112 protein-coding genes, 2 tRNA genes and 1 pseudogene (1 of these 115 only partly in view) are annotated in these 111264 nt (G+C 72.0%); 37 read left to right on the forward strand and 78 right to left on the reverse strand.

Annotated elements, in window-relative coordinates:
• The 6 genes and pseudogenes from lepB to rpsP form a co-directional block, all read right to left on the reverse strand.
• On the reverse strand, positions 1-543 hold a 543-nt coding region (lepB, locus tag N542_RS0119410; protein WP_081795429.1), incomplete at its 3' end, for a signal peptidase I.
• Positions 544-575: 32 nt separating this feature from the next.
• Positions 576-926 (reverse strand): 50S ribosomal protein L19, encoded by a 351-nt coding sequence (gene rplS, locus N542_RS0119415; RefSeq protein ID WP_028645352.1) that lies wholly within the window; start codon positions 924-926, stop codon positions 576-578.
• A 215-nt stretch (positions 927-1141) separates the two neighbouring features.
• Positions 1142-2293: a tRNA (guanosine(37)-N1)-methyltransferase TrmD gene (gene trmD, locus N542_RS0119420; protein ID WP_028645353.1), complete on the reverse strand. Its 1152-nt coding sequence runs from the start codon at positions 2291-2293 to the stop codon at positions 1142-1144.
• A 9-nt stretch (positions 2294-2302) separates the two neighbouring features.
• Entirely contained in the window at positions 2303-2851 is a 549-nt protein-coding gene (rimM, locus tag N542_RS0119425; RefSeq protein WP_028645354.1) for a ribosome maturation factor RimM, read from the reverse strand.
• 77 nt (positions 2852-2928) lie between these two features.
• Positions 2929-3171 (reverse strand): RNA-binding protein, encoded by a 243-nt coding sequence (locus tag N542_RS0119430; RefSeq protein ID WP_028645355.1) that lies wholly within the window; start codon positions 3169-3171, stop codon positions 2929-2931.
• A gap of 146 nt (positions 3172-3317) precedes the next feature.
• A pseudogene (gene rpsP, locus N542_RS0119435) lies at positions 3318-3755 on the reverse strand (30S ribosomal protein S16); the annotation flags it as partial.
• A gap of 195 nt (positions 3756-3950) precedes the next feature.
• On the opposite strand from rpsP, the gene N542_RS0119440 reads away from it, so the two are divergent.
• Positions 3951-4535 carry a hypothetical protein gene (locus N542_RS0119440; protein ID WP_028645357.1) on the forward strand — a complete coding sequence of 195 codons (585 nt, stop codon included), beginning with the start codon at positions 3951-3953 and terminating at the stop codon, positions 4533-4535.
• Positions 4536-4567: 32 nt separating this feature from the next.
• Complete coding sequence (locus N542_RS0119445; protein WP_028645358.1) at positions 4568-5503, forward strand: response regulator; 936 nt, start codon at positions 4568-4570, stop codon at positions 5501-5503.
• Here the strand turns inward: N542_RS0119445 and N542_RS0119450 are convergent.
• The 3 genes from N542_RS0119450 to N542_RS25695 all read right to left on the reverse strand — a co-directional run bounded on the left by N542_RS0119450 (position 5480) and on the right by N542_RS25695 (position 9535).
• The gene (locus tag N542_RS0119450) at positions 5480-6556 is read right to left on the reverse strand and encodes an amidohydrolase family protein (protein ID WP_051552097.1); all 1077 of its coding nucleotides are present in this window, start codon (positions 6554-6556) and stop codon (positions 5480-5482) included. The two genes, N542_RS0119445 and N542_RS0119450, sit on opposite strands and share 24 nt — an antisense overlap.
• 28 nt (positions 6557-6584) lie before the next feature.
• Positions 6585-7481, reverse strand: a complete 897-nt coding sequence (locus N542_RS0119455) for a cation transporter (RefSeq protein WP_028645360.1) — start codon at positions 7479-7481, stop codon at positions 6585-6587.
• A gap of 65 nt (positions 7482-7546) precedes the next feature.
• Positions 7547-9535 carry a glycoside hydrolase family 3 protein gene (locus N542_RS25695; RefSeq protein ID WP_051552099.1) on the reverse strand — a complete coding sequence of 663 codons (1989 nt, stop codon included), beginning with the start codon at positions 9533-9535 and terminating at the stop codon, positions 7547-7549.
• A gap of 137 nt (positions 9536-9672) precedes the next feature.
• Here N542_RS25695 and N542_RS0119465 point away from each other — a divergent pair, with 137 nt between their 5' ends.
• Positions 9673-10839 carry an ROK family transcriptional regulator gene (locus N542_RS0119465; RefSeq protein ID WP_028645361.1) on the forward strand — a complete coding sequence of 389 codons (1167 nt, stop codon included), beginning with the start codon at positions 9673-9675 and terminating at the stop codon, positions 10837-10839.
• Between the two features lie 103 nt (positions 10840-10942).
• Here N542_RS0119465 and N542_RS0119470 read toward each other — a convergent pair whose 3' ends face one another.
• Both N542_RS0119470 and ffh read right to left on the reverse strand, forming a co-directional pair.
• The gene (locus N542_RS0119470) at positions 10943-11311 is read right to left on the reverse strand and encodes an NYN domain-containing protein (RefSeq protein WP_028645362.1); all 369 of its coding nucleotides are present in this window, start codon (positions 11309-11311) and stop codon (positions 10943-10945) included.
• A gap of 64 nt (positions 11312-11375) precedes the next feature.
• Positions 11376-12944 carry a signal recognition particle protein gene (ffh, locus tag N542_RS0119475; RefSeq protein ID WP_028645363.1) on the reverse strand — a complete coding sequence of 523 codons (1569 nt, stop codon included), beginning with the start codon at positions 12942-12944 and terminating at the stop codon, positions 11376-11378.
• A gap of 94 nt (positions 12945-13038) precedes the next feature.
• On the opposite strand from ffh, the gene N542_RS0119480 reads away from it, so the two are divergent.
• Entirely contained in the window at positions 13039-13323 is a 285-nt protein-coding gene (locus tag N542_RS0119480) for a hypothetical protein (RefSeq protein WP_028645364.1), read from the forward strand.
• On the opposite strand, the gene N542_RS25700 is transcribed toward N542_RS0119480, so the two are convergent.
• The 18 genes from N542_RS25700 to N542_RS0119570 all read right to left on the reverse strand — a co-directional run bounded on the left by N542_RS25700 (position 13298) and on the right by N542_RS0119570 (position 32854).
• The gene (locus tag N542_RS25700) at positions 13298-15592 is read right to left on the reverse strand and encodes a [protein-PII] uridylyltransferase (RefSeq protein ID WP_081795376.1); all 2295 of its coding nucleotides are present in this window, start codon (positions 15590-15592) and stop codon (positions 13298-13300) included. The two genes, N542_RS0119480 and N542_RS25700, sit on opposite strands and share 26 nt — an antisense overlap.
• A complete protein-coding gene (locus N542_RS0119490) occupies positions 15526-15864 on the reverse strand; it encodes a P-II family nitrogen regulator (RefSeq protein WP_028645365.1) in 339 nt (112 codons plus the stop codon). The genes N542_RS25700 and N542_RS0119490 overlap by 67 nt, the downstream gene beginning before the upstream one ends.
• A 114-nt stretch (positions 15865-15978) precedes the next feature.
• Positions 15979-16317: a P-II family nitrogen regulator gene (locus N542_RS0119495; RefSeq protein ID WP_028645366.1), complete on the reverse strand. Its 339-nt coding sequence runs from the start codon at positions 16315-16317 to the stop codon at positions 15979-15981.
• Positions 16314-17672 (reverse strand): ammonium transporter, encoded by a 1359-nt coding sequence (locus N542_RS0119500; protein ID WP_028645367.1) that lies wholly within the window; start codon positions 17670-17672, stop codon positions 16314-16316. The genes N542_RS0119495 and N542_RS0119500 overlap by 4 nt, the downstream gene beginning before the upstream one ends.
• 171 nt (positions 17673-17843) lie before the next feature.
• Positions 17844-18968: a signal recognition particle-docking protein FtsY gene (ftsY, locus tag N542_RS0119505; RefSeq protein ID WP_028645368.1), complete on the reverse strand. Its 1125-nt coding sequence runs from the start codon at positions 18966-18968 to the stop codon at positions 17844-17846.
• 34 nt (positions 18969-19002) lie between these two features.
• A complete protein-coding gene (locus N542_RS0119510; protein ID WP_028645369.1) occupies positions 19003-19221 on the reverse strand; it encodes a hypothetical protein in 219 nt (72 codons plus the stop codon).
• Positions 19222-19278: 57 nt separating this feature from the next.
• Entirely contained in the window at positions 19279-19740 is a 462-nt protein-coding gene (locus tag N542_RS0119515) for an acyl-CoA thioesterase (RefSeq protein WP_028645370.1), read from the reverse strand.
• On the reverse strand, positions 19740-23354 hold the full coding sequence (gene smc, locus N542_RS25705) for a chromosome segregation protein SMC (RefSeq protein WP_081795378.1): 3615 nt from the start codon (positions 23352-23354) through the stop codon (positions 19740-19742). The genes N542_RS0119515 and smc overlap by 1 nt, the downstream gene beginning before the upstream one ends.
• Positions 23355-23682: 328 nt before the next feature.
• Complete coding sequence (locus N542_RS0119525; protein ID WP_028645371.1) at positions 23683-24930, reverse strand: MFS transporter; 1248 nt, start codon at positions 24928-24930, stop codon at positions 23683-23685.
• Positions 24931-24988: 58 nt separating this feature from the next.
• Positions 24989-25195, reverse strand: coding sequence for a hypothetical protein (locus N542_RS0119530; RefSeq protein ID WP_028645372.1), 207 nt, complete (start codon positions 25193-25195; stop codon positions 24989-24991).
• 79 nt (positions 25196-25274) lie between these two features.
• Positions 25275-26153 carry a bifunctional DNA-formamidopyrimidine glycosylase/DNA-(apurinic or apyrimidinic site) lyase gene (gene mutM, locus N542_RS0119535; RefSeq protein WP_028645373.1) on the reverse strand — a complete coding sequence of 293 codons (879 nt, stop codon included), beginning with the start codon at positions 26151-26153 and terminating at the stop codon, positions 25275-25277.
• A gap of 9 nt (positions 26154-26162) precedes the next feature.
• Positions 26163-26966: a ribonuclease III gene (gene rnc / locus N542_RS0119540; RefSeq protein ID WP_081795380.1), complete on the reverse strand. Its 804-nt coding sequence runs from the start codon at positions 26964-26966 to the stop codon at positions 26163-26165.
• Positions 26921-27106, reverse strand: a complete 186-nt coding sequence (gene rpmF, locus N542_RS0119545; RefSeq protein WP_028645375.1) for a 50S ribosomal protein L32 — start codon at positions 27104-27106, stop codon at positions 26921-26923. The genes rnc and rpmF overlap by 46 nt, the downstream gene beginning before the upstream one ends.
• Before the next feature lie 67 nt (positions 27107-27173).
• A complete protein-coding gene (locus N542_RS0119550; protein WP_331279599.1) occupies positions 27174-27569 on the reverse strand; it encodes a YceD family protein in 396 nt (131 codons plus the stop codon).
• Positions 27570-27868: 299 nt separating this feature from the next.
• Positions 27869-28348: a pantetheine-phosphate adenylyltransferase gene (gene coaD / locus N542_RS0119555; RefSeq protein ID WP_036508985.1), complete on the reverse strand. Its 480-nt coding sequence runs from the start codon at positions 28346-28348 to the stop codon at positions 27869-27871.
• A 10-nt stretch (positions 28349-28358) separates the two neighbouring features.
• Positions 28359-28931 carry a 16S rRNA (guanine(966)-N(2))-methyltransferase RsmD gene (gene rsmD, locus N542_RS0119560; protein ID WP_028645378.1) on the reverse strand — a complete coding sequence of 191 codons (573 nt, stop codon included), beginning with the start codon at positions 28929-28931 and terminating at the stop codon, positions 28359-28361.
• A 7-nt stretch (positions 28932-28938) separates the two neighbouring features.
• Positions 28939-31176 carry an ATP-dependent DNA helicase RecG gene (locus tag N542_RS0119565; RefSeq protein WP_028645379.1) on the reverse strand — a complete coding sequence of 746 codons (2238 nt, stop codon included), beginning with the start codon at positions 31174-31176 and terminating at the stop codon, positions 28939-28941.
• A 19-nt stretch (positions 31177-31195) separates the two neighbouring features.
• Entirely contained in the window at positions 31196-32854 is a 1659-nt protein-coding gene (locus tag N542_RS0119570; RefSeq protein ID WP_028645380.1) for a DAK2 domain-containing protein, read from the reverse strand.
• A gap of 195 nt (positions 32855-33049) precedes the next feature.
• Here N542_RS0119570 and rpmB point away from each other — a divergent pair, with 195 nt between their 5' ends.
• Positions 33050-33235, forward strand: coding sequence for a 50S ribosomal protein L28 (rpmB, locus tag N542_RS0119575; RefSeq protein WP_028645381.1), 186 nt, complete (start codon positions 33050-33052; stop codon positions 33233-33235).
• Between the two features lie 221 nt (positions 33236-33456).
• Here the strand turns inward: rpmB and N542_RS0119580 are convergent, their stop codons facing one another.
• Positions 33457-34407 (reverse strand): thiamine-phosphate kinase, encoded by a 951-nt coding sequence (locus tag N542_RS0119580; protein ID WP_028645382.1) that lies wholly within the window; start codon positions 34405-34407, stop codon positions 33457-33459.
• Positions 34408-34495: 88 nt separating this feature from the next.
• Here N542_RS0119580 and N542_RS0119585 point away from each other — a divergent pair, with 88 nt between their 5' ends.
• Together N542_RS0119585 and N542_RS0119590 are read left to right on the forward strand one after the other, a co-directional pair.
• Entirely contained in the window at positions 34496-34732 is a 237-nt protein-coding gene (locus N542_RS0119585) for an Lrp/AsnC family transcriptional regulator (protein ID WP_028645383.1), read from the forward strand.
• A complete protein-coding gene (locus N542_RS0119590) occupies positions 34733-35239 on the forward strand; it encodes a DUF3515 domain-containing protein (RefSeq protein WP_051552102.1) in 507 nt (168 codons plus the stop codon).
• A 4-nt stretch (positions 35240-35243) separates the two neighbouring features.
• On the opposite strand, the gene N542_RS0119595 is transcribed toward N542_RS0119590, so the two are convergent.
• Positions 35244-36362, reverse strand: a complete 1119-nt coding sequence (locus N542_RS0119595; protein WP_028645385.1) for a D-alanine--D-alanine ligase family protein — start codon at positions 36360-36362, stop codon at positions 35244-35246.
• 32 nt (positions 36363-36394) lie between these two features.
• Between N542_RS0119595 and N542_RS0119600 the strand changes: the two genes are divergently transcribed.
• From N542_RS0119600 to N542_RS26830, 3 genes are all read left to right on the forward strand, one after another.
• A complete protein-coding gene (locus N542_RS0119600) occupies positions 36395-37498 on the forward strand; it encodes a trans-sulfuration enzyme family protein (protein WP_028645386.1) in 1104 nt (367 codons plus the stop codon).
• 77 nt (positions 37499-37575) lie between these two features.
• Positions 37576-38118, forward strand: coding sequence for an RNA polymerase sigma factor (locus N542_RS25710; RefSeq protein WP_036508988.1), 543 nt, complete (start codon positions 37576-37578; stop codon positions 38116-38118).
• The gene (locus N542_RS26830) at positions 38115-38771 is read left to right on the forward strand and encodes an anti-sigma factor (protein WP_051552105.1); all 657 of its coding nucleotides are present in this window, start codon (positions 38115-38117) and stop codon (positions 38769-38771) included. Before N542_RS25710 ends, N542_RS26830 begins: the two co-directional genes overlap by 4 nt.
• Before the next feature lie 20 nt (positions 38772-38791).
• Here N542_RS26830 and N542_RS0119615 read toward each other — a convergent pair whose 3' ends face one another.
• Positions 38792-39799 carry an NAD(P)H-dependent glycerol-3-phosphate dehydrogenase gene (locus tag N542_RS0119615; protein WP_028645387.1) on the reverse strand — a complete coding sequence of 336 codons (1008 nt, stop codon included), beginning with the start codon at positions 39797-39799 and terminating at the stop codon, positions 38792-38794.
• The gene (locus N542_RS25720) at positions 39796-40563 is read right to left on the reverse strand and encodes a lysophospholipid acyltransferase family protein (RefSeq protein WP_036508991.1); all 768 of its coding nucleotides are present in this window, start codon (positions 40561-40563) and stop codon (positions 39796-39798) included. Before N542_RS25720 ends, N542_RS0119615 begins: the two co-directional genes overlap by 4 nt.
• Before the next feature lie 38 nt (positions 40564-40601).
• On the opposite strand from N542_RS25720, the gene cofC reads away from it, so the two are divergent.
• Positions 40602-41249, forward strand: coding sequence for a 2-phospho-L-lactate guanylyltransferase (gene cofC / locus N542_RS0119625; protein ID WP_028645388.1), 648 nt, complete (start codon positions 40602-40604; stop codon positions 41247-41249).
• Positions 41250-41302: 53 nt separating this feature from the next.
• Here the strand turns inward: cofC and N542_RS0119630 are convergent, their stop codons facing one another.
• The 3 genes from N542_RS0119630 to leuC all read right to left on the reverse strand — a co-directional run bounded on the left by N542_RS0119630 (position 41303) and on the right by leuC (position 44304).
• Positions 41303-41974, reverse strand: coding sequence for an HU family DNA-binding protein (locus N542_RS0119630; RefSeq protein ID WP_028645389.1), 672 nt, complete (start codon positions 41972-41974; stop codon positions 41303-41305).
• A 297-nt stretch (positions 41975-42271) separates the two neighbouring features.
• Entirely contained in the window at positions 42272-42880 is a 609-nt protein-coding gene (gene leuD, locus N542_RS0119635) for a 3-isopropylmalate dehydratase small subunit (protein ID WP_028645390.1), read from the reverse strand.
• Positions 42881-42882: 2 nt separating this feature from the next.
• Complete coding sequence (gene leuC / locus N542_RS0119640) at positions 42883-44304, reverse strand: 3-isopropylmalate dehydratase large subunit (RefSeq protein WP_028645391.1); 1422 nt, start codon at positions 44302-44304, stop codon at positions 42883-42885.
• Positions 44305-44392: 88 nt separating this feature from the next.
• Between leuC and N542_RS0119645 the strand changes: the two genes are divergently transcribed.
• Entirely contained in the window at positions 44393-45115 is a 723-nt protein-coding gene (locus tag N542_RS0119645) for an IclR family transcriptional regulator (RefSeq protein WP_028645392.1), read from the forward strand.
• 78 nt (positions 45116-45193) lie between these two features.
• Here the strand turns inward: N542_RS0119645 and N542_RS0119650 are convergent, their stop codons facing one another.
• Positions 45194-45673, reverse strand: a complete 480-nt coding sequence (locus tag N542_RS0119650; protein ID WP_028645393.1) for a methylated-DNA--[protein]-cysteine S-methyltransferase — start codon at positions 45671-45673, stop codon at positions 45194-45196.
• A 1-nt stretch (position 45674) separates the two neighbouring features.
• Entirely contained in the window at positions 45675-47156 is a 1482-nt protein-coding gene (locus tag N542_RS0119655; RefSeq protein ID WP_036508995.1) for an AlkA N-terminal domain-containing protein, read from the reverse strand.
• A 176-nt stretch (positions 47157-47332) separates the two neighbouring features.
• Between N542_RS0119655 and N542_RS25725 the strand changes: the two genes are divergently transcribed.
• The 3 genes from N542_RS25725 (at position 47333) to N542_RS0119670 (ending at position 50943) form a co-directional block, all read left to right on the forward strand.
• Positions 47333-48400 carry an LCP family protein gene (locus tag N542_RS25725; RefSeq protein WP_081795382.1) on the forward strand — a complete coding sequence of 356 codons (1068 nt, stop codon included), beginning with the start codon at positions 47333-47335 and terminating at the stop codon, positions 48398-48400.
• Between the two features lie 819 nt (positions 48401-49219).
• Positions 49220-50128, forward strand: a complete 909-nt coding sequence (locus N542_RS0119665) for an ATP-binding cassette domain-containing protein (RefSeq protein WP_028645395.1) — start codon at positions 49220-49222, stop codon at positions 50126-50128.
• Positions 50129-50199: 71 nt separating this feature from the next.
• A complete protein-coding gene (locus N542_RS0119670; protein ID WP_197026035.1) occupies positions 50200-50943 on the forward strand; it encodes an ABC transporter permease in 744 nt (247 codons plus the stop codon).
• A gap of 170 nt (positions 50944-51113) precedes the next feature.
• Here N542_RS0119670 and N542_RS0119675 read toward each other — a convergent pair whose 3' ends face one another.
• Genes N542_RS0119675 through N542_RS0119695 form a run of 5 tightly spaced genes read right to left on the reverse strand, consistent with a single transcriptional unit; the run spans position 51114 to position 55876 of the window.
• Entirely contained in the window at positions 51114-51941 is an 828-nt protein-coding gene (locus N542_RS0119675) for an undecaprenyl-diphosphate phosphatase (RefSeq protein ID WP_197026049.1), read from the reverse strand.
• Positions 51941-52762, reverse strand: coding sequence for a COG4705 family protein (locus tag N542_RS25730; RefSeq protein ID WP_051552112.1), 822 nt, complete (start codon positions 52760-52762; stop codon positions 51941-51943). The genes N542_RS0119675 and N542_RS25730 overlap by 1 nt, the downstream gene beginning before the upstream one ends.
• Positions 52763-52816: 54 nt before the next feature.
• Positions 52817-54130, reverse strand: a complete 1314-nt coding sequence (locus N542_RS25735) for a HAMP domain-containing sensor histidine kinase (RefSeq protein WP_051552114.1) — start codon at positions 54128-54130, stop codon at positions 52817-52819.
• Positions 54127-54786, reverse strand: a complete 660-nt coding sequence (locus N542_RS0119690; RefSeq protein ID WP_028645398.1) for a response regulator transcription factor — start codon at positions 54784-54786, stop codon at positions 54127-54129. The genes N542_RS25735 and N542_RS0119690 overlap by 4 nt, the downstream gene beginning before the upstream one ends.
• Positions 54767-55876 carry a phosphatase PAP2 family protein gene (locus N542_RS0119695; protein ID WP_028645399.1) on the reverse strand — a complete coding sequence of 370 codons (1110 nt, stop codon included), beginning with the start codon at positions 55874-55876 and terminating at the stop codon, positions 54767-54769. The genes N542_RS0119690 and N542_RS0119695 overlap by 20 nt, the downstream gene beginning before the upstream one ends.
• A 100-nt stretch (positions 55877-55976) precedes the next feature.
• Here N542_RS0119695 and N542_RS0119700 point away from each other — a divergent pair, with 100 nt between their 5' ends.
• The 5 genes from N542_RS0119700 to N542_RS0119720 all read left to right on the forward strand — a co-directional run bounded on the left by N542_RS0119700 (position 55977) and on the right by N542_RS0119720 (position 60843).
• Positions 55977-57002, forward strand: a complete 1026-nt coding sequence (locus N542_RS0119700; RefSeq protein ID WP_197026036.1) for a lysylphosphatidylglycerol synthase domain-containing protein — start codon at positions 55977-55979, stop codon at positions 57000-57002.
• Positions 57002-58141 (forward strand): glycosyltransferase family 4 protein, encoded by a 1140-nt coding sequence (locus tag N542_RS25740; RefSeq protein WP_051552115.1) that lies wholly within the window; start codon positions 57002-57004, stop codon positions 58139-58141. Before N542_RS0119700 ends, N542_RS25740 begins: the two co-directional genes overlap by 1 nt.
• Complete coding sequence (locus N542_RS0119710; protein ID WP_028645401.1) at positions 58138-58938, forward strand: PIG-L deacetylase family protein; 801 nt, start codon at positions 58138-58140, stop codon at positions 58936-58938. Before N542_RS25740 ends, N542_RS0119710 begins: the two co-directional genes overlap by 4 nt.
• A 133-nt stretch (positions 58939-59071) precedes the next feature.
• Entirely contained in the window at positions 59072-59323 is a 252-nt protein-coding gene (locus N542_RS0119715; RefSeq protein WP_155993241.1) for a hypothetical protein, read from the forward strand.
• The gene (locus N542_RS0119720) at positions 59320-60843 is read left to right on the forward strand and encodes a hypothetical protein (RefSeq protein WP_028645403.1); all 1524 of its coding nucleotides are present in this window, start codon (positions 59320-59322) and stop codon (positions 60841-60843) included. Before N542_RS0119715 ends, N542_RS0119720 begins: the two co-directional genes overlap by 4 nt.
• Before the next feature lie 9 nt (positions 60844-60852).
• Here N542_RS0119720 and N542_RS0119725 read toward each other — a convergent pair whose 3' ends face one another.
• Positions 60853-61218, reverse strand: coding sequence for a hypothetical protein (locus N542_RS0119725; RefSeq protein WP_028645404.1), 366 nt, complete (start codon positions 61216-61218; stop codon positions 60853-60855).
• 168 nt (positions 61219-61386) lie between these two features.
• Between N542_RS0119725 and N542_RS0119730 the strand changes: the two genes are divergently transcribed.
• A complete protein-coding gene (locus tag N542_RS0119730) occupies positions 61387-62658 on the forward strand; it encodes a COG4705 family protein (RefSeq protein ID WP_028645405.1) in 1272 nt (423 codons plus the stop codon).
• Between the two features lie 240 nt (positions 62659-62898).
• Here the strand turns inward: N542_RS0119730 and N542_RS0119735 are convergent.
• From N542_RS0119735 to N542_RS25750, 6 genes are all read right to left on the reverse strand, one after another.
• Positions 62899-62971, reverse strand: a tRNA-Glu gene (locus tag N542_RS0119735).
• Positions 62972-63065: 94 nt separating this feature from the next.
• Positions 63066-63137: transfer RNA gene (locus N542_RS0119740), tRNA-Gln, on the reverse strand.
• A gap of 41 nt (positions 63138-63178) precedes the next feature.
• Positions 63179-64129, reverse strand: a complete 951-nt coding sequence (locus N542_RS25745) for a CPBP family intramembrane glutamic endopeptidase (protein ID WP_051552117.1) — start codon at positions 64127-64129, stop codon at positions 63179-63181.
• A gap of 1 nt (position 64130) precedes the next feature.
• Positions 64131-65597, reverse strand: coding sequence for a glutamate--tRNA ligase (gltX, locus tag N542_RS0119750; protein ID WP_028645406.1), 1467 nt, complete (start codon positions 65595-65597; stop codon positions 64131-64133).
• Positions 65594-66403: a fumarylacetoacetate hydrolase family protein gene (locus N542_RS0119755; protein ID WP_028645407.1), complete on the reverse strand. Its 810-nt coding sequence runs from the start codon at positions 66401-66403 to the stop codon at positions 65594-65596. The genes gltX and N542_RS0119755 overlap by 4 nt, the downstream gene beginning before the upstream one ends.
• A gap of 24 nt (positions 66404-66427) precedes the next feature.
• Positions 66428-67159 carry a M15 family metallopeptidase gene (locus N542_RS25750; RefSeq protein ID WP_036509003.1) on the reverse strand — a complete coding sequence of 244 codons (732 nt, stop codon included), beginning with the start codon at positions 67157-67159 and terminating at the stop codon, positions 66428-66430.
• Between the two features lie 84 nt (positions 67160-67243).
• On the opposite strand from N542_RS25750, the gene N542_RS0119765 reads away from it, so the two are divergent.
• From N542_RS0119765 to N542_RS0119790, 6 genes are all read left to right on the forward strand, one after another.
• Positions 67244-67777 carry a SigE family RNA polymerase sigma factor gene (locus N542_RS0119765; RefSeq protein ID WP_028645408.1) on the forward strand — a complete coding sequence of 178 codons (534 nt, stop codon included), beginning with the start codon at positions 67244-67246 and terminating at the stop codon, positions 67775-67777.
• Entirely contained in the window at positions 67777-68388 is a 612-nt protein-coding gene (locus tag N542_RS0119770; RefSeq protein ID WP_028645409.1) for a hypothetical protein, read from the forward strand. Before N542_RS0119765 ends, N542_RS0119770 begins: the two co-directional genes overlap by 1 nt.
• 37 nt (positions 68389-68425) lie before the next feature.
• Complete coding sequence (locus N542_RS0119775) at positions 68426-69310, forward strand: hypothetical protein (protein ID WP_036509159.1); 885 nt, start codon at positions 68426-68428, stop codon at positions 69308-69310.
• 10 nt (positions 69311-69320) lie between these two features.
• The gene (locus N542_RS26835; RefSeq protein WP_051552119.1) at positions 69321-69884 is read left to right on the forward strand and encodes a M23 family metallopeptidase; all 564 of its coding nucleotides are present in this window, start codon (positions 69321-69323) and stop codon (positions 69882-69884) included.
• On the forward strand, positions 69884-70153 hold the full coding sequence (locus tag N542_RS25760) for a DUF2087 domain-containing protein (RefSeq protein WP_036509006.1): 270 nt from the start codon (positions 69884-69886) through the stop codon (positions 70151-70153). Before N542_RS26835 ends, N542_RS25760 begins: the two co-directional genes overlap by 1 nt.
• Positions 70154-70230: 77 nt before the next feature.
• On the forward strand, positions 70231-71502 hold the full coding sequence (locus N542_RS0119790; RefSeq protein ID WP_028645411.1) for a cation:proton antiporter: 1272 nt from the start codon (positions 70231-70233) through the stop codon (positions 71500-71502).
• Positions 71503-71581: 79 nt separating this feature from the next.
• Here N542_RS0119790 and N542_RS0119795 read toward each other — a convergent pair whose 3' ends face one another.
• Together N542_RS0119795 and N542_RS0119800 are read right to left on the reverse strand one after the other, a co-directional pair.
• Positions 71582-72313 carry a hypothetical protein gene (locus N542_RS0119795; protein WP_155993243.1) on the reverse strand — a complete coding sequence of 244 codons (732 nt, stop codon included), beginning with the start codon at positions 72311-72313 and terminating at the stop codon, positions 71582-71584.
• A gap of 74 nt (positions 72314-72387) precedes the next feature.
• Positions 72388-72969 carry a TetR/AcrR family transcriptional regulator C-terminal domain-containing protein gene (locus N542_RS0119800; protein ID WP_028645413.1) on the reverse strand — a complete coding sequence of 194 codons (582 nt, stop codon included), beginning with the start codon at positions 72967-72969 and terminating at the stop codon, positions 72388-72390.
• A 116-nt stretch (positions 72970-73085) separates the two neighbouring features.
• Here N542_RS0119800 and N542_RS0119805 point away from each other — a divergent pair, with 116 nt between their 5' ends.
• From N542_RS0119805 to N542_RS0119815, 3 genes are read left to right on the forward strand one after another with little or no spacing between them, the layout of a single operon-like run.
• The gene (locus N542_RS0119805; RefSeq protein ID WP_051552120.1) at positions 73086-73697 is read left to right on the forward strand and encodes a biotin transporter BioY; all 612 of its coding nucleotides are present in this window, start codon (positions 73086-73088) and stop codon (positions 73695-73697) included.
• A gap of 14 nt (positions 73698-73711) precedes the next feature.
• The gene (locus N542_RS0119810) at positions 73712-74407 is read left to right on the forward strand and encodes an energy-coupling factor ABC transporter ATP-binding protein (RefSeq protein WP_028645415.1); all 696 of its coding nucleotides are present in this window, start codon (positions 73712-73714) and stop codon (positions 74405-74407) included.
• Complete coding sequence (locus N542_RS0119815) at positions 74404-75015, forward strand: energy-coupling factor transporter transmembrane component T family protein (RefSeq protein ID WP_028645416.1); 612 nt, start codon at positions 74404-74406, stop codon at positions 75013-75015. The genes N542_RS0119810 and N542_RS0119815 overlap by 4 nt, the downstream gene beginning before the upstream one ends.
• A 7-nt stretch (positions 75016-75022) precedes the next feature.
• Here N542_RS0119815 and N542_RS0119820 read toward each other — a convergent pair whose 3' ends face one another.
• The 5 genes from N542_RS0119820 to N542_RS0119840 all read right to left on the reverse strand — a co-directional run bounded on the left by N542_RS0119820 (position 75023) and on the right by N542_RS0119840 (position 78773).
• Positions 75023-75622 (reverse strand): hypothetical protein, encoded by a 600-nt coding sequence (locus N542_RS0119820; protein WP_028645417.1) that lies wholly within the window; start codon positions 75620-75622, stop codon positions 75023-75025.
• 5 nt (positions 75623-75627) lie between these two features.
• Positions 75628-76047 carry an MmcQ/YjbR family DNA-binding protein gene (locus tag N542_RS0119825; protein WP_028645418.1) on the reverse strand — a complete coding sequence of 140 codons (420 nt, stop codon included), beginning with the start codon at positions 76045-76047 and terminating at the stop codon, positions 75628-75630.
• Positions 76044-76700, reverse strand: a complete 657-nt coding sequence (locus tag N542_RS0119830) for an SDR family oxidoreductase (RefSeq protein ID WP_028645419.1) — start codon at positions 76698-76700, stop codon at positions 76044-76046. Before N542_RS0119830 ends, N542_RS0119825 begins: the two co-directional genes overlap by 4 nt.
• 91 nt (positions 76701-76791) lie before the next feature.
• Complete coding sequence (locus N542_RS0119835; RefSeq protein ID WP_028645420.1) at positions 76792-78189, reverse strand: amidase; 1398 nt, start codon at positions 78187-78189, stop codon at positions 76792-76794.
• Positions 78190-78221: 32 nt separating this feature from the next.
• Positions 78222-78773, reverse strand: coding sequence for an NAD(P)H-dependent oxidoreductase (locus N542_RS0119840; RefSeq protein WP_028645421.1), 552 nt, complete (start codon positions 78771-78773; stop codon positions 78222-78224).
• Positions 78774-78868: 95 nt separating this feature from the next.
• Here N542_RS0119840 and N542_RS0119845 point away from each other — a divergent pair, with 95 nt between their 5' ends.
• The gene (locus N542_RS0119845; protein ID WP_197026037.1) at positions 78869-79486 is read left to right on the forward strand and encodes a TetR/AcrR family transcriptional regulator; all 618 of its coding nucleotides are present in this window, start codon (positions 78869-78871) and stop codon (positions 79484-79486) included.
• On the opposite strand, the gene N542_RS25765 is transcribed toward N542_RS0119845, so the two are convergent.
• The 4 genes from N542_RS25765 to N542_RS0119865 form a co-directional block, all read right to left on the reverse strand.
• Positions 79476-80816, reverse strand: a complete 1341-nt coding sequence (locus N542_RS25765; protein ID WP_155993245.1) for a DUF1501 domain-containing protein — start codon at positions 80814-80816, stop codon at positions 79476-79478. The two genes, N542_RS0119845 and N542_RS25765, sit on opposite strands and share 11 nt — an antisense overlap.
• A gap of 5 nt (positions 80817-80821) precedes the next feature.
• Complete coding sequence (locus N542_RS0119855) at positions 80822-82525, reverse strand: DUF1800 domain-containing protein (RefSeq protein ID WP_081795388.1); 1704 nt, start codon at positions 82523-82525, stop codon at positions 80822-80824.
• An 82-nt stretch (positions 82526-82607) separates the two neighbouring features.
• Positions 82608-85058: an ATP-binding cassette domain-containing protein gene (locus tag N542_RS25770; RefSeq protein ID WP_081795390.1), complete on the reverse strand. Its 2451-nt coding sequence runs from the start codon at positions 85056-85058 to the stop codon at positions 82608-82610.
• 89 nt (positions 85059-85147) lie between these two features.
• Positions 85148-85543: a MerR family transcriptional regulator gene (locus N542_RS0119865; protein ID WP_028645424.1), complete on the reverse strand. Its 396-nt coding sequence runs from the start codon at positions 85541-85543 to the stop codon at positions 85148-85150.
• 54 nt (positions 85544-85597) lie between these two features.
• On the opposite strand from N542_RS0119865, the gene N542_RS0119870 reads away from it, so the two are divergent.
• On the forward strand, positions 85598-86308 hold the full coding sequence (locus N542_RS0119870) for an SDR family oxidoreductase (protein WP_028645425.1): 711 nt from the start codon (positions 85598-85600) through the stop codon (positions 86306-86308).
• Between the two features lie 94 nt (positions 86309-86402).
• Here N542_RS0119870 and cimA read toward each other — a convergent pair whose 3' ends face one another.
• Complete coding sequence (gene cimA, locus N542_RS0119875; protein WP_028645426.1) at positions 86403-87983, reverse strand: citramalate synthase; 1581 nt, start codon at positions 87981-87983, stop codon at positions 86403-86405.
• Between the two features lie 142 nt (positions 87984-88125).
• Positions 88126-89724, reverse strand: coding sequence for a serine/threonine-protein kinase (locus tag N542_RS0119880; RefSeq protein ID WP_028645427.1), 1599 nt, complete (start codon positions 89722-89724; stop codon positions 88126-88128).
• Positions 89725-89852: 128 nt separating this feature from the next.
• Between N542_RS0119880 and N542_RS0119885 the strand changes: the two genes are divergently transcribed.
• The 4 genes from N542_RS0119885 to N542_RS25780 are packed head-to-tail and all read left to right on the forward strand — an operon-like array spanning position 89853 to position 93841.
• The gene (locus tag N542_RS0119885; protein ID WP_051552124.1) at positions 89853-90902 is read left to right on the forward strand and encodes a FecCD family ABC transporter permease; all 1050 of its coding nucleotides are present in this window, start codon (positions 89853-89855) and stop codon (positions 90900-90902) included.
• The gene (locus tag N542_RS0119890) at positions 90899-92002 is read left to right on the forward strand and encodes a FecCD family ABC transporter permease (protein WP_028645429.1); all 1104 of its coding nucleotides are present in this window, start codon (positions 90899-90901) and stop codon (positions 92000-92002) included. Before N542_RS0119885 ends, N542_RS0119890 begins: the two co-directional genes overlap by 4 nt.
• A complete protein-coding gene (locus N542_RS25775) occupies positions 91999-92841 on the forward strand; it encodes an ABC transporter ATP-binding protein (RefSeq protein WP_051552125.1) in 843 nt (280 codons plus the stop codon). The genes N542_RS0119890 and N542_RS25775 overlap by 4 nt, the downstream gene beginning before the upstream one ends.
• Positions 92825-93841, forward strand: coding sequence for an ABC transporter substrate-binding protein (locus N542_RS25780; protein ID WP_036509012.1), 1017 nt, complete (start codon positions 92825-92827; stop codon positions 93839-93841). The genes N542_RS25775 and N542_RS25780 overlap by 17 nt, the downstream gene beginning before the upstream one ends.
• Positions 93842-93850: 9 nt before the next feature.
• On the opposite strand, the gene N542_RS0119905 is transcribed toward N542_RS25780, so the two are convergent.
• The 7 genes from N542_RS0119905 to N542_RS27670 form a co-directional block, all read right to left on the reverse strand.
• The gene (locus N542_RS0119905; protein ID WP_028645430.1) at positions 93851-94849 is read right to left on the reverse strand and encodes an epimerase; all 999 of its coding nucleotides are present in this window, start codon (positions 94847-94849) and stop codon (positions 93851-93853) included.
• 29 nt (positions 94850-94878) lie between these two features.
• Positions 94879-95799 (reverse strand): MBL fold metallo-hydrolase, encoded by a 921-nt coding sequence (locus N542_RS0119910; protein ID WP_028645431.1) that lies wholly within the window; start codon positions 95797-95799, stop codon positions 94879-94881.
• 36 nt (positions 95800-95835) lie between these two features.
• Positions 95836-96891 (reverse strand): ABC transporter substrate-binding protein, encoded by a 1056-nt coding sequence (locus N542_RS0119915; RefSeq protein WP_028645432.1) that lies wholly within the window; start codon positions 96889-96891, stop codon positions 95836-95838.
• Positions 96892-96934: 43 nt separating this feature from the next.
• Positions 96935-97966 (reverse strand): ABC transporter substrate-binding protein, encoded by a 1032-nt coding sequence (locus N542_RS25785; protein ID WP_081795392.1) that lies wholly within the window; start codon positions 97964-97966, stop codon positions 96935-96937.
• A 578-nt stretch (positions 97967-98544) separates the two neighbouring features.
• Positions 98545-99621 (reverse strand): branched-chain amino acid aminotransferase, encoded by a 1077-nt coding sequence (locus N542_RS0119925; protein ID WP_028645433.1) that lies wholly within the window; start codon positions 99619-99621, stop codon positions 98545-98547.
• Between the two features lie 119 nt (positions 99622-99740).
• Positions 99741-100811 carry a 3-isopropylmalate dehydrogenase gene (locus tag N542_RS0119930; protein ID WP_028645434.1) on the reverse strand — a complete coding sequence of 357 codons (1071 nt, stop codon included), beginning with the start codon at positions 100809-100811 and terminating at the stop codon, positions 99741-99743.
• Between the two features lie 11 nt (positions 100812-100822).
• Positions 100823-100960, reverse strand: a complete 138-nt coding sequence (locus tag N542_RS27670; RefSeq protein WP_155993247.1) for a hypothetical protein — start codon at positions 100958-100960, stop codon at positions 100823-100825.
• A gap of 395 nt (positions 100961-101355) precedes the next feature.
• On the opposite strand from N542_RS27670, the gene N542_RS0119940 reads away from it, so the two are divergent.
• Entirely contained in the window at positions 101356-101922 is a 567-nt protein-coding gene (locus N542_RS0119940) for an O-methyltransferase (RefSeq protein ID WP_028645435.1), read from the forward strand.
• Positions 101923-101971: 49 nt separating this feature from the next.
• Here the strand turns inward: N542_RS0119940 and N542_RS0119945 are convergent, their stop codons facing one another.
• The 8 genes in view from N542_RS0119945 to N542_RS25800 are tightly spaced (at most 7 nt apart) and all read right to left on the reverse strand, a layout consistent with a single transcriptional unit that may run on beyond the window.
• Positions 101972-102679, reverse strand: coding sequence for an FHA domain-containing protein (locus tag N542_RS0119945; RefSeq protein ID WP_028645436.1), 708 nt, complete (start codon positions 102677-102679; stop codon positions 101972-101974).
• A complete protein-coding gene (locus tag N542_RS0119950) occupies positions 102676-103953 on the reverse strand; it encodes a vWA domain-containing protein (protein WP_028645437.1) in 1278 nt (425 codons plus the stop codon). Before N542_RS0119950 ends, N542_RS0119945 begins: the two co-directional genes overlap by 4 nt.
• Positions 103946-105118 (reverse strand): PP2C family serine/threonine-protein phosphatase, encoded by a 1173-nt coding sequence (locus tag N542_RS25790; protein ID WP_081795394.1) that lies wholly within the window; start codon positions 105116-105118, stop codon positions 103946-103948. The genes N542_RS0119950 and N542_RS25790 overlap by 8 nt, the downstream gene beginning before the upstream one ends.
• The gene (locus N542_RS0119960) at positions 105115-107487 is read right to left on the reverse strand and encodes a serine/threonine-protein kinase (RefSeq protein ID WP_028645438.1); all 2373 of its coding nucleotides are present in this window, start codon (positions 107485-107487) and stop codon (positions 105115-105117) included. Before N542_RS0119960 ends, N542_RS25790 begins: the two co-directional genes overlap by 4 nt.
• Positions 107484-108602 (reverse strand): hypothetical protein, encoded by a 1119-nt coding sequence (locus N542_RS0119965; protein WP_036509019.1) that lies wholly within the window; start codon positions 108600-108602, stop codon positions 107484-107486. The genes N542_RS0119960 and N542_RS0119965 overlap by 4 nt, the downstream gene beginning before the upstream one ends.
• A 7-nt stretch (positions 108603-108609) precedes the next feature.
• Positions 108610-109578: a glutamate ABC transporter substrate-binding protein gene (locus N542_RS0119970; RefSeq protein ID WP_028645440.1), complete on the reverse strand. Its 969-nt coding sequence runs from the start codon at positions 109576-109578 to the stop codon at positions 108610-108612.
• Positions 109575-110873, reverse strand: coding sequence for a hypothetical protein (locus N542_RS25795; RefSeq protein ID WP_051552131.1), 1299 nt, complete (start codon positions 110871-110873; stop codon positions 109575-109577). The genes N542_RS0119970 and N542_RS25795 overlap by 4 nt, the downstream gene beginning before the upstream one ends.
• Positions 110870-111264 carry the final stretch of an AAA family ATPase gene (locus tag N542_RS25800; protein ID WP_081795396.1) on the reverse strand. Its footprint extends 1009 nt past the window's final position, so only the last 395 of its 1404 coding nucleotides appear in the window; its start codon lies off the right edge, out of view; it ends in the stop codon at positions 110870-110872. The genes N542_RS25795 and N542_RS25800 overlap by 4 nt, the downstream gene beginning before the upstream one ends.

Consider the following 111264-nt stretch of genomic DNA (forward strand, 5'->3'; position numbering starts at 1 on the left):
GGTGTCGCAGCACGTGATGACGTCACCCTCGACGCCGATCACCCGCTTCACCAGATGACCGCCCGAGGGGTAGAGCCCGACCTTCGACAGCACCTTCGCCACCGGGCCCGACGGGCCGGCCGACTCCTCGCCCTGCAGCCAGCCGCCCGGGTCCTTGAACACCACGACGTCACCGCGCTCGGGACCGTCGAACCAGTACGACGGCTTCTCCACCAGGATCCGGTCGTTCTTGATCAACCCCGGCTCCATCGACTCCGAGGGGATGTAGAACGCCTGCACGAACAACGCCTTGATCACCACCGCCAGCACCAGCGCGATGCCCAGCAGCAGGATCGTCTCCTGCCACACCGGCAGATGCTTCCGCGGCGCCCTGCCGGGCCCGCCGGGGCGGGGTGGCCGAGCGTCGCTCGCGGGCTCGTCGGTGCTGCTCATCGCCTCGCCGGTGTCGTAGTCGGAGCCGGGTTGGGTCCCGGGAACGTGCAAGGACCGCGACCCCTGCTCGTCGTTGCCGGCGGGCGGTGGGTCGCGGTCCTCGGATGTCACGCGCAGAGCGTAACGACGGAGCCTGAGAGGGCTCAGACGTCGCGGCGCTCCTTGATCTTCGCCTTCTTGCCGCGAAGGTTGCGCAGGTAGTAGAGCTTCGCGCGGCGGACGTCACCACGGGTGACGACCTCGATCTGCTCGAAGATCGGGGAGTTGAGGGGGAAGGTGCGCTCGACACCGACGCCGAAGGAGACCTTGCGGACGGTGAAGGTGCGACCGACGCCGGCACCGTGGATCCGGATGACGACACCCTGGAAGACCTGGATGCGGGAGCGGTTGCCCTCGACGACCTTCACGTGCACCTTGACGGTGTCGCCGGCGCGGAAGGCGGGCAGGTCGGTGCGCTTGATCGATTTGCCGAGCTCGGCGATGACGTTGGTCATGGTTTCTCTCCTCGCGAGTGTCACAGGTCAGCCGCGGTACGGGGATGATGATGCGGTGCAGTTGGAGGCCCAGCCATGCTGGCCGGCGGCGCCGGGCTCCCCCTGTGACAGGAGCCGGAGCGGATCCCCCGCGGAGAGCTCCTCGGGGCGATCCCTGTTTGACCGGGTGGACCGAGGGGCAAGTCTGCCACAGCGTGCGCGGGCCTGCTAATCCGTCAGCCGCGCCGGATCGGCTTCGTCAGGACCACGGCGCCGGGCTCGTCGTACGCGCCTCGGACCCGGTACCCGGCCTTCTTGTACATCCGCAGGTTGCGCGCGCTCTTCGCGCCGGTGAACAGCCAGTACGCCGTCGCGTCGGGCGGCGCCAGCCCCTCCATCCGCCCCAGGAGCTCGCGCCCCAGGCCGCGTCCCTCGAGGTCCGGCGCGACCATGAGGCGGCCGATGTCCCAGACCTCCTCGTGGCGGATGCCGCGCACCGCGCCGACGAGGCGACCGGCCGAGCGGGCCACCAGCACGGTGTGGGTGTCCAGCCAGGCGCGGACGTCGTCGAGTGACTCGTGCAGCGCGGCCACGTGCACGCCCGGGTTCTCGTGCTGCACCTGGACCCAGCAGGCCAGCTGCAGCACGAGGAGCTCCGCGGCGTCGGCCGGGGTCGCCGGCCGGATCTCGATGCCGTCGACCAGCGTCGAGGGGTGCAGCAGGTCGGGGCGGCGCTCCGCCGTACGACGGACCGCCTGGTCGCGCCGCCAGGCGGCGATCGCGGCGTGGTCGCCCGAGAGCAGCACCGGCGGCACCTCGCGGCCGCGCCAGGTCGACGGCTTGGTGAAGACGGGGTACTCCAGCAGACCGTCCTCGTGGGACTCCTCGACCAAGGAGGCGGCGTTGCCCATGAAGCCGGGCACCAGGCGTACGACGGCCTCGGTGATCGCCAGCGCGGCGACCTCTCCCCCGTTGAGCACGTAGTCGCCCAAGGAGATCTCACGGACCTCGGCCCGGGTGGAGACCTCGTCGACCACGCGCTGGTCGATGCCCTCGTAGCGGCCGCACGCGAAGACCAGCCGCTCCTGGGACGCCAGCTCGCGGGCGACGGGCTGGGTGAAGGGCCGGCCGGAGGGCGTCGTGAAGACGACGGTGGCGCCCTCGACACCGAGCTCGTCGAACGCCTCGCCCCACGGCTCGGGCTTCATCACCATGCCGGCGCCGCCGCCGTACGGCGTGTCGTCGACGGAGTGGTGCCGGTCGTGGGACCAGCCGCGCAGGTCGTGGACGCGGATGTCGATCAGGCCCTTGTCGCGGGCCTTGCCCGCGAGCGAGAGCTCGAGCGGGGCCAGGTAGTCGGGGAAGATCGTCACGACGTCGATGCGCATCGGCCCGGCCTACTCGTCGTCGGGCAGCGGCGCGACCAGGCCCGGGCGGTCCGCGATCACGACCCGGCGGCCGGCCAGGTCGACCTCCGGCACCAGGGCCTTCACGAAGGGCACCAGGGTGTCGCGGCGGTCGAGCGCGCGGACGGCGAGCAGGTCCTGGGCACCGCCGTGCACGAGCCCGGTGACCGTGCCGAGCTCGGCGCCGGAGAGGTCGTACGCCGTGAGCCCGACCAGCTGGTGGTCGTAGTACTCGTCGGGGTCCTCGGGCGACTCACCGGCGGGGATCGAGGCGTGCAGCAGGATCCCGCGGGCGGCCTCGGCCGCGTTGCGGTCGGGGATCTCCTCGAACCGGACCAGCAGCACCGACGAGTGCCAGCGCGAGCTCGCCACGGTGACGCGGCGCAGGGTCGTGGCCGACCCCGAGGGGGCCTCGACGTCCAGCACCGCGCCGGCCGCGAAGCGCCGCTCCGGCTCGTCGGTGCGGACGTTGATGGTCACGTCGCCGCGCAGGCCGTGGGCCTTGCCGATGCGGCCCACGACGACGTCGGTGCTCTCCACGTGTCTTCCTCTCTCTACGGACAAATGCAGAACGGGTGCCGCCCCGGAGGGCGACACCCATTCAAGCGCGTCTCGGATCAGCGCCGCCGGTCCACGTCGACGAAGTCGACGCGGGCCCCGCCCCGCCCCGCCAGGGCGGAGACGACGGTGCGGAACGCCGTGGCGGTGCGCCCGCCACGCCCGATGACCTTGCCCAGGTCGTCGGGGTGCACGCGCACCTCCAGGATCGAGCCTCGACGCAGCTGCTTGTCGCGCACGCTCACGTCGTCAGGGTGTTCGACGACCCCACGGACCAGGTGCTCGAGCGCCTCGGCAAGCATCGCGCTCAGGACTCGGTCTTCTCGGCGCCGGCCTCGGCGACCGCGGGGGTCTCCTCGGCCGGAGCCTCGGTGGCCTCGGCAGCGGGGGTCTCCGCGGCGGGGGTCTCCTCCGCGGCGGGGGTCTCCACGACGGGAGCCTCCTCGGCGGCGGGCGCCTCCTCGGCGGGCTTGTCCTCGGCCGGCTTGTCCTCGGCCTTCTTCTTCGCGGCCTTCTTGGTCACCGCGCCGCTCTTGGGCTCGCTCGCAACCTCCTTGAGGGCCTCGTTGAAGACGTCGAGCTTGCTCGGCTTGGCCGCGGCGACCTTCAGGGTGCCCTCGGTGCCGGACATGCCCTTGAACGTCTGCCAGTCGCCGGTGATCGTGAGGATCTTGGCGACGGCGTCGGACGGCTGCGCGCCGACACCGAGCCAGTACTGCACCCGCTCGGAGACGACGTCGATGTACGACGGGTCCTCCTTGGGGTGGTACTTGCCGATCTCCTCGATGACCTTGCCGTCGCGCTTCTTGCGGGAGTCGACGACGACGATGCGGTACTGCGGAACCCGGACCTTGCCCAGGCGCTTCAAACGGATCTTGACGGCCACGTTTGTGGTGTCTCCTCAGGAATAAGTGTGGTGATGGAGGTCCCGACACCAGGTGGGGAAAGCACCGGTGGGTTCCTCCGATGGGCTCTGCGACGCTCGGGTGAGAGGGTCCGGGCGTGCAGGACTCAGCCGGTAAGTCTGCCAGACGTTGCACCCGTCCCAGAAATCCACCCCACCATCGGGCAGAGTCGAGCCATGAGCCAGCCGCCGCCGTCGTACCCGGTCCCCTCGGGCTACCCGCCGGGACAGCCTCCGTTGCCGGGCCGGACCCGCCCCAGCGGGTGGTGGTTCGTCCTCGGCGGCGGACTGATCGTCGCCGCGCTCGCGGCCGGCGCCGCGGTCTTCGTCTGGACTCTGTGGCCGCTGATCGAGCCCGGCGTGGACGTGCCCGCCGACGGACAGAGCCACGTCCTGGTCCTCGACACCGACCACGAGCTGATGCTGTGGCGCCACTCGGACGTCTTCGACCCCGACTGCAGCGTCGTGGACACGGCCACCGGTGCCGAGGTCGACCTCCGGCCGGTGACCAGCCAGATCACCAAGGACGTCGGCGACGGCGCCTGGACGGCGGCGTACCGCCTCGACCCGGGCTCCGGCACGCTCGACGTGACGTGCGCCGCGGGCAACGGCAGCGTCCAGCTGGCCCGGGCGCCGCAGATCGGCACCTTCGTCGGCGGCGTGATCGCGACCATCGCTGTCCCCAGCCTTCTCGGGCTGATGGGGCTCGCGATCCTCATCGTGACCGGCGTCCTGTGGGCGACGCGCCCACCCCGTGCCTGACAGACGGCCGTCGTGCTGGGATACTCCGTCGAATGTCTGAGCCCTCGGAGACCGCCGGCCCCCCGGTCGCCCTCATCGTCGAAGACGACGAGGACACGACCGCGCTGCTCGAGGTGGTGCTGACCCAAGCCGGCTTCTCGGTCCTGACCGCCGACAACGGTGCCGACGGCATCGAGCTGGCGCGGACCCACCACCCGACCCTGGCGACGATCGACGTCACGATGCCGCAGATGGACGGTCTGGAGGCGACCCGACGGATCCGCGAGTTCAGCGACGCCTACATCGTCATCATCAGCGGCAAGTCGCAGGAGCACGACATCCTGGCCGGCTTCGACGCCGGCGCCGACGACTACGTGCCCAAGCCGATCCGCCCGGTCGAGCTGCGCGCCCGCCTGGCCGCGGTCGCCCGCCGTCCCGTCGCCGGGATCATCGAGGCCGCTCCCACGTGGGCGCCGGCCGACGTCGACAGCGCCCGCTCCGCCTTCCTGCAGCGCGTGGTCGCCGGTCAGCCGATCGACACCTCCTCGACCGACGGGGTCGACCAGGAGGAGGACGAGGAGGACACCGGCCAGGACGGCCGGGAGGGCATGCTCGAGGTCGGCATGCGCTTCGTCGGCGGCTGGATCGAGTTCCGCGGCCTGCGGATCAACCCCGCGCGCGGCATCGTCGTCGTGGACGACCGGCTCGCCGACCTGCCCCAGGAGCAGATCGACCTCCTGGAGATCCTGATGTACGCCGGCAGCCGCACCCTCAACGGGCGCCAGCTCGCGCTCCGGCTGCGCGGGCAGACCGAGGAGACCGCGACCACGACGTCCGTGCAGGACCAGCGGTGGGTCGAGGCCCTGGTCACGGGCCTGCGGGTCCAGATCAAGGACGACGAGGCGTCGCCGCGCTGGCTGGAGACGCTGCCCAACGGGCGCTACCGGCTGGTGCGGCCCGACCTGTCAGGCGACGACGCGACCGCGTAGGACCACGCACGCCGGCCGGAGCAGCACCGAGAGGTCGGCCAGCGGGTCGGCGTCGTACACCACGAAGTCGGCGGGCGCGCCCTCGGTGAGACCGGCGTTCCAGCCCAGCCACTCCCGCGCGCGCCAGGACGCGGCGCCCAGCGCGTACTCGCGCGGCAGGCCCATCGCCGCCAGGCCGATGACCTCACCGGCGAGGTTGCCGTGCCGACTGACGCCGCCGTTGTCCGAGCCCGCGTAGAGCGGCACCCCGGCGTCGTACGCCGCCATCAGCGTCGCGCGGCGGTGCACGAAGAGGTCGGTGATGGTGCGGGAGTACGCCGGGAAGCGCTCGCGGCCGGACCAGGCGTACTCCGGGAACCTCTCGGTCTGCATCACCGTCGGCACCAGCGCGACGCCGCGCTCGGCCATCAGCCCCAGGTGCTCCTCGGCCAGCCCGGTGCCGTGCTCGATGCAGTCGATGCCCGCCTCCAGCAGCCCGGTCAGGACGTCGCGGCCGAAGCAGTGGGCGGTGACCTTGGCACCGTGGTCGTGCGCGGCGGTGATCGCCGCAGCGAAGTCCGCGGCGGGGAAGGACGGCGCGAGGTCGCCGTCGTCGCGGGAGATCCAGTCCCCCACCAGCTTGACCCAGCCGTCGCCACGCTGCGCCTGCTCCGCGACGGCCGCGGTCAGCCCGTCGGGCTCGACCTCGTCGGCGTAGTTGCGCAGGTAGCGCCTGGTGCGGGCGATGTGGCGGCCTGCGCGGATCAGCCGGGGCAGGTCCTCGCGCTCCTGCACCCACCGGGTGTCGACCGGCGAGCCGCAGTCGCGGATCAGCAGGGTGCCGCCGTCGCGGTCCTCGATCGCCTGCTGCTCGGTCTCCTCGTCGCTGACCCCGCCGGCCTCCCCCAGGCCGAGATGGCAGTGCGCGTCGACGAGGCCGGGCACGATCCACCCGTCCACCGCACGCTCGGCGCCGGCGACGGGCTCGTAGGTGACGCGACCCTCGACGACGTACACCTCGCGGGCCTCGCCGTCCGGCAGCACCGGGCCGGAGAACTTCAGCGCAGCAGCCATGCCGGGGACGCTACCGCTCGCGCCGCGCTCACTCCGCCAGCTCGGCGTCCAGAGTCAGCTCCACGTTGGCCCAGACCTCGTGGCCGAGCGCCGACAGCGGCGCGATCAGGGCTCGGCGTACGTCGTCCTCCACCGCCACCTCCCAGGCGCCCGCCACGACGAAGACGACGTCGACGTAGAGCCTGCGGCCGAGCTTGGTGGCGGCGACGGTGGGCTCGGGGAGCCCGAACCGCGAGCGGACGTCGGCGATCGCCGTGGCGATCGCCGCCTGCACCGGCGCCGGCGGTGCCGCTTCGAGGAGCTCCAGGGCGGCCGAGCGCAGCAGCCGGACCGGCAGCGGCGCCAGCAGCACGCACGCGAGCAGGACCAGCACCGGGTCGGCGTACGCCACGGCCGCGCTCCACGACGTGCCGTCGAGGACCAGCGCGACCGCGCCGCCCACGGCGATCACACCGCTCAGCAGGGCGCCCGCCCGCCACTGGGCCACCTCCGCGGCGAGGATGTCCGACGACGCGCGTCGGCCCAGCCAGAGGCTGACGAGCAGCGAGCAGGTGGCCGAGATGACGCCGTACGCGAGGACGGTCTCGGGAGCGACGTCGCTGCCGCCGGCGCGGATCAGCGTGATGGCGTCGAAGCCGGCGTACAGCAGGGTGCCGAGCAGGGCGGCGCCCTGCACCGCGATCACCAGCGGGGTCGCGGCCTGCTTGCCGAAGGGGAACATCCTGGTCGGCGCCGCGGACGCGGCCGAGGAGGCCACCAGGGAGAGCCAGGACAGCAGGATCCCGAGCAGCACGTAGACGCCGTCGAAGAGCAGCACGCGGGACTCCGCGACGATGCCCCAGCCCACCGCCAGCGCGCCGAGCACGACCGAGCACGCGATCGACTGACCGAGGGATCGCCGCTCCTGCCGACCGTGGTCGTCCACGACGAAGCAATCTAGCGTGCGACGACCCGCCGGCCACGAGGTGACCGGCGGGTCGAGGCGGAGGATCAGCGGTGCGCGCTGAGCCCGAACCCGTAGCGGTAGAGCGGGTTGTAGGACTTGTCCCCGATGTTGATCGGCTCCTGTGCGACCGAGCGCGGCCAGGTCACCGGCAGCTTGCCGACGAACGGGCTGCGGCCGTAGAGCACGTCGGCCACGCCGGCGCCCTCGCTGCCGGGCAGCCACGACGCGACCAGCGCGTCGGTCTGCTGGAGCAGGGCCGGCGGGATGATCATCGGCCGACCGGAGACGACGAGCACGGTGCAGGACGTCGTGCGGGCGCAGACCGTGCGGATCGCCTGCTTGTCGGCGGCGCTGAGCTCCATGGTCTGCTTCTGCCGCGGGACGCCCGCGTCGCCCGGGTCGTAGGCCCACTGCGGGCCGCCGACGTCGCCGAAGCCCTCGGCGTACGGCGTCTCACCGACGACCACCACGCCGACCGAGTTGCGCGGCACCGGGGTGGTGGCCTTCTCGCTGAAGGTCACCGCGCCCTTCGCGGCCTTCTCGATGCCGTCGAGGATGGTCTGCCCGGGGATGACGTTGGTCGAGCCGCCCTGCCAGGTCAGCGTCCAGCCACCGGCCTGGTTGCCGATGTTGTCGGCGTTGCTGCCGGCGACGTACACCTTGCTCTTCGCCTTGAGCGGGAGCGTGCGCTGCTTGTTGCGCAGCAGCACCTGGCTCTCGGCGACCGCACGCCGGGCGACGGCCCGGTGCGCCTTGCTGCCCACCTGGTCGATGTTGGACCGGTCGGTCAGCGGGTGCTCGAAGAGACCGAGCTTGAACTTGGCCCGCAGGATGCGCGAGACCGCGTCGTCGATCCGGGCCATCGGCACCTCACCGGTGCCGACCAGGTCGGTCAGGGTCGGGATGAACTCGTCCCAGCCGGTCGGGTTGTTGGGCGCCTGGATCGGCTCCATGTACATGTCGACGCCGGCGAGCACCGAGGCCTTCACCTGCGCGCGGTAGTCGCCCGGCAGCTGCCGGATCGCGCGCCAGTCGGAGATGACGAAGCCCTGGAAGTGCTGCTGGCCCTTGAGCCAGCCGGTGATGAGCTGCTTGTTGGCGTGCATCTTCACCGGGTTGCCCAGACCGTCGTTGGTCCAGTCGACGCTGGAGAAGGACGGCATCACCGAGCCGACGTGGTGCTGCTTGACGGCCGGGACGTACGGCGCGAGCGCCAGCCGCTTGAAGTCCTTGCGGCTGACCTTGTCGATGCCCTGGTCGATCGGGTAGGCACCGGTGCCGGCCGCGGCCTCGTCGTACGCCGTGAGCCCGTCGCCCGCGAAGTGCTTCGCGCTGGCGAGGACCCGGTCGGCGTCGTCGAGCTGACCCGGGCGGCCCTGGAGGCCGTCGATGACGGTCTCCATGGACTTCACCAGGCGCGGCGTCTCGCCGAAGCTCTCGTACGTGCGGCCCCAGCGGTCGTCGCGGGCCACGCAGATGCACGGCGCGAAGGCCCACTGCGGGCCCGACGCACGCGTCTCCTCGGCCGTGATGTGGCCGATCCGCTGCACCAGCCGGGGGTCGCGGGTCGCACCGAGACCGATGTTGTGCGGGAAGATCGTGGCGCCCTGGAGGTTGCCGTGGCCGTGGACCGAGTCCACGCCGTAGATCAGCGGGATCCCGAGCCGGGTCGCGAGCGCGGCCTGCTGGTAGCGGTCGACCATGTCGGCCCACGCCTCGGGGGTGTTGTCGGCGGGGACCGACCCGCCACCCGAGAGGACGCTGCCGAGCGCGTTCGACGTGATCAGCGAGGGATCGGCGTCCACGTCGATGCGCTCGGCCTGGGTCATCTGGCCGATCTTCTCCGCCAGCGTCATCCGACCGAGCAGGTCGCTCACGCGCTGGGCGGTCGGGACGGAGGGGTCCTGGTAGGGCAGCGTGTCGTCGCCGGCGGCTGGCGACGATGGCTGGAGGAGCGTGGCGACGAGAGCGCCACCGGCGAGCACGGCGAGCGTCGGTGCCCACCTGCGCCGGGTGAAGGGATTGCGTGACATGTGGTTCTCCTTGCCGAGATCAAGGGGAGTGACGCCCGTCACGTTAGGAACAGCGGTTCGTCCCGGTCAATGCGCAAAGAACGGGAAGCGGCCTGTTGTTTGTTCACTTCCCGGATGAATCGGCCTACGCTCGGCCGGTGGTCACCACCGGAGCGCTGGAGCGCCTGCGCGAGACCAACCGTCGCGCGATCACCGGCCTGCTGGCCGGTGAGGGTCCGATGAGCCGCGCCGACCTGGCGCGGGGCACCGGCCTGTCCCGCACCACGATCTCGAGCCTGGTCACCGACCTCATCGGCACCGGCGATGTCGTCGAGACCGCCGACCGCGGTCGCCCGCACAAGGGCGGCAGCGGTCGCCCACCGCACCTGGTCGCGCTCAGCACCCCGCTCGGCGCGGTCGCCGGCGTGGACATCGGGCACGGGCACCTCCGGGTCGCGGTTGCCGACCGGAGCGGCCGCGTGCTCGCCGAGGACACCGACTCCCTCGACGTCGACGAGCACGGTGTCGACGCGCTGGACCGGGCTGCCCGGATGGTGCGCGCCGGGCTCGCCGCTGCCGGGGTGGAGCGGGCCGACCTGCGCGCGGTCGGGATGTGCGTGCCGGCGCCGCTGGACCGGCGCTCCGCGCGGATCCGCACCGGGATCATGCCGGGCTGGCGGCACCTCTCCCCCGGCGACGAGCTGCACCGCCGCCTCGACGTCCCCGTCTTCGCCGACAACGACGCCAACCTCGGCGCACTGGCCGAGCTGAGCCACGGCGCCGCGCGCGGGATCGCCGACGTCCTCTACGTGAAGGTCGCGAGCGGGCTCGGCGCCGGGATCGTGCTCGGCGGCCGGCTGCACCGCGGCGCCACCGGCATCGCCGGGGAGATCGGCCACGTCCAGGTCGGCGAGGACGGTCAGGTCTGCCGCTGCGGCAACCGCGGCTGCCTGGAGACCGAGGCCTCGGCGCCGCGCCTGCTGGCGGTGCTGCAGCCGGCGTACGACGAGCAGCTCTCGGTCCGGAGCGTCCTGGCGCTCGATGCCGCGGGTGACGCCGGCGTACGCCGGGTCCTCAGCGACGCCGGCCGCTCCGTGGGCCGCGCCCTCGCCGACCTGTGCAACAGCCTCAACCCCGAGGCGATCGTGCTGGGCGGCTCCCTCGGCACCTCGCCGTCGCTGGCCACCGGCGTCCGTGCCGCCGTCGACCGCTACGCGCAGCCCGACACCGCCGCCGCCGTCCGGGTGGTCGCCGGCGAGCTCGGCGCCCGCGCCGAGGTCCTGGGCGCAGTGTCGCTCGCGATCGCCCGGGTGGCTGCGAGCTAGGTGCCCGGCTCCGCCGAGATCGTCGAGACACCCGAACTGGCTGTCAGCCGAGCCGGATCACAGCCACCTGAGGTGTCTCGACGCCAGTGCGGCGGCTGGCGGCTCAGAGCTGGTCCAGCAGCCAGGAGGGGCTCATCGCCTGGGCGCCCACTCCCCCGACCCGGGCCTGGAGGAACCGGTCCGCGGTGATCACCACGACCCGATCGCCCCTGGCGGCCGCCACGCGGGCCTGCTCGACGATCGCCTCGTCGCCCTCGCCCTTGGCGTGCACGGTGCGCACGTGCGCGTCGCGCCCGGCCCTCACCCCGCCCTTGGCCTGGCCCTCGAGGACCAGCACCACCTCGTCGTACGGCGTGTCCGCGACCAGCAGCGCCTCGTGCAGCCGCCGGGCCGCACCCGCGCGGTCCTTCCACCACCCGTCGGGGCGGCTGCCGACCACGTTGGCGCCGTCGACAACCAGCACTGACGCCATCACGGCCGCCTTTCCGCCGCACCAGGTCCCGGCACGCTTGCGCCACCTCGGACTGACGCGCGGCTCACTTCAGGTACTTGGAGAAGTCCTTCGGCAGGTTGAGCGCGGCTGCGGCCTTCTCGTAGTCGACCGGCTCGTCGCCCGCCGGCGTGCCGAACGGGTTGCCCCCGCCGGCGGCCTTCGCCGCCTTGGCCGCCGCGGCCTCCTGCGCGGCCTTGGCCGGGTTGCCCGAGCGCTTGGCGCCCTTGCCCTTCTTCGGCTGGGCCTTGGCCTTGGCGCTCTTGCCACCACCCATGCCCGGCATGCCGGGCATCCCGGGGATCCCGCCGCCCTTGGCCATCGACTGCATCATCTTGCGCGCCTCGAAGAAGCGGTCCACGAGCTGGTTGACGTCGGAGACCTGCCGCCCCGACCCGCGCGCGATGCGGAGCCGGCGGGAGCCGTCGATCATCTTCGGGTTGGCCCGCTCGGCCGGGGTCATCGACTGGATGACGGCCTGGATGCGGTCGATCTCGCGCTCGTCGAAGTTCTCGAGCTGGTCGCGGAACTGCCCCATCCCGGGCAGCATCCCCATGATCTTCGACATCGAGCCGAGCTTGCGGACCTGCTGCATCTGCTCGAGGAAGTCGTCGAGGGTGAACTCGCCGCCCTGACCGGTGAGCTTGGCCGCGGCCTTGGCGGCCTGGTCGGCGTCGAAGGTCTTCTCGGCCTGCTCGATCAGGGTGAGCATGTCGCCCATGTCGAGGATGCGCGAGGCCATCCGGTCGGGGTGGAAGAGGTCGAAGTCGGTCATCTTCTCGCCGTTGGAGGCGAACATGACCGGCTTGCCGGTGATCGACGCGATCGACAGCGCGGCACCACCGCGGGCGTCACCGTCGAGCTTGGTGAGCACGACGCCGTCGTACCCGACCCCGTCGAGGAAGAGCTGCGCGGTGGTGACGGCGTCCTGGCCGATCATCGCGTCGACGACGAAGAGCACCTCGTCGGGCCGGACGGCGTCGCGGATGTCCGAGGCCTGCTGCATCAGCTCGGCGTCGACGCCGAGGCGACCGGCGGTGTCGACGATGACGACGTCGTGCAGGGTGCGCTTGGCCTCCTCGACGGCGTCGCGGGCCACCCGCACCGGGTCACCCACCCCGTTGCCCGGCTCGGGCGCGAAGACCTTGACGCCGACCCGCTCGCCGTTGACCTGGAGCTGGTTGACGGCATTGGGCCTCTGGAGGTCGGCGGCGACCAGCAGCGGGCTCTTGCCCTGCTCCTTGAGCCACAGCGCCAGCTTGGCGGCGAGCGTGGTCTTGCCGGCGCCCTGGAGGCCGGCCAGCATGATGACGGTCGGACCGCTCTTGGCGAAGCGCAGCCGGCGGGTCTCCCCGCCGAGGATGTTGACGAGCTCCTCGTTGACGATCTTGACGACCTGCTGGGCGGGGTTCAGCGCACCGCTGACCTCCTCGCCGCGGGCACGCTCCTTGACCGCGCCGACGAACTCCTTGACCACCGGCAGCGCGACGTCCGCCTCGAGCAGCGCGATGCGGATCTCACGCGCCGTGGCGTCGATGTCGGCCTCGGAGAGCCGGCCCTTCCCGCGGAGGTTCTTGAAGGTGTCGGCGAGCCGGTCGGAAAGTGTGGCGAACAAGTCGTGGTCCTACTCGTGGTCCTGGGTGCCGGGACGGGCTGAGATCAAGGGCCAAGCCTAACCGGGAGCCCCTGGTACGCCGTACGCTGGCCGCATGGTCATCCTGGCGGTCATCGTCGCATCGGTGCTGCTGCTCGGCCTCATCGTCTGGACGGGCACCAAGATGGTCGCCCACCCGGACCCCGACGCGGTGTCCGTGGGCGGTGCGATGGGTGCCGGCCTGGGGGTCTTCGACCCGGGCGCGGCCCGCGCCCGTGAGGACATCGACGACCAGAAGAACCAGACCGAGGTCGTGCCGTCACCCGACGAGGGCGACGACCCGGTGTGGAAGGTCGACCTGCGTCGCGGGACCGTCAAGATCCCGCGGCCCCCTCGGTGAGCGCCCGGCGTACGGCGTGCGCGGCCTCCGCCGCCCGCTGGTCGCTGAGCACGCCCGCGTGCGCCTCCTGCAGGTAGAACACGTCCACCGCCTGCGGTCCGAGGGTGTCGACGTGCGCTGAGCGCACCGCGATGTCGAGGTCGGCCAGCGCCCCGCAGGCGAGGTAGACGACGCCCGGCCGGTCGCCGGTGCGGACCTCGAGCACCGTCGCCTGGTCCGACGCCTCGGGGCGTACGGCGACCGTCGGCTCGAGCGCGTCGGCAGGCGGCGGGCGCCGCAGCCGCTTGGCGGCCTCGACCCGCCCACCGACGACGGCGTCGTACCGCTCCCGGAGCACGGCCGCGTCGAGCTCGGGTACGCCGACCTCCCACACCGAGACGCCGAACTGGTCCTGCGACCAGGCCCGTGCGGCCCGCACCGGGATCCGCTGGAGCGCGAACATCGCGGCGAGGTCGGCCAGCAGTCCGACGCGGTCGGGCGCGATCACCGTGACCCGCGTGCCGTCGTCGTCGTGCTCGACCGTGATGGCCGCGGAGCCCCGGCGTACCTCCTGGGGGATCGGCACGTCGTCGGTGACGATGGACGGCAGCGCCACCCCGGAGTCCAGCGCGGCCCGGGCGCGCCGGGCCAGGTCGCGGATCAGGCCGGAGCGCCAGGACGACCACGCCTTCGGCGAGGCCGCCTTCGAGTCCGCCTCGGTGAGGGCCAGCAGCAGGTCGAGCGCCTCGGCGGTCTCGACCCGCTTGACGATGAGATCCACGGTCGCGGGGTCGTCGGGGTCGCGCGTCGTGGCGGTCTCGGAGAGCACCAGGTGCCAGCGGACCAGCCGGGCGACGAGGTCGACGGCCTCGGGGGCGAAGCCCATCCGGGTCGCGATCTCGCGGGCGAGCGGCTCGCCGGCCACACTGTGCTCGGTGAGGCTGCCCTTGCCGATGTCGTGCAGCAGCGCCGCGACCATGAGCACGTCGGGCCGGGCCACCTGCCGGATCAGGCCGGAGGCCTCGATGCAGGTCTCCACGACGTGGCGGTCCACGGTGAAGCGGTGGATCGCGGAGGCGTGCGGGAGGAGCCGGATCCGGTCCCACTCCGGCAGCGCGCGGCTCAGCGCACCGGTCTCCTCCAGGGTCTCCCACACGCCGAGCAGGCCGCGGCCGGAGGCGAGCAGGCGCACGAGCAGCTGCCGTGCCTCGGCCGGCCAGGGCGTCGGCAGCGGGACGCCCTCGCGGGCCAGCCGAGCGGCGGTCGCGGGGGCCAGCACGACGTCGTGCTCGGCCGCGGCCGTCGCGGCCCGCAGCAGCAGGACCGGGTCGTCGGCGGGCTTCGCGGTGCGGTCGAGGACGACCTCGCCGTTGGCGAGCGCCACCCCGGGCGCCAACGGCGTCAGCTCGGGGCGGCGAGCGCGCTGGTTGGGCGCCGGCCGGGCCAGCGCGGCGTCGACCCGGCGCCACGTCAGGTGTGACAGGTGCGTGATCCGGCGACCGAGCTCGCGCACGTGGACCTGGGCGGCGCGGGCGTCGCTGAGCCCGAGCTCGTGGCCCAGGTCGCTCCACTGCTCGGGGTTGATCCGGTCGGTCGGACGCCCCGCGACGTCGTGCAGGACGTCGCGCACGTCGAGCATCTGCAGCCGGACCCGCTCGAGCTCGACGTGCGGCACGTCGACCATCCAGGTGGCGACCAGCGCCTTGAGCACCGTGGCGTCGCGCAGACCGCCCTCGGCCTCCTTGATGTCGGGCACCGACAGGTGGGCGACCTCGCCGATCGACTCGTGCCGCGACCGGACCAGCTCCTTGAGCGCCGGCAGTCGCTCCTTCGCCGTACGGCGCCAGTTGGTCAGCATCGTCGTCCGCAGGCGCATCGTCAGGTTGGCGTCCCCGGCGAGGTGGCGTACGTCGAGCAGGCCGAGCGCGACCTTGAGGTCGGCCCCCGCCGCGCCGACCATCTCGGGCATGGTGCGCACCGAGTGGTCGAGCCGGGCGCCCGAGTCCCAGATCGGGTACCAGATCTTCTCCGCGATCCCGCGGATGTCGACGCCCTCCTCGCCGACCAGGACGACGTCGAGGTCGGAGTACGGCGCCAGCTCACTGCGCCCGAAGCCACCGACCGCCACCAGCGCGGCCCCGCTCTCCGGGCCGCCGCTCGCGCGATAGGCCTCGACGCAGAGCTCGTCGGCCTCCGCCGCGCGGCGCGCCCGGTCGGGAGCGCTCAGAGCGCTGCCTCGCCCTGGTCGCCGGTGCGGACCCGCACCACCGACTCGACCGGGCTCACCCAGACCTTGCCGTCACCGATCTTGCCGGTCCGAGCGGCGGCCGAGATCGCCTCGACGATCGCAAGCGCCTCCTCGTCGGCGACGACGATCTCGATCCGGATCTTCGGCACCAGCGCCACGTCGTACTCCGCGCCGCGGTAGACCTCGGTGTGACCCTTCTGCCGGCCGTAGCCGCTGACCTCGCTGACCGTCATCCCGGTGACCCCGGCAGCCTCGATCGCGGCGCGGGTGTCCTCCCACTTGTGAGGCTTGACGACGGCGGTGATGAGCTTCATGAGCACTCCTCGGTCGGGCTGCGGGTGGTCCGATCATGCCGGACCGACGACATCGGTCCGGACGGGCTCCGGCCCGGCTCCCCGCCGGGGAGCCGGGCCGGACTGCCTCATCCGTCAGATCGCGGAGGAGTCACGGTCGCCGGTGCGGACCCGCACCACCGTGTCGACCGGGCTGACCCAGACCTTGCCGTCGCCGATGCGGCCGGTCTGCGCGGTCTTCACCACGATGCCGACCACGTCCTCGGCGTCGTCGTCGTCGACGACGATCTCGATGCGGATCTTCGGGACGAGCGCGATGTCGTACTCCGCGCCCCGGTAGACCTCGGTGTGGCCCTTCTGCCGGCCGTAGCCGCTGACCTCGCTGACGGTCATGCCGGTGACGCCGAAGGTCTCGAGCGCCTCCCGCACGTCTTCCCACTTGTGCGGCTTGATCACCGCGGTCACGAGCTTCATGCGTTCGCTCCTTCCGAGACGGTGCTCGCCGCCAGGACGCCCGAGGTCGGCAGGCCACCGCTGATGCTGGTGCCCAGGTCGTACGCCGACTCGCCGTGCTGGTCGCCGTCGATGCCCTCGACCTCGTCCTCGACGTCGATCCGCCAGCCGATGGTGTACTTGATCGCGAAGGCGATGACGGTGGTCAGGACGCCGGTCCACACGATCGTGAACAGGGCCGCGAGGGCCTGGTCCCCGAGCGAGGCGAAGCCGCCGCCGTAGAACAGGCCGTCGATGCCACCCGGCGCGCTGGAGGTCGACACGAGGCCGATCAGCAGGGTGCCGACCAGACCGCCGACGAGGTGCACGCCGACGACGTCGAGCGAGTCGTCCAGGCCGACCTTGAACTTGAGACCGACCGCCACGGCGCAGGCGCCACCGGCGACAGCGCCGACGACGATGGCACCGACCAGGCTGACCGCACCACAGGCCGGGGTGATCGCGACGAGGCCCGCGACGATGCCGGACGCGGCGCCCAGCGAGGTGGCCTTGCCGTGCAGGAACCGCTCGACGATCAGCCAGGCGAGCATGGCCGCGCAGGTCGCGATCGTCGTGTTCAGGAACGTCACGCCGGTCTCGGCCTGGAACTGCTCCGAGAACTTGGCGGGGTCGGCCAGCGACTCCGGGGTGAAGACGATCGAGCCGACGTTGAAGCCGTACCAGCCGAACCACAGCAGGCCGGCACCGATCATGGTGAGCGTCAGGTTGTGCGGCTTCATCGGCTCCTTCATGAAGCCGACGCGCTTGCCGATCACGAGGGCCAGCACCAGTCCGGCCACACCGGCGTTGATGTGGACGACCGTGCCGCCGGCGTAGTCCTGCGCGAACGTCGAGCCCTTCGCGAGCTGCCCGGCCAGCCAGCCGCCGCCCCACACGTTGTGGGCGATCGGGAAGTAGCAGGCGGTCAGCCACAGGGGGATGAAGACCACCCACGACACCAGCTTGACCCGGTCGGCGATGGCACCCGAGATGAGTGCGACCGTGATGGCGGCGAACGTCAGCTGGAAGACGACGTAGATGTAGTTGATGTGCGAGACACCGTCGAGCCCGAACATGTCGATCGGGTTGGCGATCAGCTTGCCGTTGCCGTTGCCGGCACCGTCGCCACCCCACCCCATCGACCAGCCCCACAGCACGAACACGATGGCCGCGACCGCGAAGGCGACGTACGACATCATCATCATGTTCAGGACCGACTTCGCGCGCGTCATGCCGCCGTAGAACAGCGCCAGCGCGGGAACGGTCATCATCAGGACGAGGGCTGTCGCCACCAGCATGAAGGCGTAATAGCCGTCCACAGAACCTCCAGGGATCATCTCGGGAGGGTGGGTTCTCGGAGCCGACCGCACTGTCAGCTCCGGGGCCTCACCCCATTGCGAGACACCTTCCGAGCCAGAGGTTTCGACCCGCGTTGCCGCGTGTTGCGCTTGGGAAACGAGATACCGCGATTTGTTACTTCGGTGTTACGGCCTCCCCCACGGGAGCCGTCAGCCGAGCAACGCGTCGACGAACGCGCTCGGCTCGAACGGCGCCAGGTCGTCGGCGCCCTCCCCCAGACCGACGAGCTTGACCGGCACGCCGAGCTCGCGCTGCACCTGGACCACGATGCCGCCCTTGGCGGAGCCGTCCAGCTTGGTCAGGACGATGCCGGTGACGTTGGCGATCTCACCGAAGACACGGGCCTGGATCAGGCCGTTCTGGCCGGTGGTGGCGTCGAGCACCAGCAGCACCTCGGTGACCGGCGCCTGCTTCTCGATCACCCGCTTGACCTTGCCGAGCTCGTCCATCAGGCCCGCCTTGTTCTGCAGGCGTCCCGCGGTGTCGACGATGACGGTGTCCGCGCCGGTGTCGACGCCCTCCTTGACCGCGTCGAAGGCCACGCTGGCCGGGTCGGTGCCCTCGGCGCCGCGGACGACGTCGACGCCGACGCGCTCGCCCCAGGTCGCCAGCTGCTCGACCGCGGCCGCGCGGAACGTGTCGGCCGCGCCGAGCACGACGGTGCGGTCCTCGGCGACCAGGATCCGCGCGAGCTTGCCGACGGTCGTGGTCTTGCCCGACCCGTTGACGCCGACGACGAGGACCACGCCGGGCCGGCCGTCGGCCCCGCTGACCTGGAGCCGCCGGTCCATGCCGGCGTCGACCAGGGTCAGCAGCTCCTCGCGCAGGACGGTGCGGGGGTCGTCGCCGCCGCCGTCGACCCGCAGGCGGGTGCGGAGCCGCTCGACCAGCTCCTGGGTGGGTCCGACGCCGACGTCGGCCGTGATCAGAGTGTCCTCGATCGACTCCCACGTGTCCTCGTCGAGGCGGTCGCGCGACAGCAGCGCGAGCAGGCCGCGGCCCAGGCCGCTCTGCGAGCCCGCCAGCCGCTGACGCAGCCGGACCAGGCGCGACGCGGTGCCCTCGGGCCTCTCCAGCGCCGGGGCGGGAGTGACCACCGGGGCCTCGGCCTCGACCGGGGTCTCGACGTCGGTCGGTGGCGGGGCGAGGACGTCCGCCGGGGCTGCGGGCGGCGCCGACCTGCGTCGGGTGGAGACGGTCAGCCCGACGCCGACGGCCACGGCGATGACCGCCACCAGGGCGATCGCGAGCACGAGAAGCACGATCAGACTCATGGCTCAATCCAACCAGAGGAGGCCGGGGTCGGCGTCAGCGGCGGCGCTCCGGCTGCTCGTGCTCGACGCCGAGGGCGAAGACCTGGTCGTCCTCCTCCTCGAGGACCGGCGCGGCGTCCGCGGCCTTGGCCATCGCCTCACCGAGCCAGGGGGTGGCGGGCATCCGCTCACCGCGGTGGGGATAGGCGACGTAGACGGCCACCAGGCCGGCCAGGACGAGGATGACGGCCATGACGACCACGATGGGGACCACGCTTGCTACCTCCCGAGAGATGCGGACAGTCGGACGACTACCCGTACCCCCACGGTGTCACACGGGTGGTGTCGTGGCGGATCCGCCGCGCAGCAGTGGCTCGACCGCGGCGCGGATCACATCCGGCATCGGGGTGGCCGGGCGGGCGGGGTCGGTGTTGTCGACGTACACGTGGACGAACCGTCCCTCGGCGGCCGCGACGTCCGAGGGCCCCTGGAAGAGCCCGATCCGATAGATGATGCTGGAGGTGCCGACCTTGTCGACGACCAGGCCGGTCTCGATCGGCTCCGGGAAGCCGAGCTCACGGAAGTAGCGGCACGAGGTCTCGGCGACCACGCCGATCTGCGGGAGCCGGCGTACGTCGACCGCGGTCGCCTCGTAGAGGTAGGCGTTGACGGCCGTGTCGAAGAGCTCGTAGTACGTCGCGTTGTTGAGGTGCCCGTAGGCGTCGTCGTCCCGCCAGCGCGTCGTGACGGTGCGCCACGCGACGTAGTCGGACCGGGTCGGGCGGTCCCCCACTACGCCGACTCCTGGGTCTCAACGAGCGCTCGTCCCCGCCCGGCGCGCACCCGCTCCGCGTCCCCGCCGTCCTGGTCGCGCAGCCGCTGGCTGATCACCGCGGAGACGCCGTCGCCGCGCATCGTCACGCCGTACAGCGCGTCACCGACCTCCATCGTGCGCTTCTGGTGGGTGATCACGAGCAGCTGCGAGTTCTCCCGCAGCTCCTCGTAGATCTCCAGCAGCCTGCCGAGGTTGGTGTCGTCGAGCGCCGCCTCGACCTCGTCGAGGATGTAGAACGGCGAGGGGCGGGCCTTGAAGAGCGCGACCAGGAAGCACACGGCGACCAGCGAGCGCTCGCCACCGGAGAGCAGCGACAGCCGCTTGACCTTCTTGCCCGCCGGACGCGCCTCGACCTCGATGCCGGTGTTGAGCATGTCGTCCGGCTGGGTGAGCACCAGGCGGCCCTCGCCCCCCGGGAAGAGGCGGGAGAAGGTGGAGTCGAAGGCGCGCTCGACGTCGGCGTACGCCTCGGTGAAGACCTGTTCGACGCGGGAGTCGACCTCGCGCACGATGTCGAGCAGGTCCTTGCGGGTCTTGCGGAGGTCCTCGAGCTGCTCGGTGAGGAACTTGTGCCGCTCCTCCATCGCCGAGAACTCCTCGAGCGCGAGCGGGTTGACCCGGCCGAGCTCGCGCAGCGAGCGCTCCGCGACGCGGAGTCGCTTGGTCTGCTCCTCGCGCGAGTACGGCGCCGGCGCGGGCGGCTCCTCGCCCTCGGCGACCTCGCCGCTGAAGGGCACGAGCTGGTCGGGGCCGTAGTCGGCGACCAGACCGTCACCGTCCAGGCCCAGCTCCTCGAGCGCACGCTCCTCGAGCTGGTCGATGCGCATCCGCTGCTGGGTGCGCGCCATCTCGTCGCGGTGCACCGAGTTGACCAGCTCGTCGTGCTCCTTGCCGAGGTCGCGCAGCGCGGCGCGCACGTCACGCAGCTCCTGCTCACGCCCGGTGCGGGACTGCTCCACGGCCGTGCGGGCCTCGGCGGCGCGGTGCACCGACGCCTCCAGGCGCTGCAGCACGTAGCTGACGGCGAGGCCGACCGCCTCCGCGGCACGACCCTCGCGGATCATCCGATCGCGGCGCTCGGCGGCGCGGGCCCGGGCAGCGCGCTCCTTCTCCGCGGCGCGGAGCAGCCCGTCGGCGCGGCCGTGGAGCGCGCGCGAGCGCTCCTCCGACGTCCGCAGTGCCAGCCGGGCGTCCATCTCGCCCTGCCGAGCGGCGCGGGCCGCCTCGGCGAGCTGCTCGCGGACGGTCGTGTCGGGCTCCTCCTCGGGCGACTCCTCGGCCGCGGCGAGCCGGGTCTCGAGGTCGGTCAGCCCGGCGATCGCCTGGACGCGCGCCTCCTCGGCCTTCTCGATCGCCTGGGTCAGCCGCTCGGCCTCGCCGCGCGCGGCACGCGCCTGGGAGCCGTACTGGCCGAGCTCCTCGGCGACCGCGGCCAGCGTGGCGTCGGACTCGTGCAGCTTGGCCAGCGCGACGTCGACCCGCTTGCGGGCCTCGAGCCGCTCGCTCTCCAGCCGGGACATCTCGAAGCCGAGCCGCTCGGAGGAGGCCACCGCCTCGGCGAGCTGCTCGACGGCCTCGTCGACCGCCGCCTGGATCTCGATCAGGCTGGGCTGGCTGCTGGAGCCGCCGGAGGCGAAGTGGGTGCCGATCAGGTCACCCTCGCGCGTGACCGCGGTCAGGTCGGGCAGCGCGGCGACGAGCGCCCGCGCGGCGTCGAGGTCCGCGACGACGGCCACCTTGAAGAGCAGGCGGCTCAGGGCCGGGCGGAGCGTGTCGGGGCACTCGACGACGTCGGCGGCGTACGTCGCGTCCGCGGGGAGCTCGGGCCAGTCCCGCGGCTGCCCGGGGCCACCGCCCAGCAGCATCCCGGCGCGGCCGAGGTCGTCGCCCTTGAGGTGGGCGATGGCGCGCACGGCGGCGTCTGCGTCGGCCACGGCCACGGCGTCCGCGGCCGAGCCCAGGGCCTGGGCGACGGCGGTCTCGAAGCCCGACCGGACGCTCACCAGCGCGGCCACGGAGCCCAGCAGGCCGGAGACCGTGTCGGTCGCGGCCAGGAGGGCGCCGGCGCCGTCCTTGCGGTTGAGCCCGAGCTCCAGTGCGTCCTTGCGGGCGGCCAGACCGGTGCGGTCGCGGTCGGCCTGGAGGGCCTCGTCGCGAGCCTTGGCGAGGCGTTCCTCGATGTCGTCGAGGGCGTTGGTCGCGGCCTCGTGCTCGGCGTCCAGGCCCTCCTCGCCGGCGTCGAGTCCGGCGACGCGGGTCTCGAGGGAGGTGAAGTCGCGCTGCGCACGGTCGGCGCGGGCCACGGCCTCCTCGCGCGCCAGGCCGAGCCGCCCGACCTCCTCGTCGGCGGACGTCGCCCGCGATCGCAGGGTGTTGACCTGGCCGTGCAGGCGGGCGAGGCCCTCACGACGGTCGGCGGCCGCGCGCTGCAGCGCCGCGATCTTGCGGTCCTCCTCGGCGGCGGCGTCCTCGGCGGCGCGGCGGCCGGTGACGGCCTCCTCCAGCGCGGCCCGGTGGGCGTCGACCTCGGCGGTGATCCGCTGCTCCTGCTCGCGGACCTGGGCGGCCTCCGCCTCGAGCTGCTCGGGGTCGCGCCCGGAGCGTGCCTCCTCGACATCGGCGGTGCCGGCGGCGTTGCGTACGCGCTCGGCAGCCAGCGACTGGGTGCCCCGCAGCCGCTCGCGGAGCCCGGAGAGGGCGAACCAGGTCTCCTGCGCCCGGGACAGCGCCGGCAGGTCCTCGCGCAGGGCCGCCTCGAGCACGGCCTCCTGCTCGCGCCCGCGCGCCACCTCGGCCTCGACCTGCTCACGTCGCTGGACCAGGATCGACTCGTCGGCCATCTCCTGGCGCAGCGCCGTACGCGCCGTCATCAGGTCGTCGGCCAGCAGCCGTGCGCGAGCGTCGCGTACGTCGGCCTGCACGGTCTGCGCGCGACGGGCCACCTCGGCCTGGCGGCCGAGCGGCTTGAGCTGGCGCCGGATCTCGACGAGGAGGTCGTTGAGGCGGGTCAGGTTGCCCTCGGTGGAGTCGAGCTTGCGGAGCGCCTTCTCCTTGCGCTTGCGGTGCTTGAGGACGCCCGCGGCCTCCTCGATGAAGCCGCGGCGGTCCTCGGGCGTGGCGTGCAGGATTGTGTCGAGCTGACCCTGCCCGACGATCACGTGCATCTCGCGGCCGATGCCGGAGTCGGAGAGCAGCTCCTGGACGTCGAGCAGCCGGCACGAGCTGCCGTTGATGGCGTACTCGGACCCGCCGCTGCGGAACATCGTCCGGGTGATCGTCACCTCGGAGTACTCGATCGGCAGCGCGCCGTCGGAGTTGTCGATCGTCAGCACGACCTCGGCGCGGCCGAGCGGCGGGCGCCCGGAGGTGCCGGCGAAGATGACGTCCTCCATCTTGCCGCCGCGCAGCGACTTGGCGCCCTGCTCGCCCATGACCCACGCGAGGGCATCGACGACGTTGGACTTGCCGGAGCCGTTGGGACCCACGATGCAGGTGATCCCGGGCTCGAGCTGCAGCGTGGTCGCCGAGGCGAAGGACTTGAACCCCTTCAGGGTCAGGCTCTTCAGGTACAACGCGGGCTCCCAGGAATCGTCGACCGAGGTCGATGGCGGCGCTGAAACGAACGCTGCATCCTCGCAGCCGGCCGTGGGGGAAGCTCAGCCCGGCTCACATTACCGGGGACCGCCCCCCGCTCGCGGCACCCGGGGGTGCGGGTCGTCGGGGTCCGGTCGCGGGGGTGGCACCGCTTGGTGCGCCCGCGCTCGTCCCATCAGTCCCACCAGTCACGCTGCCTGGACGGACCTCGGGGTTCTTGGACGAAGTTCTGCACCGGAACCCGCAGATTCACCGGGTGAGCGGTGAAACCGCGCAGGGTCGGCCTCGCCACCGACGCCGTCGACGTCACCCGAGGCTGGACGAGGCGACCTCGTCGGCGTGGGCGATGTGGGAGAGCTGGCCCCAGATGAGCACCACGAAGACCGCCGATCCGGCGAAGGCGAACCAGAACGGCGCGGTGACGCCCCACTGCTGGGCCAGCAGGCCGCCGATGCCGGCGCCGACGACGAGGCCGCCGAAGACACCCATCAGGTTGACGCTGCCGACCCGGCCCTGGAGCTCGGTCGGGACAGCGCGCTGGCGGATCGTCAGCGAGGTCGTGCCCCAGATGAAGGCGTGGGCGCCGAAGACGAAGAAGATGCACATCGCCACCCACGGCGTGGTCGTCAGGGCGAGCGCCAGGTGGGTGCAGGTCTCGAGGATCAACCCGATCCGCATGATGGTGGCGAGGCTGACCCGACGGGTGATCCAGCCGTAGGACAGGGTGCCGACCAGCCCGCCGACGGCGGAGACCGTGGTCAGCAGCCCGAAGCCGATCGGGCCCATCCCGAGCTGGCGCGTGGCGTAGAGCACCAGGACCGACCAGGCCGCGCCGAAGGTGATGTTGAAGACGAAGATCGTCAGCACGAGGGTGCGTACGGCGGCGTGGTGCCGCACCCAGCGGAACCCCTCGGCGATGTCGTGGCGCAGGTGGGTGTCGGGCGCGGGCTCGCGGCGGTGCGGCGGCAGGACGACCCGCGCCACGAGCATCGCCCCGAGAGCCACCACGACGGCCTGGGCCGCGAACGGGACGGCGTGACCGAGTGCGAAGAGCGCGGCGCCGATCGGTGGGCCGGCGAGCTGGTTGACGGTGATGAAGCCGGTCGTCAGCCGGGCGTTGGCGATGGCCAGGTCGTCGCGCTGCACCAGCATCGGCATCAGCGTCGCGGAGGTGTTGTCGGCGAACACCTCGGCGGTCCCCAGCAGGAACATCGCGAGCAGCACCACCCAGATCGACGCGACGTCGGTGGCGACGGCGAGCGTGAGCAGGACCAGGACCACGGCCCGCAGCAGGTCGACGACCACGATGATCAGTCGCCGGTCGAGCCGGTCGGCGAGCGCGCCGGCGTACAGGCCGAACACCAGCGGGGGCAGCCACTGCAGCAGTGCCGCGAGCGCCACCAGGACCGGGTCGTGCGTCATCGACGCGACCAGCAGCGGTCCCGCCGCGAGGGCGATGCCGTCGCCGAGGTTCGAGATCCACGAGGAGGCGAGCAGCCAGCGGAACCCCGGGCCGAAACGGCGCGGGGCGACGATCTCGAGGAGGGTGCTCACCAGGGCGCGACACCGCCGCCGCGACCCGGTGGTCGCGACTGGTGGCACAGCCAGCCGATCAGGCGGGCTGCATCTCCTGCAGGTGCGAGGTCTCGATCTCGAGGAGGGCGGCGGCGTGTGCCTGGGCCAGCCGGTCGTTCTCCTCGGACAGGCGCCCAGCGAGCGCCTCGAGCTCACCCACACGCGCACGCAGCCGAGCGTTCTCGGCGGCGAGGGCGGGGCTTCGCAGGTCGCTGTTCAGGTAGCCGATCAGCGCCTTGGCCATGAAAGAGCCTTCCGGGGTAAAAGGGGGGTGACTCGCGGTGGCGGGCCGTCTTCAAGAGTCCCACCAGCGGGCTCACCGGTCAATCTGGCGCGAGCACCGTCGGGCGCCGCCGACGAGGAGCCGGTTGGCAGACCGGGCAGAAGTACGACGACCGGTTCATGAAGGCGATCCGGCGGATCGGCGTACCGCACCGCTCACACGGCTCGCCCTCGCGGCCGTAGGCGTGCAGCGACCGGTCGAAGTAGCCCGACTCGCCGTTGACGTTGACGTAGAGGGCGTCGAACGACGTGCCGCCCTGGCCGAGCGCGGACACCATCACCTCGCGGGCGTGGCCGAGCAGCTCGCGGGCCTGGGTGGCGCTCAACCGGTCCCCCGGCCGCTCGCCGTGGATCCGGGCCCGCCACAGCGCCTCGTCGGCGTAGATGTTGCCAACCCCCGAGACGAGGTTCTGGTTGAGGAGCTGGCGCTTGACCCCGGAGGCGCGCTTGCGGACCGTGCGCACGAAGGCGTCGTCGTCGAACTCCGGGTCCAGCGGGTCGCGCGCGATGTGCGCGATCTCCGCGGGGAGGTCGGCTCCACCGGTCGAGATGGACAGCCCCCCGAACATGCGCTGGTCGACGAAGCGCATCTCGCGGCCCTCGTCGGCGCCCTCCAGCGTGAAGCGCACCCGCAGGTGGCGCTCGTCCGGGGCCGTCGGCGGCTGCACCAGGATCTGACCGCTCATGCCGAGGTGACCGAGCAGTGCGTCGCCGTTGTCCAGCGGCAGCCAGAGGTACTTGCCGCGGCGGCTGGCGGCCTCGATCCGGCGTCCGACGAGGGCGGCAGCGAAGCCCTCCGGGCCGCGCGGGTCACGGCGGACGGGCCGAGGGTGCAGGACCTCGACGTGGGTGACCGTGGCGCCGACGACGTGGCGCTCGAGGCCGGCGCGGACGACCTCGACCTCGGGCAGCTCGGGCACCGGAGCGGGTCAGGCCTGGTCGGTGGCGGCGGTGGCGTCGGTCGTCTCGGTGGCGGCCGCGGCGGCGAAGCCGGCGACGATCTCGCCGTACGCCGTCTCGGCGGCTGCCTGCTCGGCCTCCTTCTTCGACCGGCCCACACCGTTGCCGTAGAGGCCGGTGCCGACGCGCACCTGGGCGGTGAAGGTCTTCATGTGGTCGGGGCCCTCGTCGGCGATGACGTACTCGGGCACTCCCAGACCGTGCTCGGCGGAGAGCTCCTGCAGGGAGGTCTTCCAGTCGAGGCCGGCGCCCATCGCGGACGCGGCCTCGATGAGCGGGTCGAACAGGCGGTGCACGACGACCGCCGACGTCTCATAGCCGCCACCGCTGAGGTGCACGGCTCCGATGACGGCCTCGACGGTGTCGGAGAGGATCGACGCCTTCTCACGGCCACCGGTCGACTCCTCGCCACGGCCGAGCATGACGTGGTCGCCGATGCCGATGCCGCGACCGACCCCGGCCAGGGCACGGGCGTTGACGACCGCCGCGCGCAGCTTGGCCAGCCGACCCTCGGAGAGGTCGGGATGGGTGCGGTAGAGCGTCTCGGTGACGACGACCCCGAGGACGGAGTCGCCGAGGAACTCCAGCCGCTCATTGGTCGGCAGGCCACCGTTCTCGTACGCGTACGAGCGGTGCGTCAGCGCGCGCTCGAGCAGCTCGGGGTCGAGCTCGGGGTCCCCGAGCGCTGCTCGCAGCGCGGCGTAGTTGGTCAGCGGACCGAGGCCGGTCAGAGGACCTGACGACGGTCGGCGCGCGCGCCGTACTGGCCGCACTCACCGCACGCCGTGTGCGGGAGGTGCTTGGCACCGCAGGCGGGGTTGGCGCAGGTCGCCAGGTTGGCCGGGACGGCCTTCCAGGCAGAGCGACGGTGGCGCGTGTTGCTCCGCGACATCTTCCGCTTCGGGACAGCCACAGTTTTCTCCTCTACCAGGACCGGACGGACCGGTCGTGTGTGGTCATTCTAAGACGTGCTGGGGGTCTTACTGGTCCTGCTGGGTCTGGTCCTGCTCGTCCGGCTCCTGCTGGAGGGCGGTGAGCCCGGCCCAGCGGGGGTCGATCGGGTCGTCGTGCGCATGGTCGGGGTCGTCGGCCAGGCGGGCGCCACACTCGACGCACAACCCGGGACAGTCGTCCATGCACAGCGGCCGGAACGGCAGTGCGAGCACCACCGCGTCCCGCAGCAGGGGCTCGAGGTCGAGCAGGTCTCCCTCGAGCGTGCTGACCCCGTTGTCCTCGTCGGAGGAGTAGTCCTGGTCGCCGTAGACGAACAGCTCCTGGAACGTGACCTCCGACTGCTCGGAGATCGGCTCCAGGCACCGTGCGCACTCACCGTCGAGCACCGCCGAGGCGGTGCCCGTGACCAGCACACCCTCCATGACCGCTTCGAGCCGCAGGTCGATCTCGACCGGCGAACCTTCCGGGACACGGAGGACTTCGATGCCAAGATCTGCAGGCGCCGGAACAGTCAGCTCCACCTGTCGCTGGGACCCCGGGCGGCGGCCGAGCTCGCGGGTATCGAGCACGAGCGGCGCTCTCGGGTCCAGGCTGCTCAGGTTTCTACTTCCGGTTCAGGCGCAAACAGATCAGCGAGAAGCGTACCCGGCAGTCTCGCTACCGAGCAAAACAGTGCGTCATCGCTGGGTCATCGGTGGGCTATCGCTCGGTCACCGCTGGGTCATTGCTGGGCCAGGCGTGCCGCCAGACGACCGTGCACGGCCGGCGGGACGAGCGCCGAGACGTCGCCCCCGAGGGAGGCGACCTCCTTGACCAGGCTCGAGGAGACGTAGCCCAGGGCCGCGCTCGTGGGCACGAACACGGTCTCCACCCCGGTCAGGTGGGCGTTCATCTGGGCCATCGGCAGCTCGTACTCGTAGTCGTTGCCCCCGCGCAGGCCCTTGACGATCGCCTGCGCGCCGATCTCGCGGCAGAAGTCGACGATCAGGCCCGTGAAGCCCATCACGGTGACGTTGGGCAGGTCCGCGCTCACCGCGCGCAGCATCTCCATCCGCTCGTCGGGGTCGAAGAGGCGCGACTTGGACGGGTTGGTCCCGGTGGCGATCACGAGCTCGTCGAACAGGCCGGCGGCCCGCCGGAAGATGTCCACGTGGCCGTTGGTCACCGGGTCGAACGAGCCGGGGCACACGGCGCGAGTCATGGCGTGGAGGCTACCGCTTCCCGGAGTCGGCCTCGGCGTACCAGAGCGTGGTCTCGCCGTAGCGCTTGGTGCGGGTGTCGGTGAAGCCCCCGGGCCAGGTCGGCTCCGGACTGCGGGAGGAGCGCTCGACGACGACGAGCGCGCCCGGCACCAGCCAGCCGTGCTCGACCAGGGAGGCGAGGTCGGCGGCGACCTCCTCGTCGGTGAGGGGGTACGGCGGGTCCGAGAAGACGACGTCGTACGGCGCGCTCGGCGGCTTGCGCAGCGTCGTGGCGACCGGGGCAGCGAGGACCGTGGCCTTCGCGAAGCCGATCGTGCGGGCGTTCTCGGAGATCAGCGCCGCCGTACGCCGGTCCTGCTCGACGAGCGTGACGACCCCGGCCCCACGCGACCAGCCCTCGAGGCCGACCGCGCCGGAGCCGGCGTACAGGTCCAGGAAGCGCAGACCGTGGAGGGAGCCGCACCACGACTCGATCGCGGAGAAGAGCGCCTCGCGCACCCGGTCGCTGGTGGGTCGCGTCGTGGCTCCCCGGGGCGTCGCGAGCCGGCGACCACCGGCCGCGCCCCCGATGATGCGCGTCATCGGCCGATCACGACTTCTCCATGAAGTCCGACTGCACGGACTGCTCGAGCCGGGCGACCGCGGCCGCCAGGTCCGGGGCATGGGCGAGGTCGGCATCGGCGTCGAGCAGGCCGGTCGCGGCCTCTCGCGCCTGCACGATCGTCTTCTCGTCGCGAAGCACGCGCAGATTCTGCAGCCCCGAGCGGTATCCCGACTGCGATTTGCCCAGAACGTCTCCCTCACGACGCTGCTCGAGGTCGACCCGGCTCAGCTCGAAGCCGTCGGTGGTGCCGGCGACGGCGTCCAGGCGGTCGCGCGCCGGAGTGCCCAGCTCGGCGCGCGAGACCAGGAGGCAGAGGCCCGGCAGCCCGCCCCGGCCGACCCGGCCGCGCAGCTGGTGGAGCTGGGAGACGCCGAAGCGCTCGGCGTCGATGAGCACCATCGCGGTGGCGTTGGCGACGTCGACGCCGACCTCGATGACGGTGGTCGCGACCAGGACGTCGATGTCACCCGCGGCGTAGGCCCGCATCACGCGGTCCTTCTCCTCCGGTGGCAGCCGGCCGTGGAGCTTCTCGACCCGCAGCCCGGCCAGCGGACCGGCGCTGAGCTGCGCGGCGACCTCCTCGACCGCGGCCAGCCCACCGGCCGGCTTCTCGGGGGTCACGGTGTCACCGTCCTCGTCGAGCTCGAGCTGGTCGCTCTCCCCCTGCTCCTGCTCGTCGCCGGTGATGCGCGGGCACACGACGTACACCTGGTGGCCCTTCTGGACCTCCTCGCGCACCCGGTCCCAGACCCGCCCGAACCACGTCGGGTGCTCGGCCAGGGGTACGACGTTGGTCTGGATCGGTGCGCGCCCGGCGGGCAGCTCGGTCAGCGTGGAGACCTCGAGGTCGCCGAAGACCGTCATCGCGACGGTGCGCGGGATCGGCGTCGCCGTCATCACGAGCACGTGGGGCGGGCTGCCGGCCTTGTCGGTGAGGGCGGCCCGCTGCTCGACCCCGAAGCGGTGCTGCTCGTCGACGACGACGAGCCCGAGGTCGGCGAAGATCACGTTGTCCTCGAGCAGCGCGTGGGTGCCGATGACGATGCCCGCCTCCCCCGTCGCGAGGCGCGACATCGGAGCGGTGCGCTGGGCCTTGGTCATCGAGCCGGTGAGCAGCTCGACAATGGTCGCGTCCGAGGCGCCGCCGAGCATGCCCCCGGCGGCGAGGTCGCCGAGCATCGCGGTGATCGAGCGGTGGTGCTGCTGGGCGAGCACCTCGGTCGGCGCCAGCAGCGCGGCCTGCCCGCCGGAGTCGACGACGCGGAGCATCGCGCGGAGCGCGACCAGGGTCTTGCCGGAGCCCACCTCACCCTGCAGCAACCGGTTCATCGGGTGCGGCTCGGCGAGGTCGGCGTCGATCTGCTCACCGATCTCGCGCTGCCCGGTGGTGAGTTCGAAGGGCAGCCGCTCGTCGAAGGCCGCCAGCAGCGTGCCCTGGTCCCCCCGGCGCGCCTGGGCACCGAGGGCCCGGACCGCGCGCCGCCGCCGCGCCAGGACGAGCTGGGTGACCAGCGCCTCGTCGAAGCGGAAGCGGCGCTGGGCGCTGGTGATCTCGGCGTACGACCCGGGTGCGTGGATCAGCTCGATCGCCTCGCGGGAGCCGAGCAGGCCGTACTCCTCGCGGGTGGCCGACGGCAGCAGGTCGGGGACGTCCGGGACCACCGAGAGCGCGAACGAGATCGCGCGCTGGAGGTCCCAGGAGTCGACGCCCTTGGTGAGGGGGTAGATCGGGTAGAAGGCGCGCAGGGTCTCCAAGGAGAGCTCGGCGGTGTCCTCGCCGCCCTCGCCGAAGAGCACCATCTGGGGGTTGGTGAGCTGCCACTCGTCGCGGAAGCGGTTGACCTTGCCGAGGAAGATCCCGCGGCGGCCCTCGCTGAGGCGGTGGGTGTTCCACTCCGCGACGTGCTTGGCCTTCGCGAAGAAGGACATCCGCAGCCGCGGGCCGTCGGTGTGCACGACGGTGTCGACGCGGTACGCCGGGCGACCGGTGCGCCTGTCCTGGTAGGTGCGGATCTCCGGGCGGCCCAGCTGGCCGGACACCGTGAGCATCTCACCCTCGTGGAGCTGCTCGACCTTGGTCAGCTCGCCCGTCTTGACGTAGCGACGCGGGAAGTGGTGCAGCAGGTCGCCGACGGTGCGCAGCCCGAGCCGCTCGACGATGCCGTCACGCTTCTTCTTCTGGTCGCCCAGGACGGTGGCGACCGGGGAGTCGGTGGTGATCATGGAACAGCCTTCACGGACCTCACTCGGCGGACATCAGCAGCGGGTAGCGCGGCTGACCTCCGTCGTACACCACGACGTCGACAGCGGGGTGGTGCTGCTCGACGTACGCCGCGCACCGGGTCGCCAGGGAGCCCTCGGCGTCGTCGGCGCCGCCGACGATGGTGACCAGCTCGCCGCCACTGCCGAGCAGCCGCTCGAGGACGTCGGTGGCGACCGCGAAGAGGTCCTCCCCCACGACGGCGAAGTCGCCGGCGATCACGCCGAGCACGTCACCGGGCTCGCACGGTCCGGCCATCGTCATCGCCTGCTTCGCGGCGATCGTCACGGCGCCCTGCCGGGCGTGGCGTGCGGTCGCGGTCATCTCGAGCACGTCCTGGTCGAAGGCCCGCCCCGGCTCGTGCACGGCGATCGCCGCGAGGCCGGTGACCTGGGCGCTCGTCGGGATCACCGCGACCCGGATCGTCCCCGCGAGGTCGGCCTCGGCGGTCCGGGCGGCGATCTGGGCGACCCGCACGGAGTCGGCGTCGTTGGGCAGCACGACGACCTCGGCCGCCCCGCACGACGTGATCGCCGCGAGCAGCTCCCCGGTCGACGGGCGTGCGCCCGGCCCGCCGGGGACGACGACGGCGCCGGCCTCCTCGAACAGCGCCGAGAGACCCGGTCCGGCGGCGACCGCGATGACGCGTCGACCCGCGCGTCGCGGCACGTCCGCGCGGCGCCCGGCGACCTGCTCGGCGAAGTGCGTGACGCGGAGCCGGTGCGGCCGGCCGGCGTCGATGCCCGCCTCGATCGCGGCGCCCACGTCGTCGACGTGGACGTGGACGTTCCAGAGGCCGTCACCGCCGACGACGACGAGCGAGTCACCGAGACCGGCGAGCGAGTCGCGGAGCGGAGGGATCGCGCCGTCCTCGGCGTCGAGGAGGTACATCACCTCGTACGACGGCCCGTCCGGCGTCAGGTCGCCTGCCACGGGCTGGATCGGCACCGGGATCTGGCGGCGGCCGAGCGGTGCGGTCACCGGCACCGGACGGCGACCGGTCATCACGGTCTCGGCGGCGTCGAGGATGACGCTCAGGCCGCGTCCACCGGCATCGACGACACCGGCGTCGCGCAGCACGGGCAGCAGCTCCGGCGTACGCGCCAGGGCTGCACGGGCCGCGGCGGCCGCGGCGACGAACACGTCGCGGGCCCGGGCCCGTGGGTCGGCGGCGACCGCCGCAGCCGCCTCACCGGCGGCGCGACTGACGGTCAGGATGGTGCCCTCGACCGGGGTGCCGACCGCGGCATAGCTGGCCTCGGTCGCGCTCACGAGGGCGGCCGCCATCACCGACGCCGTCGTCTCGTCGGCACCGGCCCGGGCGATCCGCCGGCCGATGGCCCGGAGCATCTCGCTGAGGATGACGCCCGAGTTGCCGCGCGCCCCGAGCAGCGCGCCCCGGCCGAACGTCTCGAGCGCCGTACCGAGGCCGACCTCGGGGTCCTTGTCGGTGACGGCGCGTACGGCGTCGCGCGCGGCCGACACGGTGAGGTACATGTTGGTGCCGGTGTCACCGTCGGGCACGGGGTAGACGTTGAGCGCGTCGATCTCCTCGCGGGCCTCGGCCAGGGCGTCGGTCGCGACGTCGACGAAGCGCAGCACGACCGCGAGGGTGATGCGACCCTCGATCGGCACTTCCATCATCGCGTCCTCGATCGGGCAGAATGGCTGGTGGGGCTCGGCAGACTTCCGGGGGAGATGAGTGCCACAGGTTAGTGGCACTCGCGCGATTTTCGCCTCGGCGCCGTGTCGGATACTCTTGTGCGGTTGCCCGTCACCGGGCCCCCTTATCTCGACATCAGTTCTCAAGACCATCGATTCGTTCAGGAGTACCTCGTGGCTGCCGTCTGTGACATCTGCGCCAAGAAGCCGGGCTTCGGCAACAACCGGCCGTGGTCGCGCAAGATCACGAAGCGCCGCTTCGACCCCAACATCCAGCGCGTCCGGGCCACCGTCAACGGCACCCCGAAGCGTCTCAACGTGTGCACCGGCTGCCTCAAGGCCGGCAAGGTCTCGCGCTGATCTAGCGTCCTCGAGAGGCCCCGACCGTTTCTACGGTCGGGGCCTTTCGCATGCCCTGGCTGCGGGCGGCCGGTGCTGGGATCCCCGGTTCACCGGTGATTGCCGCACTTCTCGGCCGTTGCAACCCATGAGAAGTGCCGCGATCCCCGGTTCACCGGTGATTGCCGCACTTCCCGGCCGTTGCAACGCCCGAGAAGTGCAGGCAACGGCCGAGCGGTGGGTCAGAAGTGGGTCCAGCCGGTGGGTCCGTCGTACGCCGCGCCGTCGACCGTGACTCCGGCCCCGTCCGCCACGGCGCCGATGACCGCCCAGCCCTCCGGCACCGCGGCGACGTCCGCGAAGGTCGCCAGCAGGGCGTGGTCGTCACCACCGCCGAGGATGAACGAGAGCGGCTCCGCCCCGAGCGCGGCGCCGACGGCGTGCAGCGGCTCGGGGATGTCGAAGGCGGCGGCGTGGACGTCGATCGCGACCCCCGAGGCGTCGGCCAGGTGGCCGGCCTCGGCGAGCAGACCGTCGGAGATGTCGATGAGCGAGGTCGCCCCGGCCTCGGCGGCGACCCGCCCGGCGTCGTACGGCGGCTCCGGGCGTCGGTAGGCCTCGACCAGGACGCGCGGGGAGCGGAAGCCGCGGCCGAGCACCGCCAGCCCGCCGGCGGCCCAGCCCTGGCGCCCGCAGAGCGCGAGCACGTCACCGGGCCGGGCGCCGGAGCGCAGCACCGGCGACTCGGTGACGGCGCCGAGCACGGTCACCGCGATCACCACCTCGTCCGCGCGGGTCAGGTCGCCGCCGACCACGCTGGCGCCGACCAGGGCGCACTCCTCGGCGAAGCCGCGCGCGAAGTCGAGGGCCCACTGCACCGGCAGGTCGGCCGGCGCGGCGAGCCCCACGGTCAGCGAGGTGGCCCGGCCGCCCATGGCGTTGATGTCGGAGAGGTTCTGCGCGGCAGCCCGGTGTCCCACGTCGGCGGCCGAGGCCCAGTCCCGGCGGAAGTGCCGGCCCTCGACCATCAGGTCCGTGGACACGACCACGTGTCCGGTGCGGACCCGGAGCACGGCTGCGTCGTCGCCGGGACCGACCAGCACCTGCTCCCCCTGGGGGAAGAGCTCGACCAGCGCGGAGATCAGCCCGAACTCCCCCGCGTCGGCGAGAGTGGCATCAGGTGGGAACGGCATGAGCCCATCCCACCAGATGCGGCCGGAGGGACGTCACGGTAGGTTGGCCGACGGCACTGTGCTGTAGTCGAACCCTAGGGAGAGCTCGATGGTCGTCCAGGCGTACATCCTGATCCAGACCGATGTCGGCAAGGCCGCCGAGGTCGCGACCGCTATCGCCCAGGTCAAGGGCGTGACCCTCGCGGAGGACGTCACCGGGCCGTACGACGTGATCGTGCGCGCCGAGGCCCGCAACGTCGACGAGCTCGGCAAGCTGGTGGTCTCCAAGGTCCAGAACCTCGACGGCATCACCCGCACGCTGACCTGCCCGGTCGTGCACATCTGAGTGTCCGACCCCGCTCGCTCCCGACGCCCCGGATCCCTGTGGACCCGGGGCGTCGTCGCGTGCGCCGTCGTCCTGCTGGCCACCGGGTGCAGCAGCGGCCCGCCTGAGATCAGCACGCCCCGGCTCTCCGCCGCCGCCGCGCAGAGCTGCCGCGACCTCGTCGCCGACCTCCCCGACAGGCTTGCCGACGAGGACTCGGTCGAGGTCGCCGGAGACACGGCGTACGGCGCCGCCTGGGGCGACCCGGCGATCGTGCTGACGTGCGGGGTCGCCGCGGTCGACCTCACCGACCTCCCGGGGTGCACGGAGGTGGACGGCATCGGCTGGTTGCTGCCGCAGGACGAGGCCGGCGGCGACCGGGACGCCACCTTCACCGCCGACGGCTACCGGCCGCGGGTGCGGCTCGAGGTGCCCGAGGACTACCTGCCCGAGCAGGGTGCGGCGGCGCTCGCCGACCTGGCGCCGGTGCTCAAGCGGCACCTGAAGCTCTCGGAGCCCTGCCTCTGAGGCCTCAGCGCAGGCCGGTGTCGCGAGCCAGCGCGAGCCGGATGAGCCGGTCCACCAGCGCCGGGTAGTCGACGCCGGATGCGGCCCACATCTGCGGGTACATCGAGGTCGGGGTGAAGCCGGGCATCGTGTTGATCTCGTTGACGACCAGCGAGCCGTCCGGGAACACGAAGAAGTCCACCCGGGCCAGGCCCTCGCAGCCCACCGCCTCGAAGGCGCGTACGGCGAGCGCCCGCAACGACGCCGCCACCTCGTCGGGCAGGTCGGCCGGGATGTCGACCTCGGTGTGCTCGCCGGGCAGGTACTTCGCGGCGAAGTCGTAGAACTCATGGCCTCCACCGACGCGGAGCTCGGCGGGCAGGCTGGTCTCGGGCGTGCCGTCCAGGGCCTGCAGGACGCCGCACTCGACCTCGCGGGCACCCTCGGCGGCGGCCTCGACCAGGACCTTGGGATCCTCGCGCAGGGCCAGCTCGATCGCGTCGTCGAGCTCCGAGGCGTCGTGCACCTTGGAGATGCCGATGCTGGAGCCGCCGCGCGCGGGCTTCACGAAGAGCGGGTAGCCGATCTCGCCCGCGCGGGTCCTGCACTCGGCGGCGTCGGCGGCCCACTGGCGGGAGGTGACGTTGACCGAGGGCATCACGGGGAGCCCGGCGGCGGTCAGCAGGACCTTCATGTACGCCTTGTCCATGCTCACGGCCGATGCGAGCACACCGGCGCCGACGTAGCGCACGCCCGCCATCTCGAGCATGCCCTGGATCGTGCCGTCCTCGCCCCACGGTCCGTGCAGCAGCGGGAAGACGACATCGACGTCGCCCAGCGTGCGCGGCGGCTGGGACGGCTCGGTGACCACGAGGCTGGTCGAGGCACGGTCAGGGGCCAGGGCGATCGTGGCGCGTGCGCCGTCGACGCTGGGCAGCTGCTCGGGCGAGGTGATCCGCAACCGGTCGGGGTCGCCCGACTCCAGCACCCAGCGACCGTCGGTGGCGATGCCGATCGGCACCACGTCGTACTGCTCGCGGTCGATGGCCGCGAGCACGCTCCCGGCGGTGACGCACGAGATCGCGTGCTCGCTGGAGCGGCCGCCGAAGACGACGGCGACGCGGGGCTTGCTGTGCTGGTTCATCGCGACGACCCTATCGGCCTAGGGTTCTCCTCATGACTGCGGACTCGCCCACCCCCAGGCCCGCCACGATCGCCGTCACGGCCGGGCGGCCGCCCCACGAGCCGGACCAGCCGCTCAACACGCCGATCGTGATGGCGGCGACGTACGTCGCCGGTGGCGACCTGGAGTACGGCCGCTACGGCAACCCCACCTGGACCGCTCTGGAGGACACCCTGGGAGCGCTGGAGGGCGGTCGCTGCCTGACCTTCTCCTCCGGTCTCGCCGCGGTCTCGACGGTGCTCGACCTGGTCGGCCAGGGCGGCACGGTGGTGGCACCGGCCCACTCCTACACCGGCACGCTGCTGCAGCTCGCCGACCTGGAGTCGCGCGGCCGGATCCAGGTCCGGCTGGTCGACATCACCGACACTGCTGCGGTCGCGGCCGCCTGTGACGACGCGGCGCTCGTGTGGTTCGAGTCGCCGACCAACCCGGCGCTGGAGATCGCGGACATCGAGGCCATCGCGACGGCCGCCCACGAGGCGGGCGCGTACGTCGTGGTCGACAACACCTTCGCCACTCCCCTGCTGCAGCAGCCGCTGTCGCTGGGCGCCGACATCGTCGTGCACTCGGCCACGAAGTACATCGCCGGGCACAGCGACGTGCAGATGGGCGCGATCATGACCGCCGACGACGCGTTGTACGGCGTCCTCAAGGGCCGCCGGGACCTGCTCGGCGCGATCCCCGGGACGTTCGAGGCCTGGTTGACCCTGCGCGGCGTACGCACCCTGCACCTGCGGGTCGAGCGCGCGCAGGCCAACGCCGCCGACCTGGCGGGCCGACTCGCCGAGCATCCCGCGATCAGCCAGGTGCGCTACCCGGGCTTCGGCGCAATCGTCTCCGTGGTGCTCGCCGACGGCGCGGCAGCGGCCGACCTGTTCTGCCATCGGACCGAGTTGTGGATCCACGCCACGTCGCTCGGCGGGGTGGAGTCGACGCTGGAGCGGCGCCGCCGCTGGAAGGCCGAGCCGAGCACCATCCCCGAGGGCCTGGTCCGGCTCTCGGTCGGCATCGAGGACGTCGAGGACCTCTGGACGGATCTCGAGGCCGCGCTCCAGCACGTGACGAGCCGGGGTTCCTCCACCCCCGCCCTCGACTGAGGGTCTCCTTCCAGCGCACGTCCGACTGGTGACCGCGCCGAGGCAACCGAAGAGGCCCTCGGCTCCGAAGTACCTGCGTGGAGAGCGGACAGGCGATCGGTGCGCGGCTGGCGTCCCACGACCACGCTGCCCTGGAGGACGCCTACGCGACCTACGGGCCGTCGGTGCTCGCCTACCTGCGGCGGTACGTCGGGCCGGACGAGGCCGAGGACGTCCTGCAGCGCACGTTCCTGGACGTCTGGCGCAGTGCCGACCGCTACGACCCGCGGCAGCGCTTCTCCGGCTGGCTCTTCACGATCGCCCACCGACGCGCCGTCGACTCGCTGCGCAGCCGCCGGCAGCCGGTGGTCGACGTCGAGCAGGTCCGCGGCCTGGTCGGCGAGGACGGGCGCGAGACCGCCGAGCGCCACGCCGACGCCGCCGACCTCCGGGTCGCGCTCGACGCGCTGGCCGAGCACGAGCGCACCGTGCTGGAGCTCGCGTACTTCGCCGACCTGACGCAACGCGAGATCGCCGAGCGGCTCGGCGTACCGCTCGGCACGGTCAAGGCACGGGCCTCCCGCGGTCTGCGGCACCTGGCTGACAAGATGCGCGAGTCCGATGAAGGAGGTGACAGATGAGCCACCCCGACCTCGTCTCACTGCTGCACGGCGACGTGTCGAACGCCGACGCCCTCGCGGCCGGCGACCACCTCGCCGGGTGCGTGACCTGTCGCGACGAGCTCGCAGAGCTGACCGTCGGCCACGCCGTGCTGCTCGGCGCGGTCCGCACCGAGGGCGTACGACGTGACGACGCCCTGCCACCGCTCCGGACACCCGACAGGCGTCGACCGCGACGTCGCACCGTCCTGGCGGCCGTCGCCGCGGTCGTGGTCCTGGTGGCCGCCGCGACCTGCACCGGGCTGCTCCTCCGGTCGACCGACGAGCCGGCCGCGCCCCCTGCGTACGCCCAGGTCCGCCTGCAGCCCGTGACCGGGTCGGGGACCGGCACCGTGACGATGCAGCCCGACGGGCACCGGACCCTGATGACCCTGAGCACCGCCGGGCTGCCGGACGCCGGCGCGCACCGCTACTACTACGCCTGGCTGCTCGACCCGGGCACCAACAAGATGCTGCCGCTCGGTCAGGTCAGGGCCGACGGCACGGCGTCCTTCGACGTGACCAGCGGCCTCGTCGACGCGTACGCCGCGGTCGACGTCAGCGTCGAGCGTGACGACGGCGATCCGGCCCACTCGCCCACCTCGGTGCTGCGCGGCAGCTACGAGGGCCTCTGACGGCCGCTGGACGCTCCGGGTCAGTCCGTCTCGGCCTTGGTGTCGCGTGCGATGAAGGCGTCCATCATCTCCTGGGCGGTCATCCGACCGTCCACGAGCGCGTCGACGTACTGCGCGATCGGAGCATCCACACCGGTGCGGTGCGCCAGGGCGAGCAACGAGGAGCAGGACTTCGCGCCCTCGGCCACCTGTCGGGTCGAGGCGTAGATCTCGGCGGTGGTCATCCCCTGCCCGAGCCTCTCGCCGAAGGTCCGGTTGCGGGACAGCGGCGAGGAGCAGGTGGCGACCAGGTCGCCGAGCCCGGCCAGGCCCATCAGCGTCAGCGGGTTGGCGCCCAGGGCCATCGCCAGCCGGGCGGTCTCGGCGAGGCCGCGGGTGATCAGCGACGCCGTCGTGTTGTCGCCGAAGCCGAGGCCGACGGCCATGCCGACCGAGAGCGCGACGACGTTCTTGTAGGCGCCGCCCAGCTCGCATCCGAGCACGTCGACGCTGGTGTACGGCCGGAAGGCCGGCGAGTGGCAGCGTGACTGGAGCATCTTCGCGACGTCCTCGTCCTCGCAGGCCACCACGGACGCGGCCGGCTCGCGCCGGGCGATCTCCTTGGCCAGGTTGGGCCCGCTGACGACGGCGATCCGCTCCGGCCCGGCGTCGGTGATCTCGGCGATCACCTGGCTCATCCGCTCGAGGGTCCCGAGCTCGACGCCCTTCATCAGCGACACGAACGTCGCTCCGGGCTCGACGTACGGCGCCCACTGGGTGAGGTTCTCGCGCAGTGACTGCGACGGGGTCGCCAGCACCACCACGTCGGCGCCGTGCAGGGCCTTCTCGACGTCGTGGGTCGCCTGGATGGCCGGCGGGAGCTGGACGCCGGGCAGGTAGTCGGTGTTCTCCCGCTGGTCGTTGACCGTGGCGGCGACCTCCTCGCGCCGAGCCCAGAGGTTGACCTCGTTGCCGGCGTCGGCGAGGACGATCGAGAACGCCGTGCCCCAGGAGCCCGCTCCGAAGACCGCGACCTTGCCACTACTCATGCCGTGTCCTCTCGCGGTGACTTCTGGGGGTTGCCCATCTGCCGGATGCCCTGCTTCTTCATGTCGAACCGCTCGGCCGGCGCCGTCGCTCCCCGGACATCCTCGACGAGATGGGTGATCGCCGCCATGATCCGGTCGGTCGCCTCCTGGATCACGGCCGCTGTCCGAGGCTTCGCGACCAGGTCCGCGAGGTCGATCGGGGTGCCGACCTTCATGGTGATCCGCTTGCGCGGGACGAGGCTGGGCTTCTTGGAGTACGGCGCCAGGATCGCCTGGGCGCCCCACTGGCCGACGGGGATGACGGGGCAGCCCGTCTCGAGCGCAATGCGGGCGGCCCCGGACTTGCCGGTCATCGGCCACCCGTCCGGGTCGCGGGTCAGGGTGCCCTCCGGGTAGACGACGACACACTCCCCCGCGTTGACGGCAGCGACCGCGGCGTCGAAGGCGCCACCGGCGTTCTTGCTCATCCGCTCCACGGGGATCTGACCGGCAGCCCTGAGGAAGAAGCCCAGCACCTTGTTCTTGAACAGGCCCGACTTCGCCAGGTAGCGGGGCAGCCGGCCGTGGTCGTAGACGATGTGCGCCGCCGTCAGGGGGTCCACGTGGGAGACGTGGTTGAGCACGAGGATGAAGCCGCCCGTCGCCGGGATGTTCTCGCCGTCGATCCACTCGTGGGTGGTGGTGAGGAACAACGCGGGACGCACGATCGGCACGGCGAACCACCACGCCCAACCACGCTTCTGGGTCTGCTTCCGAACAACCACCTGCGCAGGCTAGTCCACGGCCTGACAGGATCGGGGCAATGTCTGCCCCGTCCGCCGTCCGCTACGCCGTCCTGGTGCCGGTCAAGCCGCCTGCCGTCGGCAAGTCGCGACTAGCCGGTCTCGACGGCGGGACGTCGCGGCGCCGGTTGGCGGAGTCGTTCGCACAGGACACGGTGCTCGCCTGCCTCCGCGCGGAGACCGTGCTCCAGGTCCTGGTGGTGACCGACGACGCCCAGTTCTCGCACGTGCTGTCGCAGCTGGGCTGCACGGCGATCCCCGACGGCGTGTCCGGCGACCTCAACGCCACGCTGCGCCAGGCCGCGGCGGAGGCGCACCGTCGCTGGCCCGACCTGGTGCCGGTCGCGATCTGCGCGGACCTGCCCTCGCTGCGCACCGCGGACCTGGACGAGGTGCTGGCGGGCCTGACGACGTCGTACCCCAGCTTCGTCCCGGACGCCGCGGGCATCGGCACCACGCTGTACGTCGCCGGCCACGACGGGTTCGACCCGCACTTCGGGCCGGAGTCCCGGGCCGCCCACCTCGACGCCGGCGCACGCGAGGTCGTCGACGCGCCCGCCTCGGTACGGCGTGACGTCGACGACCCGGACGACCTGGCGCAGGCCGTCGCCCTCGGCGTCGGCCCGAGCACCGCCGTTGCCCTGATCGCCGCGGGCCAGCAGCCCTGACGCAGAACGGGCCGCCACCCCGATGGGGTGACGGCCCGTTCGACGTGCTGCGATCAGGCCTTCTTCGCTGCGGCCTTCTTGGCCGGAGCCTTCTTCGCCGGAGCCTTCTTGGCGGGAGCCTTCTTGGCCACCGTCTTCTTGGCGGGAGCCGCCTTCTTGGCCGGCGCCGCCTTCTTCGCGGCAGACGCCTTCTTGGCGGGAGCCTTCTTCGCGGGAGCCGACTTCTTGGCGGGAGCCGACTTCTTGGCAGCCGGAGCCGCCTTCTTCGCCGGAGCCGCCTTCTTGGCCGGAGCCGACTTCTTGGCGGGTGCCGCCTTCTTGGCAGCCGGAGCCGCCTTCTTGGCCGGCGTGGTGGCCTTCTTCGCCGCTGCCGCCGCCTTCTTCGCGGGAGCCGTGGCCTTCTTGGCCGCCGGACCGGCCGCGGCCAGGGTCAGCTTCGGCAGCTTCTTGGCACCGGAGACGACGTTCTTCAGGTCCGCCCCGGCAGTGAACTTCGGCACCGCGGTCTTCTTCGCCTTGATCCGGGCGCCGGTCTGCGGGTTGCGCACCCAGCGGGCCTCACGAACGCGCTTCTCGAAGGAGCCGAAGCCGGTGATCGCCACCTTCTCCCCCTTCGCCACCTCCCGCGTGATCGTGTCCAGCACGGACTCGAGAGCGTGCGACGCCGCCTTCTTGTTGCCGTCGAAACGCGACGAGAGTGCCTCGATGAACTCTGACTTGTTCACTGTCTTCCCTTCCAGATGAACGCCTGTCGTCGAGCCCATGCTCGACTTTCTTCAAGGCACGCTAGGTAAGCGTGGCGGCACTCACAATCACCTGACGGCGTTTTGCGCCGTGTATTTGTTGAGGGCCGACCGCGCGTTGCCGCCTCTCACACCCTGCTCGCACACGCTCAGACCGGCTCAGCGGCGGGGAATTCGCAGCATTCGCCAGACCTGGCGATCCGCGCGCGAAAACGAACAATGCCGAGAATCTCCAACCAGTGCAGGGGATTCTCGGCATCGCTCAACCGTGAGCAGGCGTCAGACGGCGTGCAGCGTCACCGGCTTCCACGTCGGGCGCGTGGTCTCGAAAGCAGCGATATCGGCCTCGTGGCCGAGGGTGATGCCAATGTCGTCCAAACCTTCCAGCAGACGCCACCGCGTGTAGTCATCGATGTCGAAGGAGTCCTCGATCGCGTCGATCCCCGTGCCGGCGCGCACCGTGCGGGACTCGAGGTCGACCGTGACGGTGGCGCCGGGCTCGGCGTCGAGCAGGTCCCAGATCCGCTGGACGACCTTCTCGTCGACCTGCGCGGCGACCAGTCCGGCCTTGCCGGAGTTGCCCCGGAAGATGTCGCCGAAGCGCGGCGAGATGACGGCGCGGAAGCCGTAGTTCTGCAACGCCCACACGGCGTGCTCGCGCGACGAGCCGGTGCCGAAGTCGGGCCCCGCCACGAGCACCGAGCCGCCGGCGTACGCCTGGTTGTTGAGGACGAACGACGGGTCGTTGCGCCAGGCCGCGAAGAGGCCGTCCTCGAAGCCGGTGCGGGTGACCCGCTTGAGGTACTCGGCGGGGATGATCTGGTCGGTGTCGACGTTGCTGCGTCGCAGCGGCACGCCGACGCCGGTGTGGGACGTGAACTTGTCCATGGTCAGTTGCTCCCAACGGTGGCAGGCGTGAGGTCGGCGGGCGAGGAGAGCGTGCCGCGGATGGCGGTGGCTGCCGCGACCGGCACGGACACCAGGTGGGTGCGACCGCCCTTGCCCTGGCGGCCCTCGAAGTTGCGGTTGGAGGTGGATGCGCTGCGCTCGCCGGGCGCGATCGTGTCGGGGTTCATGCCCAGGCACATCGAGCAGCCGGCGCCACGCCACTCGGCGCCCGCCTGCTTGAAGATCACGTCGAGGCCCTCGCCCTCGGCCTGCAGGCGCACCCGGGCGGAGCCGGGGACCACGAGCATCCGGGTGTCCGCGGCGACGTGGTGGCCCTCGATGATGCTGGCGGCGAGGCGCAGGTCCTCGATGCGGCCGTTGGTGCACGAGCCGACGAACACCGTGTCCACCTTGACCTCGCGCATCGGGGTGCCGGCCTCGAGACCCATGTAGCGCAGGGCATTCTCGGCGGCGATCCTGTCCTGGACGTCGTCGAAGTCCTCGGGACCCGGGACGTTGGCGCCGAGCGGCACGCCCTGCCCGGGGTTGGTGCCCCAGGTGACGAACGGGGTCATCGTGGTCGCGTCCATCACGATCTCGCGGTCGAAGACCGCGTCGTCGTCGGTGCGCAGCGTCTGCCAGTGCGCGACCGCAACGTCCCAGTCGGCGCCCTTCGGAGCCTCCGGGCGGCCCTCGATGTAGTCGAAGGTCGTCTGGTCGGGCGCGATCATGCCGGCCTTCGCGCCCCACTCGATGGACATGTTGCAGACCGTCATCCGGCCCTCCATCGACAGCTCCTCGATGGCCTGGCCGCGGTACTCGACGATGTAGCCCTGGCCGCCACCGGTGCCGGCGTGGGCGATCAGCGCGAGGACCATGTCCTTGCCGGTCACGCCCTCGGGCAGGCTGCCGTCGATCGTCACCGACATCGTCTTCGGCTTGGCCTGCGGCAGCGTCTGCGTCGCGAGCACATGCTCGACCTCGGACGTGCCGATGCCGAAGGCGATGGCGCCGAACGCGCCGTGGGTGCTGGTGTGGCTGTCGCCGCAGACGATCGTCATGCCCGGCTGGGTGAGCCCGAGCTGCGGGCCGACCACGTGCACGATGCCCTGCTCGATGTCGCCCAGCGGGTGCAGGCGTACGCCGAACTCCTCGGCGTTGCGCCGCAACGTGTCGACCTGGGTCCGGGAGACCGGGTCGGCGATGGGCTTGTCCCAGTCGATCGTCGGGACGTTGTGGTCCTCGGTGGCGAGGGTCAGGTCGGGGCGGCGTACCCGCCGGCCGGCGAGGCGGAGACCGTCGAAGGCCTGCGGGGAGGTGACCTCGTGGATGAGGTGCAGGTCGACGTAGAGCAGGTCGGGCTCCCCGTCGACAGACCGGACGACGTGCTCGTCCCAGACCTTCTCGGCCAGGGTCTTGCCCATGACTGACTCCTCGGTGTTCGAACGTGTGGTGGCTACGTCACAGAGCGTAGCGCTTGCATCCCATGATCTGAGACGCCAGTATTGCCATATGGACAACACCAGCGGAGTCGGCGTGCTCGACAAGGCCGCTCTCGTGCTCACCGCCCTCGAGTCCGGACCGGCCACCCTCGCGGGTCTGGTCGCCGGCACCGGCCTCGCCCGGCCGACGGCGCACCGCCTCGCCGTCGCCCTCGAGCACCACCGTCTGGTCGCCCGCGACATGCAGGGCCGCTTCGTGCTCGGTCCCCGCCTCGCCGAGCTCTCCGCGGCCGCGGGCGAGGACCGGCTGCTCGCGACCGCCGGACCGGTGCTCGCGCGGCTGCGCGACATCACCGGCGAGTCCGCCCAGCTGTGGCGCCGCCAGGGCGAGCACCGTGTCTGCGTGGCCGCCGCGGAGCGCCCCAGCGGCCTGCGCGACACCATCCCGGTCGGCTCGCAGCTGACCATGCGCGCCGGGTCCGCCGCCCAGGTGCTGCTGGCCTGGGAAGACCCGGAGCGGATGCACCGAGGACTGCAGAACTCGGCGTTCTCCGCCGCCGCACTCTCCGGCATCCGCCGTCGCGGCTGGGCCCAGTCCGTCGGCGAGCGCGAGCAGGGCGTCGCCTCGGTCTCCGCGCCGGTGCGCTCCCCCGGCGGCAAGATCATCGCCGCCGTGTCGGTCTCCGGGCCCCTCGAGCGGCTCTCGCGCCAGCCGGGCCGGATGCACGCCCCGGCCGTCCTGGCCGCTGCCGAACGACTGTCCGAGTCGCTGCGTCGGGCTGCGGCTGAGTGACCGCGCGCGTCGAGACACCCAGAATGGCTGTGAATCGGTAGCTCAGACAGCCAGTTCTGGTGTCTCGACGCTCCGGCGTCAGAAGAGCGCGTCCTGCTCCAGCGCGAGCAGCAGCTGCTTGCGCGGCAGGCCGCCGGCGTACCCGGTCAGCGTGCCGTTGGCGCCGATGACGCGGTGGCACGGGATGACGATCGGGATCGGGTTGCGGCCGTTGGCCAGGCCGACGGCGCGCGAGGCGGCGTTGGTCATGCCCAGCCGGTGCGCGATCTCGCCGTACGACGCGGTCTCACCCCAGCCGACGCCGACCAGCTGGTCCCAGACCCGCCGTTGGAAGTCCGTGCCGACGGGGGCGAGCGGGAGGTCGAAGTCCTTGAGGTCGCGAGCGAAGTACGCCGTCAGCTGACGGACCGTCTCGACCAGCACCGGGTCGGTGTCGGAGCGCGCCCCGCGGACCCGGCCGTCGGAGTCGACGAACGGCGAGAACTCGATCGCGGTGATCGCGCCGTTGTGCTCGACGACGCGCAACGGTCCGATCGGTGAATCCATCACGGTCCACATGTCAGGGCTCCTTCGTGGGGTGAGTTTGCCAGAGGTAGAGCTGGGCGTAGGAGCGCCACGGCCTCCACGCGTCGGCGAGCCGGGCGGCGGCGGCCGGGTCGCGGCCGAGACGCACGAGCGCGTCGCGGATGCCGAGGTCGCTCGGCAGGAAGACGTCGGGATGCCCGAGCGCGCGCAGCGCGATGTAGTCGGCCGTCCAGGGACCGATGCCGGGCAGCTCCAGCAGGGCGCGGCGCACGTCGTCGCGGTCGGGTCCGCGGTCGAGCGCGATCGCGCCGGAGGCCAGCGCGGCGCACAGGGCGATCAGCGCGCGCCCGCGCGAACGGGGCATCGGCAGGTCCTCCGGGTCGAGCGCGGCCAGGGTCGCGGCATCGGGGAAGAGATGGGTGAGACCGTCGACGGGCTGGGCGAGCGGTCGCCCGTAGCGGGCCGCGAGGCGGCCGGCGACCGTGCGCGCCCCGGCGACGCTGACCTGCTGGCCGAGCACCGCCCGGACGGCGACCTCGTGCCCGTCGACGTGACCGGGCACGCGCAGCCCCGGCCACTGCCGCACGAGCGGACCGATCACCGGGTCGCCGGCGAACGCGTCCCCCACGGCCACCGGGTCGCAGTCGGCGTCGAGCAGCCGGCGCACGCGCTCGGTCGCGGCGCTGATGTCGCGCAGGTCCTCGAGCCTGAACGCGGCCGTGACGAAGGCGGTCTGCTGCGGCCGCGGCTCGTCGGGGATGTCCAGCCGCACGGTGCCGGAGCCGTGCGGCAGCGCGAGGGTGCGCGCGTACCAACCCTCCCCCGCCGCCTCGACGCCCGGCACCGCGCGCAGCGCGAGGAAGTCCAGCAGCTGCCGCCCGGCGTACGGCGTGCGCACGGCGAGCCGCATCACGACGGTGCCCGTGGCCGGCCGGCCGCCGCGACGTCCGCGCAGGTCGGTCGGCGAGGACGCGTAGACCTCGCGGACGGTCTCGTTGAACTGCCGCACGCTGGAGAAGCCGGCCGCGAACGCGATGTCGGCGTAGGTGAGGTCGGTGGTCTCGATCAGGATGCGCGCGGTCTGCGCCCGTCGTGCGCGGGCCAGCGCCAGCGGGCCTGCTCCCAGCTCGGAGGTGAGGATCCGGCCGAGGTGGCGTGAGGTGTAGCCGACCCGGCCGGCGAGCCCCTCGACGCCCTCGCGGTCGACGACGCCGTCCGCGATCAACCGCATCGCGCGCCCGGCCGCGGTGGCGGCGACGTCCCAGTCGGGGCTGCCCGGCGTCGCGTCGGGCAGGCAGCGCTTGCACGCGCGGTATCCCGCGGCCTGGGCGGAGGCGGCGCTCGGGTGGAAGGTGACGTTGTGGAAGCCGGGGGTGCGCGCGGGACAGGACGGCCGGCAGTAGATGCCGGTGGTGCGCACCGCGGTGTAGAAGACGCCGTCGAAGCGGCGGTCCCGAGACTTCACCGCGCGGTAGCAGGACTCGGCGTCCAGGCGGGTCTGGAGGGTCGGGCTCATGCCCCCATCCTCTCCCACGACATCGACCTGCTCTGGCGGGAATCGGACATTGCTGGCAGCACCACGCGCGGGGTGGTGATGGGGCTCCACTTGCTCGTCACCGCAGCTGTCGTAGGTCGCGCCCAGTAATCTGACCCAGCCGGATCCTGTGATCCGCGGGGAGAGGAGCCCGGATCGTGGTCAAGGCGACCCGTAGTCATCGACGCACCGCGTGGCGGGTCATCATCGTGGCCGAGCTCGTCATCGCGCTGATCACCGGTGCCACCGTGGTGTTCGCCTACAACCACGTCAACGGCCGGATCAGGCCGGGAGCCCCGATCCCGCACCAGATCGATCCGCCGCCGGCCACGTCGGCGCTCAACATTCTCGTGATGGGCTCGGACGCCCGCGACTGCGACGGTTGCGGGATCGACAGCGAGTCCGGCGAGGGTGGCTCCGACACCACGATGCTGATCCACGTCGCGGACGGCCGGAGGTCGGCGTACGGCATCTCGATCCCGCGCGACACGCTGGTCGACCGGCCCGACTGCACGGTGGACGGCAAGACGGTGCCCGGCGCGAAGGACGCGCAGTGGAACGACGCGTACGCGCTCGGGGGTCCGACGTGCACGGTGGAGCAGCTCGAGGCTCTCACCGGCATCTACGTCAACGACTACATCACCGTGGACTTCGGCGGCTTCAAGGAGATGGTCGACGCGGTCGGCGGTGTCGAGGTCTGCATCCCGAAGGACGTCGACGACGAGGTCGCCAACATCCACTTCGACGCCGGCACCCAGAAGCTCAGCGGCAAGCAGGCGCTCAAGTACGTGCGCGAGCGGCACTCCACCGCCAACTCCGACCTCGGCCGGATGAAGCGGCAGCAGGCCTTCATCTCGTCCATGCTCGCCACGGTGATGTCCGCGGGCACGCTGACGCGTCCCGACAAGCTGGTCAGCTTCGCGAGCGCGCTGGCAGGCTCCATCTCGACCAACCCCGAGATCGCGAGCGCCGGCAAGCTGGTCGACCTGGCCGGGTCGCTGAAGGGCGCCAACCTGGCGCACATCCGGTTCGTGACCGCGCCGACCACCGACTTCCCTCGCGACGACCCGAACTGGGGCCGGCTGCAGCTCACCCCCGAGGCGGAGTCGCTGTGGCGCAAGGTCAAGAAGGACAAGCCGCTCGGCACGCTCGCCAAGGGCGCGATCAGCGGCAAGCACCCGAGCGGCACCAAGACCGAGGCCGCCGCGAACGGGCTCTGCAGCTAGGCCGGGTGCCGGCCAGCGGCCCGATGGGGCTCTCTCGTTCGGGCTGCACGGGGCCGCCGGTGGCGGTCGCTCGGGGTCGCCGGTGACAGTCGCCCCGGGCAGCGGTGCGAGATCCACGTTCTGCCGGCCAGAAACGGTGGATCCGCCACCGCCCACCGGGGTCACCCGCACGGCCGCCCGGGCAGCGGTGCGAGATCCACGCTCTGCCGGCGAGAAACGGTGGATCCGCCACCGCCCACCGGGGTCGCTGGCAGGTGGCGGTGGGAGATCCACGGGTGTGCGGGCGACAAAGCGTGGAAAGGTCACCGCCCACCCGGGTCATCGGCGCGCTCATGACCCCGAGCTCGTCGGCTCCCCCGAGTCGGCGGAGCTGAGACTCCAGATCGACGGGAGAACGACGAAGGTGTCGTCGGACGACGCTTGAAATCACTGAAAGGCCAGGTCAGAGGCACATTCGGCGAGCGGGCGTCGTTGGCCGATGTGGACGGTTTCTGGTGCTCGCGTTGCCCCAGTGTTGCCCCAGGGCATCACTGTGCAGGTCGGCCGACCGCAGCGACTTCGCAGTCTCGCCCCGGTCGCGAACGGCTCGTAGTCCGAGTGCTGCCCGGGCGCGGACGTACCCGATCTCTGCTTCAGGGCCGGATCACGTGCGCGAGGACGGTCAGGTTGTTGGCAGATGGGAGCACCTAGCGTCAGGGGTGTGAGCTTCCGGATACCGGGTGCTCGCGTCCCCGAGAGCCGCGCAGACGTACTCAACATCCACTGATCTGGCCGCCAGAGGCCGAGGCATGAACTTCGCGCATACGAAGGCGAGTCGAGATGATCGAAGCAATCGCGTTGACCAAAAGGTACGACGAGAAGGTGGCTGTCGACAGGCTCACGTTCACGGTCCGACCCGGGATCGTCACCGGCTTCCTAGGCCCTAACGGCGCCGGGAAGTCGACGACCATGCGGATGATGCTAGGCCTGGACCTGCCGTCGTCGGGGTCGGTGCTGATCAACGGGAAGCGGTACGCCGAGCATGCGGCACCGATGAACGAGGTCGGCGCGCTGCTCGAGGCGCGCGCGGTCCATCCCGGTCGGAGCGCCCGCAATCACCTCTTGTCGCTGGCGCTCACCTCCGGCATCAGTCGTGCCCGCGTCGACCAGGTGCTGGACATGGTGGGCCTGACCGGGGTCGCCCACAAGCGCGTCGGCGGGTTCTCGCTCGGCATGGGTCAGCGGCTCGGAGTTGCCGCTGCGCTCCTCGGGGACCCGCACACCCTGATCCTCGACGAGCCGGTCAACGGGCTGGACCTGGATGGCATCCGTTGGATCCGGGCGTTGCTCACCAGGCTGGCTGAGGAAGGACGCACGGTGTTCCTGTCCTCGCACCTCATGAGTGAAATGGCTGTGACCGCTGATCACGTCGTTGTGATCGGCAAGGGCCGCTTGCTCCGCGACCAGCCCATGGCCGACTTCATCCGCGAAGCGTCCGTCGAGTCTGTACGAGTCGTCTCACCGGAAGCCGGCCGCCTGGCCGGGATGCTGAGGACCTCGGGGGCGACGGTGACGGTCGGCCCCGATGGGTCTTTGACGGTCGAGGCGGCCACCAGCAGGGAGATCGGCATCGCCGCCGCCACAGCCGGCATCACGTTGTGGGAGTTGGCCCCTCAGGTGGGCTCCCTCGAGAACGCCTACCTCGCTCTCACCCGCGACTCACTCGACTACGAGGACACCGCCTCATGAGTCTCGAGACCGCGAGCGGCAGCATCGTCCGAGCTGCCGGGCGGGTCGACGGACCGGTAACGCAACGCGGCGTGATCGCATCCGAATGGTTGAAGCTCCGCAGCCTGCGCTCGACGCTGCTCGTCCTAGCCGCGGCCGTCGTCGGCATGATCGTCCTGGGAGCCGTCATCGCCTACAACACCCGCAACCCAGCTGGCCTCGATCCGGAGGACGTCGTCGCATCAGGCCCTCTCCAGGGCTACTACCTGGGCCAGTTGCTGATGGCGGCGCTCGGCGTCCTGGTGGTCAGCGGCGAGTACAGCTCCGGCATGATCCGCGCGACCATGGCCGCCGTCCCGAGGCGGCTGCCGGTCCTGCTCGCCAAGGCGATTGTCTTCACCACCGTCGTCGGGATCTCGATGATCGCTGCAGCCGTCGTCGCGTTCCTCGTCGCGCAGGCAGTCCTCTCTGGCCACCGACCGACCTACAGCCTCAGCGACGGGAGCACGCTGCGAGTCGTGATCGGCACCGGGGTCTATCTCACGCTGGTGGGGCTCATCGGAAGCTCCCTGGCCTGGATCGTCCGCAGCACTCCCGGGGCGCTGGTGGCCACGTACGCAGTCATTCTCGTCGTCCCGATCCTGCTCGAGCTCGTGTTCCCGAGCTGGGGCAACTACATCGCGGCCTACCTGCCGACCGGTGCGGGACAGAGCTTCTCCACCTCCCTCCCGGCGCCCCACGGCCTCTCTCCATGGATCGGACTGGCGGTCATGCTCGGCTGGGTCCTCGCGGGCATGTCCGCCGCGGCGGTCGTCCTCAAGCGCAGGGACGTGTGAGCGGTCGGTTGTGACCCCCCATTGGGGCTCCCCCTCCGCACCTCCGGCGCAAGGAAGTCAGCTGCCGCCCCCGCCCTCCTGAGCAGATCCACGCGTTGCAGGTTCACGCGGACTGTCAGGCTGGGCGTCCGACGTCGTGGGTGTTGCCTTCTCGAGCCCGAGTGATCCGTTCAAGCAGCAACGGCTCCGGCCACCAGAAGTGCGACGAGTAGCACCGCGACACCGAGCCGGTAGAAGACGAACAGGTCGAAAGAATGCCGTGCGACGTACCGCAACAGCCATGAGATCGTGGCGTAGGCGACCACGAACGAGGTGACCGTGCCCACGACGACCGGGCCGGCGCCGACGTCGCCGCCAACCGCGTCCTTCAGTTCATAGATCCCTGCGCCGGTCAATGCCGGGATCGAGAGGAAGAAGGAGAGCCGCGTCGCTGCCACCCGGTCGAGGCCGCGGAGCAGCCCCGTCGAGATGGTCGCGCCGGAGCGCGAGAAGCCCGGGAAGAGCAACGCCAGTACCTGCGCCGCACCGACCACGACGGCGTCGACGGCGGTGATCTCCGACTCCGCTCGCTCGTGCGAGCCGACCCGGTCCGCCACCCACATGAACGCGCTGCCCGCGACCAGTGCGGCGGCGACCACCCACAGCGAGGCCAGCGGGCCGTCGATGAACGGCTTCGCGAGCAGCCCGACCACCACGACCGGGATCGTCGCCCAGACGATCCACCAGGCGAACCGGTAGTCCGGATCGGTACGCCGCTCGCGGCTGGCGAGGCCACGGACCCATGCGGTCGCGAGCCGGACGATGTCGCGTGCGAAGTAGACGAGCACCGCCGCGATCGCGCCCATCTGGATGACCGCGGTGAAGCCGACGACACTGTCGTCGGCGACGTCGATGCCCATCAGGCTCTCGACGATCTTGAGGTGCCCGGTGGAGCTGACGGGGAGGAACTCCGTGAGCCCCTCGACGACACCGAGGACCACGGCCTGCCAGAGGTCGATCACAAGCCGGCGTCCACGGGGATCGGCTTCTGGATGTCGTGCCCGGACCGGTGCGCGTACGTCACGAGAACGGCGATCGCGATGACCAGGATCGCCGTGAGCCGCAGGTCGCCGAAGCCCAGCCCGCCACCGATGTCGTGGTCCTTGCCGATCCAGTCGGCGAAGGACGCCCCGAGGGGCCGGGTCAGCACGTACGCGGCCCAGAAGCACAGAGTGGCATTGGCTCCGAGCCGCCACGCGACGAGCGGCACCATCATCGCGGCGAGGAAGAAGAGACCCGCGGCGAAGAAGCCGAGGTTCATGGTCAGGCCCACGAGGTCTCCGACCGCCGTACCCAGCGCGAACGTCGCCAGCACCGTGGCCAAGTAGAAGCGCTCCCGACGACGAGTGTCGATGTGGTGGATCGACAGCGTCCCCTCCGACCGGTGCCACCAGGTGAAGAGCACGGCGACCACGGCCGCGTAGAACGCCGAGGTGATGTAGTAGGACAGCCCCGTCGCCACGTGCAGGACGTCGGCGACGATCGTGCCGAACACGGCAACCATCGACACACAGAACCAGTACGTCGGCGCGTGGTAGCGGTCGCTGCGCAGCTGCAGCCGCAGTGCGAGGAGGAAGCCGCCGACCCCGATGATCCCACCGAGGACGAGACTGGTCTCACCGAGGCCGTCCGAGGCAGCCTCTCCCATCCCGGTGGTCAGGACCTTGATGACCCAGAAGAGCGCCGTGATCTCAGGGACCTTGGCGGCGACCGGTTCGAGGCGAGAGGGACGGCGGTGGGAGTCAAGGGCGGCGGCGGGCGCCTCGGAGATCGGCTTCACGGGCTGGACGCTAGGTGTCACCACCTGTCTGTAACCTGACTGCCCCGGAGGTGCTCAGCCGCGCGGCAGCCGGATCACGAATCGGGTGGCGGCGGCGTCCTGCGCGACCGCGACCTCGCCGCCGACCGTGCGGGCGATCCTGCGGGCGATCGCCAGACCGAGCCCCGCGCCGGTGCCGACCGCGGACGTCATGCCGGGCTCGAAGATCCGCTCGGCCTCCTCCTGTGCGACACCGGGACCGTCGTCGTCGACGAACACTTCGACCGTCCCGGAGGTGCCCGCCGCGCTGATCCGGACACGGGTGTTCGCGAAGCGCAGGGCGTTTTCCACCACCGGGCTGATGGCGCGGACAGCGAGTGCGTGCGGCAGCCCGAGCCGGGCATCGACGACGTCGACGTCGAGCACGAGATCGTTCGGGGCAGCCTGGCCGGTGACGTCCTCGAGCACCTCGACCAGCGAGCAGTGCGACGCCCTCACGATCTGGGCCTCGTTACGCGCCAGGTCGAGCAGCGCGGTGATCGTCGCCGACATCCGTTGGCTGGCCCCTGAGATCTCCTCGAGGTCGCGCTGCGTCTCGGTGGGCAGGATGTCGCGGAGCAGGATCAGGTCCGTCATCCCCTGGATCGTCGTCAGCGGGGTGCGGAGCTCGTGCGCCAGCTCCGAGGTGAGCCGCTGCTCGGAGCGGATCGCCGAGGCGACCTTCTCGAGGAGCTGGTCGAGGGTGCCGGCGAGCGCGCTCAGCTCGTTGTCCGGCGGACCGAGGTTGAAGCGGCGACTGAGATCGTGCTCGCTCCACTCGGCCGCGGTCTCGGCCATCACGGTGACCGGTCGCAGCGCTCGGCGCGTGGTCCAAGCGGCGATCGCGGCCGCGGCGACGGTGGTCAGGAGGCCGGTGACGAGGGTGACGATCAGGGCGAGCCGCTCGGCCTCCTCGTAGGGCTCCAGCCGCTCGGTCACGATCACCACCCCGGCGGCACCGCCGGTCGCCGTGAACGGCTCAGCCAGGATGCGACCGTGCTCGGCGTGGGTCTCGACGGTCCTCGTGACGACCGTCGCAAGGTCGGCGTAGTGCTCGCGCAGGCTCTCCGGCGGCGCGCCCGCGACAAGCACGCCCTGGTCGTCGTACACCGCGACGCCCGCGTCCAGCTGGCTGTCCGGGACCAGGAGCTGGCCGCCAGCGCTTGTCGTCGCCGAGCTGATGACAGCGTCCGCTCGGTCCTGGAGCACCCGGTCGACGTCGCTGGTGGTGATCCTGGCGAGCACCACCTGCACCACAAGTGCGAGCAGCAGCATCGCGACCGCGGTGATGCCCGCGGTGAGCACGACGATCTGCCGGCGGAAGGACCGCGGCAGCCGAGGCCACCTCACCGGATGCGGAACCCGACGCCGCGGACCGTCTCGATGGAGACCGGCGAGCCGATCGACTCGAGCTTGGTCCGGATCCGGCGCATGAAGGAGTCCACGGTGTTCTCGGCCACGACGGCTCCTTCCGGCCAGGCTGCCGCGATCACGGTACGCCGACGGACGACCTCGTCCGGTCGAGAGGTGATCGCCGCGAGCATCCGGAACTCGGTCGGGGTCAGCAGCACCTCCCCGGCCTGTGTTCGCGCTGCGTGCCGGGCGGGGTCGAGATCGAGGCCGGACGTCGTGGACAGCGGCGGTCGACCACGCTTGCCCAGCGCCTCGAGGCGGGCGATCAGCTCCTTGAGCTCGAACGGCTTGGCGACGTAGTCGTCGCCGCCGGCACCGAAGCCGGCGAGCCGGTCGTGGGTCGCACCGAGCGCGGTCAGGAAGAGGACGGGAGCGTTCTGCCCGGCCGACCGCAGCGCCTGGCACACGTCGCGACCGTCGGAGTCGGGCAGTCCGATGTCGACGACCAGCACGTCGATCGCGCTGTCCGCACCGAAGAGCCGCAGCGCCTCTCCCCCGTCGTGCGCCATCATCGTCTCGTGTCCGACGAAGCGCAGGGCCTCGGCGAGGAGGCGTCGGATCGACGGGTCGTCCTCACACACTCCGATGATCATGGGCCCATTCTCGACCCGCGAACCTGCCAACGGCCTGAACGCGCCGACGGGACCGACGGGTCGGGTAGATCGTCACGATCCCGAGTCCGACCGCCGCGGCACCGATCGCGAGACCCGCGATGTCGTCGACCGCGAAGTGCCAGCCGAGGTAGACCGTCGCCACCACCGTGAGTGCGAGATAGACGCTCAGCACGACGGCGATCCGCCGTAGTCGGTAGTACGCCGCCATCAGCACGATCACCGTGGTGACGCCGACGTGCAGGCTGGCGAAGGCCGACACCTGGGCGAAGGCGTCGTGCGCCGACGGATCCGCGAGGAGGTGCGCCCGCTGCGCCATGTACGTCGTCTGGGTGGTGGTCACGATCGTGTGCGGGAGCCCGGCGAAGTCCTGGGGACGGTCGTTGAACGGACCCAGCGACGGAACCGCGTAGTAGCAGGCGACGCCGAGGACCCACACCCAGCTCGCCGAAGCGAGGAACACGGTGCCGTCGCGGAGGCGGTCCGCGAAGACGACGCAGGCCACGAAGGCGATGGACACCAGGGTCGGGAACGACTCGTAGACGATCACCAAGGCGTACGCCGCCCAGCGCTCGCCCAGCACCGAGTGGAGCAGCACCGCGGGAGAGTGACCAAGGAAGAGCGCCTGGTCGATCCAGGTCAGGGCCTGGTCGCGGGGCGGATTGAGCGCGTCCCAGCTCTTGAGGTTGTGATAGCCGGCGTAGACGAGGTGGTAGGCGAGCAGGGCCGACGCGGCCACCAGGAGTCGGCGAGTTGGCCAGCGACGGCGCAGCATCTCCGCCACTGGTCGGGGAGCACGCCGACCACGCGGCACTCGTCGTACGGCGTCCAGGAGCGCAAGAGCCACGAAGGTCCCGGCTGTGATCGCGATCCGGGCGCGGAGGATCTCGCCACCCGGGTCACGCACAGGGATGTCGACGACCGAGGAGCGCCACAGCGTCACGACCGCGAGGCCGAGCGCGATCACCCAGAGCCGCACGAGCCAGCCGGCACCGGGTTCTCGGTCGGCTGCGCCATCGTCACCCACGGGCGATCCCGCGACGTACGGCACGGACGGCAGGTGGACGGGCACGGACCGAGCGTCGTGCCGTGAACCTGCAGGCCACCTGACCGCGACGCGCCCGGCAGTCAGGTGGCGTTCAGGAAGCGCGCCCGACGCTGGGGCTGTGAACATGAGGAGGACGGGACGCTGGTTGCTCGGCGTCTGCCTGGCCGTGGCACTGCTGACCCTGGTGCTGCCCATGGCGAGTGGCGTCTCCTGGGCGAGCACCTGGGCGGTGGTCGCCGCCGTCCCGGTCCTCGAGCTGGTCGGGCTGGTCGGGCTGTGGGCGCTGGGACTGCTGTCGCACACCATCACCCTGACAGCGGCCCTGCCGAGGCTGACGCACCGTCGCGCCCTGACCCTCAGCCTCACCGGCAGCGCAGTCGCCAACGTGCTCCCGCTCGGCGGGGCCGCAGGCATCGCGCTGAACGGCCGGATGGCCCGGACCTGGGGATACGGCGCCGACCAGTTCGTCGCCTTCACCGTCATCACGAACGTCTGGGACGTGCTCGCCAAGCTCGCGCTCCCGCTGACCGTCGTACCCGCCGTCGCCTGTGCGACCGGAGTCTCGATCGGGCCGGCGCTCGGCCCGGCCCTGATCGCGTCCCTCGGTCTTGCGCTCGGCTGCGCGGCCATCGTCGCGGCGCTCTCCCGAGCGTCGGTGGCCGCGCGCGTCGGTGGCGGCCTCGACCGCGTCGCGCACAGACTCCTGCGCGCGGTGCGCTCGCCCCGCCGGGTCCGGCTGCGGTCGGCGCTGGTCGAACTCCAGGCGAGCTGCAGCGCCATCGTCCGGGCACGCTGGCTCCGACTCAGCCTCGGCATGGTGCTCTACACGGCCCTGCTGCTGGCACTGCTCTGGGCGTGCCTCGCCGTCACGGGCGCCGCGATCGCGCCGGCGGCCGTGCTGGCCGGCTTCGCCGTCGAGCGGCTGCTGACGCTGGCCGGACTCACCCCCGGTGGCGCCGGTGTCGTCGAGGTCGGCCTCACCGGCGCTCTGATCGGGCTCGGTGGCGCGCCGGCGAGCGTCGTCGCGGGCGTTCTCCTCTACCGGACACTGACCTACGGCCTGGAGATCCCCGTCGGAGGCGTCGGGCTCGCGGTCTGGCTCTGGCTCTGTCGAGGCGCAGCAACCAGGTCGACCGGGGCGGCGGCGTGATGCGCGTCGTCCACGTCAGCGACTGCTACCTCCCCCGGCTCGGCGGGATCGAGATCCACCTGCGCGACCTGGTCCACCACCAGCGCCTCGAGGGCCATGACGCCCAAGTCATCACGACGACACCGAGGGCAACCGGTGCCGTAGACGACTCGTGGGTGCGCCGCGTCGACGCCGCGGCCGGACCTCTCGGCGGGCTGGTCCGGGCCGACGCCGCCCTGCGTCGCCTGCTGGACGACCTGGCGCCCGACGTCGTGCACGTCCACGTATCGGTGCTCTCGCCCTTCGCGTCGACCGCGGCTCGTCGGGCCTCCCTGGCCGGCTACCCGACCCTGGTGACGGTCCACTCGATGTGGTCCGGCCTGGGTCCTCTCCCGGCGACGGCCCACGCCCTGCTGCGGCTCGGCTCCTGGCCGGTGGCGTGGTCGGCAGTGAGCAAGCCCGCGGCGGCGCCGCTGAGGAGGATGCTCGGACCCGGCAGACCCGTGCACGTGCTGGCCAACGCCGTCGACCCCACGTCGTGGCGACCCTCCGGTGCAGCGACGCCGCCGTGTGTCCCGACGATCGTCAGCGTGATGCGACTGACCCACACGAAGCGCACCCTCCCGCTAGGCCGGATCCTGCTCGACGCGCGGCGTCGGGTCCCGGCCGACCTGCCGCTGCGGGCCGTGGTCGTGGGCGACGGACCCCAGCGTGACGCCCTGGAGCGGTTCCTGCGTCGGCATCGGATGACCGACTGGGTCGAGCTACGCGGATGCATCGACAGGACAGCGATCCGTCAGGTGCTGGCCGATGCCTCGGTGTTCCTCGCGCCGGCCGAGCTGGAGTCGTTCGGCATCGCCGCGCTGGAGGCCCGCAGCGCGGGGCTGCCCGTCGTGGCGAGCTCGCACAGCGGCGTCGTCGAGTTCGTCGGGCACGAGGTCGAAGGCCTCCTCGGCCCGACCGACGACGCGCTGGCCGGCCACCTCGCCCGGTTGGTCACGGACGCACCACTGCGCACACGGATCGCCTGCCACAACGCCACCGTCCCGCCGCGGCACGACTGGGTCGAAGCGGGTCGCCGCACCCAGGAGCTGTACGCCGAAGCAGCGCGTGCCGTCCGGCCGCGCATCCGCGCACTGACGCCTGTGAGCGCGACATGAACCCGGACCGCTTCACCCTCGTGTCGTTCCACGCGCACCCCGACGACGAGGCGCTGCTGACCGCCGGCACGCTCGCCCGCGCAACGGCGGAGGGCCACCGGGTGGTGCTGGTCGTCGCGACCGCCGGCGGGGCAGGGCTCGCCTCGCCCCACGAGCAGGCGGACCTCGCGGAGCGTCGCACCCGCGAGCTCGCGGCGTCGGCTGCGGCGCTCGGTATCGCCCGGGTCGAGGTGCTCGGCTATGCGGACTCCCGGTTCGCCGAGGTCGCCCTCGACGAGGCCGCCGATCGGCTGGCGGACATCCTGCGTGTGGAACGGGCCGACGTGCTGACGACGTACGACGAGGCAGGCGGCTACGGCCACCCCGACCACGTGCAGGTGCACCGGGTCGGGCGGCGAGCGGCCGAGCTGGCGGGCACCGCGGTCGTGCTGGAGGCGACCCTCGACCGGGGCCTGATCGACCGGCTGGTGCGAACCCTCCGGCAGCTGTCGCGCGTGGTTCCGATGCCCGAGCTGCCAGACATGAGCCATGCGTACACCGCACGCGCCGACCTCACGCACGAGGTCGACGTACGGGCTCATCTGGCGGCCAAGCTCGCATCCCTGCGTGCGCACGCGACGCAGGTGGGCGGTGGCGACAAACCCCGGACGCTCGCGCTCCTGCTCCGTCTCCCCCGACCGCTCGCCCGGAGCGTGCTGGGCCGGGAGTGGTTCCGGGAAGTCGGACGACGGCCAGGGCCCCGCCTCGAGGACGACATCTTCGCGACGCTCCGTGCCGCACCTCACGGGGCGCGGTGACGTCAGCACGGTGTCACGTCGTGCAGTGCCGCTCGGCGCGTTCCCATCCGGGTTCGTCACGGCGTCCTGGTCGACGACCCGGGGGCAACAGCCGGTCAGGTCCATGGCAGGTCTCTGCGACCACCCTGGCCCCATGACCACCGAGCCGGGCCGCCGCTGTCTCGTCGTCGGCGTGCTCGACCCCGCGGCGCTGACGGCGGCGGAAGATGGGGACCTCCGCGCCGTCCTGGGACCCGCTCGGAGGCGGGACCGGTCACGCCGAGCCGCTCCGGCACGGATGGTCACCACCGTCGGGCGGACTCGGCTGCGGGACGCCGCCTTGCTCCTCCACGACACCGGCCCACTCCGCGAGCACGGCCTCGACGCCGCGCAGGTGCCCGCGTGACCTCCGTACTGACGCTGCCGGTCCGTCCGCCCAGCCCGGGGAAGCTGGTGGAGCGGCCAGGGGCGGTCGGCGTGGCCGCCCTCGTCGGTGCCCTGATGTGGTTGCCGAACCTCGCCCGCCCACTGTCCTCCGACGAGGGCGGGTTCCTGCTCATCGCCTCACAGTGGTCGCCGGGTACGTCCCTGTACGGCGACTACTGGGTGGACCGGCCTCCGCTCCTGGTCGGCATCTTCCAGCTCGCCGACCTCGGCGGCGGGTTGCTCGCGCTCCGACTGATCGGTCTGCTCGCCGTGGTGGTCTCGGTGTTGCTCGCCGGCCGGATCGGCCACCTCGCCGCGCCCGGCGTACGCCGTGCTCCAGTGCTCGTCGCCGCGACCGCCGCGGTGTTCATGACCACGCCGCTCTTCGGCACCAGCGAGGTCGACGGCGAGCTGCTCGCCGTGCCGTTCGTGCTGGCCAGCGTCCTGTGCTCACTGCTTGCTCTGCAGGCAGTGCCCCCGGCGCGTACCCGCCAACGGCCTCGTTGGTCCTGGTGGACGGTCGCTGGCGCATCCGCGATGGCCGCCCCGTTGGTGAAGCAAAGCATGGTGGACGGGTTCGTGCTGGCGGCGACCGTGATCCTGTGGTTGCTCACACGCCGCCGGAACAGCGATGCCCTCCAGGCGACGACGTCCTTCGTGCTGGGCGCCGGTGGCCTGCTCGGTACCGTCCTCGCGTGGGCCGCGACTCGCGGGACCGACCCAGCGGGGTTGTGGAACGCCGTCGTGGTCTTTCGGGCAGATGCGGCTGCGGTCATCTCGGCCCAAGCCAACTCCGCGACGCCGGGCCGCGCGATGTCGCTCACGGTCTCGTTCATCGCAAGTGGAGCGCTCGTCCTGGTGGTGCTGGCTTTCGTCCCGCGTCGCCTACTGACGGGCAGCCCAGATCAGCGCACCGCAGCGATGACGCATCCCGACATGCGGCTGCTTGCGGGCGCGGTTCTCGCGTGGGAGACCTTCGGCATCGCCTTCGGCGGCAGCTACTGGCTCCACTACCTGATCGGGCTCGTGCCCGGGCTGGTGCTGGCGACGACTGCCCTGGCACTGCGTGGGCCGGCCCGGGTGCCGTCGGCCACCGCGGTCCTCGCGTACGCCGGTGTCGTCGGGGTCATCTCGACTGCCGGGCTTGCTCTGCACGACCGGACCGTTCCTTCGGACGTGGAGGTGGCGCGCTACCTGTCGGCGCACAAGTCGCCCGGTGACACAGGCGTCATCGCCTTCGGCAACCCCGCGATCCTTCAGGCGGCCGGTCTGACCAGTCCCTACCAGCAGCTCTGGAGTCTCCCGGTGAGAGTGCTCGATCCGAACCTCACCGAGTTCACCCACGCGATCAGCGGGCCGCACGCCCCTACCTGGGCCGTCGTCAACGGGACCTCCCTCGCCACCTGGGGGGTGAACACCAGTCGTGCCCAGCCGGTCTTCGACCGGCAGTACCGGTTGGTCGAGGTTGCCAGGGACTACTTCGTCTACCACCTGCGGTAGCCCTCCTGGTCACAGCAGCGCAACCCCAACAATCACTCGCCCGGCCAGCACGAGACCGGCGGTCCACATCACCCCGGTGCACAGCGATGCCACCGCGTACCACCCGGCGGTATCGGCTCGGGCCAGCAACCCCAGAGGATCGCGCGGGGGCGGCAGGCCCCCGAGGCGGGCGACCTGGTCACCGGTCACTGCCGCAACGGTCAGCCACCAGACCGCCTCCACCACGGAGAGATGGACGTCGCCCCAGGACGTCGCAGCACCGGCGGTGACCACGAGACAGTCCGCGGCGATTCCGAGACGGACCGCCAGCCCGTGCTCGGCTACCAGCACGGCCATCACGACCAGCAATGCAGTCGGCTCATACAGCGGGCCCATCTGCGAGACGCTAGGCGTCCGAACCTGCCTCCCACCTGAATGGCATGTGGTCCACCCCCGACACGACGCACTTCTTGGCGACGACCTTGACGGGACCTGAGTTCTGCGGCCGGCGCCGAACGCGCGGCAGTCAGGTTGATGGCAGCCTCGACACGCGAGCGTGCCGGCATGATCGAGTACCCCACCAATGCCGAACGAGTCGACGCCGCGCGCCGGATGCTCAACAAGGTCCCCGAGGTCACCATCTGGTTCTGGGTGATCAAGATCCTCTGCACCACGGTTGGCGAGAGCTTCGCTGACTGGATCAACATGACGCTCGGCGTCGGCCTGGTGAACACGGCGATCATCTTCACCGGGATCTTCGCTGCAGTGCTTGCGGTCCAGATGCGCCTGAACCGGTACGTCCCGCTGCCCTACTGGCTCACCGTGGTCGTCGTGAGCGTCACCGGCACCCTCTACACCGACATCCTCACCGACCAGCTGGGTGTGCCCCTGTGGTTCAGCACCACGGTCTTCGCAGCCCTCTTGGCGGCCGTCTTCGGAGTCTGGTGGGCCCGCGAGCGGACGCTCTCGATCCACTCGATCGTGACAGTGCCGAGGGAGGCCTTCTACTGGCTCGCGGTCCTCGTGACCTTCGCACTGGGCACCGCCGCCGGCGATTGGACCCTGGAACTGACGGGCTGGGGTCCAGGGAAGTCCGTGCTGCTGCCGCTCACCCTCATCGGCATCGTCACGCTTGTGTGGCGTCTGGGTGCCAACGAGGTCCTGACGTTCTGGCTCGCCTACATCTTGACCCGACCGCTCGGAGCCAACATCGGAGACTGGCTCGCGACCCCGTCGAGCGAGAAGGGCCTGGGGCTGGGCACGTTCGCCACGAGCATCGTCTTCCTGGCCGCCATCCTGGTGACGGTCGTCTACCTGAGCGTCTCGAAGGCCGACGTCATCGAGGACCACGACGCCCGACCGACCGGACGCTACGCGAGGCCCGAGCGTCAGCGGCTGTTGCTAGGTGCCTTGGTCGCAGTCGGGCTCGCCACCCTTGGCCTTCTGACGTGGGCCAACCAGCAACCCCACACCAGCGCCCTGGCCGCCGAGGAGGGGAGCGCGCCGAGCTGCTCCGGCTCCCCGCTCAACCAGACCCAAGCCACCCACCACGTGGCCGTCAGCTTCCCCGCCGACTCGGTCAAGAGCTATCGGACCATCACGACCGACACGTTGGCCCTCGTCAGGTCGGGCGACGCCGCGGGCGCTTCGAGTCGGGCTACCGACCTCGAGACCGCGTGGGACGACGACCAGGACGCGCTCCAGAGCAAGGACTGTCGAGCATGGACGTACGTCGACCAGCAGATCGACCCGGTCCTGTCGGCCGTGCGCGCCTCCCACCCGGACAGCGCCATCGAGGAGCGGACCCTGGACGCCCTCCTGTCCACGTTGGGGTAGCAGGCCACCCAGCCCGACCTGATGGCCGCTCCTGCACGCGCCGGGCCACGGGGGCGAGAGCCAGGTGAGACGAAGAGCGGGACGCCCAGGCATCAGGCCAGCCAAGCCGCCCAACGACGGCGCAGCGCAGTGCGCGCGTTGCCCGGTGTTGGCCCCGGTGTTGCCCGAGCGAGAATCTGGCCGAAATGCAGAAGGGGCCCAGCCCAGCTTTTCGCTGGACAGGGCCCCTTCTCCGCTCTGTACCCCCGACCGGATTCGAACCGGCGCTACCGCCTTGAGAGGGCGGCGTGCTAGGCCGCTACACAACGGGGGCGTGTGTCCTGGAGAGACTCCCGGACAACCTGCGAAACTCTAGCCGGAGCTGTCGTGACGCACAAAATCGCGGCCCGCGAGGGCCGCGATCTCAGCTGGGATACTAGGACTCGAACCTAGAATAACTGGACCAGAACCAGTCGTGTTGCCAATTACACCATATCCCAATGGCAGTGCTTTTCGGCTCGTCTCCGAGCCGGGAGAAACCTTACACGCGAGGGCTGGAGCCCTCCAAAACGCCCGCCCCAGCGGCCGTCTCGGTGGTCGTCCTGAGCCGCATCAGACGCGACGCCCAGAGCACCAGACCGAGGTAGACCAGCGACTGCGTGAGCGTCACCGGGATGCTCCACCAGGTGCCGCCGGTCGGGTTCAGGGTCGATGCCATGTCGCTGTAGGCGAGCGCCAGGCCGAACGCCAGCCAGTTGTTCAGCACGTGCATCGCGATGCCGGCCTCCAGGCCCCCGGTCAGCACGACGGCCAGCCCCGCGACGATGCCGAAGGCGAACCGGTCGAAGAAGATGGGTGCGCTCTGGCTGCCGTGCGCGAGGGCGAAGAGCAGGGCCGGGAAGAAGACCGCCGCCCAGGGACGACCGAAGACGTTGCCGAACGCCTGGGTCAGGTAGCCGCGGAAGGCGTACTCCTCCCCCGCCGCCTGCAGCGGGGTCAGCAGCAGCACGACCAGGAGGTAGTCGCGGGTGGTCGAGGTGAAGTCGTTGAGCTTGCCGCTCATCTCCACGCCGTCGTTCGCGGAGGCCGGCACCAGCGCGGAGACGACCAGGGTCGCGAACAGCCCGGCGACGGCCAGCCCGAAGCAGACCAGCAGCCAGCGCCAGCGGATCCGCGGCGCGATCGAGGCCAGCCATCCCGGTCGCAGCCCGTGCAGCACCCGGGTGAGCAGCCACGCGACCGGGATCGCGCAGGCCAGGGACACGTTGAGGTACGCCAGGCCCGCGGGCGTGGGGTCGTCGAAGTCGGTGATCCGGGTCAGGCCGTCGGCCACGTCCTGGCCCGCGATCGCGAAGCCGAGTGCGAACGGCACCTGGACCAGCACGGGGACGATGACCAGGAACGCCGCCACCAGCGCGAAGACGCCGAGGAACGGGCGCCAGACGCCGGACCGGCCGCCCCGCTGGACGAGGTAGTAGGGCAGCCCCGCCATGTCAGCCCAGGGCGCTCTGCAGTCGCGCCAACGAGCGGTCGCGACCGAGCAGCTCCATCGACTCGAAGAGCGGCGGCGAGATGCGACGGCCGGTGACGGCCACGCGGACCGGACCGAAGGCGTTGCGCGGCTTGAGACCCATCGCCTCGACGAGCTCGGCCTGCAGCGCGTCCTGGATCGCGGCGGTCGACCACGAGGGCAGCGACTCGAGGGCGTCGAGGGCACGTCGTACGACGGCGCGCCCGTCGTCGCCGAGCAGCTTCTCCGCGTCGGCGGGGTCGACGGTGAACGCCGCGTCGTCGACGAAGAGGAAGCCGAGCATGTCGACGGCCTCGGTCAGCTTGTTGATGCGCTCGGCGACCAGCGGCATCGCCTGCTCCAGCAGCTCGGCGTCGGCGTCGCTGATCGGGTCGGAGACGACGCCGGCGTCCTTGAGGTAGGGCAGCGCCCGGTCGGTGATCTCGTCGACCGACAGGAGCCGCATGTGCGACGCGTTGATGGCGTCGGCCTTCTTGATGTCGAAGCGCGCCGGGTTGGGGTTCACGTCGGCGATCTCGAAGGCCTCGACCATCTCCTCCAGCGAGAAGACGTCGCGGTCCGCGGCGATCGCCCAGCCCAGCAGCGCCAGGTAGTTGAGCAGCCCCTCGGGGAGGAAGCCCTGGTCGCGGTAGGCCAGCGCGTGCGCCTCGGGGTCCCGCTTCGAGAGCTTCTTGTTGCCCTGCCCCATCACGTAGGGCAGGTGCCCGAACTCCGGCTTCTGCTTGGCGATGCCGAGCTCGATCAGCGCGTCGTACAGGGCGAGCTGGCGTGGCGTGCTGGAGAGCAGGTCCTCGCCGCGCAGGACGTGGGTGATCTCCATGGAGGCATCGTCGACTGGGTTGACCAGCGTGTAGAGCGGGTCGCCGTTGGCGCGGCAGAGCGCGTAGTCGGGGACGAACTGGGTCTCGAACGTCACGTCGCCGCGCACCAGGTCGTGCCAGGTGATCGAGCCGTCGGGCATCCGGAAGCGGACGACGGGCTTGCGGCCCTCCGCCTCGAAAGCCCCGCGCTGCTCGGCGGAGAGGTCGCGGCAGAAGCCGTCGTACCCGAGCACCTTGGAGCCGGAGGCCTTGCGGCGCGCGTCGACCTCCTCATTGGTGCAGTAGCAGTCATAGGTGTACGACGAGGCGGCCAGCCTGGCCAGGGCGTCGGCGTACAGGTCGCCGCGCTCGCTCTGGCGGTACGGCGCGTGCGGGCCACCGACCTCGGGACCCTCGTCCCAGTCGAGGCCGAGCCAGCGGAAGAGGTCGAGCAGCGCGTCGTACGACTCCTGGGTGCTGCGCTCCTTGTCGGTGTCCTCGATGCGCACGACGAAGGTGCCGCCGTGGTGGCGGGCGAAGGCCCAGTTGAAGAGCGCCGTGCGGACCAGGCCGACGTGCGGACTGCCCGTCGGGCTGGGGGCCATCCGGACGCGGACCGGGCTGTTCATCGCTGTGCCACCTTGTTCGTGAGGGTGCCGAGGCCGGCGATCGAGATCTCGACCTCGTCACCGACCTCCATGGGACCGACACCCTCGGGGGTGCCGGTGAGGATGACGTCGCCGGGCAGCAACGTCATCACGCTGGAGATGTAGGCGATCAGCGCGGGGATGTCGAAGATCAGGTCCTTGGTCGACCCGTCCTGCTTCAGGTCGCCGTTGAGGTAGGTCTGGACGCTGCGGCCCTCGGCGAAGTCGTGCGGGTCCAGGTCGGTCTCGATCCAGGGGCCGAGCGGGCAGAAGGAGTCGAAGCCCTTCGCCCGGGTGAACTGGACGTCGCCCTTCTGCAGGTCGCGCGCCGTCACGTCGTTGGCGATCGTGTAGCCGTGGATCACGTCGGTCGCCTGCTCGGGAGGCACGTCGCGACAGATCCGGCCGATCACCACGGCGAGCTCGCCCTCGAAGTGGAGGTTCTTGGTCTGCGGCGGGTAGAAGATCGGGTCGCCCGGCCCGACCACGCTGGTGTTGGGCTTGAGGAACATCAGCGGCTCGGTCGGGACGTCGTTGCCGAGCTCGGCGGCGTGCGCGGCGTAGTTGCGGCCGATGCCGACGACCTTGCTGCGCGGGAGCACGGGCGCCAGCAGGCGGACGTCCTCGAGCCGGTGCTCCTGGTCGAGCAGCTTCACGCCGACGTACAGCGGGTCGCCCGCCAGCGCGACGACGACGCTCTCGGGGTCGGGCTGGCCGAACTGGTCGACCTCGCCCGTGACCACGCCGTACATGGGGTCCTCGCCGGTGGTGAATCTCGCGATGCGCACCCGGGGAGCCTATCGACCCTGCCGCTAGGGGTAGTCGCCGCCAGTGATGTCGAAGAAGACCTCGAGGGTGTCGGTGCGGGTACGGCGCAGCTCCGTGGCCAGTGCCCGGCCGACGTAGCGCAGGTGCCAGGGCTCGGGCGAGTATCCGGTGACCGTCGCCGACCCGGGCCGGTAGCGGACGACGAACCCGTAGCGCCACGCCTCACGCGCCAGCCACCGGCCACCCGGCGTACCGGCGAAGCAGGCGTCGAAGTCGCAGGCCGGGTCGTCCGGCGCGACGAGGTCGACCGCGAGCCCGGTCTGGTGCTCGCTGTGTCCGGGACGGGCCGACACCCGGTCGGCGGCGGGCCGGCCGCTCGACTCGACGACCCCGGAGTAGACGTCGGCCTGGTAGCCGTAGGAGCGGTAGGCGCTGGCGATCTTGAACCCGAGGCCGAGGACGTCGCTGTCGTCCAGCAGGCGGGTCAGGGCGGCGGCCGCCGGCGCCGCGACCTGGTAGCCGCGCACCAGGTCGATCTGCGGTCGGTAGCCGGCGTCGATCGGGTGCTTCTTGTTCACCACCACCCAGATGCTTCGCGGGTCGGAGGTCGAGTGCCGTGTGCGGTCGAAGGCCGGCCGCGGCTGCGCGCTGGTCTCGACCCTCATCGCGGCCGGGGTGCTCCCCACGGCCCCCGGAGCCGGCGCCGGGTGCCCGCTCGACGAGCACGCGGTCGCGAGCAGGATGATCGGGATGCTCAGCGCCGCAGTCGTCCTCACGCCACGATGACGGCAGCGAGGTCGCGGCAGGTTGCATGCAACCCTGCTGCTGCCCGCACCCGTCTAGGAGAGGGAAGGAGAGGTGTGCGCGACAGCGAGAGATCAGCCGAGTTCGTGGTGTTCGTGCGCGCCCACCGCGCCGACCTGCTGCGCACGGCGACGTTGCTGTGCGCCGGTGACGACGCCTTCGCCGAGGACGTCGTGCAGACGACGCTCACCCGGCTCTACCTGTCCTGGGGGCGGGTACGACGCGCGGACGTCCCCCTCGCCTACGCACGTCGCAGCATCACCCACGTCTTCATCGACGAGGCGCGCCTGGCCCACCGGCGCCGCGAGACGACCCTCGCCGACCCGACGGAGGCACTGGCCGCGGAGCCGACGGTCGGCACCACGGACCTGGTGCTGCGTGAGATCGTGCTCGGCGCGCTCGCCTCGCTCGGTCCGCGCCAACGGGCGGTGGTGGTCCTGCGCCACTGGCACGACCTCGACGTCGCCGAGACCGCTCGGGTCCTCGGCTGCTCGACCGGCACCGTGAAGTCGCAGAACGCCCGGGCCCTGGCCCATCTGCGCGACGTCCTCGGCGCCACCGATCACCAGCTGTCCCTGGAGGTGTCCTGATGTCCCCCTCGCACGACCTCACCCGAGCCCTGCAGGCGGCGGCCGAGACCGGCCGGCCAGCCGTCGATCCCGGTGCGGACCTGGCCCGGGCGCGGCACGCGATGCACGCCCGGGCTCGGCGGCGCGTGCGCACCGGCCTCGTCGGAGTGGCTGCCGCCGCGGTCCTCGCGGTGGGGACGGTCGCGGTGCTCGACCGGAGCGCGACGGACCCGGCCGGGGTCGAGCTGGTCGCGCAGCGCTTCGAGGCGACGCCGTACACCTTTGACCTGACGCCGCAGGGCTGGTCGGTGCAGGCCCAGCAGCCGTGGGCCGTGACGATCGTGCCCGACGACGGCTCGACGTCGGAGGACCCCGACGTCTTCGTCGGCAAGCTGGTCATCATGTTCGACGCCAACCGGCCGGACGGACGCGTGGTGGACCACGACGGTCGGCGCTTCTGGGTCTCCGGCGACTCCGGCTACACGACGCTCGCCACCCGCACGCGGGCCGGCGAGCCCTCCGGCGTCGTCCGGATCCAGTACCCGGCGGACGCGGGGTGGGACGAACGGTCCATGGTGGACTTCCTCGCGAGCGTCCACGTGGGTGCGGGCGCCCAGCAGGGATCGGGCTGAGCGGTCCCCGCTGACCTACCCTGGACCGGTGCAGGTGATGGACCGGGGGTCGTGGCAGGCGCGTGCTGACGCGCACGCGACGCGGGTCGACGAGCTCGTCGCGCCGCACCTCGCGCGCCGCTCCGAGAGCAGGAAGCACCCGGTCCACGACTTCCTCTTCACCTACTACTCCCACCGCCCGGCACAGCTGCGCCGCTGGCACCCGGGGTACGGCGTCGCGCTGGCGGAGGCGCCGGAGTACGCGCCGCTGAAGGGGTACGACGTCTCCGGCTCGACCGCCGGCTCGACCACCGCCGTGTCGACGGTGACGGCGGCGTACCTCTCCTCCCAGCGCCCGCTGCTCACGGCGCTGGTGAGGCTGCTGCGTGCCACGGCCGGGCGACCGGCGAACTTCGGCTGCTTCGGGATGCACGAGTGGGCGATGGTCTACCGGCTCTCCGAGGACGAGACCCGGCACGCCGACTGGCCGCTGCGCCTCGGCGCCGCCGGCACCGACGAGGTCGTCGAGTCCCACCGGATCGCCTGCTCGCACTTCGACGCCTACCGGTTCTTCACCCCGCCGGCGGCGCCCCTCAACACGCTGTCCCCGACGTCGGTGGACCGCCCGGATTTCGAGCAGCCGGCCTGCCTGCACGCGGGCATGGACCTCTACAAGCACGCCTTCCGGCTGACGCCGATGATCTCCTCCGACGTGGTGCTCGACTGCTTCGAGCTGGCGCGCGACATCCGCGAGCTCGACATGCGGGCGGCGCCGTACGACCTCGAAGACCTGGGGTTCAGCCCGGTCCGGATCGAGACGGCTGCGGGCAAGGCGGAGTACGCCGAGGCGCAGCGCGCCTTCGCAGCGCGTGGCGCGCCCCTGCGCGCGCGGCTGGTCGAGGAGTGCGAGCGGCTGCTGTCGGGCAGCGGCGAGCCGGGTTAGGTTGGGCGGCATGCGCCTCGGACGTCTGCTGCTCGCCGCCCTGCTGGGACTGGTGCTGGTCGGCTCGCTCACCACGGCCGCGCACGCCGACCCGCGGTGGGTCTTCTACTCCAAGGACAAGACGCACTACCAGTCGCCGTGGTTCAAGGGCACCCACCGGATCATGCTGCCCTTCGGCTGCACCAAGGCGCCGTACTACTCCCCCGACCCGCGCTGCAGCGCACGACGCGGCTTCCACCACGGGATCGACGTCGCGATGCCGTGCGGCACCCCGCTCTACGCGGGTCGCGGCCTCCGGGTCGTCTCCAACGCGTCGCTCGGGCCGGCGTACGGCGCCCACCCCCTGCGGTTGCGCAACCGCACGCTCGGCTGGGACCTGGTCATCGGACACACGCGTCGCGTCTACGTGCGGGAGGGACAGCGGGTCAAGCGCGGCACGATGTTCGCCCGTGCCAGCGACAGCGGCGCGCCGGACGGGTGCCACCTGCACTTCGAGCAGCGGGCGATCGGCGGTGGCCTGTCCACGGCGGTCTGGCCCCGCGCGCTGCTCAGGCTGACCCGACCGAGCCGGTGATGACCGACCAGCGGGTGCTGTCGCACTTCCTCGACGCCGACGGTCGCCTGCACACCATCCCGTCGAGGCACGCGAAGCTGCTCGTCGTGCTGGACCACCTGGCGCAGTCCTTCGAGCCCGGCCAGCGCTACGAGGAGGTCGAGGTCAACCTCGTTCTGCGCGGCTTCCACGACGACCACGCCGCCCTGCGCCGCTACCTCGTCGAGAACGACTTCCTGACGCGCGAGGCCGGCATCTACTGGCGCAGCGGTGGGGAGTTCGCCGTCTGATCGGAGACTGCTCGCCGTGGGTGAGCAGTGCGGACTGCTGTTTCGCCCGTGTCGACGCCGGGTACTGCCACCGTGCCGTGACTGCCGACCTGGTCTATCTCGTTGCGGGCGGCAGCCTGCTGCTCGCCATCGTGCTCCCCGCCCTCCTGGACCGCTGGGCGATCTCCGCGCCGATGGTCCTGGTCGCCGTCGGCATCGGGCTCGGCCTCACTCCGCTGCCCGACGGCCTGCCGCTCGACCCGCAGGCCAACCGGGCGGCGATCGAGCACGTCACCGAGCTGGCGGTCCTGGTGGCGCTGATGGGCGTCGGCCTGGCCATCGACCGTCCGCTCTCGTTGCGTGACCGCAGCACGTGGCGCCGGTGGGGCACGACCTGGCGACTGCTCGGGATCACCATGCCGCTCTGCATCGCGGCCGTCGCGCTGCTCGCCTGGGGTGCGGGCGTGGCGCCGGCCGCGGCGTTGCTGCTGGGCGCGGTGCTCGCCCCGACCGACCCGGTGCTGGCCTCCGACGTCCAGGTCGCCGGGCCGCAGACCGGCGACCTCGAGGTCGACGAGTCCGACGAGCTGCGCTTCGCCCTCACCTCGGAGGCCGGGCTCAACGACGGACTGGCCTTCCCGTTCGTCTACGCGGCGATCCTGCTCGCGACCGAGGGCGCCGTGCGGCACTGGGCACTCGAGTGGGTGGGCTTCTACCTGGTCGGCAAGATCGTCCTCGGCGTGCTCGCCGGCATCGTCGTCGGCCGGCTGCTGTCGTACGTCGCCTTCCGGTCGGCCAGCCGGTCGCTCCGCGTGGCCGAGCGGGGCGAGTCCCTGTTGTCCCTGGCCGCACTGGTCTCGGCGTACGGCGTCGGCGAGCTCATCGGTGGCTACGGCTTCCTGGCGGTCTTCGTGTGCGCCATGACCTTCCGCTCGGCCGAGCGGTCGCACGACTATCACGCTGCGATGCACCAGGTCACCGAGCGGCTCGAGCGCCTGATCACGCTCTTCGTGCTGCTGGTGCTCGGCATCGCGCTCTCCCGCGGCCTGCTCGCCAGCCTGGACTGGCGCGGGGTCACGATCGGCCTCGCCCTGATCCTCCTGGTGCGGCCCGCAGCCGGCCTGGTCGGGCTGTCCCCGTTCCGCCCCGAGACGTCGCGCCTGACCGGTCCGCAGCGCTGGGCCGCCGCGTTCTTCGGCGTCCGGGGCGTCGGCTCCATCTACTACCTCGCGTACGCCGCCGGCGAGGCCGACGAGCTCGGCACCGACTGGCTCTGGTCGACGGTCGCGTTCACGATCGTCGCGTCCGTGCTCGTGCACGGGGCGCTGGCGACCCCGCTGATGCGGCGGGTCGACCCCAGCAACGCCTGAGCCCGAGCTCCACCGGCCGGTGGCTAGCCGTCGCTCGCCGGTCCTCGCATGGCCGCGGCTTCCGCAGCGGACTGCTCGGTCACGATCGCACCGTCTGCTCGGGCTCGACCGGCTCCGCCTGGTCGAACTCCGAGAAGACCAGGGTGTGGCGCTTGCCCGCGATCCGCCGGACGAGCTTCAGCATCCGCACGGTCGATCCATCAGCGGCCAGCCACGAGTCGGCCCGCTGGCCGTCCCCGGACTTCCGGTAGTGCACAGTGCGGACCCCGCCGATCCGCTCGACACCGACGCGCGTCGCGCCCAGCCACGGCCACAACGACCCAGCACCACTGACCGTGCTGAACGCCACGTCGAGGGGACCGCCGGTGCAGGAGTCGACGAGGACGTAGCCCACTTCGGTCCATCGGGGCGCAGGACCCGGGTCGCGCGTCGCCAGCATCCGTCCGTCGGACGTCGTGACGAACCTGGCGCTGACGCCCGAGTCCTCGATCTCGCCCGAGCAGCGATCGAAGTCGACGTCGTAGGTCATCCGGAGGCCGGTGCTGAACGACTCCTCGACGTGCATGGTCTGGAGCCGCTGCAGACCCGCCGTGACCTTGAGCCCGAGCCGGCGCAGATCGCCGCCCTTCGCCAGCACCACGCTCGGATCGTTGCCGGACATCACGGACGGCACCGGCTGGGCCGCCTCGGTCGGCGCCGGGTCAGCGGGCGTCGGCGAGGCAGAGGCGCTCGCGTCCTTCGCCGAGGACTGCCCGCCCGCGCCCCCGGCACCGGTCGAGGAGCAGCCCGCGAGCAGCACTGATCCGACCACGACGGCGCACCGCCACCTCCCGAGATTTCTCACGCGCACATTCCAGCAGCGCGCGCGTGCACCGCGCAGGGTTTCTAGGTAACGGTTCGCCCCGACCGGGCGCCTGCGAGCAGCCGGATCCCGTCGAGCACGATCCCGAGACCGAGGGCGAAGTCCGAGTCGGCACGCGGCTCCTCGTCGATGGCGCCGACCGAACCGGCCTGGAGGTGGGTCTGCTCGTCGAGCGCGTGGCCGAAGACGAAGTGCAGCACCGTGCGCGCGGCCGTCGGCACCAGCAGGGGTCCCAGCCCGCCATCGGCCAGGGCGGCGGCGAGCTCGTCGTACGGCGTCGCGGCCCCGAGCCCGAAGGAGCGGACGGTCGCGACCAGCTCGGCCCCGTCGCGGTAGGCGAGCATCGCGTCGCGCAGCTCGCTGCAGACGGCCTCGGCCCGGGCGTCCCACGCCGCGGGCCGCTCACCGGACCGGCGTCGGCCACGGGCGAGGACCTCGTCGGCGACGGCCGCGAGCAGCTGCTGCTTGTTGGGGAAGTGGTGGTAGAGCGCGCTCGGCTGGACCCCGAGCTCACTGCCCAGCCGGCGCATCGTCAGGTCGGCGAGCCCGTAGGTGTCGAGCACGACCAGGGCGCGGTCGACGATGTCGTCGCGGTGGTAGCGCACGTCACGCCCCTTCCCGGGGGACTACTCGTCGGTCACGATTGACCGGGTTCGGATCGAACCCTAACCTGAACGGCGTTCACCTGAACACCGTTCAGGTCCGTCCGAAGGAACCGAGCATGACGATGTCCGAGACCCCCGCCCCCTCCACGACCGACGCGCGGCCCGCGCCGCAGCGGTCGACCACCACCGACATCGCGCTGATCGCTGCCTTCGCGGCGCTGATCGCCGCCCTCACCGTCATCGGCGGGATCCCCGTCGGGGGCGCCGGGGTCGACATCACCCTGCAGACCTTCGGCGTGCTGCTCGCCGGCTGCGTCCTCGGCCCGGTCCGCGGCTTCCTCGCGGTCAGCGTCTACCTGGTGCTCGGGGCGATCGGTCTCCCGGTCTTCTCCGGCCACAGCGGCGGGCTGGCGCCGTTCTCCGGGGTCTCCGCGGGATACCTGCTGTCGTTCCCCTTCGCGGCGCTGCTCGCGGGCTACCTCGTCAAGTACGTCCTCGGCGGGTTGCGCACCCGCGCCGCCTTCGTCTTCATCGCCGCGATGGCCGGCACGGTGCTCAACCACGTCTGCGGCACGCTCTGGATGATGCACTTCCTCGACGTCAGCCTCAGCCAGGCGATCAAGTTCGACGCGCCCTTCTGGGTCGGCGACATCATCAAGTCGCTCGTCGTCGCACTGGTGGCCGCCGAGGTGCACCGGGCCTTCCCGCGCCTGCTCGCACGACGCTGAGCCATACTCCACCCGTGGCGACGATCGAGCTGGAGGCGGCGTCCGTCGCCGCACCCGGCGCCGACGGCGACACGGTCATCCTGGAGCCGACCACGCTGCGCCTGACCGAGCAGCGGATCGGCCTGATCGGCGCCAACGGCTCGGGGAAGTCGACGCTGGTCCGGCTGGTCAACGGCCTCGTCACCCCGACGAGCGGTCGGGTCCTGGTCGACGGCCTCGACGTCGCGCGCGACGGAGCCGCCGTACGGCGGCGGGTCGGCTTCTGCTTCACCGATCCGGCCGCCCAGCTGGTCATGCCGACCTGTGTCGAGGACGTCGAGCTGTCCCTGCGGCGCTCGGTCCGGGACGCGGGCGAGCGGCACCGCCAGGCGCTCGCCGTGCTCGACCGCTTCGGCCTCGGGGCACAGGCGACGCTCAGCGTGCACAGCCTCTCGGGCGGCCAGCGTCAGCTGCTGGCGCTGGCCGGTGTGCTCGCCACCGATCCGTCGATCCTGGTGGCCGACGAGCCGACGACGCTGCTCGACCTGGCCAACACCCGGCGGGTGACCGAGACCCTCTTCACGCTCCCCCAGCAGCTGGTGGTCGTCACGCACGACCTCGACCTGGCCCGACGGTGCGACCGGGTCCTCGTCGTCGAGGACGCACGGGTGCGCTTCGACGGCCCGGCCGAGGCTGCCGTCGCCGACTACCTCTCCACCGTGCCGCTGTGAACCCGTCGTACCTCTTCGGCGTCTACCAGCCCGGCACCTCGCCGCTGCACCGCGCGTGGATCGGCGCGAAGGTCGGCGGGCTCGCGGCCTTCAGCCTCAGCGTGGTGCTGGTGCGCAGCGTCGAGGCGGCGTTCGTCTTCCTCGCGATCGCCGTCCTCGCCGCGGCCGTTGCCCGGATCGACCTCGGTCTGCTGCTGCGCTCACTGCGGCCGGCGCTCGTCGCAGCGGTCATCTTCGCCGGCATCCAGTGGCTGCTCTACGGGCCGGCCAAGGCGACCGAGACCCTGGTCGACCTGGTCGCGCTCGCCCTCGCCGCGATCGTCGTGAGCTCGACGTCGCCGGTCAACGCGATGCTCGACTCGTTCATCCGGTGGATCACGCCCCTGCGGCACGTGGGTGTCGACCCGGAGCGGGTCGCGCTGACCATCGGTCTGGCGATCCAGGCGCTGCCGGGCACGGTCGCGCTCGCGGTCGAGACCCGTGACGCGGCCCGCGCCCGCGGCGTCCGGCACCCGCGTGCCTTCCTGACGCCGTTCGTGATCCGCGTCGTCGCCCGGGCGCAGGAGACCGGTGACGCGCTGCACGCGCGAGGCATCGGCGACGACTGAGCCCCGGTCAGCTGGACAGCAGCCAAGAGATCAGCAGGGCCGGGACCACCGGCGCGAAGCCGACCAGCAGGACGACCCGCAGGTCGTCGCGGTGCCGCCAGCCGAAGGCGCACGCGACCACGGCGACCGCGATGGCCAGCACTTCGGTGTTGCCGCCGACCGCGTTGCTCGCCCAGGTGAGACCCACCGCCACGGCCAGGACGTAGCCGACGACGCCCGGCCGCGCCCGGCCGGCCATCGTGCGGGCCAGGGCCACGACGACGAGGGCGACGCCGGCGTACCAGATCGCGTGGCCGACGAGCTCGTCCCACAGGTGTGCGGTGTCGCTGGGATGGGCGTTGCCGACGGAGTTGCCGGCGAGGTGGATGCCGTGCCCGGAGGCGTACGCCAGCGCGCCGGCGCCGAGGATCCACCACGTGCGCTCGTCGCCTCGGGCGGCACGCACGGTGAGCGCTGCCGGTGCCAGGACCAGCCACGGCAGGAGCAGGTCGAGCCAGTCGCCCCAGCGGGTGTCGTCGGGGGCGGCGCCGAGGCCGTCGGGCAGGAGTCCGAGGTGGTGGAGCACGGCGTACGACAGCGCCGTGAGGGCCAGCCACCGGGAGTACACGCGCGTCAGTGTGGCGGATGCGCGGCGAGCCAGTCGGCAGCGCGCCGCCTCGACGCGCGGGAGAGCCACGCGTCCTGCACCACCTCGGCGATCTCGTCGCGCGTCAGCTCCCCGATCCGGCTGGCGCGCAGCAGCACCGAGGGGTGGCCGTCGAAGTGCGGGGTCGTGAAGTACGGCGTCGACTCGTCGAGCACCATCGCGTCCTTGTCGACGGGGTCGACCCAGAAGACGATCACGTCGTCGTAGCGCTCCCCCGTCTCCGGGTCGAACGCGTCGGGCCGCGGCGTGCGGAAGAAGACGAACGACTTCTTGCCGACCTGGTAGACGGGGTTCTCCTGCGAGCCGTGGGCGACCTCGACGTGCGGCATCGCCAGGGCGACCTCGTGGACGTCCTCGACGCGGGCCCTGCGGGAGCGAGGACTCATCCCGAGTAGGGCACCTCGCTCTGCCACCCAGCCTCGTCCTGGTGGGCCGCAGCCCAGATCGCCTCGGCGACGCGGTCGGGGGTGAACGGCCCGGTGCGGCCCAGGGTGCCTCGCACCGTCACCGACACCGCCCGGATCCCGTCCGGCTCCAGGGCCGCGTCGAGGCTGTGCACCAGGTTGCGCACGCCGGCCTTCTGGATGCCGAGCGACGCCGCCCGGTGCGACGGCTGGTCGGCGGCCATGCTGCCGGTGACCGTGATCCGGCCACCGGCGGACATGAAGGGCACCGCCGCCTGGACGCTGGTGAGGAGGGCTCCCACGCCGAGGGCGACGTCCTCCAGGAGCTCGTCGACGGAGAGGCCGAGCGGGTCCTTCTCACGGAAGGCGCTGGGGTTGAAGTGCAGCACGTCGATGCGCTCGAAGACCTCCCCCATCGCGGAGATCACGTCGGTCGTCGCCTCGACGTCGGTGACGTCGACGACCGCGGCCTGCCCGTTGGCGCCCGCTTCCTGGAGCTCGTCGCCGAGCGCTCCGAGCTGCTCCGCGTCGACGCCGAGCAGGCCGACGTCGTACCCCTCACGCGCGAAGCGACGAGCCACCGAGCCGCTCACCCCGGGACCGGCACCCACGACGACGATCACTGGTCTGCTCATGCCCTCACGCTACCCACGCTCGGGCGGCCCCAGGGCTGACGCCTCGCGGACGGGCGGTCGTCGGCGGAGAGCAGCGCCGTGTGCTGCAGGGTCACCATCCCGGCGGCCGTCGAGCGGCCCACGGTGCGGCCGCCTCGACCTGCGCCGCGAGGGCCAGGAGCAGCTCCTCCTCGGCCGGCCGGGCCGCGAGCATCACGCCGACCGGCAGCCCGTCCGGCGTCCAGTGCAGCGGCAGCGAGACGGCCGGCATGCCGGTCACGTTCCAGGCCGAGGTCCAGGGCGTGAAGGCCTTCTGGGCGTCGAAGTCGGCCTGCGGGTCGGCGTCGTCGCGCATCGCGCCGACCAGCACCGGAGGGGTCGCCAGGGTGGGCGTCAGGACCGCGTCGTACGGCGCGAGCGCGGTGAGCGCGCCCGCCGCGAACCGTCGCACCGCTCCGATCGCGAGCCCGAGCTCGGGTCCGCTCACGGCGTTGCCCTTGGCCGTCAGCCAGCGGGTGAGCGGTCGGAGCAGGTGCTCCCGCTCCGGAGGTACGACGGACAGCGCGGTCAGCACCGCCCAGCAGGTCTCGAAGACGGGGACGGCCTCGGGGGGCAGCGGCACCGGCACGTCCTCGACGTCGTGACCGAGCGACTCGAGCAGCCTCGACGCGTCCTCCCAGGCCTGCACGCACGCGGGGTCGACGACGGTGTCGGTGATGACCGGCGTGATGAAGCGAGCGATTCGGAGCCGTCCCGGGTCGCGCCGGGCCGCAGCCAGGAAGGTCTCGGACGGCGGTGGCGCCCAGGACGGGTCCCCCACCCGACGACCGGCGAGCACGTCCAGCATCGCCGCCGCGTCGGCGACCGTGCGGGCGATCGGTCCGGGCGTCGCCAGGCCCACCGGGTCGCCGTACACGGGGTGTCCGCTGATCCGCCCGCGCGATGGCTTCAGGCCGACCAGGCCGCAGCAGGAGGCCGGGATCCGGATCGAGCCACCACCGTCGGAGCCCTGGGCCAGCGGCACCAGCCCGGCGGCGACCGCGGCGGCCGCGCCGCCCGACGACCCGCCCGCCGTGCGGGTCCGGTCCCACGGCGTCACGGCCGGCGGCGCGACGTCGGGCTCGGTGTAGCAGGGCGAGCCGAACTCGGGCGCGTTCGTCTTGCCGAGGCTCACCAGGCCTGCGGCCTCCAGCGAGAGGGTGACGCCGTCGGAGACGTCGGGCACGAAGTCGGCGAAGGCCGCCGAGCCGAAGGTGGTGCGCACGCCGGCGGTGAGGTTGAGGTCCTTGATGGCGGTGGGTACGCCGTACAGCGGGCCGTCCGCGGCGACGCGCTCGAGCCCCGCCGCGCGCTCCCGCGCCCGCTCGGGGGTGAGCGTGACGAACGCGCCGACCGAGTCGAGCCGGTCGGCGCGTTCGAGGTAGTGCTCGGTGAGCTCGAGGGGCGACACCTCACGGCGTCGCACCAGGTCGCCCTGCTCGAGCGCGGTCAGGTCATGGAGTGCGGCCACGACCCGACGCTAGCGCGCCCGGTGGGTCGGCCTCAGGCGGCAGCGGACTCGCGGTCGTACTCGGCCAGCACCTGGACGGCACGGCCCAGACGGGCCAGCACCTCCGGGTCGGTGAGCACGTCGACCTCGAGCGCGGACTGCGAGACGGTGACGTCCTCGACGACCGTCGCACCGGCGATGCCGGCCGAGCGGACGGCGTCGGCGTGCGCCCACTTGCCGCCGTACGGCGTGGGGGTGGCGCCGATGACGCCGAACGGCTTGCCGACCAGCGCGCCGGCGCCGTACGGGCGCGAGAGCCAGTCGATCGCATTGCTGAGGACGGCGGGCATCCGGCCGTTGTACTCGGGGGTGACGGCCAGGACCCGGTCCGCGCCGGCGACCTGCTCGCGCAGCCGGGCGGCCGCGGCCGGGAGGTCCGTGGCGTTGTCGACGTCCTGGTTGTAGAAGGGCACCTCGCCCAGTCCGTCGATGATCTGGATGCTGACGTCGTCGGCGGCCTGGTCGCGCAGCACCTCGGCCAGCTTGCGGTTGACGGAGTCGCTGCGGATGCTGCCGACGAGCACGGCGATGGTGGTCTGAGTCATGTCCGGACAAACGGACCGCGGTCCGGTTCCATTCCCGCGGGGACCCCCGGGATTCACGAGCGCTACGTCACACCGGCTCCTACAGTGAACGCGACATGTCCGAGATGCTGCCGGGGCCACGCCTGCTCCCCCTCGTCGACGCTCCCCCGCCGGAGCGACGCGACGCGGCGCGCAACCGTGAGCTGCTGCTCGAGGCGGCCCGACGGCTCGTCCACCAGCACGGCGCCCCGGGAGTCACCATGGACGCGGTGGCGGCCGCGGCCGGGGTCGGCAAGGGGACGGTCTTCCGTCGGTTCGAGTCCCGCGAGGGTCTGATGGCGGCGGTCCTGAACTACTCGGAGAGCGAGTGGCAGGGCGCGGTGATGTCCGGACCGGCCCCGCTCGGTCCGGGGGCCGAGCCGTGGGAGCGGTTGCTGGCCTTCGGCCGGTCCCGGCTGGAGACGACCCTGGTGCACGCCGAGCTGATCCGGGCGGCCGGGCGGGCGGGCGGCAGCCGGTCGTTCGCCGCGTACTCGTTCGCGACCAGGCACGTGCACTACCTGCTGCACGAGCTCGGCGTCACCGGGGACCTGCCGCTGCTCGCAGTGGCCCTGCTCGCGCCGCTGGAGGCGCTGATCCTCGACCAGCAGGTCACCGTCGAGGGCTTCCCGCTCGAGCGGGTGTACGCCGGCTGGGTCGACCTGGCCCGCCGGATCGTCGGCGTCAGGACATGAGGCCGATCGGGGTGACGGGGCCGAGACCCGGGAAGACCGTGGTCCGGTCGGACTCGGAGATCGCCAGCCGGTCGGAGGTGATCTCCCACAGCACGTTGCGGAAGTCCTTGTCCGCGACCAGGTTGTTGTCGTCGTCCAGCGTGGCGAGTCCCGGCCAGCTGCCGTGCACCTGTCCCCCGGCGACCCCTGCCCCGAGCATCAGCATCACGTTGCCGTAGCCGTGGTCCAGACCCTTGTCGCCGTTCTCGTCGACGCGGCGTCCGAACTCGCTCATGGTGACGACGGTGACCCGGTCGGCGTGGGTGCCGAGGTCGGCGAAGAAGGCCTTGAGCGACCCACCGAGGTGCTCGAGCTGGGCGGCCATCCAGTCGGTCGCCGGGTCGAGCGAGCCGTCGGTCAGGCCGACGTGCATGTCCCAGTCGCCGTAGTCGATGGTGACCATCGAGGTGCCCAGGTCGGCGCGGATCAGCGCGGCGGTGTTGGCCAGCACGTCGCGGAGCGGACCGTAGTCGTCGTACCCGGCATAGCTGGGGTAGGCGTCGCGGTGCACCTCGGAGGGGTCGGCCTCGGCCGCCGCCACCAGGGGCGCGAACCGGTCCAGGGCCGTCATCGCGGTCCGGACGCTGCCGCCCAGCAGCCGGGTCTCGGGGCCCCACATGTCCTTGAGCGCCTTGTCCCGCGCTCCGGCGGTGCCCAACGAGCGCACGCTGAGGTCGGACACGCCGTACGCACCCAGGGCGCCGGCCGGTCCCTGCAGCGACGTCGGCAGCATCGCGCTGCCGATCTCGACCGCGGTCTCCGGCCCGTTGGCGGGGTTGATGCCGACCATCCGGTTGATCCAGCCCACGCGCAGGTCGGAGCCCGGCGTGGCCTCCTCGATCTCGACCATCGCGTCGAAGTGGCTCATGTTGGAGTGCGGCAGCCCCACCGCGTGGACCGCGCCGAACGACCCGTCGTTCCACATGCCCTCGAGACCGGCCTTCAGCGCCGGGTGGAAGCCGAAGCGCGCGTCGTTGCCCCAGAGCTGGCCCTCGGGCACGGCGATGGTGGGTCGGTAGCCGGTGAGCAGGTCGTACTCGTCGCTGCGCGGCACCACGATCGAGAGGCCGTCGGCGCCGCCGCGCATGGACAGCACCACCACGACGTTGCCGCCCGGCTCGGCACCGTAGGTGACCTGGCGGTAGGCGTCGCCGTACGTGCCGACCGCGGCGAGAGCGCCGCCGGCCGCCATCGCGCCGAGGAGCCGGCGCCGGCTGAGCCGGAAGCCCTCGTAGTCGGGGCAGCCGCAGTCGGCCACGGGCCGGTGCCGGGTGGGGCGTGGTGCATCCATGGCGTTCACCGGTGCAGGTGGAGGGGAGAGTCGAGCAGGGCGATCGCGATGGCTGTCGCGAGCGTGGGATCTCGGTCGTAGTCGCTGTCGTACGTCGGGTCCGTGCGGATCGTGTCGCTCAGCCTCTTGCCGAGCAGGCCGGCGATGGCGGCGCTGACCCGGGTCCCCGGCCTCTGGCCGACGACCCGCAGCGCGACCGTGTCGATGACGGTCTGCAGCGTCGCGGGCAGCTTCGGCAGCAGCGAGGAGTCCTTGAGCCACGACGCGCCCTGGTGCGGCGGCCAGGTCCCGGTCGCCACGTCGGCATGGGTGTCGAAGGCGGTCAGGACCCTGCCGGCGCTCGCCCAGGCGGCCCCGACCTCGGGGAAGCCGTTGGGAGCGGGCCAGTCGTACGGCGCCTGTCCGAGCTCGCTGTACTGGTCGTGCATCGCGTTGACGAAGTCGTAGGCGTGGGCCACCCCGTCGCCCTCCCCGTCGTAGTCGGAGGGCGAGCCGGGCTTGTGCAGGGTGATGCCGAGCCCGCGGATCGTGGCGACGTAGTCCTCGAGCGGCGTGCGGACCTTCAGCCCGCGGGCCGGGGCGAAGTGCGGGTGCGCGACCATCGCCAGCAGCGTCGGCTTGATGGCGGTCCTGTTGGCGGTCCACGCCGCGGCGACCGCGTTGACCAGCGCGGGCGACGGGTCGTCGCGGACGAACTTCACGCAGAGTCGGCGCGCGATCCGCTTCGCGGTGGTCGGGTGGTGGGCGAGGTACTTCAGGTACGCCGCGGTGTCGGCCTGGGCGGCGGCGTCGGTCTTGTTGCTCAGGGTGCGGGAGAAGACGACGTCGGGGTGCCGGACCGGGTCGGCGACCAGACGCACCTTGCCGGTGGCGTGCGATCCCCGGTCGTAGGCGTGGCTGAAGTCGTCGTACACGTCGACCCGGTAGCCGGTGATGATCCGGGCCGAGGTGACCACGTCGTCCTGGGTGTACTGCGCGCCCACGCCGACCGTGTGCAGCTCGAGGAGCTCACGTCCGAGGTTCTCGTTGAGGTTGTCGGCGCTGGAGTAGGCGTTGCCGAGGTTGAGCCCCATGGCCGGGTGGGTGATCGCGTGCTGGAGCAGGTCCTCGAAGCTGCTCAGCGCGTACTTGCGGATCATCTGGTCGTAGGCGACCCGCCAGAACTGGGACTCGCCGGCGTAGAGCGGCACGTGCAGCAGGTTGGACCAGAAGTCCACCATCACCTCGTGCAGCTGGCGGCTGCTGTGCACCCGTCGCGACACCGTCCAGCGGCTGAGCTCGGTCATCACGTCGCCGATGTAGACGCCCGCGTCGTCCTGGCGCTGGTCGAGGGCCCACAGCTGGCGCGGGGTGAGCCGCAGGTGCGGGAACCACGTCTTGTTGATCAGGTCGCCGGTCGGGTCGGCGATCGAGGACGGCGCGAGCTGCTGGCGGATCCAGGCCGGGCCGTGGGTGTACTTGTACCTCGCGGGCTTGCCCTTCCGGGTCCGCAGCCTCTGGTAGCGGGCGCTCTTGACCTGGCCGGCCAGCTTGGGGGTGACGCCGAACGTGAAGCGGCGCGCGAGGTGCAGGTCGGCCGAGCCGAGGGCGACGACGACGGGCCCCGTGACGCGCGGCGTCGCGGTCGAGGACACGGCCCGGCGGCCGGCGCGCCTGCTGTGCTGCGGACTGGCCGGCTTCACGCCCGCCACCATGGTCTTTTCGGTCATGCTTCGGCTCCGACCGGAGGGTGGTGCCACGCGAGAGCGAGCCGCGCGACCCGGTCAATCTAGGGCCCGGCAGGCCTCCGGATCAGCGACTTGGCGCGCTGGGGAGCCGTTCGCCGCGAAGTGACCCGATCGGTCTAGACCGGCCGGTCGCGGTGCCGGCGTCGCGGTCGGCCCGGTCGAGGCGGCGCGCGAGGTACGGCGCGGTCGCGCTCCCCTCGGCCCGCGCCACCTCGACCGGCGTGCCGGTCGCGACCACCCGACCCCCGGCGTCGCCGCCGCCCGGGCCCAGGTCGATCACCCAGTCGGAGGTGGCGATCGCGTCGAGGTCGTGCTCGACGAGGACCACGGTGTTGCCGGCGTCGACGAGCCGGTGGAGCTGGCGCAGCAGGAGCGCCGTGTCCGCGGGGTGCAGCCCGGAGGTCGGCTCGTCGAGGAGGTAGAGCGCATGGCCGCGACGGGCACGCTGCAGCTCGGTGGCGAGCTTAATGCGCTGGGCCTCACCGCCGCTGAGCTCGGTCGCCGGCTGCCCCAGCCGCAGGTAGCCCAGCCCCACGTCACGCAGCGTCTCCAGGCCGCGTGACGCCGCGGGCACGTCGGCGAGGAAGGTCGCGGCGTCGTCGACGGAGAGGGCGAGGACCTCGGCGACGTTCTTGCCGCGGTAGGAGATCTCGAGCGTCTCGGGGTTGTACCGGGCGCCGTGGCAGGCCGGGCACGGTGCGTAGCTGCCGGGCAGGAAGAGCAGCTCGACGGCGACGAAGCCCTCGCCCTGGCACGTCTCGCAGCGACCCTCGGCGACGTTGAAGGAGAAGCGCCCGGCGCCGTACCCACGGGCCTGCGCCTGCTCGGTCGCGGCGTACAGCCTGCGGACGGCGTCGAACATCCCGGTGTAGGTCGCGAGGTTGGACCGGGGCGTCCGGCCGATCGGTCGCTGGTCGACCAGCACCAGCCGGTCGAACGACTCGAGCGCGCTCACGTCCTCGGCGAGCACCTGGCTGACCAGCGTCGACTTGCCGGAGCCGGACACACCGGTGACGGCGGTCAGCACGCACAGCGGGATGTCGACGGACAGGTCGTGCAGGTTGTGGCGCGAGACCCCGCGCAGCTCCACCCAGCCCTGCGGCGCGCGGACGTCGTGCTCCAGCCGCTCGGCCCGTCCGAACAGGTAGGCGCTGGTGGCGGACTCGACGACGTCCTCCAGCCCCGCGACCGGGCCGCTGTAGAGCACGCGGCCGCCGGCCTCCCCCGCCCCGGGACCGATGTCGACGACCCAGTCCGCGCGTCGTACGACGTCGAGGTCGTGCTCCACGACGAAGAGCGAGTTGCCGGCCGCCTTCAGTCGGTCCAGCACGTCGAGCAGCGGCTCGGCGTCGGCCGGGTGCAGCCCGGCGGAGGGCTCGTCGAGGACGTAGACGACGCCGAACAGGCCCGACCTCAGCTGCGTCGCGATGCGCAGGCGCTGCGCCTCGCCGGGTGACAGGGTCGTCGAGCTGCGCCCCAGGCTGAGGTACCCGAGACCCAGGTCGAGGAGCACCTCGACGCGCGCGATCAGGTCGGCGCAGATCCGGACCGCGACCTCGTTGGCTCCTGCGGGCAGCTCCGCGACCGGGCGCAGCAGCGCGACGAGCTCGGCGAACGGAAGGCGGTTGACCTCGGCGATCGAGAGCCCCGCGAAGGTCACCGCGAGGGCCTCCGGCCGCAGCCCGCTGCCGTGGCAGTCCGGGCAGGGCGCGTCCTCGACGAACCGCAGCGCCCGCTCGCGCATCCGCTCGCTCTTCGAGTCGGCAAGCACGTGCATGACGTGCTTGCGGGCGCTCCAGAACTTCCCGTAGTAGCCGTAGTCAATGCGGTCGCGCTCGGGCTTGATGAGCACGGAGGGCTGCTCGTCGGTGAAGAGCAGCCAGTCACGGTCCTTCCTGCTCAGCCTGCTCCACGGCCGGTCGATGTCGATCCCGAGCCCGGTCACGATGCTCCGCAGGTTGGCGCCCTGCCACGCTCCCGGCCAGGCCGCGATCGCGCCCTCACGGATGCTCAGCGACGGGTCCGGGACGAGCAGGTCCTCGGTGACGTCGTGCACGACACCCAGACCGTGGCAGCGTGGGCAGGCGCCGGCCACGGTGTTGGGTGAGAAGGCCTCGGCCGCGAGGTGGTCGACGCCGTCGGGGTAGTCGCCCGCACGCGAGTAGAGCATCCGCAGCAGGTTCGACAGCGTGGTGATGGTGCCCACCGACGAGCGCGAGGTGGGCGCTCCCCGACGTTGCTGCAGCGCCACCGCTGGCGGCAGGCCGGTGATCTCCTGCACGTGCGGAGCGCCGACCTGCTGCAGTAGGCGGCGGGCGTACGGCGCGACCGACTCGAAGTAGCGGCGCTGGGCCTCGGCGTACAGCGTGCCGAAGGCGAGCGAGGACTTCCCGGAGCCGGACACCCCGGTGAACGCGACCATGGCGTCGCGCGGGAGGTCGACGTCGACGTTGCGCAGGTTGTGCTCGTTGGCTCCGCGCACGTGCACGAAGTGGTCGGTCGCGTCGGTGTCCACGGGTGCCTCGTACCCCGATCCGGCGGGACCACCCCGCGGTGCGTTCGACGAGGTCGTGATGCTGAACGGCGGGGGAAGGATCCTGGCCGTCAGGCGGTGGCTGCGTTCGCTGACGAGCGACACTCGTCCGGCGGCCGTCCCGCGACTGACTCCGCCGCGATGTCGCGGAGCCGCGCGAGGCGATGCTGGGTAGCGGTGAGGGCCTCGATCTGGCGTCGGATGCGATCGCCCTCCTGGTCGAAGTGGTCGAGCATCGTCGGCGTGGCGACCCCGGTGTCGAGGAAGGGCAGGAGCTCGATGATCCGGCGGCTGGGCATGCCCGCTGCGTACAGCATCTGCATGAAGCGCACACGCGTCACGTCGGACTCCCGGTACTCCCGGTGTCCGCCCGCGGTCCGCTCGGACTCCAGGAGGCCCTGCTCCTCGTAGTAGCGCAGCGACCGCACGCTGACGCCGGCCCGCTCCGCGAGCTCACCGATGCGCATCTCTCGGCTCCTCGGCTTGATTCTCACATTGATGTCAGGTTCTAGCGTAGCGGGATGAACATCTCTGGAGCCACTGCCCTTGTCACCGGCGCGAACCGCGGCATCGGACGCCATCTCGCCGCCCAGCTGGTCGCACGCGGGGCGAAGGTGTACGCGACCGCCCGACGTCCTGAGCTGATCGACCTCGAGGGCGTCGAGCGTCTCGCCCTCGACATCACCTCCCCGGCGTCCGTCGCCGCCGCCGCCGCTGTCGCGACCGACGTCGATCTCCTGATCAACAACGCCGGGATCGCCACCACGGCGACCCTGCTGGGCGATCTGGACGCGGCGCACGCCGACATGGACACGAACGTGTGGGGCACCCTGTCCGTGATCCGTGCGTTCGCACCCCTCCTGTCCGCGAACGGCGGTGGGAGCATCGTGAACATCGCCTCGGGCGCCTCCTGGCTGGCCATGCCAGGGGCCTCCGCCTACGCGGTGTCGAAAGCTGCCCTGTGGAACATGGGCAACGCGTTGCGACATGAGCTGGCCGGGCAAGGGACAGCCGTGATGGCCGTGCACCTGGGGGTCGCCGACACGGACATGTCGGCGGGAGTCTCGATCGCCAAGACCGACCCCGCGGACGTGGCGCGCGCGACCCTGGCGGGGGTGGAGCGCGGAGAGTACGAGGTCGTGGTGGACGAGCAGGCTGCGTTGATCAAGCAGATGCTCGCCCGGGACCCCCAGGAGCTGTACGCGGTCGTGGCGCAGATGCTCGCACCGTAGAAGCGGCTCGAAGACTCCTGGCGTGGGTTGCTGGGCGCATCGCGGTGCCGCGCCGGCTCGTGAGCTGGTTGAAGCAGACCTCGAGCAAGAGGCCCTAGGCCTCCTGGCGACGCAGCCCGAACGTCAGACCGTCCACGAGGGCACCCCAGGAGGCCTCGATCACGTTGGCGCCGACCCCGACGGTCACCCACGAGTCCTCGCCGTCGCTGGTCTCGATCAGCACCCGCGTGATCGCGTCGGTGCCGTGCCCCTGGTCGAGGATGCGCACCTTGTAGTCGATCAGCTCGAACTTCGCGACGCCCGGGTAGGCCAGCCCGATCGCGTCGCGCAGCGCCTGGTCCAGGGCGTTGACCGGGCCGTTGCCCTCGCCGGTCTGCACGTAGCGCACCCCGTCGGCGCGCAGCTTGACGGTCGCCTCGGAGACGGCGTCGGCGCCGGGGCGGGTCTCGGTGATGACGCGCCAGGACTCGACCTCGAAGTACGACGGGCGCGCGCCCTCGACCTCCTCGACCAGCAGCAGCTCGAAGGAGGCGTCCGCGGCCTCGAACGTGTAGCCGCGGTTCTCCAGGACCTTGACCCGCTCGGTGATGCGGGTGACGAGGTCGCGGTCGCCGGACAGGTCGAAGCCCAGCTCGCGGCCCTTGAGCTCGATCGACGCGCGGCCGGCCATGTCGGAGACCAGCAGCCTCATGTCGTTGCCGACGCCGGCCGGGTCCATGTGCTGATAGAGGTCGGGGTCCACCTTGATCGCGCTCGCGTGCAGACCGGCCTTGTGCGTGAAGGCCGAGCTGCCGACGTACGGCTGGCGCGACGCCGGCGGGAAGTTGGTGACCTCGGCGACCGCGTGCGCGATCCGGGTGGCGTCAGCCAGCAGCCCGGCGGGCAGCACCCGCCGGTCCAGCTTGAGCTCGAGGTTGGCGACGACGGAGACCAGGTCGGCGTTGCCGGTGCGCTCGCCGTACCCGTTGATCGTGCCCTGCACGTGGCTCGCGCCCGCGTCCACGGCGGCAAGGGTGTTGGCGACCGCGCAGCCGGTGTCGTTGTGGCAGTGGATGCCGACGCGCACCTCGGCGCTCTCCCGGACGTCGTGCACGACGTCGGCGACCCAGCCCGGCAGCATGCCGCCGTTGGTGTCGCAGAGCGCGACGACCTCGGCGCCGGCGTCGTACGCCGTGCGCAGGACCTCCAGCGCGTAGGCCCGGTTGGCGCGGTAGCCGTCGAAGAAGTGCTCCGCGTCGAGGAAGACCGTCTGGCCCTCCTCGCGCAGGTGGGTGACGGTGTCGCGGATCATCGCGAGGTTCTCCTCGAGCGTGGTGCGCAGGGCGAGCTCGACGTGCCGGTCGTGCGACTTCGCCACCAGCGTCACCACGCTGGCGCCGCTGTCGCGCAGCGCCGCGATCAGCGGGTCGTCGGCGGCCCTCACCCCGGCCCGCCGGGTCGCGCCGAAGGCGGCCAGCCGGGCGTTGCGCAGGTCCAGCTCCGCGCTCGCGCGCCGGAAGAACTCGGTGTCCTTGGGGTTGGCGCCCGGCCAGCCACCCTCGATGTAGCCCACGCCGAGGGTGTCGAGCTGGCGTGCGATCGACAGCTTGTCGGCGACCGAGAGGCTCAGCCCCTCCTGCTGGGCGCCGTCGCGCAGCGTGGTGTCGTAGACGTGGAAGTCGCCATGGAGGTCCATCGGGGTCCGTTCACTGTGTTCGGGCAACAAAAAAACCTCTCGTGAACGAGAGGTCGGCGCATCGGGCTCCGGGGAGCGGCGACGCGCTAGGAAATAATGAGCTGCGGGTGGTGCACGTCACCATCGTGCCACGGCCGCGAGATCAGCGACCAGGGATCTCGGCCTGCGGTCGGCCGCCTGCGGGGTCCCAGCTGGCGCCGGACAGGTCCGCACGGAAGCCGAGGACGGCGCCGACGGCCAGGACGACGGCCAGGGCGATCACCCAGCGCCGTGGCTGGGCGGCGATCGCGCCGGTGATCCGGCCGACCGGTCCGCGCAGCCGGGAGCCGCCGGGTCCCCACCACAGCGAGCCAGCGAGGACGACACCGCACACGAAGAGCGCCAGCTCGACGCCCGTCGCGATGGCGTAGCAGACGAGCGCGGCGGCGGCCGCCAGCCCGAGCGCCCAGAGCGCGAGCAGCACGGCCCCGGGGATCGACTGCACGAGGTGCCAGGGCGCCGCGACGAGCAGCTGCACGCCGTCGTACCACTTGCGCCCGCGCAGGCTGCGGCGCTGCCCGTGCGCCGAGGCCGCCAGCGAGATGCTGCGCAGCAGCCAGCTCAGGACGAGCACGAGGCCCACCGTCAGCCAGGGGTACGCCGCGGCGCCCGCCCCGACCATGACGGCGAGCGCGGCGAGCAGGCTGCCCCTGCGCAGCCGCTCGGCCGCCGAGACCCGCGGCTCGCCGTACTGGCTGGGAGCGAACTCGGTGACGCCCTCCGGTGGGAGCGCGAGCGTGTAGGGCTCGGCCGTGTTGTGGCCGGGCCACACGTCGGTGGCGTCGTCGGCGCCGGCCTGCGCCGCCAGGGCGAGCGGCACCGTGTAGGGGTCGTGCTCGACCGCCGCCGGCGGCGGGACCGGCGCGGCCTCGCGCCGCGTGGTCAGCGGCCGCAGCCAGTCGAGCAGCTGGGGCAGCGTGGGGCGGTTGCGCGGCTCCGGGTCGAGCGCGGACGCGACGACCTGACGCAGGTCGTCGGGCAGGCCCGCGAGGTCGAACTGGCCCCGACGGACCCGGTCCATGATCGCCATGGAGGGGCCGCGGCCGAAGGGCGGCTGGCCGAGGCCGGCGTACGCGACGGTGGCCGCCCAGGAGTGCACGTCGGAGGCGGCGGTCGCGTCCTCGCCGTACAGGATCTCGGGGGCGAGGTAGCCCGGCGTGCCGAGCAGCCAGCCGGTGTGGGTCAGCTTGGGGTCGTCGGCGACCCGGGCCAGCCCGAAGTCGATGAGGATCGGGGTGCGCCCCTCCATCAGGACGTTGGAGGGCTTCACGTCGCGGTGCAGCACGCCGACCGCGTGCACGGAGGTGATGCCCTCGGCCAGGCCGGCGGCGAACCAGTACAGGTCCGGCCCGGTGATCGCCCCCTCCTCGACGATGAGGTCGTGCAGGGACAGGCCGGGCACGTAGCGCGTGGCGACGTACGGGATCGGCGCCCACGGGTCGGCGTCCACGATGCCCGCGACCCACGGGCTGCTCACGCGCCTGAGCGAGCCGACCTCGCGCGCCAGCCGCTGCCGCGCCTCGTCGTCGCCGACGATGTGCGGACGCAGCACCTTGAGCGCCACCCGGTCCCCGTCGCCGCGTCGGGCGAGGTGCACGACCCCCATCCCGCCCTCGCCGAGCTTGGCCAGCAGCGTGTACCCACCGACCGTCGGGCGCTCCGCCGACTCGGCGGACCCGGCACTCGAGGGGGAGATCGTCACGGCCCGAGGCTACCGGTGGCCGGGCCCGGAGCCCGGCAGGCAGGCACCACCGTCGACCCGCGTCGGGGCTGGCACTAAGGTAAGCCTTACCTTTCTGCCGCCGCTCGCCACCGACCTCTGGGACCTCCATGACCTCGACCGCACCGCACCCGGTCACGCCGACCGTGGTGGCACCGCTCCCGGCACCGCGCCGCGGCTCGGTGCCCGGCATGGTGGTGCTGGTGGGGCTGCTGATCCTGGCCGGGCTGGTCAGCCTCGCGGTCGGCAGCCGGCCGCTCTCGCTCGGCACCGTGATCGACGTGCTCCTCGGTCCCGACGGCTCGGACGCCTCCACGATCGTCCACGACCTGCGGATCCCGCGGACCGTGCTGGCGATCGCCGTCGGCGTCTCGCTGGGGATCGCGGGCGCGCTGATGCAGGGCCACACCCGCAACCCGCTCGCCGACCCCGGCCTGCTCGGGGTCGAGGCGGGTGCCGCCTTCGCGGTCGTGATCGGCATCTACGCCTTCGGCGTGCAGGACCTGACCGGCTACGCGTGGTTCTCCCTCGCCGGCGCCGGTCTGGCCGCTGCCGCGGTGTTCGCGATCGGCTCCACCCGGGGTGGGCCGGACCCGGTGTCGCTGGTGCTGGCCGGCACCGCCGTCAGCGCCCTCCTCTACGCGCTCACCCAGGCCGTGGTCCTGCGCGACATCGACACCCTCGACGCCTTCCGGTTCTGGTCCGTCGGCTCGGTCTCCGGCCGCGGCATGGACGTCTTCTGGGAGGTGCTCCCCTTCATGGTCGTCGGGCTGCTCCTGGCCGGCCTGAGCGCCTCCACCCTCAACCTCCTGCAGCTCGGTGACGACGTCGCGTCCTCGCTCGGACTGCACCCGGTGCGCCACAAGGCCGTCGGGGTGCTGGGCGTGATGCTGCTGACCGGCGCGGCCACCGCGGCCTGCGGGCCCGTCGGGTTCGTCGGGCTGGTCGTGCCGCACGTGGCGCGCCACTTCGCCGGTGTCGACTACCGCTGGGTGATCCCCTACTCGGGCCTGATCGGCGGCGTGCTCGTGGTGGTCGCCGACGTGGTCGGCCGCGTCGTCGTACGCCCCGGAGAGCTGCAGGTCGGCATCGTGATGGCGTTGATCGGCGGGCCGGTCTTCATCCACCTGGTCCGGCGTACGCGGATGGTGCGGATATGAGCGTCGCGACCCGGGAGCGGCCGCGCCCCTCCCCCGCCCTCGGCACGCCGCTGCGGGTCGGTCCGCTGTCGTGGCTGGTGCCGCTGCGCGCCGCGCTGGCGGTGGTCGGCGGCCTCGGCGTGCTGGCGGTGCTGGTCGCGCTCGACCTCTCGATGGGTGACTTCGAGATCCCCGTCAGCGACGTCATCCGGACGCTGCTCGGCGGCGGCGACGCCGGACAGCGGTTCATCGTCATGGAGCTGCGGCTCCCCCAGACGACGGTCGCGATCCTGGTCGGCTGCGCGCTCGGCCTCGCCGGCGCCCTCACCCAGACCTTCGCCCGCAACCCGCTGGCCAGCCCCGACATCCTCGGCGTCACCCAGGGCGCCGCCCTCGGCGCGGTGGGCGTGATCGTGCTCGCCGGCGGTTCGGGGTACGGCGGCGGCCTGGTCGCGGGCACCCTGCAGACCGTCGGCCTGCCGCTCGCGGCCTTCGCCGGTGCGCTCCTGACCGCCACGCTGCTCTACGTGCTGTCCTGGCGTCGCGGCATCGACGGCCAGCGCCTGGTCCTGATCGGCATCGGCCTCAGCTTCGCGCTGTCCGCGGGGACGTCGTGGCTGCTGGTCAAGGCACGCATCGAGGATGCCGCCAGCGCACAGGTCTGGCTCAACGGCTCGCTCAACGGGCGCGGCTGGGAGCAGGCGACCCCCCTGCTCTGGACCCTCGCCGTCCTGGTGCCGGTCTCGGTGCTGCTCGCCCGCTCGCTGAACGCCCTCCAGCTCGGCGACGACTCCGCGCGCGGCCTCGGGGTACGCCTCCAGCTCACGCAGCTGATGGTCCTGGTGGCGGCCGTCGGCCTGGTCGCGGTGTCGGTCTCGGCGGTCGGACCGCTCGAGTTCGTCGCCTTCGTGGTCCCGCAGATCGCGCTGCGGCTGACCGCCGGCTCGCGGCCGCCGATGCTCGTCTCGATGGTGCTCGGGGCCTGCCTGGTCGTCGCGGCCGACTTCGTGACCCGGGTGGTCATACCCTTCGCCCTTCCGGCCGGGCTGGTCACGGCGGCGATCGGCGCGCCGTACCTGATCTGGCTGCTGCTCCGTCACAACCGAAAGGTCTCCGCATGAGCTCCCGACTGAGGACCGAGGCCGTCACCGTCGGGTACGGCGGCGACCCGGTCGTCCGCGACCTGTCGATCGCGCTGGCCGACGGCCGGGTGACGACGATCGTCGGCCCCAACGGTTGCGGCAAGTCGACCCTGCTGCGCACCATGTCGCGGCTGCTGAAGCCGACCAGCGGCACCGTCTACCTCGACGGCGGATCCATCCACGACGTGCCCACCCGCGATGTCGCGCGGACGATGGCGCTGCTGCCGCAGAGCCCGGTCGCCCCCGACGGACTGCTGGTGCGCGACCTCGTCGGCCGCGGCCGGCACCCGCACCAGCGGTGGTTCAGCCAGTGGTCGCCCGAGGACGAGCGGATCGTCGACCTCGCCCTCGAGATGACCGACACCGCCGCCCTGCGCGACCGCCCGCTCGACCAGCTCTCCGGCGGTCAGCGGCAGCGCGCCTGGATCGCGATGACGCTGGCGCAGGACACCGACCTGCTGCTGCTCGACGAGCCGACGACGTACCTCGACCTCGCCCACCAGGTGGAGGTCCTCGACCTCGTCACGCGCCTCAACCGCGAGCGCGGCCGCACCGTCGTGATGGTGCTCCACGACCTCAACCTCGCCGCCCGCTACAGCGACACCATCGTCGTGATGAAGGACGGGGTCGTGGTCACCCAGGGAGTCCCGACCGCGGTGTTCACGCCGACGATGCTCGCGGAGACCTTCGGCCTGGAGGCCGACGTGCTGCCGGACCCGCGCACCGGCCTGCCGATCATCGTCCCCACGTCCTCGGCCGCCCTGGTCGAGGTCGCCCCCACCGAACTGAAAGAGCTCGCCGATGCGCCGAACTCCTGACCCCACCCGACGTCGCCTGCTCGCCGGCGCCCTCGCGGTGGCCACCGCCCTCGTGCTGGCCGGCTGCGGCAGCGAGGGCAGCGACTCCTCCGCCGCGCAGGACGGCACCACCGCGAGCGCCGGCCCGTGGTCCTACACCGACGACCTCGGCCAGAAGGTCGAGCTCGACCGGACGCCGGTGCGGATCGCGGCGTACGGCGACGCCGCTGCCGCGCTGTGGCACTTCGGCGTCACGCCGGTGGCCATCTTCACCTGGATGGACCCGGCCGAGGACGACATGTTCGACGGCCTGGACCTGTCGGAGACCGAGGTCGTCGGATCGACGTACGGCGAGATCAGCATCGAGGAGCTCGCGGCCGCGAAGCCGGACATCATCGTCGCGACGTCGTACACCGGCGACACGGCCGACGAGATGTACGGCTTCAAGGACAAGGCCCAGCTGAAGAAGATCAAGGCGATCGCCCCCGTCGTCGCCGTGGCCCAGGTCGGCTCGATGAAGGACGTCATCGAGACCAACGAGAGGTTGGCCGCGTCGCTGGGCGTGGACACCGGCGACGGCAGCCGGGTCGCGAAGGACCGGGCCGCGTTCGAGGCGGCCTCCGCCGAGCTGACGACGGCCGCGAAAAGCGGGCTGTCGGTCGTGCCGATGTACGCCGACGGCGACGGGCTCTACCTCGCCAAGGCGCCCGACGACCCGGCGCTGAAGTACTACCAGGACATCGGCGTGAGCTTCACCGAGATCGGCGGCAAGGACTACTACTGGGAGATCCTGAGCTGGGAGAACGCCGACAGGTACGAGGGCGACATCCTGCTCAACGCGACGCGCAACTCCTACTCCACCAAGCAGCTCGGTGAGCAACCGACCTTCGCCCGCCTGAAGGCCTACCAGGCCGGCCAGGTGCACCCGTGGCTGTCGACGTCGATGGACTACCCGTCGCAGACGAAGTACATGAAGGAGCTCGCCGGCTGGCTCAGCACCGACCGGGACGTCGTGTCCTAGGACGCACGGTCATCGGTACGACGGGGCGCGACCGGTCCGCCCACGGCGCTCGCGGACGCCGGCCACCAGGTCGGCGGCCGCGCCCGGCCAGGTCGGGTGCTCGAACTCGAACCCCGCCTCCAGCAGCCGACCGGGCACCACCCGCCGGCTCTTGAGCAGCAGCTCGGTGTCGGTGCGCAGCACCCACGCGCCGAGCCCGGCCATGGCACGCGTGGCGGGCAGGCCGGGGCGCCGTCCCCACGCACGCCGCAGGTCGCGCATGAGCTCGCGCTGAGGAAGCGGTCCCGGGGCGGCGAGGTTGACCGGACCCTCGAGGTCCGACCGCTCGGCCAGCAGGTCGATCGCCCGGCACAGGTCGTCGGCGTGGATCCACGACACGTACTGCCCGCCGCCCGCGACCGCACCACCGAGCCCGAGCCGCGCCATCCACAGCAGGTAGTCGAACACGCCGCCACGGTCCGGGCTCATCACCATCGCCGTGCGCAGGGCCACCCGACGGGTCCGCGGCAGGGTCGCCTCCTGCTGCGCCGCCTCCCACTGCTGGGCGATCCGCACGCTGAGCTCCCAGTACGCCGGGACGTGCGGCTCCTGGCCCCCGATGATGCCGGTGGCCTCGTCGTTGGGGGCGTCGTCGGGGCCGTCGCGGCGGTCCGCGTAGATCGTGGCGGTGCTCATCTGCAGCCAGACCGCCGGCGGCCGGGCCGCCAGCTCCAGCGCGCGACCGACCACCCGGGTCGAGTCGACCCGGGACGCCATCATCTGGCGCAGGTGCTCGTCGGTGTAGCGGCAGCTGACCGACCGGCCCGCGAGGTTGACGACGACGTCCGCGCCATCCAGCTCCTCGGCCCAGTCACCGAGCGAGCGGCCGTCCCAGACCCGGTGCCGTACGCCGGCCTCCAGCGTCTCGGGCTGTCGGCTGAGGACGACGACGTCGTGCCCGGCCGCGGCGTACCGCCGTCGCAGGATGCCGCCGACCTGACCAGTGCCTCCGGGGATGACGATGCGCATGTGGTCAGCCTACGCTTTTTTGAACACGTTCAACAAATGTCGGACCAGGGGTCCGCGCGCTGCCACACCGTCGGGAGGTGCACGCTCGCTCCGGAGTCGGCGGCCAGCTCGTCGATCAGCCGCAGCGTGACGTCGAGGTCGTCGACGAGGTAGGGCAGCGCACGCAGGCCCCGGTCGAGCGGGCGGAAGAAGTCGTCCCAGTGCGTCAGCACGACCCGGCGGGCGCCCACCGCGGCGACGGTCTCGGCCCAGTAGGCACGGACGTAGTCCTCGCTCTGCACCCCCAGCTGGCCGGCGCCGAGGTAGGCCACGTCGGCTCGCCGGCCGGCGAGCGCGCCGGCGACGAAGCCGGCGCTCCCCTGCAGCAGCGCGGTCTGGCCGCCGGCGTGCTCCAGCAGGATCGACCAGGCCTCGCCGCACCGGTAGGCACCGGTCCTCACCGGCGGCACGACGGGTGCGGTGATCTCGCCGGGGAACCGGTCCGGCGGACAGTGGTGCGACTCGACGAGGGTGATCGTGAAGGCGCCGTACGTCATCGGCTCACCGGGCCTCACCACCCGGATCCGGTCCTCGGGCAAGCCGCGACCGCGTCCGACGTACGCCGTGGACTCGCCACCGACCAGGTCCGCGCCGGTCCGGTCGGCGACCACGGCGGAGTCCATCGCGTGGTCGTAGTGGCTGTGCACCGGGATCACGGCGCCCAGCCGGTCGACACCGAGGCGCGCCAGGGCGGCGTCGATCCGGGCGTGATCCGGCTCGATCCTGCCCAGCGCGACCTTGGCGAGCGAGGGCCTCGAGAAGAAGCCGTCGGTCATCAGCCGGGTCTCGCCGTCGTCGATCAGCAGGCTCGCGACACCGAGGAAGGTGACGCCGAAGGGGCCGGAGGCGGGCGGCACGTCGAAGCGGTGGGCGTAGCGGTCGAGGTCGGGTCGACCGAGCTTGAGGCGCATGCGCGCACGCTACCGGCGCCGACCCGACCTCACGCGTCAGCCTCGTGCGACCGGCGGCACCGTCTTCGGGCTGCCGTCAGCGGCCGCGGCCAGCTGCGGGACGTAGCGGTCGAGGAGGTACGGAATGCTCAGCGGCGTCACGAAGCTGTGCGCGACGTAGTAGCTGCCGTCCTTCGCACTGATGTCGAACCAGCGGCCCTCGTCGTACGCGCGCGTGCTCGTGAAGAGCTTCTGCACCTGCGGGTCGGCGTCGAGGTCGATCCACACGGCGACGCCGACGTCGGCGAGGTCGGTGGCGCGCTCCGCGCTCAGCGAGACCCCGAACTCGCTGTCGTCGGCACCGGTGATGAGCTCGTGCAGCTCGAAGCCGAGGTCCTGCAGCATCCGCGAGCGGGGGTCCTCGGGACCGTAGAGGAAGAGCCCCTCGTACGGCGTGACGACCCCGGCGGTCTGGCCCGCGAACTCGGGGTGCGCCGCCGCCTCGTCGCTGATCCGCTTCTTGACCGTGTCGATCAGCGTCTGGGCCGCCTTCGGCTTCCCGATCGCGGTGCCGAGCACGAGCGCCGCCTCGTCCCACGGCGTGCCGTAGTCGGCGTACTCGCCGTTCTGCGCGACCACGGGGACGCCCATCGCGGACAGCTTGTCGTACTCGTGCTGGGTGAGACCGGCGTACTGCCCGACGACCAGGTCCGGCGCGAGGGCGGCGACCTTCTCGACCTCGACGCCGTCGGTGTTCTTGAGGAGCGTGGGCCGCTCGGCGTCACCGAGGTGCTCCTGCGCCCACGGGTAGACGCCCTGGAGCTTCTCGTCACCGAACCAGTAGGTGACGCCGACCGGGACGACTCCCAGCGCCATCAGCGTGTCCTGGTCGGTGAGGCCGAGGCAGACGACCCGCTTCGGCGCCTTCTCGATCGTGGTCTCGCCGTACTTGTGCTTGATGGTGACGGGGAAGGCCGACTCCTCCGGGGCGGCGCCCGACGACGCCGGGGCGGCGCTCCCCGAGTCGCTGCCGTCGCTGCCGCAGGCGGCGAGGACCGGCGCGACGGCCAGGACGGAGAGGCCGGCGAGGAAGCGGCGGCGGGAGGTGGTCATCGTGCTCCTTGAGTGAGGGGTCGTGCGGGATCGTGCGGGATCGTCACGACGGGAAGGCGCGGGGCGCCGTACCGGCGGCGGCCTGCTCGAGCAGCGGCGTGAGTCGCTCGAGGGCGTACGTGCGGGCGAGCGGGGTGTCGAAGTAGAGGGCGCCGGCCAGGGTGCCGTCGGTGTAGACCGCACGCTTGCCCGCGACGGCGGGCAGGGAGCCGATGGTGCCGAACCTCTGGAGGCCGTCGAACATCTCCTGGTCCTCGGTGGCGAAGACGACGACGTCGGCGTCGATCAGGCCGACGTTCTCCGCGGAGATCTCGGCCTGCGAGCCCTGGTCCGGGGCGTACTTCTCCAGCCCGGTCGTCATCGTGAAGCCGACCTCGGTCAGGAAGGACGTGCTCAGTCCGGCGGGATAGACGTAGAGCACCCCGTCGTACGGCCCGCCCTGGGAGAAGGTCGCCGTCCTGTCGGCCCACTCCGGGTGCGCGGCCGCGACCTTCGCGTACGCCGCCTCCGTGTCGTCGACGACCTCCTGGCCGTCGTCCTCGCGGCCGAGCGCGCGGGCGATCTGGAGCACCTGGTCCTGCCACGGGGAGAAGAAGGCGGTGGCGTCCTCGTCGCTGGTGACGGTCGGCGCGATCGCGGACAGCAACCGGTAGTCCTTCTTCGTCAGCCCGGCGTTCGTGCCGACGATCAGGTCGGGCTCCAGGGCCGCGATCTTCTCGAACTCGAAGCCGTCGGCGACGCTGAGCACCTCGGGGTGAGCGCCTCCGAGCAGGTCGTGCGCCCACGGCCAGGTGGCGTCCGGCTGCTCGCCGTACCACTCCGTGACCCCGACGGGTACGACGCCGAGCTGGAGCAGCACGTCCTGCTCGGTGACGCCCACGCTGACGACCCGCTTCGGCTGCTCGGGCACCACGGTCGCGCCGTACTTGTGCGTGACGGTGACCGGGAAGGCACCCGCACCGGCCGCCGCCTCCCCGCCGGTCGGCGCCGACCCGTCGGACCCGTCGGACCCGCACGCGGCGAGCAGCAGCGGCAGCGCCGCCAGCACGGAGACAGCAACAGCACGAAGACGCATCGACCAGCCTTTCAGTTAGGTGAGCCTAACCTTACCCAACCGTCGTACGCCGCCGCCACCCGGGGTCCGTCGCCGGTCGATCAGCGGATCAGAGCACCCCCGGTGGTCGAGCAGCGAGCGCCAGCGAGCGTCGTCGAGACCCCGGAAACACACCCATAACGACGACCGCTGCGGTCGCCCACCCGCGCAGGCCGCAGGGGTCTCGACGACGCTCGGGCCCAGCGGCCCTCCCTGCTCGACCAGCGAAGCACCGGCGGTCGAGCAGCGAGCGCCAGCGAGCACCCCCCGGTGGTCGAGCAGCGAGCGCCAGCGAGCGTCGTCGAGACCCCGCAAACGGACCCACGGCGGCAACCGCTGCGGTCACCGCCCCGCGCAGGCTGCGGGGGTCTCGACAACGCTCGGGCCTAGCGGCCCTCCCTGCTCGACCAGCGACACCCGGTGGTTGAGGTGCGAGCGAAGCGAGCCTCGAAACCACCACCCCACGCACGCTGCGGGGGTCTCGACAACGCTCGGGCCTAGCGGCCCTCCCTGCTCGACCAGCGGGATCTTGAGGAGGCTCGAGCGTCAGGCGGTACGGGTCAGACGATCTGGTGCATCCAGCCGAAGGTGTCCTCGGTGCGGCCGAACTGGACGTCGACGAGCTGCTGGCGGATCTGGCGCCAGAGGTTGCCGCCGCCCTCGGGGGTGGGGACGGAGCCACCGTCCCACTTGAGCTCGCCGACCGGGGTGATGACGGCGGCGGTGCCGCACGCGAAGATCTCGGTGATGTCGCCGCTGGTGACACCGTCGCGCCACTCGTCGATGGAGATCTTGCGCTCCTCGACCTGGTGGCCCAGCTTGCCGGCCAGCTCGATGATGCTGGCGCGGGTGATGCCCTCGAGGATCGTGCCGGTCTGGGGCGTGACGATGCGCCCGTCGGCGTGCACGAAGTACATGTTCATGCCGCCGAGCTCCTCGACGTACCTGCCCTCCTGGCCGTCGAGGAAGACGACCTGGTCGCAGCCGTGCCGGGTGGCCTCCTGCTGGGCGACGAGCGAGCTGGCGTAGTTGCCGCCGGTCTTGGCCGCACCCATGCCACCGCGACCGGCGCGGGTGTACTCCTCGGTCAACCACAGGGAGATCGGCTTCACGCCGCCCTTGAAGTAGGCGCCCGCGGGGCTCGCGATCACCATGAACGTGACGTGCTGCGCAGGACGCACCCCGAGGAACGCCTCGGAGGCGAACATGAACGGCCGCAGGTAGAGGCTCTTCTCCCCCTCTCCCTGCGGGACCCAGCGCTGGTCGATGGCCACGAGGGCGTCGACGGCCTGCACGAAGTCCTCGACCGGGAGCACGGGCAGCGCGAGCCGGTGGCTCGAGCGCACCATCCGCGCGGCGTTCTCCTCGGGCCGGAAGGACCAGATGGAGCCGTCGTCGTGGCGGTAGGCCTTCATGCCCTCGAACGTCTCCTGCGCGTAGTGCAGGACGGCGGTCGCCGGGTCGAGCGTGAGCGGGCCGTACGGCTCGATGCGGGCATCGTGCCAGCCGGCGTCGGGGGTCCACTCGACCGTGAACATGTGGTCGGTGAAGTGCTGGCCGAAGCCGGGATTGTCGAGGATCTCCGCGAGGCGGGCGTCGTCGACGGTCACGGTCGACGGGGTGGTGCTGATCTCCATGGGGGACAACTTAGTAGGCCTTCCAGGTACGTGCTCGTGTCTGGGGTCGGACGGAGGAGATGCCGACGGCCGGGCACACGCGAGTGCGCCCGGCCGTCGGTGGGTCGACGAGGGGTGCGTCAGCCGGATACTCGGGCGGCGATCGCGTCGCCGACCTCAGAGGTACGGCGCGCAGCGCCCGGCGCCCGGGCGGCCAGGTCCTCGATCACCGCGGTCTCGATGGTCGCGGCGGCGTCGGCGTACCCGAGGTGGTCGAGCAGCAGGGACGCGGAGAGTACGGCGGCGGTCGGGTCGGCCTTCTGCTGGCCCGCGATGTCGGGCGCGGAGCCGTGCACCGGCTCGAACATGGAGGGGGCCGTCCGGTCGGGGTTGACGTTGCCGGAGGCCGCCAGGCCGATGCCGCCGGTGATCGCGGCGGCGAGGTCGGTGATGATGTCGCCGAAGAGGTTGTCGGTGACGATCACGTCGAAGCGCGCGGGGTCCGTCGTCATGAAGATCATCGCAGCGTCGATGTGCATGTAGTCGGTGGTCACCTCGGGATACTCGGCGGCCACCTCCTGGAAGAGCCGCCACCAGACGGCGCCGGCGTGCACGAGGACGTTGGTCTTGTGGACCAGGGTGAGCTTCTTGCGGGGACGGCGCTGGGCCCGCGCGAAGGCGTCGCGGACGACGCGCTCGACGCCGAAGGCGGTGTTGACCGACACCTCGGTGGCGACCTCGGCCGGCGTGCCGACCCGGAGCGCGCCGCCGTTGCCGGTGTACGGGCCCTCGGTGCCCTCACGGACCACCACGAAGTCGACCTCGCCAGGGTTGCTGAGCGGGGAGGACGCACCCGGGAAGATCCGGGACGGCCGCAGGTTGACGTAGTGGTCGAGCTCGAAGCGGAGTTTGAGGAGCAGCCCCCGCTCGAGGATCCCCGGAGGGAGATTCGGGTCGTTCGGCTTGCCGCCGACCGCGCCGAGGAGGATGGCGTCGTGCTCGCGGATCTCGCGGAGCACGGACTCGGGCAGCACCTCGCCGGTGGTGAGGTAGCGCTCGGCGCCGAGGTCGTAGCGGGTCTGCTCGAACGTCACTCCGGCAGGCGACGCGACGTCGAGCACCTTGAGGGCCTCGGCGGTCACCTCCTGCCCGATGCCGTCGCCGGGGATGACGGCGAGCTTGATCGTGGAGGGCGACGAGTCAGTGGTCATGGGGCGAGACGCTAGTTGTCGTCGGGGCGCTGGCCGCCGTTGTCCCGCAGGTCGAGCGAGATCTGCAGGGCCTGGCTGATGTTCTCGTGGCTGCGCGGGTTGTCCGGGTGGTGCTGGGCCGGTCCCCACTCGGGGTACATGTCGTACATCGGATTCTCTTCCTGTGAGTCGCCCTGGGGGCGTTTCGTGGATGTGTCGTGATGATCCATTCGGCTCGACACACCTGAAACGAAGACTCTCCGGACGAATGATCAGTCCGGACCGTGGATCACACGGGACGAGGAACCAGCAGAAGTTGCGGATCGCGCTGAACGTGCGGGCGATCACGCCGCGGAGGCGTCTTCGATGCAGATGTATCGAGAGGCCGTCAACGCCGAATCACCGCGGCGAGGTGGCCTCTCTCAGGCCCCGCCGCGGCGCTCGATAAGTACGAAGACGCTCCGCATGGTGAGAACACCGTACGCCGGGGCCCTGACCACGGTCAGCCCATTTCACAGAGTGTTCGCGATGCGAGACAGTCGTCCCACGGTGGAAGACTCGGCACATGAGCGCTCCCCCCGACCTCCCCGAGATCGTCCGGCGCGCGTTCGACGTATCCCGCAAGGCGGGCTACGCGTCGTTCTGCCGCAACGAGACCGGCCGGCTGCTGGCGACCCTCGCGGCCACCCGCACCGGCACGATGGCCGAGTTCGGCACCGGCTGCGGTGTCGGTACGGCGTGGCTGCGCTCCGGCGTGCGCGGTGACGCGAAGATCCTCAGCGCCGAGCTCAACGCCAAGCTGGGCGACGCGGCCGCGGTGATCTTCGAGGACGACCCCCAGGTCGAGGTCCGCTCGGCGGACTGGTCGACGCTGCTCGACGAGGGGCCGTTCTCCCTGCTCTTCCTCGACTCCGGCGACCCGACCGAGGTCAGCGTGGACTCGATCGCCGACCTGATGGAGCCGGGCGGCCTGGTGGTCCTCGACGACTTCGCACCGTGCGAGATGTGGCCGCCGGTCACCTACGGCCGGGTCGACACCCTGCGCGAGCAGTGGCTCACCGACGAGCGCTTCACCGCCGTCGAGGTGCTGGTCGCGCCCGACGCGTCCGTCGTCATCGCCACCAAGCGCTGACCGCCGGTCCTGGAGCTCGCCGGCTCACCGGGGAGGTCGCGCACCGCTCTCAGAACTCCCCGTCGGCGGCCCGGCGTACGACGATCCGGGTCCACGCACCGACGTAGATCCGGTCGTCGGCGGAGACCTCCTGCTTCTGCCCGGGGGGCACCGGGGTGGTCGGCAGCGCACCGACGTTGCCGCCGACGTACGTGCCGTTGGAGGAGCCGAGGTCCTCGACCCACCAGCGGCTGCCGTCGGTCGTCAGCTGGGCGTGGCGACGGCTGATCCCGTTGTCGGAGGACAGGTCGATGTCGGGCGTGATGTTGCGGCTGCGCGATGCGCGCCCGATCAGGATCGAGGTGTTCTTGAGCGCGACGACGAGCGGCAGGCCCGGTGAGGGCAGCGGGTCGGTCGACTTCTGGTCGACGTACCAGTCGGGGTCGATCCAGACCTCGGCCACCCAGTGGTCGGTGAGCGGCGGCGACGGGTTGGCCCCGGTGACGGCGGCATCCGACGCCGCGGGCGTCGCGACCGTCGGCGGGGCGACCGGGCGGGGCATCGACCCGGTGGTGAAGTCGTAGCCGCACGCCTCGCAGAAGAGCGCGTTGGCCGGGTTGGTCGCGGAGCAGTTCGGGCAGGTCCCGGTGGCAGCCGCGGCCGTGGGTGCGGTGGCCGGCGAGGCGGCGGCCGGGGAGGCGGCGGCGTCCATGGCGATGCCGCACACGTCGCAGTAGTCGGTCGCCGTCGTCTCGTGCCCGGCGGGACAGGTGCTCACTTCTTGATCCGGGTCGTCTTGGTCGACGCCGTGTCGAGGGCCATCTCGTCGGCCTTGGCCACCGCGGCCTTGAGCCGGACGGTGCCTTCCTTCTCGTCGTCGATGTCGACCACCTTGCGCAGCTTGGAGGTCGCCTCGTCATTGCCCGTCTCGGCGGCCAGCTGTACGGCGCGCCCGAGCTTGGTCGTGGCGGTCGCGGTGTCGCCCGAGGCCTTGGCCGCGAGCCCCTCCTGGATCATCGCGGCGAGCTCGGTCTGCCCCGTGTAGTGCGCGACCTGCTGGTCGATCCTCGCGGTGAGCTCGGAGTTGCCCGACCAGGTGGCCTTGACCAGGCCCTGCGCCACGACGTCCGCGCCGATCGCCAGCTGCACGCGCGCGGCGAGCTGCTCCTGGCCGATCGCCTTGGCCGCCACCCGCACGCCGACGTGGTAGTCGCGGGACTCGTCGGCCCACGCGCCGGTGGGGTAGCCACCGGTCAGCGGGTTCACCTCCACCCGCCGGTCGGTCAGGTCCTCGACCGAGGGGGCGACCTGGCGCACGAAGAGGATCTGGGCGCCCTGCGGGGCCCACACCCGCAGCTGGACGTCGGAGACACCGCGCGCCATCGAGGCCCGCATCATCTCCTGGAACTGGGCCTGCATCTGGGCCGGCTCGGGGATGATGTCGACGGTCCCCAGCAGGGCCTGGGAGATCCGGCGCACCTCCTCGACGACCCAGTCGGTCCCGGCGCCGCGGCAGTCGCACTGGAAGTAGCCGGTGGCCCGGGCGATGGCGGCGTCGAGGGCTCCGGGCCGCTCGCGGTTCTCACCGTCGGTCAGCAGGATGGCGTGCCGCTGGGTCACCTCGGGCACGGACGCGAAGACGGTGCCGGCCAGGTCGAGCCAGGTGCTGATCGCCGTGCCGCCCGCGCCGGTGAACCGGCCGATCGCCTCGCTGGCCTGGGCCCGCGAGGTGGCATCCATCCGCGCGAGGCCGGGACCCGAGGCCACCGGCGGGTAGGCGAGCTCCGCGTGGTCGGAGCCGGAGATGACGGCGAACCAGGTGCCGTCCACGATCTCCGCGAGCGCCGCCTGGGCGGCCGAGCGGGCCGCCTGCATCGTCTCGGGACCCATCGAGCCGGAGGTGTCGACGATGATGATCTCGCCGGCCGCTCCCCCGCCCGTCTGCCCGGCGGTGCCGGCGCCGGAGCAGGTCACGGTGATGATCGCGTTGACGTCGGTGCCTCCGTCCGGGAGGAACTCGTTCTGGTAGACGCTGGCGGTGAACTCAGCCATCGGACTCCTCCTGGTGGTCGAGCGCGGGTTCGCTGGCATTCTGCCCCGGATCCGGGACGGTCGCGGCGGGCTCGATGCGCGCCACGGCTGCGGTGATGTTGTCTCGTCCGCCCTGGGCGTTGGCGAACGCGATCAGGGCGAGGGCGAGATCGAGGGGTACGGCGGTGCCCGCCGCGGCGACCTGGGCGGCGAGGGCCTCAGGCTCGGACGCGTAGTTCCACAGGCCGTCGGAGCACACCAGGAGCCAGCCGGGCCCGGCGACCTCGAGCTGCCCGGTGCGTGGCGCGATGTCGGGCGCGTCGCGCCCGAGCCACTTGGTGATCGCGTGCGCCTGGGGCGAGGTCTCGGCGACCTCGCGGGGTACGCCGGCCTCCATCTGCTGCTGCGCGGCCGAGTCGTCGACGGTCAGCTGGACCGCCGGGCCGCCGTCGGGCAGCCAGTAGGCGCGTGAGTCGCCGATGTTGGCGTACGCCAGCAGTCCCTGCTCGACGACGACGACCACGAAGGTCGCCGAGGCGGGGTTGGTCGAGGCGGGGTCGGTCACCGAGACCACGGCGGCGTTGGCCGCGGCCGCGGCCGCCCCGAGGGCCTGGGTGACGGCGCTCGACCGGCTGGCCGGCGTACCCATCCCGCGCGGGAACGGCGCCCGCAGCGCCTCGAGCGCGGCCTTCGCGCCGGCCAGGGAGGCGACGTCGGAGTCGATCGAGTTCGAGACCCCGTCGAGGACGACGAGGACCGCCCGCTCCCCCGGCGCGTCGGAGGCCAGGAGCGCCATCGCGTCCTCGTTGCGGTGGTGCACGATGCCCCGGTCGCAGACGCCGGCCACCCACGGGGCGGGCGTCCCACGGAAGTGGTCGCGCTCGGTGGGCGCCTTGGCCCCGCAGGTCTCGCAGTAGCCGTCGGCGCCGACCGTGCCCTGGCAGACCAGGCACGGCCGCGGGCCGGCGTCGGCCGCCGGAGCGGCCAGGTTGCGGTGGGTCGGTGCGCTGATCGGTCCGCTGCCGAGGTCGTCGATGGGGCTGGCCTCGGTGGCCGCAGGCGCGGCGGCGACCGGCCCGGCGTCGCCACCCAGGGGCGTGCCGCAGCTCTCACAGAACTTCGCACCCGTCGGTGCCGCGGCGCCGCAGGACGGGCACGTGGTCGTCGGGCTCGGGGTCTCGCTCATGTCAGCGTCCAGCTCCGCACTTCGTTGGCCTTGTTGACGAGCCCGACCCGGTCCTCGAGGAGCGGGGCGTCACGGGCCAGCGCACGGTAGGCCTTCTCGAGCCCGTCGCGCAGACCGTCCTCGGTCGCCTCGTGGCTGCCCACCGTAGGCGCCGGTCGGCTGGAGGCGGCACCCAGGGCGGCCGCGTTGCCGGCGGTCACGACGTCGAGCGCCTGCGAGAGGATCCGCACCGTGTAGCGCTGGCGCGCCGTGCCGTCCATCGAGACCGACTCGATGCTGCGCATCGCCTGGTCGAGCACGGCCAGGTCGCTGCCGCCGCCGGCGAGCAGCACCTCGGCCCGCAGCTGCCGGCTCTCCGGGTAGCCGCGGCTGGTCGAGGGCACCTGGTCGAGGGCCGCGACCGCACCCGGGGTGTCCCTGCGGTCGGCGCGCACCCGGGACAGCCCGAAGGCCGAGGGAGCGACGTACGTCGCGTCCGTGGCCGCGCAGGTGAGGTAGAGGCCCTCGGCGACGTCGGGCAGGCCGCCCTTCTCGCAGGCGATCGCGAGCGCCAGCTTGGGCGCGAGCTCGCCGGGCACCTGCTGGTAGACGGCGTTGAACGCCGACTGGGCGGCGGGCCAGTCCTGCTCCTGCATCGCCGCGAGCCCGTCGATCCACAGCGCGCGCCAGTCCCACGGGTCCTGGGCCAGCAGCTCGTCGGCGTACGCGTGGGCGTGCGTCGGGTCCAGCAGCTCGAGCGCGGCGTGGGCCCGGGCGAGCAGCACCTCGGCCGTGGACTCGGGCGCCCCCTCCAGGTCCTTCAGGCGCTGGGCCGGGTCGTCGCTGCCGACGCTGGACAGCCACGCGTGCTGGTCGTCGGTGGTGTCGGGCCGCAGCCCCGGCAGCTCGGTCCACGACAGGACCGAGGCCGACGCGGCCGGAGCCTCGAAGAGCACCGACGCGGCCGAGGTGAGGGCGGTGCCGGACGTCCGGGCGGCGACGACCTCGCGCAGGACGCCGAGCAGCTGGCCGCGCAGCTCGTCGGCCGAGGCGAACCGGTCGGCCGGATCGGCGGCGCAGCACTTCGCGATCAGGTGGTAGAGCGAGTCGTGCTGGGCGAAGAGCGGCGTCGACTCCGGCGGCGGCAGCGTGTGGAGGTAGGTCCCCTGGTAGCCGCGGAACTCCATGCAGAGCACGACCAGGGTGCGCCCGATCGTGTAGATGTCGCTGGCCACGCTCGGGCCGACCTCGGCGACCTCGGGCGCCTGGTAGCCGACGGTGCCGTAGATCGCGGAGTCCTGGTCGTCGATGCGTCGTACGCCGCCGAGGTCGATCAGTTTGATCGCGTCACCGACCTGGATCAGGTTGTCGGGCTTGAAGTCGCAGTAGACGAGGCCGAGGTCGTGGAGGTACTGGAAGGCGGGCAGCACCTCGAGGACGAAGGCGAGCGCCTGGTCGACCGGGAGCGCGTCGTACGTGCCGTTGTTGTCGCTCATCCGCTGCTTCAGGATCTGCTTGAGCGACTTGCCGCCGACGTACTCCATCACGATGTAGCCGGCGCCCTCGTGGGTCACGAAGTTGTAGATCTCGACGATTAGCGGGTGCTCAACCTGGGCGAGGAACTGCTGCTCGGCGATGGCCGCGGCGAGCGCGTCGGGGTCACCGGAGTTGAGCAGGCCCTTGAGCACCACCCAGCGGTTGGAGACGTTGCGGTCCTTGGCGAGGTAGATCCAGCCGAGGCCGCCGTGCGCGATCGCGCCGACCACCTCGTACTGACCGCCGACGACGTCGCCGGGCTGCAGCTTGGGCGTGAACGAGAACTCCTGGCCGCACTGGGGGCAGAAGCCCTCGGTGCGACCGGGCTTGCCCTCGATGCTGCGACCGATCGCGTTGCCGCACTTCGAGCAGGTCCGCTTGTCCTCCGGGACCTCCGGGTGCGGGTTGATCGCCTTGCTGGCGTCGACCGCGGGGGCCGGCGGCACCACGGTCAGCCCGGCGCCGAGGCGGGCGGCGCGGACCCGCTGCGAGCCCGAGCGGGTACGCCGCGTGGAGGTCGTGCCGGACGACTGCGCGAGCCGCGAGCCGATGGCGGCGGACTGCACCTTGCTGGCCGAGGTGGCGACGGAGGCGTCCCCGCCCGACAGCGGCTGCGCCTCGTGCGCGACGCTCACGGCGGGCGAGCCGCACACGTCGCAGTAGCCGTCGAGGATCGAGCCGGTGCAGCCGGGCTGGGTGCACGGCGTGCCGTCCGCGGGCGGGGTCGTGCCGGCGGTCGACGCCGGGGTCGCGGCGGCGGCTGCGGGTGCGGGTGCGGGTGCGGCGGCCATGCCGCAGACGTCGCAGTAGCCGTCGGCGATCGTGCCGCTGCAGCCGGGCTGGGTGCACTTCATGCGGACTCCTTGGAGTGGTCGACCCAGGTCTGGTAGGTGCCGACGAGCTGGCGGCAGACGGCCATCGGGGCGGGTTCGCGGGCGAGGACCTCACGGGCGCGGCACTCGCTGTCGGCCAGGTCCGGGCGATCCGCCAGGCCCAGCGACCTGGCCTTGGCCACGTAGGCCTCGAGGAGGTCCAGCAGCTGCGTGCGCTCGGCCAGCGCGTCGGCGTACCTCTGCTGCGCGAGGGTCAGCGCCTGCGACACCCGGTCCAACCGCTCGAGGTAGGGACCGAGCCGCTCGGGCGTGTTCGGGATCGGGCCCAGCGCCTCGACGTCCGGTACGGCGTACCGCGGCGACGGCTCGACCATCCGGACGCAGTTCGCCGCGAGCAGCCGCAGCGCCTCGGCCCGTGCCACGAGGTCGGCGCGCAGCTCGCGGGCCGACACGAGCTGGTCGCGGGCGTCGCGGCGGCGGGCGTTGCCCACGATGAGGTCACGCTCGAAGGTGGACGCGTCGCTCTCCAGCGCCGGCAGCAGGCCGCCCACGTCGGCACCGCGCTGGGCTCGCTCGGTCACGTCGGCCAGCCGGTGCAGCAGCGCCGCGAGCCGGTCGACGGCGGCGTCGCGCGCGAGCGCGGGCTCGAGACCCACCTGGTCGCGGACCCGTTCGAGCTGGGCCCGCAGGTCCTTGATCCGGGCGGCGGCGGCGTCGGCGCCGGGCATCAGCGCGAGCGTCGTGCGCAGCTGGCCGGCCAGCGCGTCGGAGAGCCGGCAGGCCTCGGGCAGCGAGACGGCCAGCGCCCCGAGGTCCTGGGTGTCGAGGGTGCCGTCGAGGCGACCCCAGATCAGGGTGGTGATCTGGGTGCGCTCGGTGACTCCCACGCGGCCGCCGTCCCACGTCGCCCACATCAGCTGCCAGCGGTCGGAGACCGCCTTCCACAGGGCGAGCGACAGCATCATGTCGGAGGCGATGTCGGCACCGCGCTGGGCGGCGAGCGCGGCGCCGTCCACCTCGTCGAGCTCCGCGCGCCGGGCCCGCACCCAGTCGTCGAGGTCGCTCAGGTAGCCCTGCAGCACGGCCGGCTCCGGTGCGGAGCCGATCGCGCCGGGTGCGACGGGAGCGGTGGTCATCGGCAGCTCATCGACCGTAGACCGGCGTCGGCTGCTGAGCGTCCAACTTCAGCGAGGGCTTCAGCCACTTCTCGTACGACGCCTGCCACGACCCGTCCGCGCGCATCTGCTCGAGCACGGCGTTGATGAAGCGCACCAGGTCGACGTTGTCGGCGTTCACCCCGATGCCGTACGGCTCGTCGGTCAGGGCCTTGCCCGTCACCACCTCGGCGTACGGGTCCTGGGCGACGAGTCCGGCCAGGACCGTGTCGTCACCGGTGATCGCGTCGGTCGCGCCGTTCTGGAACTTCAGCAGGCAGCCCGTGTGGTTGCCGGCCGTGACCGGGACCGCGTCCGGCGCGAGCTCCTGGATGTTGTCGAGGCTGGTGGTGCCGGCCGGGGCGCACACGCGCTTGCCCGAGAGCTGCTCGACCTGGGTGATGCCGGAGCCCTTCTGCACCAGGATCTTCTGGCCGGAGTGGAAGTACTCCGCCGAGAACGCGATCTGGTCCCAGCGCGCGCAGTTGATGGTCATGTTGCGTGAGACGACGTCGATCTCGCCCGACTGCAGGAGCGGGATCCGGTCCGAGGCCGCGATGACCCGCAGCTGCACGTGCCCCTTCGCGGTGCCGAAGATGGCGGCCGCGATCTGGTCGACCATGTCGATGTCGAAGCCCTCGACGACCCCGGAGAAGGGGTTGCGGGACGCGAGGAGGTAGCTGTCGCCCGAGACGCCGGCGACCAGGAAGCCGCGCTTGCGGATCTCGGCCATCGTCGAGCCGGCCGGCACGTCGCCGGGGGCGGGCACCCCGCCTGCGGTCGGCTGGTAGGACCGGGTCGGGTCGCCGGTGTCGGTGCACGGCGTGCTCGAGGCCGGGGCCGCCGGCTCCGGGACGACGGCCTTAGGGATCGGCGTGGCCGAGTAGCCGCACCCGGCCAGCACCACCAGTGCGGCAGCGGCCACGAGGGTCCGCAGCGTCGTACGACGGGCGCTCATGCGTACTCCCTCCGTCGGAGCCCGATGCCCCAGACGGACATCCCCGCAGCGGCGATCCCGAGCAGCAGCGTCACGATCCCGAGCACCAGGATGCCGGTGTTGCCGCTGCGCAGCGCGTCGGTGGTCGCTGCCCCGGACTCGCTGACCACCTTCTGCGAGCGCGCGTCGAAGGCGTTCAGCTTGGCCGTCGACCCGGCGTCCTCCTGGGTGGTGGCGAGCTCGACGGCCGCGTCGTAGCGGCCGCCGTCGTCGAGCTCGACGATCTTGTCGTGGACGCCCGCGTAGTCGTCCCACATCGCCTCGGTCACGTCGGAGGCGTTGGCGCGCACGACGTCCGACGCGGCTGTCCACCGGTCCTCGTAGACCTGGCCCGAGCCGCGGGAGATCAGCCGGAGGCTCTCGTTGGCCTTGGCGTCGTTGCCGGCGGTCCGCGCCGTGGACTCGCGGTAGGACGTCGCGTAGCTGCCGTCGCGCAGGTCGGCGTTGTTGCCGGCCTGGATCGCGGCGACCACGAAGGCGACGAGGGTCAGGGCGGCGACGGTCAGGAAGGCGGCCGCGATCCCGAGGTTGATCCGCCGCCGGAAGCGGCGGGCCAGGTTGCGGTTGACCCAGAAGAGGAGCCCCAGCGCGACCAGCCCCGGCAGCAGGACCAGCAGCGGGTGCTGGGCCCCGAGCTCGTCCTCGGCGCGCTCCGCGTTGGCGGCCACGAGAGCCTGGACGAGGGGGATGGCGGAGCCCTCGACGCTGGTGTCGCGGAGCCCGGTGGAGGCGGTCCGCAGGTATTCGGCGCCGACCGGGAAGCCCTGGCGGTTGTTGGCCCGGGCCTGCGCGATCGTCGAGTTGTAGTCGGTGACCGCGGCGCTGAGGTCGGCGAGCGCCGCGCGGTCGGCCGGCTGCGCCTCGGCGGCCTCCGTGATCTGGCGGGTGACGGTCTCGATGGCCTCGTCGTACGCCGCCCGCTGCTCCGGTGGCTCCAGCCCGCCGGTGAGGAACGCGGTCGTGGCGAGGGCGTCGGCGCGGAAGAGCGTGGACTGGATGTTCTGCACCCGGACCAGCTGCTCGGTGTTGTCGGCGGCGGCCCGGTTGGCACTCCACGAGAGCGCCTGGAGGCCGGCGGTCAGCGCGGCGAAGAGCAGGCAGGCGAGCACGGCGACGACCTGCCAGCGGCTCAGCAGCCGAGGCACGTCCTCGGTGCGGTCGCGGCGGGCCGACGCGGCCGACGCGGCCGGGGTCGGCGGGGTCGCCGGGGCGGCGGTCGCGGTCGCGGCCGCTGGTGGCGCCTGGGTCTGGGTCATGGCGTCTCCTCGTCAGCGGCCGGGTCGGCCGGGGTCTCCCACTCGACGGCGTCCGTCGGGCCGTCGGCCACCACGGGGTCCAGGTCGTCGACCACGATCGTGCGCAGCTGCTCGACCGTCGGCGCCTCGATGTCGCGCAGCCGCCAGGCGTGGCGGCCGATCGCGGCCTCGAGGATGTTGCGCACGTAGCGAGCATTGCCGAAGGTCGGACCGCGGCGCACGGTTCCGAGGATCTCGCGCAGCCGGGCGACGACGGCATCGTCGGCGTCGTACTCCGCGGCGCCGGCCATCACCGCGAAGATCGAGGCCAGCTCGTCGTCGGTGTAGTCGGCGAAGTCGATGGTGGTGCGGAAGCGGCTCTCGAGACCGGGGTTCTGCGCGATGAAGACCG

It is taken from the genome of Nocardioides sp. URHA0020 (assembly GCF_000620705.1).
In the GTDB taxonomy this organism is placed as follows: Bacteria; Actinomycetota; Actinomycetes; order Propionibacteriales; family Nocardioidaceae; genus Nocardioides.

Excerpts from the sequence above, each read along its gene's own strand:
- N542_RS0119840 (WP_028645421.1), bottom strand. The coding sequence starts at position 78,773 with ATGACTCAGACCACCATCGCCGTGCTCGTCGGCAGCATCCGCAGCGAC.
- N542_RS0119700 (WP_197026036.1), top strand. The coding sequence starts at position 55,977 with ATGAGGAGGACGGGACGCTGGTTGCTCGGCGTCTGCCTGGCCGTGGCA.
- N542_RS0119950 (WP_028645437.1), bottom strand. The coding sequence starts at position 103,953 with ATGGCTGAGTTCACCGCCAGCGTCTACCAGAACGAGTTCCTCCCGGAC.
- trmD (WP_028645353.1), bottom strand. The coding sequence starts at position 2,293 with ATGCGCATCGACGTCGTGACGATCTTCCCCGACTACCTGGCCCCGCTC.
- N542_RS0119445 (WP_028645358.1), top strand. The coding sequence starts at position 4,568 with ATGTCTGAGCCCTCGGAGACCGCCGGCCCCCCGGTCGCCCTCATCGTC.
- cofC (WP_028645388.1), top strand. The coding sequence starts at position 40,602 with ATGTCTGCCCCGTCCGCCGTCCGCTACGCCGTCCTGGTGCCGGTCAAG.
- N542_RS0119775 (WP_036509159.1), top strand. The coding sequence starts at position 68,426 with ATGGACCGGGGGTCGTGGCAGGCGCGTGCTGACGCGCACGCGACGCGG.
- N542_RS25765 (WP_155993245.1), bottom strand. The coding sequence starts at position 80,816 with ATGGATGCACCACGCCCCACCCGGCACCGGCCCGTGGCCGACTGCGGC.
- N542_RS0119930 (WP_028645434.1), bottom strand. The coding sequence starts at position 100,811 with ATGACCACTGACTCGTCGCCCTCCACGATCAAGCTCGCCGTCATCCCC.
- N542_RS0119770 (WP_028645409.1), top strand. The coding sequence starts at position 67,777 with ATGTCCCCCTCGCACGACCTCACCCGAGCCCTGCAGGCGGCGGCCGAG.
- N542_RS0119690 (WP_028645398.1), bottom strand. The coding sequence starts at position 54,786 with ATGATCATCGGAGTGTGTGAGGACGACCCGTCGATCCGACGCCTCCTC.
- N542_RS0119495 (WP_028645366.1), bottom strand. The coding sequence starts at position 16,317 with ATGAAGCTCGTGACCGCGGTGATCAAGCCGCACAAGTGGGAAGACGTG.
- rplS (WP_028645352.1), bottom strand. The coding sequence starts at position 926 with ATGACCAACGTCATCGCCGAGCTCGGCAAATCGATCAAGCGCACCGAC.
- N542_RS0119725 (WP_028645404.1), bottom strand. The coding sequence starts at position 61,218 with ATGGGCCCGCTGTATGAGCCGACTGCATTGCTGGTCGTGATGGCCGTG.
- N542_RS0119970 (WP_028645440.1), bottom strand. The coding sequence starts at position 109,578 with ATGAGCGCCCGTCGTACGACGCTGCGGACCCTCGTGGCCGCTGCCGCA.
- N542_RS0119565 (WP_028645379.1), bottom strand. The coding sequence starts at position 31,176 with ATGATCACCACCGACTCCCCGGTCGCCACCGTCCTGGGCGACCAGAAG.
- N542_RS0119885 (WP_051552124.1), top strand. The coding sequence starts at position 89,853 with ATGACCTCGACCGCACCGCACCCGGTCACGCCGACCGTGGTGGCACCG.
- gltX (WP_028645406.1), bottom strand. The coding sequence starts at position 65,597 with ATGAACAGCCCGGTCCGCGTCCGGATGGCCCCCAGCCCGACGGGCAGT.
- N542_RS0119665 (WP_028645395.1), top strand. The coding sequence starts at position 49,220 with ATGATCGAAGCAATCGCGTTGACCAAAAGGTACGACGAGAAGGTGGCT.
- N542_RS0119440 (WP_028645357.1), top strand. The coding sequence starts at position 3,951 with ATGAGCCAGCCGCCGCCGTCGTACCCGGTCCCCTCGGGCTACCCGCCG.
- cimA (WP_028645426.1), bottom strand. The coding sequence starts at position 87,983 with ATGGACCTCCATGGCGACTTCCACGTCTACGACACCACGCTGCGCGAC.
- N542_RS0119480 (WP_028645364.1), top strand. The coding sequence starts at position 13,039 with ATGGTCATCCTGGCGGTCATCGTCGCATCGGTGCTGCTGCTCGGCCTC.
- N542_RS25740 (WP_051552115.1), top strand. The coding sequence starts at position 57,002 with ATGCGCGTCGTCCACGTCAGCGACTGCTACCTCCCCCGGCTCGGCGGG.
- N542_RS0119870 (WP_028645425.1), top strand. The coding sequence starts at position 85,598 with ATGAACATCTCTGGAGCCACTGCCCTTGTCACCGGCGCGAACCGCGGC.
- N542_RS0119730 (WP_028645405.1), top strand. The coding sequence starts at position 61,387 with ATGATCGAGTACCCCACCAATGCCGAACGAGTCGACGCCGCGCGCCGG.
- N542_RS0119915 (WP_028645432.1), bottom strand. The coding sequence starts at position 96,891 with ATGACCACCTCCCGCCGCCGCTTCCTCGCCGGCCTCTCCGTCCTGGCC.
- N542_RS26830 (WP_051552105.1), top strand. The coding sequence starts at position 38,115 with ATGAGCCACCCCGACCTCGTCTCACTGCTGCACGGCGACGTGTCGAAC.
- leuC (WP_028645391.1), bottom strand. The coding sequence starts at position 44,304 with ATGGGCAAGACCCTGGCCGAGAAGGTCTGGGACGAGCACGTCGTCCGG.
- N542_RS0119940 (WP_028645435.1), top strand. The coding sequence starts at position 101,356 with ATGAGCGCTCCCCCCGACCTCCCCGAGATCGTCCGGCGCGCGTTCGAC.
- coaD (WP_036508985.1), bottom strand. The coding sequence starts at position 28,348 with ATGACTCGCGCCGTGTGCCCCGGCTCGTTCGACCCGGTGACCAACGGC.
- N542_RS0119845 (WP_197026037.1), top strand. The coding sequence starts at position 78,869 with ATGTCCGAGATGCTGCCGGGGCCACGCCTGCTCCCCCTCGTCGACGCT.
- N542_RS0119615 (WP_028645387.1), bottom strand. The coding sequence starts at position 39,799 with ATGAGTAGTGGCAAGGTCGCGGTCTTCGGAGCGGGCTCCTGGGGCACG.
- N542_RS0119430 (WP_028645355.1), bottom strand. The coding sequence starts at position 3,171 with ATGCTTGCCGAGGCGCTCGAGCACCTGGTCCGTGGGGTCGTCGAACAC.
- leuD (WP_028645390.1), bottom strand. The coding sequence starts at position 42,880 with ATGGACAAGTTCACGTCCCACACCGGCGTCGGCGTGCCGCTGCGACGC.
- N542_RS25760 (WP_036509006.1), top strand. The coding sequence starts at position 69,884 with ATGACCGACCAGCGGGTGCTGTCGCACTTCCTCGACGCCGACGGTCGC.
- N542_RS0119655 (WP_036508995.1), bottom strand. The coding sequence starts at position 47,156 with ATGAGCCCGACCCTCCAGACCCGCCTGGACGCCGAGTCCTGCTACCGC.
- N542_RS25695 (WP_051552099.1), bottom strand. The coding sequence starts at position 9,535 with ATGTCACGCAATCCCTTCACCCGGCGCAGGTGGGCACCGACGCTCGCC.
- N542_RS0119715 (WP_155993241.1), top strand. The coding sequence starts at position 59,072 with ATGACCACCGAGCCGGGCCGCCGCTGTCTCGTCGTCGGCGTGCTCGAC.
- N542_RS25790 (WP_081795394.1), bottom strand. The coding sequence starts at position 105,118 with ATGAGCGAGACCCCGAGCCCGACGACCACGTGCCCGTCCTGCGGCGCC.
- N542_RS0119595 (WP_028645385.1), bottom strand. The coding sequence starts at position 36,362 with ATGAACCAGCACAGCAAGCCCCGCGTCGCCGTCGTCTTCGGCGGCCGC.
- N542_RS0119905 (WP_028645430.1), bottom strand. The coding sequence starts at position 94,849 with ATGCGCATCGTCATCCCCGGAGGCACTGGTCAGGTCGGCGGCATCCTG.
- N542_RS0119580 (WP_028645382.1), bottom strand. The coding sequence starts at position 34,407 with ATGCCGTTCCCACCTGATGCCACTCTCGCCGACGCGGGGGAGTTCGGG.
- N542_RS0119910 (WP_028645431.1), bottom strand. The coding sequence starts at position 95,799 with ATGCGCCTCAAGCTCGGTCGACCCGACCTCGACCGCTACGCCCACCGC.
- N542_RS0119650 (WP_028645393.1), bottom strand. The coding sequence starts at position 45,673 with ATGTGGACCGTGATGGATTCACCGATCGGACCGTTGCGCGTCGTCGAG.
- N542_RS25780 (WP_036509012.1), top strand. The coding sequence starts at position 92,825 with ATGCGCCGAACTCCTGACCCCACCCGACGTCGCCTGCTCGCCGGCGCC.
- N542_RS0119805 (WP_051552120.1), top strand. The coding sequence starts at position 73,086 with ATGACGATGTCCGAGACCCCCGCCCCCTCCACGACCGACGCGCGGCCC.
- N542_RS0119450 (WP_051552097.1), bottom strand. The coding sequence starts at position 6,556 with ATGGCTGCTGCGCTGAAGTTCTCCGGCCCGGTGCTGCCGGACGGCGAG.
- ftsY (WP_028645368.1), bottom strand. The coding sequence starts at position 18,968 with ATGAGTCTGATCGTGCTTCTCGTGCTCGCGATCGCCCTGGTGGCGGTC.
- N542_RS25795 (WP_051552131.1), bottom strand. The coding sequence starts at position 110,873 with ATGACCCAGACCCAGGCGCCACCAGCGGCCGCGACCGCGACCGCCGCC.
- N542_RS0119830 (WP_028645419.1), bottom strand. The coding sequence starts at position 76,700 with ATGAGCAGACCAGTGATCGTCGTCGTGGGTGCCGGTCCCGGGGTGAGC.
- N542_RS0119490 (WP_028645365.1), bottom strand. The coding sequence starts at position 15,864 with ATGAAGCTCATCACCGCCGTCGTCAAGCCTCACAAGTGGGAGGACACC.
- N542_RS27670 (WP_155993247.1), bottom strand. The coding sequence starts at position 100,960 with ATGTACGACATGTACCCCGAGTGGGGACCGGCCCAGCACCACCCGGAC.
- N542_RS0119960 (WP_028645438.1), bottom strand. The coding sequence starts at position 107,487 with ATGAAGTGCACCCAGCCCGGCTGCAGCGGCACGATCGCCGACGGCTAC.
- N542_RS0119925 (WP_028645433.1), bottom strand. The coding sequence starts at position 99,621 with ATGGAGATCAGCACCACCCCGTCGACCGTGACCGTCGACGACGCCCGC.
- N542_RS0119865 (WP_028645424.1), bottom strand. The coding sequence starts at position 85,543 with ATGCGCATCGGTGAGCTCGCGGAGCGGGCCGGCGTCAGCGTGCGGTCG.
- N542_RS0119825 (WP_028645418.1), bottom strand. The coding sequence starts at position 76,047 with ATGAGTCCTCGCTCCCGCAGGGCCCGCGTCGAGGACGTCCACGAGGTC.
- N542_RS25785 (WP_081795392.1), bottom strand. The coding sequence starts at position 97,966 with ATGCGTCTTCGTGCTGTTGCTGTCTCCGTGCTGGCGGCGCTGCCGCTG.
- N542_RS25775 (WP_051552125.1), top strand. The coding sequence starts at position 91,999 with ATGAGCTCCCGACTGAGGACCGAGGCCGTCACCGTCGGGTACGGCGGC.
- N542_RS0119500 (WP_028645367.1), bottom strand. The coding sequence starts at position 17,672 with ATGATCCCTGGAGGTTCTGTGGACGGCTATTACGCCTTCATGCTGGTG.
- N542_RS0119890 (WP_028645429.1), top strand. The coding sequence starts at position 90,899 with ATGAGCGTCGCGACCCGGGAGCGGCCGCGCCCCTCCCCCGCCCTCGGC.
- N542_RS0119570 (WP_028645380.1), bottom strand. The coding sequence starts at position 32,854 with ATGGAAGTGCCGATCGAGGGTCGCATCACCCTCGCGGTCGTGCTGCGC.
- N542_RS0119470 (WP_028645362.1), bottom strand. The coding sequence starts at position 11,311 with ATGGCGTCAGTGCTGGTTGTCGACGGCGCCAACGTGGTCGGCAGCCGC.
- N542_RS0119645 (WP_028645392.1), top strand. The coding sequence starts at position 44,393 with ATGGACAACACCAGCGGAGTCGGCGTGCTCGACAAGGCCGCTCTCGTG.
- N542_RS0119585 (WP_028645383.1), top strand. The coding sequence starts at position 34,496 with ATGGTCGTCCAGGCGTACATCCTGATCCAGACCGATGTCGGCAAGGCC.
- N542_RS0119600 (WP_028645386.1), top strand. The coding sequence starts at position 36,395 with ATGACTGCGGACTCGCCCACCCCCAGGCCCGCCACGATCGCCGTCACG.
- N542_RS0119550 (WP_331279599.1), bottom strand. The coding sequence starts at position 27,569 with ATGGAGGGTGTGCTGGTCACGGGCACCGCCTCGGCGGTGCTCGACGGT.
- N542_RS0119965 (WP_036509019.1), bottom strand. The coding sequence starts at position 108,602 with ATGACCACCGCTCCCGTCGCACCCGGCGCGATCGGCTCCGCACCGGAG.
- N542_RS26835 (WP_051552119.1), top strand. The coding sequence starts at position 69,321 with ATGCGCCTCGGACGTCTGCTGCTCGCCGCCCTGCTGGGACTGGTGCTG.
- N542_RS0119710 (WP_028645401.1), top strand. The coding sequence starts at position 58,138 with ATGAACCCGGACCGCTTCACCCTCGTGTCGTTCCACGCGCACCCCGAC.
- N542_RS25745 (WP_051552117.1), bottom strand. The coding sequence starts at position 64,129 with ATGGCGGGGCTGCCCTACTACCTCGTCCAGCGGGGCGGCCGGTCCGGC.
- rsmD (WP_028645378.1), bottom strand. The coding sequence starts at position 28,931 with ATGACGCGCATCATCGGGGGCGCGGCCGGTGGTCGCCGGCTCGCGACG.
- N542_RS0119530 (WP_028645372.1), bottom strand. The coding sequence starts at position 25,195 with ATGGCCAAGGCGCTGATCGGCTACCTGAACAGCGACCTGCGAAGCCCC.
- N542_RS0119855 (WP_081795388.1), bottom strand. The coding sequence starts at position 82,525 with ATGACCGAAAAGACCATGGTGGCGGGCGTGAAGCCGGCCAGTCCGCAG.